We start from the raw sequence: 112,270 nt of genomic DNA on the forward strand, positions 1-112,270 counted from the left end.
CGCCGCCGGTGAAGGCGAGCCCGGCAGCGGTCAGAGCGGTCTTACGCAGGATGTCGGTACGCATGATGGCAGCACCTTTCGATCGGGGGTACGCGGACGCGCGGGGGAGCGGCGTGCCGCGAGGGGGGAAGTCAGAACGGATCGCTCCGGCGGTGGGGGGGCCTGCGCGGGCGTCCGGGATGTCTCAACGACCCGGGTCGGCCAGTCATTCCGCCGGCCGGTCGGGCCACCGTGGCGCGGGGGAGCGCCGTGGGTATGCCATGTTCAACGACCCGCACCGGCCCACGATTCCGCCGCCGAGGTGGCGCCGGCCACGGGACGCACCGGATGGTGGCGGACATCCAGGCACGGACCCGGACGCTGCGGAGCGGACAAAACTCCCGCGACTCCGCAGCCCGTTGCAGTCCGCGCGCGTCGGTCGTCGGGTGCAGCATGGGGCGGCGGGCACGCTGTCGAGCTGATGTCGTAGACGACTCATGCTGCCCCGACGGTACGAACCGCGACTCCCGCTGCGCGCAGTCGGCCCGCTTCCCGGCCGATCGGGGACGGACGGCACCGCTGAATCGTCTACGACATCAGCTCGACAGCGCCCGAGGGGCGCATCCGCCTGTCCGCGTGCCTGGGCCCCGCCAACAGAGGAGCACCATGCCCACCGCCCGACTCCTGCCCGCCAGCAATGGGCACCCCGGCAACCGGCGGTACGTGCCCTGAGCGACGCGTCAGGCGGAACCCGCCCGGACCCCGAGATCGAGAGGCATCCGCAACGGCGATGGCGACGGCACCCGTGACCGTCACGGCACCCGTGACCGTCACGGTGACCGCGACAGCGACGGCAGCGGCGACCGCCACCGCCCCGTCCCTGCGCCGGGCACGGCGGGCCACACCCCCGTCGGTGCCCACTCGCGTCCGTCCGCTGGGCTCCTACCGGAGATCTTGGTGAGAAACCGCCCCTCCAGGGGCAGTCTCGTACCAAGATCTCCACCGATGATCCCGTGATCCCGTGATCCCGTGATCCCGTGGACCCGTGGACCCGTGGACCCGGGTGACCGGGTGAGCCAGGTGACCCGGTGACGACCGCGATGGCGGCGGCGACCGCCACCCGGCGGGGGATGGGGGCGTTGGGTGCGGGCGTCAGGCGGACGGGCCTGGCGCGGGGGCCTCCTCGGGGCCGGTCTGGGTAGGGACCGCCGTGTGTGGCGCGGTGGGAGGTGGCTGCTCGGTCTGGGCGGGGATGGTCGTTTGCGGCGCGGTGGGAGCCGGGCGGTCGGTCTGGGTGGGGATCGTCGCCTGCCGCGCGGTGGGAGTTGGCCGCTCGGCGGGCCAGGGGATCTCCGGCGAGCGGTGGAAGGCCATGCCGGCTGCGGCCCAGCGCGGGCCGTGTCCGGCCAGCCGGTCGCGGAACCCGGCCCAGTCGTGCGTCGCGCGGGGCGACCAGCCCAGCTCGGCGATCGCGGGCAGGCGTGGGAAGAGCATGAACTCGACCTCGGCCCGCGAGGTGACCGACTCGGTCCACAGCGGCGCCTCCACGCCCAGCACCGCGTCGGCCGGCACGCCGGCGACGTGGGTGCCGGGATCCCAGTCGTACGCCCGCCGCACGTCGATCAGGCCGGCCCAGTCGTGCCCGATGGGGGTGTCCGGGGCGTACTTCATGTCGAGGTAGGCGTGGTTGCCGGGGGAGAGGACGAGTCGCGCGCCCCGGTGGACGGCGTCCGCCGTGACCGGGTCCTCGCCCTTGGTGCCCCACCACTGGAGCACCCGTCCCTCGGCGTGCGCGACGGGCGCGATCTGGTGCCAGCCCACCACCGTCTTGCCGGTTGCGGCGACGATGCGCTGGGTCCGCTCGACGAAGGCCGCGTACGCGTCGGGACGTACCTTGAACGCCTCGTCGCCCCCGATGTGCAGCCACGGCCCGGGGGTGAGCGCCGCGATCTCGCCCAGCACGTCGGCGACGAACTCGTACGTCCGCTCGTTGGTGGGGTCGACGTAGCTGAAGCCGACCTCGGTGCCGGTGTACGGCGGCGGCACGGTGCCCTCCGGGGCCAACTCGCCGTACGCGGTCAGCGCGGCGTTGGTGTGCCCCGGCAGGTCGATCTCCGGCACGACGGTGACGTGCCGCTCGGCGGCGTAGGCGACGATCCGCCGGTAGTCGTCGCGCGTGTAGTGCCCGCCCGGGCCGCCGCCGACCTCGACCGCCCCGCCGATCTCCGCGAGCCGGGGCCAGGAGTCGATCGCGATCCGCCAGCCCTGGTCGTCGGTGAGGTGCAGGTGCAGGTGGTTGAGCTTGTAGCGGGCCAGGTGGTCGATCACTCGCAGCACGTCCGGTACGCCGAAGAAGTGCCGGGCCACGTCGAGCATCGCCCCCCGGTAGGGGAACCGGGGCCGGTCGGTGATCGAGCCGCCGGGCAGCGCCCAGTGCTCGGCGACCGGCACCGGGCTCTCGATGGCGGCGGGCAGGAGTTGCCGCAGCGTCTGCACGCCGTGGAAGAGCCCGGCCGGGGCGGCGGCCTCGATCCGTACGCCGTCGGGCGTCACGTCGAGCCGGTAGCCCTCCGGGCCGAGGTCGACGGAGGCGGCCAGCGTCAGGGTGATGCCGCCGGTCGGCTCCGGTCGGGTGGCATCGGTCACCGGCAGCGGGTAGCCGGTGGCCGGCCGGAGCAGGGCGGCCAGCTGACCGGCGACGGCGCGGGCGTCGTCGTCGCCGTTCACCCGGATCGCCGCGTCGGGAGTGAGGACGAAGTCGGCGCCCGGGACCGGCGTGACCCGCTCCGGCGCGGGCACGACGTCGCCCAGCCGGACCCGGCCCGGCGTGACGGGCAGGTCGCCGTCGGCGGCCCCGGGCGGCGTGACGGGCAGGTCGTCGGCGGCCCCGGGCGGCGCGACGAGCAGGTCGTCGGCGGTCCGGGTCGCCGCCCGGGCCAGTTCGGCGGCGGCCGGTTCGTGGACCGGCAGGGCGTGGTGGCCGGGCTCCCGCTCGTCCACCCCGGCGGCGCGGGACGGGTCGAGCGGCTCCGGGGCGGCGGTGGGAACGGCTGGCACGGCGTCGGCTCCGAGGGGTGTATTTGCGGCGGTTATGGCAAAGGTGAGGTTCACCGAAAAGCGTGCGGCCAAGGATACGAGGCGGAGCCGGAAATGCGTGATCCTGCGCGTGGAAGCGTTCCCAAAAACCGGTACGAACGCGGATAGTCGGGATAGCTGTGCCTATTGTCACCGAACGGTCCCGGGCCCCTCGATGTTCGCTTAGCCTTCGCCCACCAGCCGGCTCGGCACCGGGATTGCCGGTGGTCCGTCCCGGGGTATGAGAGCGACTGAACCTTCGTTAAGTGTCGGACCGGCGCACGTGGGAGGGCTCTGGTGGCAAAGCAGGAGACGGTGGAACACAAGTACGTGTACGCCTTCGCCGAGGGCAACAAGGATCTCAAGGAACTGCTCGGTGGCAAGGGGGCCAACCTGGCCGAGATGACCAATCTCGGCCTGCCGGTCCCACCGGGCTTCACGATCACCACGGAGGCCTGCAAGGCGTACCTCGCCACCGGGGAGGAGCCGGACGGCCTGGCCGACCAGATCGCCGCGCACCTCGCGTCGCTGGAGCAGGCGATGGGCAAGCGCCTCGGCGACCCGGAGGACCCGCTGCTGGTGTCCGTCCGCTCCGGCGCCAAGTTCTCCATGCCCGGCATGATGGAGACCGTCCTCAACGTCGGCCTCAACGACCGCAGCGTCCAGGGGCTCGCGCGACAGGCCAGCGGCGCGGACGCGCAGACCGCCGGCGGCGCGGACCGGTTCGCCTGGGACTCCTACCGCCGCCTGATCCAGATGTTCGGCAAGACGGTGTGCGAGGTGCCGGGCGAGGAGTTCGAGCACGCGCTCGACGACGCCAAGCGGGCCAAGGGCACCCACGACGACCTCGACCTCGACGCCGACGACCTGCGGGGGCTGGTCGACGCGTACAAGAAGATCTTCTTCAAGCACACCGGCCGGGAGTTCCCGCAGGAGCCGCGCGAGCAGCTCGACCTGGCCATCCGCGCGGTCTTCGAGTCGTGGAACGCCGAGCGCGCGGTGCTCTACCGCCGCCAGGAGCGGATCCCGGCCGACCTGGGCACGGCGGTCAACGTGGTGGCGATGGTCTTCGGCAACCTCGGCCCGGACTCCGGCACCGGCGTCGCGTTCACCCGCGACCCCGCCAGCGGCGCTCAGGGCATCTACGGCGACTACCTGGCCAACGCCCAGGGCGAGGACGTGGTCGCGGGCATCCGCAACACCGTGCCGTTGCAGGAGCTGGAGCGGCTGGACAAGAAGTCCTACGACGAACTGCTCGGCATCATGGCCCGGCTGGAGGGCCACTACAAGGACCTCTGCGACATCGAGTTCACCATCGAGCGCGGCAAGCTCTGGATGCTCCAGACCCGCGTCGGCAAGCGCACCGCCGCCGCGGCGTTCGTCATCGCCGGGCAGCTCGTCGACGAGGGCCTGATCGACCTCGACGAGGCGCTGCACCGGGTCAACGGCGCGCAGCTCGCCCAGCTGATGTTCCCCCGGTTCCGGCTCGACCACGAGTTCCAGCCGGTGGCCAAGGGCATCGGGGCATCGCCCGGCGCGGCGTCGGGCAAGGTGGTCTTCACCTCCGCCCGCGCGGTCGAACTGGCCGCCGAGGGGGAGTCGGTGATCCTGGTCCGGCGCGAGACCAACCCCGACGACCTCAACGGCATGATCGCCGCCCAGGGCATCCTCACCTCGCGCGGCGGCAAGACCAGCCACGCCGCCGTCGTGGCGCGGGGGATGGGCAAGACCTGCGTCTCCGGCGCCGACGAGATCGACGTCAACGTCCCGCAGCGCCGGTTCGTCGTCGGCGGGCAGACCGTCGTCGAGGGCGACATCGTCTCCATCGACGGCACCACCGGCAAGGTCTACCTCGGCGAGGTGCCGGTCATGCCGTCGGAGGTGGTGCAGTACTTCGAGGGCAGCCTCGACCCCGAGCACGTCGACAACGCGCTGGTCCGGGCCGTACACCGGATCATGTCGCACGCTGACGCCAGGCGGCGGCTGGCCGTGCGCACGAACGCCGACACCGGCGCGGACGCCGCCCGGGCCCGGCGCTTCGGCGCGGAGGGCATCGGCCTCTGCCGCACCGAGCACATGTTCCTCGGCGACCGGCGCGAGCTGGTCGAGCGGCTGATCCTGGCCCGCGACAACACCGAGCGGGAGGCCGCGCTGGCCGCGCTGCTCCCGTTGCAGCGCGCCGACTTCGAGGAGATCTTCCGGGAGATGGACGGGATGCCCGTCACCGTCCGGCTGATCGACCCGCCGCTGCACGAGTTCCTGCCCCCGCTGGAGCAGCTCGCGGTCAACGTGGCGGTCGCCCAGGAACGCGGCGAGGACGTGGCACAGGAGGAGGCGCTGCTCGCCGCCGTCCGGCGGATGCACGAGGAGAACCCGATGCTGGGCCTGCGCGGCGTCCGCCTCGGCCTGGTCATCCCCGGACTGTTCGCCATGCAGGTCCGGGCGATCGCGGAGGCCGCGGTCACCGTCACCCGCAGCGGCGCGGTGGCCCGGCCGGAGATCATGGTCCCCCTGGTCGGCGCGGTGCAGGAGCTGGAGACGGTCCGCGCCGAGGCCGAGAAGATCATCGCCGAGGTGGTCGGGGACAGCGGCGTCGAGGTGCTGATCGGCACGATGATCGAGGTGCCCCGGGCGGCGCTGACCGCCGGCCAGATCGCCGAGGCGGCGCAGTTCTTCTCCTTCGGCACCAACGACCTGACCCAGATGGGCTGGGGGTTCTCCCGCGACGACGTCGAGGGCGCGTTCTTCTGGCGCTACCTGGAGCTGGGCATCTTCGGCATCTCGCCGTTCGAGTCGATCGACCGTGACGGCGTGGGCCGGCTGGTGCGCATCGCCGCGGAGGAGGGCCGGGCGGCCCGCCCGGAGCTGAAGCTCGGCGTCTGCGGCGAGCACGGCGGCGACCCGGAGTCGGTGCACTTCTTCCACGAGGTCGGCCTGGACTACGTGTCCTGCTCGCCCTTCCGGGTGCCCGTCGCCCGGTTGGAGGCCGGCCGCGCGGCGGTGGAGACGGACGGCTCCGACAGCCGCTGACGCACGAGGACGACTGACGCACGAGGACGACAGGCCGGCGGCGGACCCGGGGGAGCGGAATCCGCCGCCGCTGCCGTGCGGGCGGCCCGTGCCGGCGCGACCGCACCGTGGGCCGGGAGCCGGTCGCGGACCGGCTCCCGGTGGTTGCTCAGATTGGCGGGCGGCGCCAGGTGTGGGGGGTGACGCGCCGGGGCAGCCTGCCGCCCGAGGTGCGGGCCGAGAGCCGGGCGTGTGCCTCGGGCACGGTCGCCGCCCCGATCAGGCGGCTGGTGTCCAGCACCGAGCCGGTGCGCCGGGCCACCGCCCGCGCGTCGGCGTGCAGCTCGTCCAGGTCGGCGCTGGCGTCGGCGACCAGCGTCAACAGGGCGTTGCGCCCGGCGGGGTAGGTGACGACGGCGCCGGTCGAGGTGCGGACCACCGATTCCCGGAACTCGCCGTGCCGCACGGTGTCGGCCACCCGGTGGCCGAGGCCGAAGCTCGCCGCCGCGAGCGCCGCCAGGTGGGTGGCGTCCGTCGCCGGCAGGTCGCTGGAGATCAGCAGGCCGTCGGTGCCCGCGAGCACCGTGCCCGCCACCTCCGGGCGGCGCCGGCGCAGCTCCGACAGTTCCGTTCCCATCATCGTGTCCGCGTTCACGGGCGTCTCCCCACCGTCGAGCCCTCAGTCTGGTCACGTTCCGCGCTGGGAACGCTACCGGCGGCCATGCCGGACCGCGATCCCGTAACCGTCGGCGATCGGTCGACAACTCTCGACTGTTCGGAGGTTGCGTAGCCGTCGGGCGCGCGCCGGCGGCGCGCCGTTCGCGGCGCGCGGGCGTAACCTGATCGGCATGAGCAGCGCCTGGGAGAGCCTGACCGTCGACGCCCGGGACCCCGCCCGGCTCGCCCGCTGGTGGGCCGAGGCGCTGGGCTACCAGGTGGTCACCGAACAGCCGGACGAGGTGGAGATCCGCCGGTCCGCCGACCGGCTGCCGGGCATCGTCTTCGTGCCGGTCACCGACGACAAGACGACCAAGAACCGGCTGCACATCGACCTGCGTCCCGACGACCGGGAGGCCGAGGTCGAGCGGCTGGTCGACATGGGGGCCCGGCACGTCGACGTGGGGCAGGGCGACAGCGGGTGGACCGTGCTGGCCGATCCGGAGGGCAACGAGTTCTGCGTGCTGCGGCAGCGTGAGGACTGAGCCCCCCGGGCCGGACGACCCGGACGTCGCCCGCTGGGTCGACGAGCCGCCGAAGGACACCGGTCACGGGCGGTCGGCGTACGAGCGGGACCGCGCCCGGGTGCTGCACTCGGCGGCGTTCCGACGGCTGGCCGCGAAGACCCAGGTGCACACGGCCGGCACCGACGACTTCCTGCGTACCCGGCTGACCCACTCGCTGGAGGTCGCGCAGATCGCCCGCGAGATGGGGGCCCGGCTGGGCTGCGACCCGGACGTGGTCGACACCGCGGGGCTCGCCCACGATCTCGGTCACCCGCCGTTCGGGCACAACGGCGAGGACGCGCTGGACGAGCTCGCGGCCGGCTGCGGCGGCTTCGAGGGCAACGCGCAGACGCTGCGGGTGCTGACCCGCCTGGAGGCCAAGGTGGTGGCCCCGGACGGGAGGTCCGCCGGCCTCAACCTGACCCGGGCCTCGCTCGACGCGGTCAGCAAGTACCCGTGGCCCCGCCGCCGGGAGCAGCGCAAGTTCGGGGTGTACGACGACGACCTCCCGCTCTTCGCCTGGCTGCGTACGGGCGGCCCGGGTGACGACCGGCGCTGCCTGGAGGCGCAGGTGATGGACTGGGCCGACGACGTCGCGTACTCGGTGCACGACGTCGAGGACGGCATCCACGGCGGGTACGTGGCGCTGCGTACGCTGCTGCGCGACCCCGACGAGCGGGCCGCGCTCTGCGCCGACGTCGCCGCCACCTACTCCGGCGAGTCCCCGGCCGACCTCGGCGACGTGCTGCTGGAACTGCTCGACGACCCGGTGCTCGCCCCGCTGGCCGGTTACGACGGCAGCCACCGCGCGCAGGCGGCGCTGAAGGCCACCACCAGCGTGCTGACCGGCCGCTTCGTCTCGACGGTGGTGGCGGCCACGCAGGAGCGGTACGGCCCGGGCCCGCACCGCCGCTACGCCGCCGACCTGGTGGTGCCCCGGCGGATCCGGGCGCGGTGCGCGCTGCTCAAGGGCATCGCCCTGCGGTACGTGATGCGTCGCCCCGGCGCGGGGGACCGCTACCGGCGGCAGCGGGAGGTGCTGGCGGAGCTGGTGCACGCCCTGGTCGACCGGGCGCCGGACGGGCTGGATCCCGTCTTCGCCCCGCTCTGGTCGGCCGCGCCGGACGACGCGGCCCGGCTCCGGGTGGTGGTCGACCAGGTGGCCTCGCTGACCGACCCGGCGGCTGTCGCCTGGCACGCGCGGGTGGTGCGCGGTGGGCGCGGGCATCCGCCGACGGGGGAATCGGGGATGGGCAGGCGCGCTAACTTAGGCTAGCCTAACCGGCATGACGGAGCGCCCCATCAAGGTCACCACCGCCCGGGTACTGCGCACCGAGCGGCCCACCCCCCACGTCGTCCGGCTGGTGCTCGGGGGTGAGGAGCTGGCCGGCCTGCCGGTGGGCGAGTTCACCGACCACTACATCAAGATCGTCTTCCCGGCGCCGGGGACGCGGTACCCGATCCCGGCGGATCTCAACGCGCTCCGCCGTGACCTGCCCCGGGAGCAGTGGCCCCGGCTGCGCGCGTACACGGTGCGGGCCTGGGACGCGTCGGCCGGCGAGCTGACCGTCGACATCGTGCACCACGGTGACGTGGGGCTGGGCGGGCCGTGGGCGGCCGCGCTGCGCCCCGGCGACCCGGTGCCCTTCGTCGGCCCCGGCGGGGAGTACGCCCCCAGCCCCGACGCCGACTGGCACCTGCTGGTGGGCGACGAGAGCGCGCTGCCGGCCATCGCCGCCGCCCTGGAGCGGCTGCCCGCCGGCGCCCCGGCCACCGTCTTCGTCGAGGTCGCCGACCCGACCGAGGAGCAGCCGCTGGCCAGCCCGGGCGCGGTGCGCCTGACCTGGCTGCACCGTGGCGACCGCCCGGTCGGGGAGGCCCTGGTCGCGGCCGTCCGCGCCCTGGAGTTCCCGCCCGGTGACGTGCAGGCCTTCGTGCACGGCGAGGCCACCTTCGTCAAGGAGCTGCGCCGCCTGCTCCGCGTCGAGCGCGCCGTTCCCCGCGAGCGGCTCTCCATCTCCGGCTACTGGCGCCGGGGCATGGACGACGAGGGCTGGCGGGCCAGCAAGCCCGACTGGAAGCGGCAGGTGGAGGCCGAGGAGGCCGCCGCCGTCCCGGCCTGACCGCCCGCTACCGGGCAGGTTCGCCCGATATCGCCGTGTGCCGCCCTCCTGCCCAGCAGGATGGGCAGGGGGTGGCGCATGAGCGGGCAGGTACGCGACCAGGCCGTGGGCCGGATCGACCGCACGGTGCTGGCGCTCAGCGTCGGCGGCGTACTGGCCGTGGTGGCGTGGGGCGTGCTGGCCCGGGGCTCCCTGGCCGGCTTCGGCGAGTCCGGCCTGGCCTGGGTCATCGACACCTTCGGCTGGTTCTTCGTGGTGGCCGCCGACGCCTTCCTGGTGCTCTCGGTGATCATCGCGGCGACGAGGTTCGGCCGGATCCGGCTCGGCGCCGACGATGACGAACCGGAGTTCAGCACGCTGGCCTGGGTCGCCATGATGTTCAGCGCCGGCATGGGGATCGGCCTGGTCTTCTTCGCCGTGGCCGAGCCCATCCAGCACTACGCCGCGCCTCCGCCGGCCACCGGCGTCGCACCGCAGACCGGCGCGGCCGGCGCGACGGCGATGCAGTACACCCTCTTCCACTGGACGCTGCACCCCTGGGGGATCTACGCGGTCGTGGCGCTCGCGCTGGCGTACTCGACCTTCCGCAAGGGCCGGGAGAACCGGATCTCGGCGGCCTTCCATCCCGTGCTCGGGGATCGTGCCGACGGCGCGGCCGGGCGCGCGATCGACCTGCTGGCCGTCTTCGCCACCGTGTTCGGCTCGGCGACCAGCCTCGGCCTCGGCGCGCTCCAGGTCGCCGCCGGCCTCGACCTGGTCACCGGGGTCCCGGACACCACCGCGGTGGAGTTGGTGGTGATCGGCGCGCTCACCCTGGCCTTCGTCATCTCCGCCTTCTCCGGGCTGCATCGGGGCATCAAGTGGCTCTCCACCACCAACGTGCTGTTGGCGGTGCTGCTGATGCTCTTCGTCTTCGCGGTCGGGCCGACCATCTACACGCTGGAGGTCCTGCCGGCCTCGGTGGGCGACTACCTGAGCAACCTGGTCTTCATGTCCACCCGCACCGGGGCCTTCTCCGATCCGTCCTGGCTCGGCTCCTGGACGATCTTCTACTGGGCGTGGTGGATCTCCTGGGCGCCCTTCGTGGGCACCTTCATCGCCCGCATCTCCCGGGGCCGCACGGTCCGGCAGTTCGTCGTCGGGGTGCTGCTGGTGCCGAGCGGCGCCAGCGCGGTCTGGTTCGCCGTGATGGGCGGGAGCGGGCTGCGGGCGCAGGCCACCGGAGCCCGGGACCTGGTCGCCGACGTGGGGGCGGGCACCGAGCAGGCTCTCTTCGGCCTGCTGGACGCGCTGCCGCTGGCGACGCTGACCAGCGTGCTGGCCATGGTGCTGATCGCGCTGTACTTCGTCACCAGCGCCGACTCGGCATCCCTGGTGCTCGGCTCGCTGACCTCCCGGGGCGCGCTGCGCCCGCACCGCGTGCTGGTGGTGGTCTGGGGTGTGCTGATCGGCGCGGTCGCCGCCGTACTGCTGCTGGTGGGCGGGTTGGACGCGCTGCAACAGGCGACCATCCTCGTCGCCCTGCCCTTCGTCGTGGTGATGCTCGGCCTGGCCGTCGCGCTGGTCCGGGACATGGCCCGGGACCCGGCGGTCAACCCACCGCCGCGGGTCCGCCGCTCCGGCCTGGCCGCGGCCGTCCGGGCGGCCCGGTCGTACGACGAGGAGGACCCGCCGCCGGTGCGGCGCTACCTGCGGCGCCCGCGCTGACCCGGGTGGCGCCGCACCGGATGGCCCTGGCCCCGCCGGGCGGGGGCGGCCGTCGCGGGCGCGAGCGCCGAGGTGACGGCGGTGGTCGCCACACGCGGCGTCCCCCGGCGGCGCGGCGTCGGTGCGGCAGGGCAGGATGTACGCCGAGGGGGTGGCGGACATGGCTGGGCGGATCCGGGACGAGGACATCGCGCTGGTCCGGGAACGCAGCTCGATCGCCGACGTCATCTCCGAGACGGTGACCCTGCGGTCGGCCGGCGGCGGCAACCTCAAGGGGCTGTGCCCGTTCCACGACGAGAAGAGCCCGTCGTTCAACGTCTCACCCGCCCGCAACGTCTGGTACTGCTTCGGCTGCGGCGCCGGCGGCGACGCGATCAAGTTCCTGATGGACGCCGAGCACCTCAGCTTCGTCGAGTCGGTCGAGCGGCTCGCCGACCGCGCCGGCCTCCAGCTGCGCTACGTCGAGAACGACTCCGCCGCGCCGCGCCCGCGCCCGCAGCAGGGGCAGCGGCAGCGTCTCGTCGCCGCGCACGCCGCCGCCGTGGAGTTCTACCGCGGCCAGCTCACCACCGCCGGCGCGCGTCCGGCCCGGGAGTTCCTGGCCCGGCGCGGCTTCGACCGGGCCGCCGCCGAGCGCTACGGCTGCGGCTTCGCCCCCGACGCCTGGGACCTGCTCACCAAGCACCTGCGCCAGCAGGGCTTCAGCCACGACGAGCTGGTCACCGCCGGGCTGTCCCGCCCGTCGCGCTCCGGCACGCTGATCGACCGGTTCCGCCGCCGCCTGATGTGGCCGATCCGCGACCTGACCGGCGACGTCATCGGCTTCGGCGCCCGCAAGCTCTTCGACGACGACGACGGCCCGAAGTACCTGAACACCCCCGAGACGCCGATCTACAAGAAGTCGCACGTCCTCTACGGGATCGACCAGGCCAAGCGGGAGATCGCCAAGCAGGGCAAGGTGGTGGTGGTCGAGGGCTACACCGACGTGATGGCCTGCCACCTGGCCGGGGTCCCGACGGCCGTGGCGACCTGCGGCACGTCGTTTGGCGGGGACCACATCGGGGTGCTGCGCCGGCTGCTGATGGACACCGACGACGTGGCCGGCGAGATCATCTTCACCTTCGACGGGGACGCCGCCGGCCAGAAGGCGGCCCTGCGCGCCTTCGAGGACGACCAGCGCTTCGTCGGGCGTACCTTCATCGCGGTCAGCCCCGACAACATGGACCCCTGCGACCTGCGCCTGGCCAAGGGCGACCTGGCCGTCCGCGACCTGGTGGCCCGCCGCGAGCCGCTTGTCGACTTCGCGCTGCGGCACGTGATCAACCGCTTCGACCTCGACACCGTCGACGGCCGGGTCGAGGCGATGCGCCGGGCCGCGCCGCTGGTCGCCAAGCTCAAGGACCGGGAGAAGCGCCCGGAGTACGTGCGCAAGCTCGCCGGCGACCTCGGCATGGAGATCGAGCCGGTGCAGCGGGCCGTGCTCGCCGCCGCCTCGGCCGCACCCGGCCGGGACGCCCCGCCCGCGCCCCGGCCCGCCCCGGCCGAGCCGGTCGTCGACAACCCGCAGTCGATGGTCGAGCGGGAGGCGCTGAAGCTCGCCCTCCAGGAGCCGGTGCTGGCCGGGCCGATGTTCGACGCGGTCGAGGCGTCGGAATACCGGCACCCCGTGCACGTGGCGGTGCGGGCGGCCGTCGCGGCGGTCGGCGGGGTCGCCACGGCCACCGGCGGCGCGGTCTGGATCGAGTCGGTCCGCGACGCCTGCGAGGACCTGGCCGCCCGGGCGCTCGTCGGTGAACTGGCGGTGGAGCCGCTGCGCATCGACGGCGAGCCCGACCCGCGCTACGTCTCGATCACCATGGCCCGGTTGCAGTGGGGCTCGGTGACCAGCCGGATCAGGGACCTCAAGTCCCGGATCCAGCGGATCAACCCGGTCAACAACAAGGACGAGTACTTCGCCGCCTTCGGGGAGCTGCTGTCGCTGGAACAGCACGCCCGGGCGTTGCGCGAGCAGGCCGCGGGAGGACTGTAGATGGGACTGTTCCGCCGCAAGCCGAAGCTGCCCGCGGCCCAGCGGCCGCCGCTCGTCGCCGAGGAGCGGGTGCTCGCCTGGGCGGCCGTCGGCGACGGCCCGGGCGACGGGGTCGTCGTGGCCAGCAACCTCGGCCTCTGGCTGCCCGGCCGGGCGGAGAGGCTGGGCTGGCACGACATCCTCAAGGCGGTCTGGTCCGGCCGGCAGCTCACGGTGACCCCGGCCGAGTTGTCCGCCGAGCGCGACGGTTACCTGGTGGTCGCCGACGGCCCGGCCGAGAGCCACCTGCTGCTCGACCCGGGGGAGCTGCCGCACCAGGTGCGGGAGCGGGTCACCCGGTCGGTGGCGTACACGCAGCACCGCCCGGTGCCCGGCGGCGCCGGCCGGGTCGCGGCGCGCCGGGTGCCGGGGGTGGACGGCCTCACGTGGACGGTCCGTCTCGACCCCGGCACCCCGGCCGACGACCCCGAGGTGCTCGCCGAGACCGACCGCCTCGTGGCGGAGGCCCGCGCCGCCACCGCCCCGGCGGACGTCTGACCGGCGCGGGTCACCCGCGCTGGTAAAACCGCGCGGCCCCGGGGTGCAGCGGGATCGGGTCGGTGCCCGAGGCGCTCTGCTGGGTGAAGTTGCCGGCCTCGGGGTGCACCTTGACCAGGTCGGCCTGGTAGGCGAAGAGCAACCGGGTCAGGTCGTACGCCAGTTGGTCGGGCATGTCGGCGCTGACCAGGATGACGTTCGCCACCGTGACCGTCGGCGTGCCGCTTTTGGTCTTGTAGACCTCCTTCGGCAGCTCCGCCGTGGTGTAGACCGAGCCGTGGCGCGCGGTGAGCGGCTCCATCAGGTCGACGATCGGCAGCAGCGCGTACTTGCCGGGCGCGCTGGCCAGCAGGTCGGCGATGCCCGGCGTGGGCAGGCCGCCGGAGAAGAACATCGCGTCGAGCGTGCCGGCCCGCATCCGCTTCACGGTCTCCGGCAGGGAGAGCGTGGCCCGGACGACGTCCCGGTCCGGGTCGAGGCCGGCGGCGGTCAGCAGACGCCCGGCGATGATGTCCGTGCCGGACTTCGGCGAGCCGGTGGAGACCCGCTTCCCGCGCAGGCCCGACAGCCTGGTGACCTTCGCGTCGGCGCGGACGATGACGTGGGTGTAGTTGCTGTAGACCCGGGCCAACGCCCGCACCGGCTGCGGCTGGCCCTCGAAGGCCCCGCGCCCCGCGACGGCGTCGGCCGCCGTGTCGGCGAGGCTGAAGGCGATCTCCATGTCGCCGCTGGCCAGCCGGTTGACGTTCTCCACCGACGCGCCGGTCGGCTCGGCCCGTGCCTCGTAGCCGGGCAGGTGCCGGCTGATCACGTCCGCGTAGCCGCCGCCGAGCTGGTAGTAGACGCCGGTGGTGTTGCCGGTGGCGAGGAAGATCCGGCCACCGTGCCAGGGTTGCGGCCCGGCCTCGGCCGCGCCGCAACCGGTGGCGAGCACGGTCGCCAACAGGGCCGCCAGCAACCGGGAGGACCGTCCGATCACGCCCGGACCGCCGGCTCCAGGGCCTCCGCCACCCGCTGGACCAGCATGGCGGTCTCGTAGCCGATCTGGCCGAGGTCGCAGCCGGGCGCGGCGAGCACCCCGACGAGGGCGCGCTCGCCGACCGCCATCACCAGCATCACCCCGCCGTCCATGTCGACGATCTGCTGGCGTACGCGGCCGGCCGACATGAGCCGGGCGGCACCGACGGTCAGGCTGGCCAGGCCGCTGATCACGGCGGAGAGCTGGTCCACCTGGTCGGGCGCGAGGTGGGGCGAGGCCGCCAGCCGCAGCCCGTCGCCGGAGACAGCGAGGGCGTGCGACACGTCCGGCACCTGTTCGGCGAAGTTGGCCAGGAGCCAGTCCAGGCCGGCGCTCTCGGGATATGTCATGGGATTCTCCTGGGGGGTGTCGTCTGGGTACGTCGGGTCGCCGCGGCCACTCCCTCGGCGAGCGAGGACAGCCGGGACCGCACGATCTCGGGGTCGAGCAGGTCGCCTGCGGGCCGCGCCGTCGGGGCCTCGTGCAGCGCGGCCGGCAGTTGGCCGCCCCGGGTGCGGCGCGGCAGCCCGGCCCCGGTGAGCGGGGGCGGCGCGGGCGGGGCCGACGCGGGACGGGACGGCGGCACCGCGGCGCCACCGGACCCGGTCGGGCGCGCGCCGAGCACCGGGAGCGTGATCGTCGGCGCGTGGTGGACGCTGGTCAAATCGGGCAGGGTGGCGGGACCACCGGTCCCGGTCCGGGGCCGGAACCAGGCGGTCTGGGCGGGGACCACCGGCGCCTGCGTACGCACGGGCGGCGGCGCCTGCGCCGGCACCGTCCGGACGGGTGGCGCCGGCGCGTGCACCTGCGCGGTGGCCTGCGCGGGGGCGCGCACCTCCGGGGCGGAGCGCGGGGCGACGTCCTCGACGCGGGTCAGCGCCGACTCCGGGATCTCCACCTGCGCGACGGTGCCCGCGCCGCTGTTGTGCAGCTGCACCCGCACCCCGTGCCGGGCCGCCAGGTGGGCCACCACGTGCAGGCCCATGCTGCCGGCGGAGGCGCTGGAGAGCATCGCGGGGGCGAGCAGCCGCTCGTTGATCGCGGCGAGGCGGCTGTCGCTGATGCCGATGCCCTGGTCGTGCACGCGCAGCGTGAGGCCGTCGATCGTGCGCCGGCCGTCGACGTGCACCGGCGAGTTCGGCGGGGAGTAGACGGTGGCGTTCTCCAGCAGCTCGGCGAGGAGGTGGACCAGGTTGCCCACGGCGGCCCCGTGCACCGCGGCGGTCGGCACGTCGACCTCCACCCGCGGGTAGTCCTCGATCTCGGAGGCGGCCGCCCGCACCACGTCGGCGAGCAGGTGGGCGCCGTCGTGCGTACGACCGGGCTCCCCGCCGGCGAGGACGAGGAGGTTCTCGCCGTTGCGCCGCATGCGGGCGGCGAGGTGGTCCAGCGCGAAGAGCCGGGCCAGCGCGTCCGGGTCGGTCTCCTCGCGTTCGAACTCGTCGAGCAGCCGCAGCTGCCGGGTGATCAGGGTACGGATGCGCCGGGCCAGGGCCTCGGCCATCCGGGTCACGTCCATCCGCACCTCGGCCTGTTCGCCGGCCAGGCGCAGGGCGGCCCGGTTCACCGTGTCGAAGGCCTGGGCGACCTGCGCGATCTCGTCCCGGCCCTGCCCGATGCCGGCGGTCAGCCGGGTCGCCGCGCCGTCGGTCGGCGCGCCGTCACCGGAGGCGATGGCGGTGATCCGCTCCGGCAGTTCGCGGTGCGCCATGGCGAGCGCCGCGACCCGCAGCCGGCGCAGGCGACGGCTGGTGCGGACGGCGAGCAGCACGGCGGCGGTCAACGACGCCAGCGCGACGGCGGTGGTCGCGCCACCGGTGACGAGGGCCCGCCGCTGGGCGTCGCGGGCCAGCCCGGCGGCCTTGCGGTCGAGTTCCTCGGAGAGTTCCCGGCCGAGCAGGTTGTACCGCCGGATGGCCCCGCTCTGGGCCACGTACCAGGCGTCGCCGTCGGTCCTCAACCCGGCGGGCTCGGACTCCACGTTGAGCGCGCTGTCGCGCATCCGGCGGGCGGTGGAGACGTCGGTCCCGGCCACCAGCCGGGTGTACGCGTCCGCCGCCGGCCGGCCGGCGATCCGGGAGAACTCGGCCTGACGCTGCTCCTGCGCGCCCCGCAACTGGCCGAGGCGGACCAGTTCCCCGTTCACCAGCGTGCCCCGCACGAAGACGGCGCGGAGCAGGTCGCGTTCCACGGCGGCGAGGTGTTCCTGGGCGGCCACGGCCGCGACCTCCCGGGCCCCGTTGGCCAGCTCCCGGTCGCGCAGCTGGGCCGGCAGCGCGTCGGCGACGGCGAGCAGCGACTCGACCAGCGATAGGTAGGCCGGGTCGGCGGTGGTGCCGCCCAGCGCGGAGCCGCGGGCCGGCTCGAGCTGGCCGAGCTGCGCGTCGGCGCCGTCGAGCACCTGGCGCAGGTCGGGGGCGGCGCGGCGGGCGTCCCGGCTGGCGCCGCGGTAGCGCTCGACGGACGCGTCGACCCGCCGGCGCTGCGCGTCGACGAGGGGCCGTCCGCTGCTGCCGCCCCGCTGGCGCAGGGCCGCCGTCTCGCCGAGTTCCCGTTCCAGCTCGTGCACCAGGCGCACGGTGGCCGTCGCGGTGCCGGCCAGGACCCGGGCGCGGTCCGCGTCGTCGGAGGCGTCGAGGGCGGTGGCGGTCTGGGCCGCCCCCAGCACCACCAGGCCGACCGTGGCCACCAGGATGGGCGCGAGCAGCTGGGTGCGTACCGACCACAGCCGGTCGGTGTGGTCGGCGGGCCGGTGGTGCCGGCGTACGCGGCCGGGGGTGGGGAGCGACACTCGGGCCCTCCGGGTCAGGGTCGGGGGCGCCGGGCCCGGGCGCGAGGCCCGGACCCGGCGCCGGGGATCAGCGTGCGCCGAGGTCCTGCAACGCCTTGTCCGCGCCGCGGTGCAGCGGTACGGGGTCGGTCTTGCGGGCGTTGTCCAGGCTGATGCCCTTGGCGGCCGGGTTGGCCTGGGCCAGGGCGTCCTTCTTGTCGAACACCGTCCGGGTGATCGCGCAGGCCACGTTCGCGTTGAGGTCCTTGCGGACCAGCAGCACGTTCGGCACCACGATGGTCGGGGTGTCCGCGGCGGTCTTGTAGACGTCCGCGCCGATGGTCCCGGCCTGGTACGCCGGGTTGAGCTCGGTCATCTTGGGCAGCAGCGGGGTGATGTCGATGAACTTCACCTTGTCCCCGGCGGTGGTGAACAGGTCGGTCAGCCCGCCCGTGGGCACCCCGCCCGACCAGAACAGCCCGTCGACGCTGCCGTCCTTGACGCCCTCGACGCTCTTGGTCAGGTCGAGTCGCTGCGCCTGGACGTCCTTGGCCGGGTCGAGGCCGGCGGCCTCCAGCAGCCGGTTGGCGATGACCTCGGTGCCGGACTTCGGGGAGCCGGTGGAGATCTTCTTGCCCTTCATGTCGGCGACCGAGTTGATCCCCGAGTCGGCCCGGACGACGACCTGCGTGTAGTTGTCGTAGATCCGGGCGAGCGCCTCGACGGGCTGCGGGGCGGTGAAGCTGCCCTTGCCCTGCACCGCGTTGACCGCCGTGTCGAACAGCGAGAAGGCGACGTCGTACTGCCCGCCGACGAGCTGTTCGATGTTCTGCACCGAGGCGCCGGTCTCGGCGGCGGTGCCGGTCAGCTTGCCCTCGGTCGCCCCGGAGAGCTGACCGGCCAGGGCGTTGCCGACCACGTAGTAGACCCCGGTGGCGTTGCCGGTGGCGATGCCGACGCGGGTGCTGTCGGTGACCTTGCAGGTGATCTCACTGGCGGCGTCGTCCTTGGTCGCGCCGTCCTGACGGCCTCCGCAGCCGGCGGTGCCCGCGGCGACGAGGGCCAGCGCGCCAACCCCCGCGGCGAGCCGCATGTTGATCCGTCTCACTGTTTTTCCTCCCCATGGTTCACCGTTGGTACTGCTGACGGCCCGCCGTTCCGGCCGGCGGATCCGCGTCTGACGAGCACGCCCGCCACCATGACGGCAGCCAGGGCGGCGCCGATCGCGACGGGCACGGGTTCGAGCCAGAGCAGCGTGAGCCCGGCGAGCGCGCCGACGATCCGCTCCGGCGTGCCGGCCGGGCCGACGCCGGGCAGCCAGCCGCCCGCCGCGACCGCGAGCACGGCGACGCTGAGGGCGGCGACCGTCGCGGCGACGGCTATCCGCTGCGGGCCCCCGATGCCGAGCAGCCCGAGGCCGGTCGGGGTGACCACGAAGGCGAGCGGGATGAGGTAGGCCGGCAGGGCGTACCGCAGGGTCTGCCACATGGTCGGCACCAGCCGGCCGCCGGTCACCGCGGCGGCGGCGACCGCGGCGAGCGCGGTCGGCGGGGACGCCTCGGACAGCACCGCGAAGTAGAAGACGAACATCGCCGCGGCAGGCGCGGTGACGCCCAGGTCCAGCAGGGCCGGGCCGATGATCACCCAGCCGATCACGAACGACGCGGTGACCGGCACGGCCAGCCCGAGCAGGGTGAGGGCGACGGCGGCGAGCAGCGCGGTGAGCGCCAGCACCACGGCCGGCTCGGAGCTGACGGCCTGGGCGCCGCTGACCAGCAGCGCCGCCGCCTGCGGGCCGAGGCCGGTCTTGGTGGTGGTGGCCGTGATGATGCCCGCCGCGGCGCAGACCGCGCTCACCGCGAGCACCCCGCGCACCCCGGCGCTGAGCGCGGCGAGCAGGCGGGGCGGGGTGAGCCGGTGCCGACGGTCGAGGAAGGACAGCACGGCGGCCAGGATGGTGGCCAGCACCACGGCCTTCGTCGCGGAGAAGCCGACGGCCAGCAGCCCGACGATCGCGAAGAGCGAGAGGAAGTGGTAGCCGAACCGGGCCAGCAGCCGGCCGGCGGAGGTCGTGTCGATCACCACCGGCCGCACGCCCGAGCGCCGGGCGTCGATCTCGACCGCGAGGAGGATGCCGAGGTAGTAGAGCACCGTCGGGACGGTCGCCCAGCCGAGCACCTGGAGGTACGACACGCCGAGGTACTCGGCGATGATGAAGGCCGCCGCGCCGAGGGTGGGCGGGGAGAGGATCGCCCCGACGCCGGCCGCGGCGAGCATGCCGCCCGCCCGCTCCGGCGGGTAGCCGGCGCGGCGCAGCACGGGCCAGGTGACCGCGCCGATGCTGACGGTCGTCGCCGCGCCGGAGCCGGAGACGGTGCCGAGCAGGAACCCGGAGGCGACGGCGGTGCGCCCGGCGGCCGTGCGCGAGCGCCGGAAGGCGGCGGCGGAGAGCTCCACGAAGAACCGGCCGGCTCCGGAGAGGTCCAGCACCGCGCCGTAGATGGTGAACAGCACGATGTACGTCGCCGCGACGTCGAGCGGCGTGCCGTAGAAGCCGCTGTCGGAGTTGTAGAGGCCGTCGACGATCTGCCCGAAGTCGAGGCCGGCGTGGGCCACCGGCCAGGACTGGGGCAGCAGCCCGCCGTAGTAGCCGTAGCCGAGGAAGACCACGCAGACGGCCGGCAGGATCCAGCCGGTGGTGCGCCGGCACGCCTCCAGCAGCAGGAGCAACAGGACGGTGCCCATCGCCACGTCCATGCCGACGAGCAGGCCCTGCCGGTCGAGGAAGGCGTCGTACCCGCCGCCGCCGTCGCCCAGGTCGACGGGCAGCACCGGGTAGAGGCAGCTGACCAGCGCCGCGCCGGCCAGGATCCAGTCCGCCACGGTGGGGCCCCGGCGCCTGGGGCGCTCCGCCGGGACCGCGTCGTCCGGCCCGGTCGCGCCGGTGCGGCGCAGCCGCCGGGGCAGGCGCAGATCCGCCGGGTACGCCAGGAAGACCATCGGCAGGATGCCGGCCAGGAAGATGACCAGGTAGAACTTGCTCCCCTGCGGCAGCGGGTAGAACACCTGCCAGAGGGCGAGCAGCGCGATCGCCAACGTCGTTCCGGTGACCAGCACGCCGATCGGCCCGGAGAGTTCCCGCCCGGGCTTTTCGTCCTCGAACTGCGCGGCGAGTTCCCGTGGATCGGGCGCGGCACCGTCTGGATCGGACCTATTGTCCGTCTCGGGCGGCAACGGAACCGGACCGCCATCCGGGGTGGACTCGGGGCCCACGGTGGACGGCTGCGGGGCGGGTTCGCCGGAGGAACGCACTGGTGGCACGAGGGGGCACGATACGCGAATTAGATACCGGGCGGAACATTGCTGATCATGATTGCAGCCAGTAATTAATTGGGACTTGTGATTACGCAGAGAGACTGTAAAGGGATCCGGATATGCGGCAGGATGCGCGCCCTGATTGGTAAGAATGCGGCAAGCCGGGAGCGGGCCGCATCCGATGCGTCCACTCTGGTCCGGTAGCAGCGCGTTTCCGGCCCACCCTCGCGCGCCGTCGCTGCGCCGTCGGCACCGCACCAGGTCATGACGCTGGGTAGTTTTCGTCGCTCTCCGTCGCCGGATGGGCCCTGACCTGGGCGCCTGTACCCCTACCGCCCGGCCCCTATCAACCCGGCGACGGACCGGCCCGGATCCGGTGGGGGTGCCGGAACCGTCCGGTGGGGGTGTCGGATCCGGAGGTTAGGGTCGGGCGATGACCACGGCTCCACCACTCATCCAGGCGCGGGCGCTGGTGAAGCGGTTCGGCGACTTCACCGCCGTCGACGGCATCGACGTCGAGGTGCGGGCCGGCGAGGCGTTCGGCTTCCTCGGGCCCAACGGCGCCGGCAAGTCCTCCACCATGCGGATGATCGGCTGCACCTCCCCGCCCAGCGGCGGCGAGCTGCGCATCCTCGGCATGGATCCGGTGCGCGACGGGCCGGCGATCCGGGCCCGCCTCGGCGTCTGCCCGCAGCTCGACAACCTGGATCCCGAGCTGACCGTCCAGGAGAACCTGACCACCTACGCGCGCTACTTCGGCATCTCCCGCCGGGTGGCCCGGGCGCGGGCCGCCGAGCTGCTCGACTTCGTCCAGCTCACCGAGCGGGCCGACAGCAGGGTGGAGCCGCTCTCCGGCGGCATGAAGCGGCGGCTGACCATCGCCCGCGCGCTGGTCAACGAGCCCGAGATCGTCCTGCTCGACGAGCCGACGACCGGCCTCGACCCGCAGGCCCGGCACCTGGTGTGGGAGCGGCTGTTCCGGCTCAAGCAGCAGGGCGTCACGTTGGTCCTCACCACGCACTACATGGACGAGGCGGAGCAGCTCTGCGACCGCCTGGTCGTGATGGACGGCGGGCGGATCGTCGCCGAGGGCTCGCCCCGGGCGCTGATCGACCGGCACTCCACCCGGGAGGTCGTCGAGCTGCGGTTCGCCGCCGAGTCCCAGGAGGCGTTCGCCGGCAAGCTCGACGGGCTGGGGGAGCGGGTCGAGGTGCTGCCCGACCGGATCCTGCTCTACGTGCCCGACGGCGACGCGGCCGTCGCCGAGGTCGGCGAGCGGGGGCTGCACCCGGCCAACGTGCTGGTCCGGCGCAGCAGCCTGGAGGACGTCTTCCTCCACCTCACCGGCCGCACCCTGGTCGACTGACAGGGCGCCCGGTCGTCGGTGGTTCGCGATCCTGGTGTCGGTCGTCCGGCGCGACCGGGTGGGTGCGGCGGGCCGGCCGTTACGTAGCATCGGCGGGCCGGCGGCACGTCGACCGCCCGGCGACGCACACGGGGGTGTCATGTCGGAGTTGGAGTTCCAGTCCCGCCGCCAGGCCGGGCTGGCCGCGCTCTATCTGGGCGTCTTCGCGACGATCTGGTTCAGCGTGCCGGCCGCCGAGCAGCCGCTGCGCGCCCTGCTGGTGGTCGCGAGCGGCGCGGCCCTGGTCACGGCGGTGATCGGCGCCGTCGTCGTGGCGCGTAGCCGGGGCGCCGGGGGCGTCGCCCACGACCGTGCCGCCGACCGCCGCTACCTCCTGATCGTCCTGGCCGAGTTCGCCGCCGCCGGGCTCGGCGCCGTCGTGCTCGCCCTCGTCGGCTGGTCGGAGTTCATCCCGGTGCTGGTCGGTGCCGTCGTGGGGCTGCACTTCTTCCCCCTCGTCCCGGTGCTGCGCGATCCGCTGCTGTGGCCGCTCGGGGTGGCGGTGTGCGCCGTCGCCGTGGCCGGGCTGGTCACCGCGCTCGTCTCGGCGGTGCCGGCGGGGCTCGTCGTCGGCACCGGCACCGGGCTGCTGCTGCTCGCCTACGCGGTGCAGGCGCTGCTGCGCGTGGCCCGTAAGCGCTGACGGGGCGACGGAGTCGCCGACCTGTCGTACCCGCGAGGTAGGAAGGCCGTGGTGGACGCGGATCGAGACGGGGGTGGTCGCGTGAGCGTGGCGCAGTCGGCGCGGGAACGCGCGCGCCCGAGGTTGCCGCGGGTGCCGGCGCTCGCGGTGCTGGCGCACCATCTCGTCGGCTACCGGCGCACCTGGCGGGCGGGGCTCTTCTCGTCGTTCCTGCTGCCGGTGCTGACCGTCCTCGGCGTCGGCGTCGGCGTCGGCTCCTACATCGACCAGGGCGTCGACGGGGTGAGCTACCTCGACTGGATCGTGCCCGGCCTGATCGCGTCGACCGCGTTGCAGACGGCCGTCAGCGAGTCGACGTGGCCCGTCTTCGGCAACTTCCAGTGGGTCAGGACCTACGTCGCGCAGAGCGCGGCGCCGCTGCGGGTGGGCGACATCCTCGGCGGCCACCTGGCCTTCGTGGTGTTCCGGGTGGTCACCACCGTCGCGGCCTTCCTGCTGGTGACGGCCCTGTTCGGGGCGCTGCGCTCCCCGTGGGCGCTCGCCGCGCTGCCGGTGACGGCGCTGCTCGGGCTGGCGGTCGCCGCGCCGACCTTCGCGTACGCGTCGGTGGTCTCCGTCGACAGTTGGCTCGCGATGCTGCTCCGCTTCGCGGTGATCCCGATGACGCTCTTCGCCGGCGTGTTCTTCCCCGTCGAGTCGCTGCCCCTGGCGCTGCGCTGGCTGGCGTACGCGACCCCGCTCTGGCACGGCGTCGACCTGTGCCGGGCGGCGGCGCTCGGCGTCGCTCCGCAGTGGTCGGTCGCCGGCCACCTGCTCTACCTCGCGGCCTGGGCGGTCGGCGGCTGGCTGCTGGCCCGGCGCGCGTTCCGTCGCAGGCTGGTCGTCTAGGAGGAGTCGCAGTGGTCGCTCTCGTCCTGCCCCGGCTGGCCGCCGCGTCCCGCCGGTCGGTCTCCGTGGCCGAGCGCAACGTCGCGGCCCTGAAGGCCGTCTACTGGCTGCTGCTCGTCTCCGGGTTCGTGGAGCCGCTGCTCTACCTGCTCTCCATCGGTGTCGGGGTCGGCACGCTGGTCGGCGACCTCACGCTGCCCGGCGGCGAGGTCGTCGCCTACGCGGCGTTCGTCGCGCCGGCCATGCTCGCGTCGTCGGCCATGTCCGGCGCGCTGTCGGAGACGACCTTCAACTTCTTCGGCAAGATGAAGCAGATGAAGCTGTACGACGGGGTGATCGCCACCCCGGTGCAGCCGTTCGAGATCGCGCTGGGGGAGCTGCTCTGGGCGATGCTGCGCGGTAGTGCGTACTCGGCCGCCTTCCTGGTGGTGATGGTGGCGATGGAGCTGACCACCGCGGCGCGGGCGCTGGTCGCCTTCCCGGCGGCCGTGCTGGTCGGCTTCGCCTTCGGCGCGCTGGGCATGGCGATCACCACCTTCATGCGCAGCTGGCACGACTTCGACCTGATGTCGGCGGCCCAGTTCACCCTCTTCCTCTTCTCCGGCACGTTCGTGCCCGCCGAGGCCTACCCGGCCGCGCTGCGCTGGGCGGTGGAGGTGACGCCGCTCTACCGCGCGGTGCACCTCATCCGCGGCGTCTCGGTGGGCGCGGCCGGCTGGGAGTGGGTGCTCGACGTGCTCTACCTGCTCGCGGCGATGCTCCTGGGGCTGCTGGTCGCCTCGCGCCGGATGGGCAGGTTGCTCTACGGCTAGTGGTTAACGGTGGCCGTTGCCTGGGCATGTCGAGGGGGACTGACACCGACCACGAGGAGGGGCGATGGCCTCCGACGAGTCCTCCACCCGCAGCGGACGCGACCGCGACGATTCCGGGGCGGCCGGCCGGGTGGGCGACCGCCGGACGGGCCGCGCGGACCGGGGATCCGACCCCGTTCGTGCCGAGCGGCACCGTCCGGGTCGCGGCCCGGTCGGGCCCGACGAGGGTCCCGACAGCCCGACCGAGCTGCCGGGCGCCGGTTGGAAGGCCGCACTGCGCCGCACGGTGCGGGAGTTCCAGGACGACAGCCTGACCGACTGGGCGGCGGCGCTGACGTACTACGGGGTGCTCTCGATCTTCCCCGGCCTGCTGGTGCTGGTCTCGATCCTCGGTCTGCTCGGCCCGCGGGCCACGGAGGGCGTCAAGGACACGGTCAACGACGTCGTCCCGCAGGACAGCATCCGGCAGATCGTCGAGGGGGCGATCGACCAGGCGCAGCAGAGCGGCGGCTTTGCCGGCTTCGCCGCGATCCTCGGTCTGCTCGCCGCGTTCTGGTCGGCGTCGGGTTACGTCGCCGCGTTCATGCGGGCCTCCAACACCATCTACGACGTGCCGGAGGGGCGACCGATCTGGAAGACGCTGCCGATCCGCGTCGGGGTGACCGCGGTGATCGGCGTGATGCTGCTGGCCAGCGCGGTGATCGTGGTCTTCACCGGCGGCCTCGCCGAGCAGGTCGGGGAGGCGATCGGGCTGGGCTCCACGGCGGTGACCGTGTGGAACATCGCCAAGTGGCCGGTGCTGCTGCTCCTGGTGAGCCTGATGTTCGCGATCCTCTACTGGGCGTCGCCGAACGCGCGGCACGGCGGCTTCCGCTGGGTCAGCCCCGGAGGCGTGCTGGCGGTGGTCATCTGGTTGGTGATCTCGGGCCTGTTCGCGCTCTACGTCAGCAACTTCGGCTCGTACAACAAGACGTACGGGGCGCTCGCCGGTGTGATCGTCTTCCTGATCTGGCTGTGGCTGAGCAACATCGCGATCCTCCTCGGCGCGGAGTTCGACGCCGAGCTGGAGCGCAGCCGCGCCATCGAGGCGGGCCACTCCCCGGACGAGGAGCCGTACGTCGAGCTGCGCGACGACCGCAAGCTCAAGAAGAAGCGCAACGCCGCCAACCGCAGCTGACCGCGTCGCCCGTCCGCACCCGCCGACGCCCCGCCACCCGTCACCGGTGGCGGGGCGTCGGCGCGCTTCCGCCCGCCACGGCCTCGCTCTTTTCCTGATCCTCCCGATGCTTTTGCTCGATCGGACAAAAGTTCGCGTCAAATCGGCCGAAGCTCTGGACACGTGACACGGAACACTCCTACTGTGTCGGCACGACACCTCGGCATCACGTCGATGTGAACGAGCCCGCGAAGAGGTGAGTCCGGTGCGGACGGTCGACCCCCTGCACGTACGGCTGCTGCGGCTGCTCCGTGACGAGGGCGCGGTCTCCCGGGCCGAGCTGGGCGACCGGTTGCAGATGCCCCGTCCCCGGCTGCTGGCGGAGCTGGAGCGCCTCGTCGCCCTCGGCTACGTCGCCGAGGCGGGGCTGGCCGCCTCCCGGGGCGGTCGCCGTTCCACCCTGGTCGAGCTGAGCCCGCGCCTGCGCTTCGCCGCCGTCGACCTCGGCGCCAGCTCCATCGACGTGGAGGTGGTCAACGGCCGGCTGGAGCCGGTCGCCGCGTACGCCGAGGCGGCCGACATCCGCACCGGCCCGAAGGTGATCCTCCAGCGGGTCAACGAGCTGCTGCACAAGGCCCGGGTGGACGGCGCCTACGAGCGGCTCGACGCCGTCGGCATCGGGGTGCCCGGCCCGGTCAGCTTCCGCGACGGCGTGCCGGTCTCCCCGCCGATCATGCCCGGGTGGGACCGGTTCCCGGTGCGCGAGCTGCTCACCCGCGAGCACGGCTGCCCGGCGGTGGTCGACAACGACGTCAACATCATGGCCATCGGGGAGCGGCACGGTGGGGTCGCCCACTCCGTGGACGACTTCCTCTTCGTGAAGATCGGCACCGGAATAGGGTGCGGGATCTACCTCAGCGGCGAGGTCTACCGGGGCACCGACGGCTGCGCCGGGGACATCGGCCACATCCAGGTCGACGCGCAGGGCCCCATGTGCTCCTGCGGCAACGTCGGCTGCCTGGAGGCGCTGTTCAGCGGGGCCGCGCTGGCCAAGGACGCGACCGCCGCCGCGCGCAGCGGGGTGTCGCCGGCGCTGGCCGAACGCCTCGCCGCACACGGCGCGGTGACCGCGCTCGACGTCGCCGGGGGTGCCGTCGAGGGGGACGTGACGTGCATCCAGCTGATCCGCGACGGGGGTCGGCGGGTGGGTGGGGTCCTGGCCGGGCTGGTCAGCTTCACCAATCCGTCGATGATCGTGATCGGCGGCGGGCTCGCCCAGCTCGGGCACATCCTCCTCGCCGAGATCCGCAGCGTCGTCTACCGCCGGTCGCTGCCGCTGGCCACCGGCAACCTGCCCGTCGTCCTGTCCGAGCTGGGCCCGCGCGCTGGCGTCGCCGGTGCCGCCGTGCTGGCCAGCGACGTGGCCTTCGCGGAGGCATCATGAGTGAGCAACTGGTCGAGGCGCCCGCCGACGCCGTCGCGGGCGAGGTGGTGCTGCGCCTCACCGACGTGGTCAAGACCTTCCCGGGCGTACGGGCCCTGGACGGCGTGCAGCTGGAGGTGCGTGCCGGCGAGGTGCACTGCCTGCTCGGGCAGAACGGTGCCGGCAAGTCCACCCTGATCAAGGTGCTGGCCGGGGTGCACCGGCCCGACTCGGGGCTCGTCGAGTGGCGGGGCGAGCCGACCACCTTCGCCAACCCGCAGGCCGCCATGCGCGCCGGCATCGCCACCATCTACCAGGAACTCGACCTGGTCGAGGACCTCTCGGTCGCGGAGAACGCCTTCCTCGGCCACGAGCCGCGCCGGCTCGGCTTCGTCCGGCGGGGCGCCATGGCCGGGCACACCCGGCAGATCCTCGGCCGGCTCGGCCACGCCGAGATCCCGCCCGGGCGGATGGTGCGCGCGCTGCCCGCCGCCGGCAAGCAGATCGTCAGCATGGCCCGCGCGCTCTCCCACGAGGCACGGCTGATCATCATGGACGAGCCGAGCGCCGTGCTGGCCCACGACGAGGTGGGCAACCTGTTCCGGATCATCCGGGAGCTGACCGCGCAGGGCATCGCCGTCATCTACATCTCGCACCGGCTGGAGGAGATCCGCGAGATCGGCGACCGGGTCACCGTACTCAAGGACGGCCGGACCACCGCCGCGAACCTGTCGGCCCGCGACACCCCGACCCGCGACCTGGTCAGCCGGATGACCGGCCGCACCATCGAGTACGTCTTCCCGGACCGCCCGGCCGGCGCGGCGGGCGGCGCGGAGCTGCTCACGGTCGAGGGGCTGACCCGGGCCGGCGAGTTCGCCGACGTCTCGCTCGGCGTGCGGGCCGGCGAGATCGTCGGCGTCGCCGGTCTGGTCGGCTCGGGCCGCTCCGAGCTGCTGGAGACCATCTACGGCGCGCGCCGTGCCGACGCCGGCTCGGTGCGGATGGCCGGCCGGGCGCTGCGCCCCGGCAGCGTCGGCGCGGCGGTACGGGCCGGGATGGGGATGGCCCCCGAGGAGCGCAAGAGCCAGGCGCTGCTGCTGGGCGAGCCGATCTACCGCAACGTGACCCTGGCGACCTTCGCCCGCTACGCCCGCGCCGGGTTCACCGACGCCGGGCGGGAACGGGACGAGGCGGACCGGATCGCCGAGAGCCTGGAGCTGCGCCCCCGCGACGTACGCCGGCCGGTGCGCACCCTCTCCGGCGGCAACCAGCAGAAGGTGGTGGTCGGCCGCTGGCTGCTCGGCGACACCCGGCTGCTGCTGCTCGACGAGCCGACCCGGGGCGTCGACGTCGGCGCCCGGGCGGAGCTCTACCAGGTGATCCGGGGGCTGGCCGCGCGCGGCGTCGGGGTGCTGCTGGTCTCCAGCGAGGTGCCCGAGGTGCTCGGCCTGGCCGACCGGGTGCTGGTGATGCGGGAGGGGCGGGTCGTCCGCGAGGCCCCGGCCCGCGAACTCGACGAGAACACCGTGCTCGACCTCGTCATGGCGGGGTCCCTGATGGAAGGCGCACCCGCATGACCGACGGTCCCACTCCCACGGCCGCGCCGGAGCAGGTGGCGCACCTGCCGGCACAGTCGCCGCCGGTGGCTCCGGCGGAGACCTCGGCAGCCGCGCACAAGGTGGCGGCACCGGGCCGGGTCTCCTGGTGGCGGGGGGACGGCGGGGAGGGCGCCCGCCGCAACCTCGGCCTGATCGGGGTGCTGGCCGTGCTCGTCGTGATCGGCGCCCTCACCCGCTCCGACCTGTACTCCGATCCCGACTGGGTGTGGGACAACGTCCTGAGCATCCTCAAGCTGGCGGCCGTGGTCGGCGTGGTCACCGTCGGCATGACCTTCGTGATCATCGGCGGCGGCATCGACCTCTCCGTCGGCGCGATCGTCGCGCTGGCGGGCGTCTGGTGCACCACGGTGGCCACCCAGAGCTACGGCGCCGGCGGCATGATCTTCAGCGCGCTCACCGTCGGGCTGGCGGTCGGCCTGGTCAACGGGCTGCTCATCTCGTACGGCCGGCTGGTGCCGTTCATCGCGACCCTCGCCATGCTGGTGGCGGCGCGGGGCCTGGCCGCCGAGATCTCCGACAAGCAGACCCAGGTGTCGGACAACGGCTTCATCAACGGCCTCGCCAGCAACAGCCTGCTGGGCATCCCGCTGCTGGTCTACATCCTCGCCGCCGTGGTGGCCGCCGGCTGGGTGCTGCTCAACCGCACCACCTTCGGCCGGCGTACGGTCGCCGTCGGCGGCAACCCGGAGGCCGCCCGGCTCGCCGGCATCAACGTCCGGCGGCACACCGTGCTGCTCTACGCGCTCTCCGGGCTCTGCTGCGGGATCGCCGCCATCATGCTCACCGCCCAGGCCAACTCGGCGCAGGCGGCGATGGCGAACCTCTACGAGCTGGACGCGATCGCCGCCGCGATCATCGGCGGCACGCTGCTCAGCGGCGGGCGGGGCACCATCATCGGTTCCCTGCTCGGGGTGGTCATCTTCGCCACCATCACCAACCTCTTCGCCATCAACGGTCTCTCCACGGAGGCCCAGAACATGGTCAAGGGCGGCATCATCGTCGCCGCCGTCCTGGTCCAGCAGGTCCAGTTCCGCAGCCTCACCCAGTTCCTGGGCCGCAACCGGCTCACCACCACCTGACCCGCACCGCACCGACCGCGCGGCATCCGGGCCACCTGAGCGACGGTGGCCGGGCACCGCACGCGCTCTTCCGTCCCGCACCGCGAGATTTCCTCCACCACCGTCAACCCAGGAGGTCGTCATGACCCAGCACAGTCGCGACATGTCGCGTCGCCGGCTGCTCTTCGGCGGGGCCGCCGTCGGCGCCGGCGTGCTGCTCGCCGGCTGCACCAGCAACGAGACCAAGCCGACCGAGGCGCAGACCAAGGCGGCGGCCGCGCCGGGCGGCAACAACGAGCCCGGCAAGCGGGTCGTCATCGGCTTCTCCGCGCCGGCCGCCGACCACGGCTGGATCGCCGCCATCACCAACAACGCCAAGGCGCAGGCCGGGGCGTACTCCGACGTGGAGTTCAAGTCGGTCGAGGCCGGCGCGGACGCGGCGGCCCAGCGGGCGGCGCTGTCCACGCTGATCTCGCAGAAGCCGGACGTGATCGTGCTGCTGCCGCACGACGGCAAGGAGCTCAACGCGTTCGGGCTGGAGGCGATGAAGGCCGGCGTCCCGGTGGTCAACCTGGACCGGGCGTTCCCCGACGCGCGGGCCTACCGGCTCCAGATCAAGGGCGACAACTACGGCATGGGCGTGGCCGCCGCCACCTACATGATCGAGCAGTTCAAGGCCAAGGGCGTCAGCAACCCGGTGATCGGCGAGATCGCGGGCATGGACGAGCTGGAGCTGACCCAGGAGCGGTCGAAGGGCTTCGTCGACACCCTGACGGCGAGCGGCTTCAAGGTCGCCAACCGCCGGGCGGCCCGGTTCACGGCCGACTCGGGGCAGCAGGAGGCGGCGCAGCTGCTCCAGGCCCTGCCGAAGATCGACGCGCTCTGGAACCACGACGACGACCAGGGCATCGGCGTGCTGGCCGCGGTCAACCAGAGCGGCCGCAAGGAGTTCTTCATGGTCGGCGGCGCCGGCTCGAAGAAGGCGATGGAGGACATCCAGGCGGACAACACGGTGCTGAAGGCGACGGTGACCTACAGCCCCTCGATGGCCTCCTCGGCCATCTCCCTGGCCCGGCTGATCGGCCAGGGCAGGGGCATGTCCGACCTGGTGGAACTCCAGGTGCCCAAGGAGATCATCCTCGCCTCCGAGACGATCACCAAGGAGAACGCGGGCAGCTACCTCAAGCTCGGGTTCTGATACACGGGGGGAGACCCACCTTGTCCACGACAGACAGAGAACTGCGGGTCGGCATGGTCGGCTACGCGTTCATGGGCGCCGCGCACTCGCAGGCGTGGCGCACCGTGAACCGGGTGTTCGACCTGCCGGCGCGGGCCCGGATGTCGCTGATCTGCGGCCGGGACGCCGGGAAGGTGGCCGACGCCGCCGACCGGCTCGGCTGGGACGCGTACACGACCGACTGGCGTGACCTGATCGCCCGGGACGACATCGACGTGGTCGACGTCTGCACGCCCGGGGACAGCCACGCCGAGATCGCCCTCGCCGCGCTGGCCGCCGGCAAGCACGTGCTGTGCGAGAAGCCGTTGGCCAACACGGTCTCCGAGGCCCGGGCGATGGCCGCCGCGGCGGTCACCGCGCAGGCCGCCGGGGTGCGGTCGATGTGCGGGTTCAACTACCGGCGGGTGCCGGCGGTCGCGATGATGCGCCAGCTCGTCGCCGACGGGCGACTCGGGGTGATCCGGCACGTCCGGGCGACGTACCTGCAGGACTGGATCGTGGACCCGCAGTTCCCCCTGGTGTGGCGGTTGCAGCGGGACAAGGCCGGCTCCGGCGCGCTCGGCGACATCGGCGCGCACATCATCGACCTGACCCAGTACGTCACCGGCCGGCGGATCACCGGGGTCAGCGCGGTCACCGAGACGTTCGTCAAGGAACGGCCGCTGCCGGCCGGGTCGAGCGGGCTGGCGGCGACGGTGGACGGGGCGACGGTCGACGGCAACGGTGCCGACGGCCACCGCCCGGCCACCGGGGCGGTCACCGTCGACGACGCGGCGGTCTTCGTGGCCCGCCTCGACGGCGGCGTGCTGGCGACGTACGAGGCGAGCCGCTTCGCCACGGGACGCAAGAACGCCCTCCGGGTGGAGATCAACGGCTCGCTGGGCACGGTGGCCTTCGACCTGGAGCGCCTCAACGAGCTGGAGTTCTACGACGCGACGCGACCCGCCGCCGAGCAGGGTTTCAGCCGCATCCTGGTGACCGAGGGGGAGCACCCGTACATGTCGGCGTGGTGGCCGCCCGGCCACCTCATCGGCTACGAGCACTCCTTCACCCACCAGATGCGGGACTTCGTCGAGGCGGTCGCCACGGGCGTCGACCCGGCGCCCTCCTTCGTCGACGGGTTGCAGGTCCAGCTGGTGCTGGACGCGGTGACCCGGTCGGCGGAGCTCGGCTCCTCGTGGACCGAGGTGGAGCCGGCCCTGGCCACGGTCGCCGCCTGAGCCGACTCCGGCGCCGACCGGCGAGGGACCGGCCGCGGTTGCGCCCCGCGGCCGGGACGAGGTCGGAGCCGGAGGACGTGCGGCCGGGCCGGCGTGGCCCGGTGACGCACGAGCAGAACGGTCGTCCGGTGCGGCCGGACCGGGATTCCCCGGTCGCACCGGAGGACCGTCACCACCCGGCGACCGTTGCCGGGCCGTGTCACCCCACGACGTCCGGTCGGCGCGCGCCGTCGTCCCGACCGGCGGATGCGGGGGAGGCAGGGACGGGACGCCGACCGGCCCTGCCTGCCAGCCCCGTCCGTCCGTGTCCGCGCCGGGATCCGGGCCGGGGTCGTCGCCGCCGACGTCGACACCGGACCGGTGGGCTCCTCCCGGGGCGGCCGGCGGACGGGGCCCATCCGCATAGATGCGTATCTTTCTGAACAAACTTCTGATATCTATATAACTCAATGCACGGCTGGTTCCTCCTGATCGGGAAGGAGCACCATGCGTACGGGTGTCTGGCTGGTGGGAGCACGCGGTTCGGTCGCGACCACCAGCATCGTGGGGGCGCTCGCCCTGCGGTCCGGGCTCACCGGCCCGACCGGCTGCGTCACCGAGCTGCCCGACCTGCGCGGGCCCGCCCTGCCGGCCTTCACCGACCTGGTCCTCGGCGGGCACGACGTCGTCACCACCCCGCTGGCGAAGCGGGCCGAGACCCTGGCCGCCGCCGGCGTGCTGCCCGGCCGGCTGGTCGCCGCCCTGCCCGACGAGCTGGCCGCCGTCGAACGCGAGCTGCGTCCCGCCCCCGCCGGCGGCACCCAGGCGGACCGGGCCGCCGCGACCGTACGCGACCTCACCGGGTTCCGCCGCCGGCACGGGCTGGACCGGGTGGTGGTGGTCAACGTCTCGGCCACCGAACCCGCCGCCCGCCCGCACCCGGGCCACGCCGACCCGGGCGCGCTGACCGCCGCGCTCGCCGGCCCCGACGAGGTGCTGCCACCCAGCTCCCTCTACGCGTACGCGGCGGTGCGGGCGGGCTGCCCGTACGTCGACTTCACCCCGTCCACCGGGCTGCGGCTGCCGGCCCTGGTGGCGCTGGCCGCCGAGCGCGGGATCCCGTACGCCGGGCACGACGGCAAGACGGGGGAGACCCTGGTCAAGTCGGTGCTCGCGCCGATGTTCGCGATGCGGCACCTGGCGGTGCGCTCCTGGTCGGGGGTCAACCTGCTGGGCGGCGGCGACGGCGCCACCCTCGCCGACCCGGCGGCCAACGCGGCCAAGGTGGAGAGCAAGCAGCGGGTGCTCGGCGAGACCCTCGGCCACCTGCCGCAGGGCGGCACCCGGATCGAGTACGTCGAGGCGCTGGGCGACTTCAAGACCGCCTGGGACCTGATCACGTTCGCCGGGTTCCTCGGCACCGGGATGCGGATGGAGTTCACCTGGCACGGCTGCGACTCCGCCCTGGCCGCGCCCCTCGTGCTCGACCTGGCCCGACTCGCCGCCGCCGCGCACGCCGCCGGCCACGCCGGTCCCCTGACCGACCTCGCCTTCTTCTTCAAGGACCCGCTCGGCGCGCCCACCCACTCGCTGGCCGACCAGTGGACCCGGCTGTGCGGCTTCGCCCACCGGCTGCACGTGGGAGGCACCGATGCCGCGCCTCGCTGACCTAGCCGAACTGGTCCGGGCGCCGGCCGCGCTCTCGGTGCCCGGGGACGTCGTCGCCGGGGCGGCGGCCGCCGGCACGCTCGGGCGGCGTACGCCCGCGCTGGCCGCCGCGTCCGTCCTGCTCTACTGGGCGGGCATGGCCGCCAACGACTGGGCCGACCGCCGGCTGGACGCCGTCGAACGCCCCGAGCGGCCCATCCCCAGCGGCCGGGTGGCCCCCGGGGCCGCGCTCGGCCTCGCCGCCGGCCTCACCGCCGCCGGGGTCGCGCTGGCCACCGCCGCCGGGGGCCGGCGCGCCGCGACGGTCGCGGTCCCGCTCGCCGCCGCCGTCTGGGGGTACGACCTGGCGGCGAAGTCGACGGCCGCCGGCCCAGCCGTGATGGCCGCCTGCCGGGGGCTGGACGTGCTGCTCGGCGCGACGGGTGGACGGGCGCTGCGGGCGGTGCCGGCGGCGGTCACCGTGGCCGCGCACACGTGGACGGTCACCGCGCTCTCCCGCCGCGAGGTCACCGGCGCCGACGCCGCGCTGCCGCTGCGTACCCTCGCCGGCACCGCCCTGGTCGCCGCGGGCGCCGCCGCGCCGCCCTTCGCCCGGCCGGGCCGTCGTCACCGGGCCGGCACCGGCGCGGCACCCGCCGACCCGTCCGGCCGCGCCCCCCGGCGAGGCGCGCCCGGCGCGCTGCCGGCGCTGCTGGCCGGCTGGTACGCGGCCCGCTACGGCGCGGCCCAGGCCCGGGCGGCGGCCGACCCCCGCGCCGGCCGGGTGCGGGCGGCGGTGGGAGCCGGGATCACCGGGCTGCCCGCGTTGCAGGGCGCCCTCACCGCACGCGCCGGGGCCGGGCTGCTGGGGCTGGCGGTGGCGGCGGCCGCGCCGCTCGGCCGCCGGCTCGCCCGAAGGATCTCCCCGACATGACCGCCCCGACCCGTCCCGCGCCGGGCCCCCGGGCCACGGCGGTGGCCGGCCCGGCCGACGGCGACGGCGGGCTCCGGTTCGGCTACGGCACCAACGGGTTCGCCAACCACCGGCTGACCGACGCGCTCGCCGTCGTCGCCGACCTGGGCTACCAGGGCGTCGCGCTCACCCTGGACCACGACCACCTCGACCCGTTCGCGCCCGCGCTGGCCCGCCGGGTGGCCGCCGTCGCCCGCCGGCTCGCGGCGCTCGACCTGGCCGTGGTCGTCGAGACCGGCGCCCGCTACCTGCTCGACCCGTGGCACAAGCACGCCCCGACGCTGCTGCACGACGACCCGGCGCGGCGCGTCGAGTTCCTGCGCCGGGCCGTGCGCATCGGCGCCGACCTGGGCGCGGAGGCCGTCTCCCTCTGGTCCGGCGTACGCCCCGACGCCGTCGCACCGGAGACCGCCTGGGACCGGCTGGTCGCCGGCTGCGCGACGGTGGTCGACGCCGCCGAGGCGGCCGGCGCGACGCTCGGCTTCGAGCCGGAGCCGGGCATGCTGGTCGAGGACATCGCCGGCTGGCGCCGGCTGCGCGGTGCGCTCGGCGATCCGCCCCGCTTCGGCATCACCCTCGACATCGGGCACTGCCGCTGCCTGGAGCCGCGAGGTGTCCCCGAGTGCGTACGCGAGGTCGGCGCGTACCTGGTCAACGTGCAGATCGACGACATGCGCCGGGGCGTGCACGAGCACCTGGAGTTCGGCGCGGGGGAGATCGACTTCCCGCCCGTGCTGCGGGCCCTGGGCGACGCCGGCTACCGGGGCCTGGTCGCCGTGGAGCTGCCCCGGCACTCGCACGCCGCCCCCGCCGTCGCGGCCCGCTCGCTCGACTTCCTGCGCGCCGCCGCGACGGAGGCGGCACGCCCCGAAACGGGTGCCGCCGCGAAGGAGGCGGCACGCCAGCAACGGTGACGGGGCCACGTCGGCAGCACGAGGGAGGAGACGGGATGACACCGGATTCACTGCGGGCCGCGCTGCGGGGCGTACCCGAACCCGACTGGCTGGACGAGGCGCTGCGGCGGGTGGCGGCCGAACCGGCGACGATCGACCGGTTCTTCCCGGCCGCCGGGCGGCGCTGCGGTCGGGCACCGCTGCCCGGGGCGCCCGGCTGGAGCGCCGACGAGGCGGCCCGGGCGCTGCTGCTGGCCGCGCTGCCGACCGACCACGCGACCCACGCCGGGACCCGCTACCGGCAGGGCGACGCCGCCGAGAAGCGGGCCGTGCTCAAGGCGCTGCCGCTGCTGCCGGTCGGCGCGGCCGGGACGCCGCTGCTGCACGACGCGATCCGCACCAACGACACCCGGCTGCTGGCCGCCGCCCTCGGCCCGTACGCCCGGCACCTCGACCCGCCCGCCTGGCGGCAGGCGGTGCTCAAGTGCGTCTTCACCGGCGTGCCGCTGGCCGTGGTGCACGACCTCGACGCCCGCGCCGACGGCGAACTCGCCGACATGCTCGCGTCGCTGGCCGCCGAGCGGCAGGCCGCCGGGCGCGCCATGCCGGCGGACGCGACCGACCTGCTCACCCGGCTGCGCGCAATCCAGGAGGCCTGATGCGCATCTTCGACCCGCACATCCACATGACCTCGCGGACCACCGACGACTACGAGCGGATGGCCGCCGCCGGCGTCCGGGCGGTGGTGGAGCCGGCGTTCTGGCTCGGCCAGCCCCGCACCAGCCCCGCCTCCTTCGCCGACTACTTCGACTCGCTGGTCGGCTGGGAGCCGTTCCGGGCCGGGCAGTTCGGGATCCGCCACCACGCCACGGTCGCGCTGAACCCGAAGGAGGCCAACGACCCGCGCTGCCGCCCGGTGCTCGACCTGCTGCCGCGCTACCTCGACAAGGACGCCGTGGTGGCGGTCGGCGAGATCGGCTACGACTCGATGACGCCGGAGGAGGACGAGGCGTTCGCCGCCCAGCTCGCCCTGGCCGTGGCCCACGACCTGCCGGCCCTGGTGCACACCCCGCACCGGGACAAGGCGCGGGGCGTCGAACGCAGCCTCGCCGTGGTCGCCGAGTCCGGCGTCGCGCCGGGCCGGGTGGTGCTCGACCACCTCAACGAGGTGACGGTGGGGCTGGTCCGGGACACCGGCTGCTGGCTGGGCTTCTCCATCTATCCCGACACCAAGATGTCGCCGCCGCGCATGGTGGAGCTGCTGCGGGCGTACGGGACCGAGCGGGTGCTGGTCAACTCGGCGGCCGACTGGGGGCGTTCGGATCCGCTGCTCACCCGGGCCACCGGGGAGGCGATGCTGCTGGCCGGCTTCACCGACGACGACGTGGACCAGGTGCTGTGGCGCAACCCGGTCGAGTTCTACGGCCAGTCCGGGCGGCTCGACCTGACGGACCTGGAGCACGCGGCCGCCGACCCGCCGATCGGCACCTGGGCGGGCAACTCGATCCTGCGCGGCGGCAGCTGATGCGGCTGCGGCACGCCGGCGGCGACACCGTCCACCTCGGTTACTGCACCAACGTGCACCCCGCCGAGGACCTCGCCGGCATCCTGCGCCAACTGGACACCCACGCCGTGCCCGTACGCGAGGCGGCCGGCGCCGACCTGCTCGGCCTCGGGCTGTGGCTGGCCGCCCCGGTCGCCGCCGAGCTGGCCGCCGACCCGGCCGCCCGCCGCCGGCTGCGCGCCGCGCTGACCGCCCGGGGGCTGGAGGTGGTCACGCTCAACGGATTCCCGTACGCGGCCTTCCAGGCTCCCGTGGTCAAGGGCGACGTCTACCACCCGGACTGGACCACGCCCGCGCGGCTCGCGTACACCCTGGACCTGGCCCGGGTGCTCGCCGACCTGCTGCCCGACGACGCGGCCAGGGGCTCGGTCTCCACCCTGCCGCTGGCCTGGCGGCGGCCCTGGGGCGCCGCCCGCGCGGACGCCGCCCGCCGCCGGCTCGACCAGCTCGCGGCCGGTCTCGCGGCCGTCGAGCGGGCGACCGGCCGCAGCGTGCGGGTCGGGTTCGAGCCGGAGCCGGGCTGCGTGGTGGAGAGCACCGGGCAGGCCGTCGCGGCCCTGTCCGGCGTGGACACCGACCGGCTCGGCGTCTGCCTGGACCTCGCCCACCTCGCCTGCGCCTGGGAGACGCCGGCCGAGGCGCTGGGCCGGCTGCGCACGGCCGGGCTGCCGGTGGTGAAGGTGCAGGTCTCGGCCGCCATCGAGGCGCCCGCCGGGGCGACGCCGGCGCTGCGCCGCTGGGTGGAGCCGCGCTTCCTGCACCAGACCCGCGCGGGCGGCTGCGCGGGGGCGGCCGACCCCGCCGACCCCGCCCACGCCGCCGACGACCTGGACGCCGCCCTGAAGGCGCGGCTGCCCGGCCCGTGGCGGGTGCACTACCACGTGCCGCTGCACGCCCCGCCCGAGCCGCCGCTGGGATCGACCCTGCCGGTGCTGCGCGCCGCGCTGGCCGCGCTCTACGCCGGGCCGGCGGCGGGCTGCGACCACCTCGACGTCGAGACGTACACCTGGGGGGTGCTGCCGGCCGCGCGGCGCCCGCGCACCGACGCGGAGCTGGCCGCCGGCATCGCCGCGGAGCTGGCCTTCGCCCGCGCCGAGCTGCTCGCCCTGGGCCTGGCGCCGGCGGGCCGGGTGACCCCGGCGACGGCGGAGGTACGGCGATGAGCGGGCGGCAGCGAGCGAACCGTCGACACGGCGCGGGGGTGCCGGCATGAGCGAGCGTCAGCGAGTGAATCATCGAAACAGGGCTGATGTGGCTCATGGCGGCGCCGGGCGGAGCGAGGTGACGACATGAGCCGGCGGCTGGTGGTGCTGGACGTGGTGGGGCTGACCCCGCGCCTGCTGGCGCACATGCCCCGGCTGCGCGCGGTCGCCGACGCCGGCTTCCGCGCGGAGCTGGGCACGGTGCTGCCCGCGCTGACCTGCCCGGTGCAGTCGACGTTCCTCACCGGGGAGCTCCCGGCCGGGCACGGGATCGTCGGCAACGGCTGGTACTTCCGGGACCTCGGCGAGGTGCTGCTCTGGCGGCAGCACCACGCCCTGGTCGGCGGCGAGAAGCTGTGGCAGGCGGCCCGCCGGGTCGAGCCGGGCTTCACGGTCGCCAACGTCTGCTGGTGGTACGCCATGGGCGCCGACGTGGACTGGACGGTCACCCCCCGCCCCGTCTACCGGGCGGACGGGCGCAAGGAGCCGGACTGCTACACCGACCCGCCGGAGCTGCACGACGCCCTCACCGACCGGCTCGGCACCTTCCCGCTGTTCAGCTACTGGGGGCCGGGCGCCGGGCTGGCGTCGTCGGCGTGGATCTGCCGGGCGGCCGAGCGGATCCTCGCCGACCACGCGCCGGACCTGACCCTGGTCTACGTCCCGCACCTCGACTACGACCTGCAACGCTTCGGCCCGTCGTCGCCCCGGGCCGCCGCGGCGGCGGCCGAGCTGGACGGGGTGCTCGGGCCGCTGCTGGACGCCGCCCGCGCCCGCGACGCGACCGTGGTGGTGCTCTCCGAGTACGGCATCACCGACGTGTCCCGGCCGGTCGACGTCAACCGGCTGCTGCGCGCCGAGGGACTGCTGCGGGTGCACACCCAGGCCGGCATGGAGTACCTCGACCCGTGGACCTCGCGGGCCTTCGCGGTGGCCGACCACCAGGTGGCGCACGTCCACGTCCGCGACCCGGCCGACGTGCCGGCGGTGGCGGCGCTCTGCGCGGGGCTGCCCGGGGTGGCCGAGGTGCTCGACGCCGACGGCCGGGCCGCGTACGGGCTGGACCACCCGCGCGCCGGCGAACTGGTCCTCGTCGCCGAGCCGGACGCCTGGTTCACCTACTACTACTGGCTCGACGACGCCCGCGCGCCCGACTTCGCCCGGCTGGTGGAGATCCACCGGAAGCCGGGTTACGACCCCGCCGAGCTGTTCTTCGACCCGGCCGCGCCGGGTGCGGCGAAGCGGCGGGCCGCCGTGGCGCTGGCGCGCAAGAAGCTCGGGATGCGCTACCTGATGAGCGTGGTGGGGCTGGACGCCGGCGCCCGGGCGGTGCGCGGGTCGCACGGCCGGCTCCCGGCCGACCCCGCCGATGGGCCGGTGCTGCTCTGCTCCGACCCGTCCGCAGCCCGGGACCGGATCGCCGCGACCGAGGTCAAGGCACTCCTGCTGGAGCTGGCGGGGCTGGCGCCGCCGGCAACCCCCGGCACGGTCCTGCCGCCGCGTCGCGGCGCGCCGGCATCGGCCGGGCCGCCCACCCCGGCATCGGCCGGGCCGCCCACCCCGGCATCGGCCGGGCCGTCCACGTCGCAGTCGGCGGGGCGGTCGGGGGAGGAGGCGTGACCGCCGTCGTCGCCCCGACCGACACGAGCGGGCTGCGGGCCCGGTTCGACGCCGCGCTCGCCGCCTTCCTCGACCGGCAGGGCCGGGACTGGCCGGACGGCGCGCCCCGGGGCGTCTTCACCGCGCTGCACCGGTTCGTGCTGGCCGGCGGCAAGCGGCTGCGCCCGCTCTTCTGCTACTGGGGATGGCGGGGGGCGGGCGGCCCCGACGGCGCCCCGATCGTGACGGCCGCCGCCGCGTTGGAGCTGTTCCACGCGTTCGCGCTGATCCACGACGACATCCTGGACGGCAGCGACCGCCGCCGGGGCGGGCCGTCGGTGCACCGGCTCTTCGCCGACCTGCACGCCCGCTCGTCCTGGCGCGGCGACCCCGAGGCGTACGGGCGCAACACCGCGCTGCTCTGCGGCGACCTCTGCGCCGCCTGGTCCGACCAGATGTTCCACGAGTGCGGCCTGGACGCGGGGCGGGTGCACCGGGGGTACGCGGTCTACGCGCTGATGCGCACCGAGGTGATCGCGGGGGAGTACCTGGACCTGGTCTCCGGGGTGGGCGACGGGTCGGTGGCGAGCGCGCTGACCGTCGTCCGGATGAAGGCGGCCCGCTACACGGTCACCCGGCCGTTGCAGATCGGGGCGACGCTGGCCGGGGCCGGGCCGGAGCTGCTCGCCGCGCTGGCCGAGTTCGGCGACCCGCTGGGCGACGCGTTCCAGCTGCGCGACGACGTGCTGGGGGTCTTCGGCGACCCGACGGTCACCGGCAAGTCGGTCCTGGACGACCTGCGGGAGGGCAAGCCGACGGTGATGATGGCGCTGGCCCGCGGCGCCGCCGACCGGGCGCAGTCCGCGCGGCTGCGGGAGCTGTTCGGCAACCCGGCGCTCGACGGCGACGGCGCGGCCGAGCTGCGGAAGATCATCGAGGACACCGGGGCCCGCGAGCGGATCGAGGAGATGATCCGGGTACGCGCGGAGGCCGCCCTGGCGGCCCTGGGGTCCACCCCGGTGACCGCCGAGGCCCGTGCCGCCCTGACCGCCCTCGCCGCCCAGGCCGTCGACCGCCCCCATTGAGTCGCGGCTCCGGCACGCGGCGACTTTTGACGGGATCGACGAAAGTTGTTGCCGAATCGGCGGAAGGTATGGACACATCGATGTCCGCCATTTAATGTCGGGCCATCACGAATCTGTTTCGTCGAGGTGAACCGGCGGCGCGGGAACCCATCGACTGGTGACCTCCGATCGATGGGGTCCACTCCATCGATCGCAGGTCGCGGCCGGCCGGGCACGGCACCCCGACGGGCCGACCGCATCCCCCGCTACGGCATCCGGCGCGACGGCGCGCGCCCGCCCTGGCAGTCACTCGTCAGGAAGGGACGGCACACCCATGTCCACCCAGGACGCCCCCACCCCACGGCTGCGACGACGGTTCTCCGCCGCCTCGGCGCTGCTGCTGGTCGCCACCGCCGGCACGGTCGCCCTCGGCGCCGGCCCGGCCACGCTGGGCGGCCCCGGCCCGGCCCAGGCCCACCCCATCGTCGGCACCGACTTCCAGCAGGTCACCCTCGCCAAGGGCGTCGCCGAGGTGGGCGAGCCCATGACGATCGCGGTGCTGCCGGACCGGTCGGTCCTGCACACCGCCCGCAACGGCACCGTCCGGCGTACGGACTCCGCCGGCACCACCTCCGTGATCGGCACGCTGCCGGTCTACACCCACGACGAGGAGGGGTTGCAGGGCGTCGGGGCCGACCCGAACTTCGCCAGCAACCGGCACATCTACCTCTACTACGCCCCGCCGCTGGCCACCCCGGCCGGCGACGCGCCGGCGACCGGCACCGACTTCTCGGCCTGGCGGGGCGTCAACCGCCTCTCCCGGTTCACCCTCAACGCCGACTTCACGATCAACACCGGCAGCAAGGTCGACATCCTCGACGTGCCCGCCGACCGGGGCATGTGCTGCCACGTGGGCGGCGACATCGACTTCGACGCCGCCGGCAACCTCTACCTCTCCACCGGCGACGACACCAACCCGTTCGACTCGGCCGGGTACGCGCCCATCGACGAGCGCACCAACCGCAACCCCGCGTACGACGCGCAGCGCAGCGCGGCCAACACCAACGACCTGCGCGGCAAGATCCTGCGGATCAAGGTGAACGCCAACGGCACGTACTCGATCCCGGCCGGCAACATGTTCGTCGACTCGGACGCGCGGACCCGCCCCGAGATCTACGCGATGGGCTTCCGCAACCCGTTCCGGATGAGCGTGGACCGGGCCACCGGCATCGTCTACGTGGGCGACTACGGCCCGGACGCCGGCACCACCAGCGCCCGGGGGCCGAGCGGCCAGGTGGAGTTCAACCGGGTCACCGGGCCCGGCAACTACGGCTGGCCGTACTGCACCGGCACCAACACCGCCACCGAGACGTACGCCGAGTGGGACTTCGCCGCCGGGACCGGTGGGGCGAAGTACAACTGCTCCGGCGGGCCGACCAACAACTCGTTCCGCAACACCGGCCTGCCCACCCTGCCCGGCGCGAAGCCGGCCTGGATCCGGTACGCCGGCGACGCCGGTACCCCGCCCGAGTTCGGCGGCGGCTCCGAGTCGCCGATGGGCGGCCCCGTCTACCGCTACGACGCCGCGCTGAACTCCACCACCAAGTTCCCGCAGTCCTTCGACGGGCAGTTCTTCGCCGGCGAACTCGGCCGGGGCTGGGTCAAGCCGATCCACCTCAACGCCGACGGCAGCCCGGGCGGCATCGACACGTTCCCGTGGAACGGCAAGCAGATCATGGACATGGCGTTCGGGCCCGAGGGCGCGCTCTACATCCTCGACTACGGCACCGGCTACTTCAACGGCGACGCCAACTCGGCGCTCTACCGCTACGACTACATCGCCGGCGGCAACCGGGCGCCGACCGCCGTCGCCGCGGCCGACAAGACCTCCGGCGCCGCCCCGCTGACCGTGAACTTCTCCTCGGCCGGGTCCAGCGACCCGGAGGGCGGGGCGCTCACCTACTCGTGGGCGTTCGGCGACGGCACCAGCTCGACGGCGGCCAACCCCAGCAAGACGTACACCGCCAACGGCACCTACCAGGTCACGCTGACCGTACGCGATTCGCAGGGCGCCACCGGCACGGCGAACGTGCAGATCGGCGTCGGCAACACCGCGCCCACGGTCACCATCAACAGCCCGGCCAACGGCAAGCTGTTCAGCTACGGCGACACCGTGCCGTTCAGCATCACGGTGACCGACCCCGAGGACGCCGCCATCGACTGCACCAAGGTCAAGATGACGTACGTGCTGGGCCACGACAACCACGGCCACCAGATCACCTCGAAGAACGGCTGCTCCGGCTCGATCACCATCCCCGTCGACGGTGAGCACGACGACGCGGCGAACATCTTCGCCGTCTTCGACGCCGAGTACACCGACGCGGGCGGGCTGACCACGCACAAGCAGCACACCCTCCAGCCGCGCAAGCGTCAGGCGGAGCACTTCAAAACCTCCTCCGGCGTCGGCACCTTCGACAAGGGCACCGCCGAGGGCGGCCGGACCGTCGGCGACATCAACAACGGCGACTGGATCGCGTTCGAGCCGTACCGGATCGACAACGCGACCTCGTTCAGCGCCCGGGTCTCCTCGGCCGGGGCCGGCGGCACCCTCCAGGTGCGGGTCGGCTCGCCCACGGGCACCGTGCTCGGTTCCGCGACCGTGCCGGTCACCGGCGCCTGGGACGCGTTCACCACGGTCAGCGGCAGCATCTCCGGGGCGCCGGCCAGCACCGGCACGCTCTACCTCACGTTCGCCGGCACGGGCACCGGCGCGCTCTACGACGTGGACACGTTCGCCTTCACCACCGGCTCGGTGGGGGTCCGCACCGGCCCGGTCGTCGGGCTCGGCGGCAAGTGCCTGGACGTGCGCAACGCGGCCACCGCCGACGGCACCCAGATCCAGATCTACGGCTGCAACGGCACCGCCGCGCAGACGTGGACGGTGACGCCCAACTCGACGGTGAAGGCGCTGGGCAAGTGCCTGGACATCTCCGGCGGCGCGTCCGCCGACGGCACGAAGATCCAGCTGTACGGCTGCAACGGCACCGGCGCGCAGAACTGGTCGGCCCAGGCGGACGGCACCCTGAAGAACCCGCAGACCGGCAAGTGCCTGGACGTCTCGGGCAACACCCCGACCGACGGCCAGCCCGTGCACCTGTGGACCTGCCACACCGGCGCCAACCAGAAGTGGACCCTGCCCTGATCTGAAAGGAAGGGCCCCCTACTAACGCCTGGTGCACTGGAAGGGGCCCTTCCTGACACCTGTTGGGAGAGCGACATGCACAGACTCCTCCGACCCCTCCTCGGCGCGGCCACCGCCGTCCTCGCCGTCCTCGCCTGCACCACCCCGGCCACGCCGGCCAGCGCCGCCGACGCCCCGTACGACGTGCTGGTCTTCTCCAAGACGGCCGGCTTCCGGCACGACTCCATCGCGGTCGGCACCCAGGCGATCCGCGAGCTCGGCGCGGCCAACAACTTCACCGTCACCGCCACCGAGGACGCCGCCCAGTTCACGACCGCCAACCTGTCCCGCTTCGAGGCGGTGGTCTTCCTCAACACCACCGGCGACGTGCTCGACGGCACGCAGCAGAGCGCCTTCGAGTCGTACATCGGCGCCGGCGGCGGGTACGTCGGCGTGCACGCCGCCGCCGACACCGAGTACGGCTGGTCGTTCTACGGCAACCTGGTCGGGGCGTACTTCGCCTCGCATCCGCACATCCAGCCGGCGAACGTGAAGGCGGAGAACCGGGCGCACCCGGCCACCGCGCACCTGCCGCAGACCTGGAACCGCACCGACGAGTGGTACAACTACCAGACCAACGCCCGGTCCACGGCCCGGGTGCTGGCCACCCTCGACGAGTCCTCCTACACGGGCGGCTCGATGGGCGCCGACCACCCGCACTCCTGGTGCAAGACCTACAGCGGCGGCCGGTCCTTCTACACCGGCGGCGGGCACACCCAGGCGTCGTACGCCGAGCCGGCCTTCCGCGCCCACCTGCTCGGCGGCATCCGGTACGCGGCCGGCCGGGCCAAGGCCGACTGCCGGCCCGAGACCGGCTACACGCCGCTCTACAACGGCTCCACCACCGGCTGGTCCCAGGCCGGGCCGGGCAGCTTCAGCAACGCCGACGCCACCCTCACCTCGGTCGGCGGGATGGGCCTGTACTGGTACAGCGCGAAGCAGTTCACCAACTACTCGCTGAAGCTGGACTGGCGGCTCGCCGGCGACGACAACTCCGGCGTCTTCATCGGCTTCCCGCCGTCGAGCGACCCCTGGTCGGCGGTCAACAACGGCTACGAGGTGCAGATCGACGCCACGGACGCGGCCGACCGCACGACCGGCGCCGTCTACACCTTCAAGTCCGCCGACATCGCCGCCCGGGACGCGGCGCTGAACCCGCCGGGGGAGTGGAACACCTACGAGCTGCTCGTCGAGGGCGAGCGCCTCCAGGTCCTCCTGAACGGCGTGAAGATCAACGACTTCACCAACACCGACCCGGTCCGCTCGCTCGCCGGCCACATCGGGCTCCAGAACCACGGCACCGGCGACGACGCCTCGTTCCGCAACATCCGGATCAAGGAGCTCGGCGTCAATCCGCCGGTCGGGAACACCGTCCAGGCCGAGGCGTTCAGCTCGGCCTCCGGGGTCTCGCCGTTCACCAAGGCCGGCGCCAACGGCGGGCAGACCCTCGGCCACATCGACCCGGGGGACTGGGCCGCGTACGCCGGGCTCGACCTGACCGGCACGACGTCGCTGCGGGCGCGGGTGGTCTCCGGCGGGCCGGGCGGCACCATCCAGGTGCGTACGGGCTCCGCGACCGGCACCGTCCTCGGCTCGGTGGCGGTGCCCAACACCGGCGGCTGGAACACCTTCGCCGACGTCACGGCCGCCCTCTCCGGTGTGCCGTCCGGCACCGGCACGCTCTACCTGACCTTCACCGGCTCGGGCACGGGCCTCTTCGACGTGGACGACTTCACGCTGGTCAGGTCCGGCGGCAGCGGTGGCGTCGGGCCGATCCGGGGCCTGGGCGGCAAGTGCCTGGACGTGCGCAACGGCGCCACGGCCGACGGCACCCAGATCCAGATCTACGGCTGCAACGGGTCCACGGCGCAGACATGGACGGTGACGCCCAACTCGACGGTGAAGGCGCTGGGCAAGTGCCTGGACATCTCCGGCGGCGCGTCCGCCGACGGTACGAAGATCCAGTTGTGGACGTGCAACGGCACGGGCGCGCAGAACTGGTCGGCCCAGGCGGACGGCATTCTGAAGAACCCGCAGACCGGCAAGTGCCTGGACGTCTCGGGCAACAACCCGGCCGACGGTCAGGCCGTGCACCTGTGGACCTGCCACACCGGCGCCAACCAGAAGTGGACCCTGCCCTGATCCGCTGACCCTCCCGTTCCTCCCCGCGATCCCGCGGTCCGCGCCCGGCACGTGTACGCACCGGGGACGGGCAGCCGCAGGATCGCGGGGAGGGGCGGGGGCTTTCGTGGGGGGCCCGGCGGTTCTAGAGTGGGGGCGGCGACCGTGGCGGTTGCCGGTGACCGGCGGGAGGCGCAACCCGGCGGGTCCAGGTGCGCATCCGCACCCACCGGTGTCCCGCCGTGGCCCGCCGCCGCACCGGCCCGGCCGGTCGCCCTCGCCCCGGTCACGCACCCACGGAATCCCCCATCAACACAGGGGAGAAGCACCATGGCGCGACCCATCACGCTCTTCACCGGCCAGTGGGCCGATCTTCCGTTCGACGAGGTCTGCCGCCTCGCCTCCGAGTGGGGCTACGACGGGCTGGAGATCGCCTGTTGGGGCGACCACTTCGAGGTCGACAGGGCACTCGCGGACGACTCGTACGTCGAGCGGAAGCGCGAGACCCTGGCGAAGCACAACCTGAAGGTCTTCGCGATCTCCAACCACCTGGTCGGCCAGGCCGTCTGCGACCACCCGATCGACGAGCGGCACCAGGGCATCCTGCCCGCCCGGATCTGGGGCGACGGCGAGCCCGAGGGCGTACGCCGCCGCGCCGCCGAGGAGATCAAGGACACCGCCCGGGCGGCGGGGAAGCTCGGGGTGGACACCGTCGTCGGCTTCACCGGCTCGTCGATCTGGCACACGCTGGCGATGTTCCCGCCGGTGCCGCCGTCGATGATCGAGCGCGGCTACCAGGACTTCGCCGACCGGTGGAACCCGATCCTGGACGTCTTCGACGAGGTGGGCGTGCGCTTCGCCCACGAGGTGCACCCGAGCGAGATCGCGTACGACTACTGGACGACGAAGCGGGCGCTGGAGGCGGTCGGGCACCGGCCCGCGTTCGGGCTGAACTGGGACCCGTCGCACTTCGTCTGGCAGGAGCTGGACCCGGTGAACTTCATCTTCGACTTCGCCGACCGGATCTACCACGTCGACTGCAAGGACGCGAAGGTACGCACCGGGGACGGGCGGCGGGGCCGGCTCGCCTCGCACCTGCCGTGGGCGGACATGCGGCGCGGCTGGGACTTCGTCTCCACCGGCCACGGCAACGTGCCGTGGGAGGACTGCTTCCGGGCCCTGAACGCGATCGGCTACGCCGGCCCGATCTCGATCGAGTGGGAGGACGCCGGGATGGACCGCCTCGTCGGCGCCCCGGAGGCGTTGCAGTTCGTCCGCCGGCTCGCCTTCGACGCCCCGGCCGCGGCCTTCGACGCCGCGTTCACCAGCAAGGACTGACCGCCCCGGCCGCATTCCGCGCGGGCCGGCGTCGGGGGCGCACTCGAGCGGGCCGGCGTCGGGGGCCCGCACACGAACGGGCCGGTCGCCCGGAGGCGACCGGCCCGCGCGAAGGTGCGATCAGAGGGTGCTGCCGTTGGTGCCCGAGCCGGACGGCTTGCTACGGGGCGTGGCCGACGTCGACCCGGAGGCCGAGGTCGTGCTCGACGACCCGGTGGAGCTCTTCGCACCGACCGTGGCCGGCGTGCCGGCGAACGCGTCGTCGGCGGCGGTCAGCTCCTGCTTGTGGCCGTTGCTGCTGAGCTTCTCGCCCAGCTTCGACTGGCCGAGCTTGTCCTTGCCCTCGCTGTAGAGGCGGGTCGCCTGGGCCTGCGCGACACCGGCCGCCTCCTGGACGGTCGGGTGGTCGAGCACCTTGCGGCCCCGGATCACCAGCTCCTCGTACTTCTCCCGACCGGCACGGGCGCCCAGGACGAATCCCGCAGCCAGCCCGCCAAGGAACATCATCTTTCCGCGCATGGCGGCTCCTTCCGTACCTGACGCGCCGTCGACCGACGGTTACCCCGCCGGTGGCGACCAAATCGCGCCTGCCTTCTCTGTCTGCAGCTAACTACCCATCCTGCTCTCCGCTCATACCTCCTTGTGCCGGGATGACGATTTGTCCGGGTTTATTGTCGTGTGCGCGGGCGCCGATCGAAGCGGTAACCCCCTGGACCAACACCCCCCGGAATCCTGTACTCTTGTGCCGTCGCACGGCGCAGCGAGATCGGCACCGGACGACGCAACGGTCCCCCGTAGCTCAATTGGCAGAGCAGCCGGCTGTTAACCGGCAGGTTTTTGGTTCGAGTCCAAACGGGGGAGCTTCCACACCAGACGCCCGTCGGCCACGCCGGCGGGCGTTCGCCGTTTCCCGCGCCGGCCGCCGCCCGTGCCGCTCCCGTCGCGCCCGTCGCCGCTGCCCGCCGCTCCCGCCCGTGCCTGCCAGCCGTCGCCCCCGCGCCGCCGTCGCCCGCGCCCGTCGTGGCGGGGATCGTGCCCGCCGGGTGTGGGGCGGCCTGTTTCGCCCACTTCCGGACCGCGCGCCCGGCAGGATGGTCGCTGTCGACTAGGACTCCCGCTGCGTCGATTGGTGCGTCGATTCGTGGGTAGGTGAGTGGCCGGGCCGGCTGTCCCGGACCGACGGAGAGCGGGAGGTGCGCGATGCTCGCCGAGACCGACGTCGTCGTGGTCGGGGGCGGCCTGGCCGGGCTCGCCGCGGCCCGGCGGCTGCACCGCGCGGGTGTGCCGTGGCGGCTGCTGGAGGCCGGCGGCCGGCTCGGCGGCCGGGTCGCCACCGACGCGGTCGACGGCTACCTGCTGGACCGGGGCTTCCAGGTGCTCAACACCGCGTACCCCCGGATCGGCGCCCTGCTCGACGTCGACCGGCTGCGCCTCGGACACTTCACCTCCGGCGTGCTGGTGCGCAGGGGCGACCGGCTGGCCCGCCTGGTGAACCCGCTGCGCGAACCCACCGGCGCGCCCGGCACCGCGCTGGCCGGCGTGGGCTCCCTGCTCGACCGGCTACGGTTCGCCGCGCTCGCCACGGGCTGCGCCACCCTGCCGAAGGAACGGCTGCTCGCCGCCCCGGAGACCACCACCGAGGCCGCGCTGCGCCGCGCCGGCCTCTCCGACACGATCGTCGAGGAGTTGCTGCGGCCGTTCCTGTCCGGGGTCCTCGTCGACCGCGAGCTGGAGACCTCCAGCCACGTGCTCGCGATGGTGCTGCGCTCCTTCGCCCGGGGCCGGATCGGCCTGCCCGCCGACGGGATGGCCGCGCTGCCCCGCGCCGTCGCCGACCCGCTCCCGGCGGAACTGATCGACCTGGACACCCCGGTCGCCGAGGTCGCGCCCGGCCGGGTCCGCACCCAGGCCGGCGACCTCCGCTGCCGCGCCGTCGTGGTCGCCGTGGACCCGCCGGCGGCGGCCACGCTGCTGCCGGGTCTGCCGGCGGTACGCATGCACAGCTACACGACGTACTACCACAGCGCCCCGGAGGCGCCGCTGGACGAGCCGATCCTGCTCCTCGACGGCGACCGCCGCGAGATCGTCGCCAACACGGTGGTGGTCAGCAGGGCCGCGCCCACGTACGCGCCGGCAGGGCGGCACCTGGTCGCCACCTCGGTGGTCGGCCCGTCGGCCCCGCCCGAGCCGACGGTGCGGGCGGAACTCACCCGGCTCTACGGCCGGTCCACGGCGGACTGGACCCACCTGACCACGGTGTCCATCCCCGACGCGCTGCCCGCCGCGCCCCCGCCGCAGGGGCGGCTGCGCAAGCCGGTGGCGCTGGGGGAGGGCCTGTTCGTGGCCGGGGACCACCGGGACAGCTCCTCCATCCAGGGCGCCCTCGCCAGCGGTTGGCGGGCCGCCGGGGCCGTCCTGTCGGAGCTGCGTACCGGCTGAACGGAGGGTCACGCCCCGTTGAAGATCACTTATGCTCCTCGCCATGCCCGCACCCCTTCCGCCGCCCGACTTTGACGCCGCGGCGGCGTACCCCCAGGTCGGTCAGGTGCGCGCGGCCCTCGCGGCGCGCGACTGGCCGGCCCTGCGCGCGCTCGTCGACGGGCAGGACCCGCACGGCCGGACCTTCCTCGTCGGCGAGGCCGGCGAGGCCGAGGACATCGAGGAGTTCCTGCGTGAGGTGCTGGCGCAGCGGCCCGACGACGCGCTCGCCGGCGCCCTGCTGGGGTCGCACCTGATCCGCGCCGGCTGGCGGATCCGCTCGTCCTACCGCGCCCAGCACGTCAGCCGGGAGCAGTTCGCCCAGTTCCACGCCCACCTGCGGCGCGCCGAGCAGGTGCTGATCGACGTCACCGCCCGGCACCCGGACGACGCGGCGGCCTGGACGCAACGGATCACCAACGCGCGCGGGCTGGAGCTCGGCCAGGCGGAGGCCCGCCGCCGCTACGACCAGCTCGCCAAGCACCACCCGCACCACCTGCCGGCCCAGGCCTCGCTGCTGCAACAGTTCTGTCCCAAGTGGAGTGGCACCTGGGAGCGGGCACACGGCTTCGCCCGGGAGTGCGCCGACGCCGCCCCGCCCGGCGCCCCGAACGCGGTGCTGGTGGTCGAGGCCCACCTGGAGGAGGCGCTCGACCACGACGACCTGCGCGAGGCGGGCGCCCACCTGCGCGGCGCGCACGTGCAGCGCGAGATCCACCAGGCGGCGCAGCAGTCGGTCTGGCACCCCGAGTTCCGCAACGACTGGGGCTGGGTCTGGGTGCGCAGCGTCTTCGCGATGGCCTTCTGCCTGCTGGACGAGTACCAGGCGGCGGCACAGCAGTTCGCGGCCATGGGGACGCTCGGCGACGAGGCGATGTTCGGCTACATCGACGGCGACGCGACCAGGCAGTTCCAGAAGTTCCGCGACAAGGCGTACGCGAAGGGTGGGCGGTCATGATCCAGGAACTGGACGTGGACGGGGTGCCCACGCTGCTCGCCCCCACCGGCGGGCCGATGCGCGCCGGGCTGACCTTCCGGGTCGGCACCGCCGACGAGACGCTCGCCCGCAGCGGCATCACCCACCTGCTGGAACACCTCGCGCTGGCCCCCCTCGGGCTGGCCGACTACCACGTCAACGGCGCCACCGCGCCGGTGTTCACCACGTTCCACATGCAGGGCTCCGCGCAGGACATCGCCACCTTCCTCACCTCGGTCTGCGCCAACCTGACCGAGCTGCCGACCGGCCGGCTCGACGTGGAGAAGGAGATCCTGCGCACCGAGTACAGCAGCCGGGGCACGGCCGCCGTCGACGACATCCCGCTGTGGCGTCACGGCGCCCGCGACTTCGGCATCACCAGCTATCCGGAGTGGGGGCTGGGCGCGCTCACCGCCGACGACCTGCGGCAGTGGGCGGCCCGCTGGTTCACCCGGGAGAACGCGGTGCTCTGGATCGCCGGGAAGGCCGTCCCCGCCGGGCTGCGCCTGACGCTGCCCCAGGGCGTACGGCAGCCGGTGCCGGCCGCGTCGTCGGCGCTGCCGCAGACCCCCGCGTACTTCGTCGGCGGGTCGCGGGCCGTGGTGCTGGACGCCGTCGTGCGGCGCCGGACCGCCGCGAGCGTCTTCGCCGGGGTGCTGGAGCGCGAGCTGTACCGGGCGCTGCGCCAGGACGGCGGGCTCTCCTACCAGACGACGGCGGGCTACGAGCCGCGCGGCGACGGCCACGCGACGCTGCGGGCGCTGGCCGACGCGCTGCCGGAGAAGCAGGACGCCGTGCTCGGCGGCTTCGTCGACACGCTCGCCAAGCTGCGGGTCGGCCGGATCGAACAGGCCGACCTCGACGCCGTCGTGGCGAAGCGGCAGGACTTCCTCGGCACCGCCGAGGTGGACGCGGCGCGGCTGCCGTCGTACGCCTTCAACGTGCTCACCGGGGAGCGCAACCTCACGGTCGACGAGCACCGCGCCGAGCTGAAGGACGTCAGCACGGACGACGTGCACGAGGTGGCCCGCGAGGCGCTGGCCGGCGCGCTGCTGATGGTGCCCGAGGGGCACCGGGCCGACTGGGCGGGTTTCGTCGAGGCGCCCACCCGCTCGGCCGACACGGTCGCCGGCACCCCCTACCGGGAGAAGGAAGGCGACGGCGAGCTGCACGTCGGCGTGGACGGGGTGAGCTGGCTCGGCCGCGGCGGCCCGCTCACCGTCCGGTACGCCGAATGCGCCCTCATGCTCGCCTGGCCCGACGGCGCCCGGCAGCTCATCGGCGACGACGCCATCTCGATGCGGATCGAGCCGACCATGTTCGACCTGCACCCCGGGGCGATCCGGGTGATCGACTCCCAGGTGCCGGCCGACCGGCAGGTGGCCATGCCGGCCCGCGATCCGGACCGCATCCCGCAGCCACGGGCCGCTGCCGGCACCGAACGGCGGGAGCCGGCGAAGCGCTCCTGGTGGGAGATCCCGCTGATGGTCGTCAGCGGCCTCGCCGCGCTGGCGATCGGCGGAGGGACCTTCCTGCTCACCCTCGGCATGTTCATCACCGAGACGGCCGAGAGCGACGAGGGCTGGCTGTGGGGCGCCATCGCGGTGGGATGGCTGCTCACTGTTATCCTCGCGTTGCCCATCGTGCTGCTACGCCGGCGACGCCGATGAGCGACGGCGCCGTTTCGTGCTGGCCGGTGATCCACCGGGCGGGATAAGATCCGGCGCGGTAATGGGGCGGTAGCTCAGCCGGTTAGAGCAGGGGACTCATAATCCCTCGGTCGCGGGTTCGAGTCCCGCCCGCCCCACCCTTTTCTAACAGCAGAAACGGCCCTCCGGATATCGACCGGAGGGCCGTTTGCTGTACGTGTGGGGACATCGAGGGGACAGATCAGCCGATGCGGCGCACGTTGTCCTTCGGGGGCGGCAGTGCCGCCGCCAGCCGATCCACCGTGTCGCCGACGCCCTGGATGTAGCCGGACGTCGACCGTTCGATCCGGTCCATGGCGATGTAATCGCCGAGCAGGCGCAGGGAGGCCATTCCGAGGAAGGCGTCGAGAATGCCGAGGACCATCCAGCGGGGGCTCATGGCCTGGTCGGTGGCGAAGGCGACGGCGCCGAGGGCGACGAGCAGGAGAACGGCGAGCGCGCCGGCGATGCAGCCGGCGATGATCGTGGCGCGGTTGTGCACTGGTCAGCTCCGATCGGGTTGTGCGGGGGTGGAGGTCGGGGAGCCTCCGGCCGGGCGCCCGGGGGCGTGCCGGCAGCGTGCCCGCGGTGAGGGCGGGCGGGGCTGGGTCAGGCGGGCCGGGTGTCGACGGCGCGGGCGTGCCCGTCGGGCAGGTGCGCGCGGGGCCGCAGGTGCGCGAGACGCTCCAGGGGCTCGGCGGCCCAGCCGGCGGGCAGGGTGCCGTCGAGGAGCTGCGTGCCGTCTCCGCCCCCGGGCGGCTTGACCATCAGGGGGGTGAGGTCGGCCTGGTGTACCGGGTATGGGTCATCCTGGTCGCAGCCGTCGATGGTCGCGACGGCGGCCGGAGACGGGTGCGCCGGGCGGGCGGCGGCGGGCGCGCTGGTCAGCACGGCGGCGATGGTCAGGGCGCACGCCAGGGCGGCATGACTGATGATGCGCGTCGGTAGCACGCAGGCCTCCCCCCGGTGGCCGTGTCGCCAATCCCACCAACGGGACCGGCGTCAGGGGGACATGATTGCGCGGGGGAAAGCTTTTCGCATCTGTCCACGCCGGACGGTCGGACCGGTTGAGTAGTTACGTGGGTGGATTTGTGTGCATCTACGCTGCGTCATCTGCAAATTGCGGCGAGCGAGATGCATCCGGCGTCAGCCTTCAACCCGGTCAAGATCGCCGATCATGCCAGCGTCAGCAGGGTCCGGTCCGCCGCGTACACCCCGCGCACCCGGCCGCCCAGCGTCACCACCAGCACCGGCACCCCGTCCGGCACGTCCAGCTCGGCCCGCTCCTCAGCCGTCGGCATGCGCGACGACACCTCCGACCCGCGCGGCACCGCCACCCGCACCTGCTCCGCCGGCATCCGCACCCGGGTCCCCCGACCCGACGCCACGTCGACCAGCCCCTCCGCCCGCAGCAGTCCCACGGCCCGCCGGACCGTACCGCGGCCGACCCCGTGCTCCTGGCTGAGCCGGGTCTCCGAGGGCAGCACGGCACCCGGCGGATAGTCCCCGGCGCGGATGCGCGCACGCAGCTCGTCGGCGAGCTGGCGGTGCCTCGGCACCCCGGAGTGCAGGTCGATCACGTCGCGGACGCTATGGACGTCCGGGCGGATGTTCGCCCGGTGCAACGTTCGAACGTTCGACGGAGTTACGCCGGCGGCTCCGGCGCCACGAACGATCCCTTGCCCTGGTGGACCTCGATCCAGCCGCGCTCGTCGAGTAGCCGCAGCGCCAGGCGGATCGGCGTAGCGCTCGCCTCGTACTGGGCGCACAGCTCAGCGATGGACGGCAGCCGATCACCAGGGGCCAGGATGCCCGAACGGATCGACGCAGTGATGTCGGAGATCACCCGTTCGTAGACAGGTTCGCGGGGCATGGCGGAGCCACCTCTCGTCAGCCCCACGAGCATCCCACCCAGCATGACACTCTGTGCATGCTGTGTTGACTCTGCATACTCTGCACTCTAGGTTCGGCCCTGGGCCTCTCGTCAGCAACGGAGTGCCCAGGCCGGGCGGGGGCTGGCTGGTCCCCCCGTGACCCACCACCTCCCGTCCGGCGCCCATCCCCACCGCGAGGAGACGGCGATGGTCGAGCGCTACACCGGCGAGCAGCTCCCACCCGCGCACCCGGTCGCCGACGGCCGGCCACCCACTCCCGACGGGGACCGCGTACGGCAGCCCTTGCCGCCCCCGCTGCCGCCGCGCGTGCTGCGCCGGTACCGGCTCGTCGCGGTCGTCGCGGCCGTCGTGGTCCTGGCCGCCATCATCCTCGGCGCACTCCGATGACCGCGCCCGCGGCGAGCTGGCGGCAGGACCTCGTCGAGCATCGACAGGTCGACGGGCGCTGCCGGCTCTGCGGCACCCGGCGGCGGTGCTGGCCGTGGGCGCAGGCGTTCGCGGCCCGGCTGGTCGACGAGATGCGGCGGTGACGGTCGGACCGGTCGCGTCCCGCTGCCTCGGGTGCGCGACGCCGATCCTCCCGCTGCCCCACGACTGCGGCGGCGACCGCATCCCGTCCGAGGAGCCCGGCTGGCGGTGTGTCTGCCCGGAGCCGGAGTGCCGGCGGCGGCAGGGCGGGCAGTGGCCGGCGGGACGGCCGTCGCGGCGCCGGGCCCTGGAGACGTAGCAGCGCCCCACCCATCCCGGGTGGGGCGCTGTCGTCTGGTTACTGGCCTTCGGCCCGGCGGCGGAGGAAGTCGTCCACCGCGCTGCGCTTCACCATCCGGTAGCCGCCGCGCTCGGTCCGGTACCACCCGTCGCCCTGGGCGCCGAACTCTCCGGCGTCGATCATCCGCCGCAGCGTGGCGGTGCTGTCGGGGTATCCGGCGGCGCGAAACGCGTCGGCGACCTGCTGGACGGTGAGCCACTCGGATGCCACGTCTGCCCTCTCTGCCAGTCCTCGCAACCCTGGCGAGTCTCTCGATGATCGCAGACGGGGAGGTGGGTGCGCAGTAGCGGTGGGTGGCGACATGCCGTGAAGGCTATCAACCTTTGCAGGATTATCAACCTTGTGTCATGCTGGCCGGCATGAAGCCGACGACCGAGACCGCCGAGGCGCTCGCCGCCCGGCTCGCCGAAGAACGCGCCGTCATCGACGTGCAGCGCACCGACGAGCGTGAGCGCCGCCGCCTCGACGCCGAGCACCACGACGCCCTCGCCACCCTCGACGAGACCTCCACCTCCCGCCGCCGCGCCCGCCGCGAGCGCGACCGCGACGAGACCGAAGGCGCCGAGCTGGCCGCCCTCTACCGCCGCGCCGCCCGCTCCGGCACCCGCGCCCGCATCCGCGCCGACATCCAGCGCTCCGCCGAGGTCCGCGCCCTGCGGGTCGCCGCCGTCCGCCGGTACGCGCTGCTGGCCGGCCTGCCCCTGGTCGTCGGGTTCGCCGCCTACTCCACCCCCGGCGTACAGCGGGGCATGGTGACGCTGCTCGGCCTGGAACGGCAGACGGCCGGCTGGTGGGCCGCGTGGGCGGTGGAGCCGCTGCTGATCGCGGTGGCCGTCGGGATCATCCTCGCCAAGTCGGTGCTGAGGATGTCCGGCGGCGAGACCGACTGGCGGGCCGACGCGGCGAAGTGGGGTGCCCTGTCGTTCTCCGTCGCCCTGAACCTGCTCGGCGGGTGGACCGGCCAGCACGACCGCGTCGCGGCCCTCGGCGAGGCCCTCGCCCACTCCGTGGGGGCGATCGGCGCGGCCGTGGTTGCCTGGCTGATCGGGGTCCTCGTCGACTACGCCAGCAAGGCGCGGCCGTGGGATGACGCACCGCGCATCGCCGAGCTGGACCTCACCGCGCCGCCCGTGACGCACCCGCTGACGCACCCCGCGCCACCGGCCGTCGAGGCACCCGCTGACGCAGTCCCGGCCCTGCCGGTGACGCGGCCCGCCGCCCCCGCTGACGCGGCCGTGACGCAGGCCGATGACGCGCCTGCGTCACCTGCCCTGCCTGCGGTGACGCAGCCGGCGGCGCGGGCCCTGACGCGGGTTGACGCGCCCCAGCGGCGCACCCGCGAGGTGGTGATGCGGCGCCCGGTGAGCGCCCCGCCTGCCGACCGCGACGCCGCGCTGAAGTCGGCGGCCGACGCGGTCCTGACGCGGCGCGTGTCGATCCGGGGCGCGGCCCGTGACGCGGGCTTGTCGGAGGCGACGCTGCGCAGGCACCTGGACAAGCTGCCCGCCGCGCGGCCGACCAACGGCCACACGCTGACCACCACGAAGGAGAGCTGACCGTGTTCCGCATGAGCAAGCGCATCCGCAGCGCCCGGTTCCGGCTCCGGGTGCGCCGCGACACCCTGGCGACCGTCACCGCCCGCGACGGCTACGGGTCCGCCGCCTGGCGGCACGCCCACCAGGAGGCCATCGAGGCGAAGCGGGCGTTGCCCTGGTGGCTGCGCCTCGACATCGACCTGGGCCGCTGACCCCACCACAAGCTGCGGCGCCCGGTCTCACCTTCCGAGCCAGGCCGGGCGCCGCCTCCAACGAACGGAGACCGCCATCATGACAAGCACCCAGATCCTGGTTACCGGCCAGGTGCCCGACGACTCGCCCGCCACCGCCCTGGCCGGCCGCCAGTTCGCAGCCCCCGTCGAGACCATCGAGCAGATGGTCCAGCGGATCACCGAGGCGCGGAAAGCCGGCGCGCAGCCCGCCATGCAGGTCATCTACCGCGAGAGCAGCTGGAACAAGGTGGTCGCCCCGGCGGCCGTCGCCACGATCCTGCCCACGATCGTGGCGGTGCTCGCCGAGCACGCCGGCCACCGCACCACCTCGCACACCGCCCTGATCGTCGCCGTCCTGCTCGCCTCGCTCGCCGGCACCGCGCTGATCCTCGACCACCGGGCGAGCACCCGATGAAGACCGCCCGCCAGCGCACCCGCGCCCTCAACGCCCGCGGCAACGTCGCCCTGGCCGCCGCCGTCGCGTTCGCCGGCTACCTCAGCACCAACTACGCCGGCACGGGCGGCTGGACCGGCCTGCACACCTGGCTGGCCGCCGCGCTCGCGGCCACCGCGCTAACCGCGCTGGCCTGCTACGCCCTCGCCTGGCGGATCGGCTCACCCCGGGGTGAGTCACCCCAGGTGAGTCACCCCACCCTCACCCCCTCCGAGACCCCCCGTGAGGTGCAGGAATGACGACCGAGCCGCAGGTGAGTCACCCCGAGGTGAGTCACCCCGAACCGACCGCCCCGCCGGCGCCCGTGCCGACCCCGGCGGAGGGCGAAACCAAGCCGGCCGCCCGGCCCAGAGCCGAGCGCACGCAGCGGCGCGGCTGGCGGATGCCCCCGCCGAAGGTCATCGTTGCCGCGCTGCTCGTGGCCATCGCGCTGGAGTTGCTGCTGTGGCAGGTCGCCGGGGTGTTCTGGGGCGTCCTCGTGCACGCCATCCTTGCCGGCCTGGTCCTCGCCGTGACGGCCGGGCTGCTGGTGTGGCGGCGGCGCGCCCAGCGGCGCGCGCTGGCGAGCGGCGAGCGGCCTCTTGGCCGGGCGGCGGCCGGCGGGCCGGCCATGGGCCAGCGGGCGCGCGGCGCGCTGGGTCGGCTCCTCGGGCGGGGTAGCTCGACCGGCACCGGGGCGGGCGGGAAGCGGGCGGGCATCCTCGGTGGCCGGTCGTCCGGTGCACGACGTGGCCTGCGGGGCCGGCTGACCGGTGCTGGCCGCTCCGGTGCCGGCCGTACGGGTGGGGCGGCTGGCCGCTCCGGAGGTCTGCTGGGTCGTCTCGGCAAGTCGGCGGCTGGCCGTCGCACTGGGGCGGGCGGGGGCCGGGCGGCGGGCCTGCTCGGTCGGCTCGGACGGGGAGCGGCAGCGCGGCGCGCCGGCTCGCCGGCCGGCACCGCCGGTACCCGGGCGACGGGCGGCGCCCGGGGCCGGGCCGGCGCGGCGTTGGGCCGGGCGCGCTCCGGTGGGCGGGCGCTGCTTGCCGCCGGGCGGGCGCGGGCCGCGAGCAGGCGGGAGGCGGCCAAGCCGCAGGGCAAGAAGAGCAGCTTCCTGCGCGGCTTCTGGCAAGGGCTGCGCGGCGAGACGAAGCCGGCCCGGGAGCAGCGCACGCTGCCGCCCGCCCCGAAGCACGCCAGCGGCGAGACGAAGCAGGACAAGGCGGCCAAGCCGGCGCCGCAGGAGAAGCCCCAGCAGCCCGCCAAGGAGCGGCTGGTGAAGGAAGCAGTCGAGAAGGCGGCCAAAGTGGCGCCGCAACGCACAGGAGGAACGTCAGCAATGGGAGACATCAACAAGGTCCGCGCTGCCGCCGACGAGTTGGCCGCGGCGCTGAAGGACTACGACCCGGAGACGATGCACCAGTTGGTCCGGGAGATGCCGCAGTTCGGCGAGGCGCTCAGCGCCGTCTCGGCGGGTTTCCGGCAGGTCGCCTCCCGAGCCGAGTCGGAGTGGCCCGTTGCCGCCCCGGTGGCGGAGGGTCTGCGCTCGATCGCCGACGACATCAAGGCTGGCGCCGGCACCGCCGAGGAGACCCGCGGCACGATCCGCCGGGAGAACGAGACCGACATCGAGCGCGGCGAGGCCCCCCGGCACGGGTCGGTCGAGTCCGAGCGCAAGTGGAACGTCTGAGCAGGTAGGGAGGTAGCGCGATGGACGGTCAGAGGTCGTGGGAGTCCGTGGCTGGAGGCATCATCGCCACGGTCGGTCCGCTGGTAGCCGCGGGCCTTGGATCGGCGGCGGACGTGCCGGGGTGGGCACCTGCGACCCTGGCCGTTACCGGCGCCGCTGCCCTGCTGACGCGGGGCCGGAAGCTGGGCCGGCGGTGGTCGGAGACGGCGTTCTGGACCGCCGCCGGTCTGGTGGCGGGGGCGTGGACGACCTGGTCGACGGTGACCGGGGTGTGGAACCTGCCGAATCTGGTTGTCGGGGCTGCCGCCGCTCTGGCCGGCACGGCGGTCGCGCCGGCGTTCGTCGGTGACGACGTCCCGGCCGTGCAGCAGCCGGCCGCCGCAGCAGCCACCCTGCCGGTCGGTCGGCGCGCACAGTGGAAGGCGCTGATCGAACGAATCGCCCGGGTCCGGCCCGTCACGATCATCGGCGACGAGGACTGGCCCAACTCGGCGGGCTTCACCCTGGGTGTGGTCTTCGCTCCCGGCTCCGGCGACTCGTGGACCGCGATCCGCGACGCTGCCGCCCGACTCGCCGCAGCAGCCCGGCTGCCAAAGGGCTGCGCGATCAGCGTCGAGGAAGGCGATCTACAGGGCACCGCGCTGGTCCGGGTGCCCACGGTGTACGCGCTGGCGGGCGAGCTGCGCCTGCCGGGGGACACGTCGGAGCTGTCGATCTGGGACGACCTTCCCATCGGTGTCAACGAGGACACCACCCCGGCACTGGTCAACCTGCGGCAGGCGTCTGGTCTGTTCGTTGGCCGGCGTGGAGGCGGGAAGACGAACCTGCTGAAGGTGCTGATCGGGCAGCTCATGCGCACCAGGGATTCCGTGGTGTGGATCGCCGATCTCAACGGTGGCGGCCTTGCGGTGCCGTTCATGCTGCCGTACGCCGAGGGCGCAACGACGTCGCCCCCGATCGACTGGGTGGCATCTACCGCTGAGGAGGTCGTGCTGATGGCGCAGGTCGCTGCCGCGATCGCCAAGGACCGCAAGGCCCGGTACGCCGGGCTCACCGCGAAGTCCGGCGGCGACCTACTGCCGGTCACCCGGGACCTGCCGCAGATCACCATCGTGGTCGACGAGTCCGCCGAGGTGGACGACGATCCGGCGGCGCGGGAGGCGATGGCCGCGCTGCTGCGGGTCCAGCGCATCGGCCGGGCCGAAGGCGTGAACGTCCTGTTCTCCGCCTTGCGGGCCACGATCGACACCATCCCCGTGTCCGTGCGGAAGCAGTCCAGCCTGAAGCTGTGTGGGCCGGTCGAGGACGACACCGAGCTGGAGTACGTCCTGCCGGGCGCTCGCGTCAGGTCTGCCGACCTGGTCCACCCGGGCACGTTCTTCCTGCGCCGCGGCGACCAGGGGGCGGCGGTCCGGCAGATCAAGGTGTGGCGGACCCTGCCGGATCAGATCGCGCAGATCGTGGTGGCCACCGACGGTCGGCACCCGGTCGTTGATCCGGCCGGCTGCCAGATCGGCGGGCGGGTGTACGCAGAGCGGATGGAGCGGCTGCGGCCGTGGCTTGAGGCGCTTGCTGGCGGGCCGGTCGGAGCCGTACAAGCTTCGGCGCCGGCCTCAACCGGCGGGGTTCACCGCGCGGCGTCGGCCGCTGCTCCCGTCGCGGTGGAAGTGGAGACGGAGGCTCCGGCTACGTCGGCGGACCGGAACGAGCAGCGGCGCAAGGCCCGGGAGGATCTGCGCCGGTTCACCGCCCGCATGGAGGTGAGCGGGATGCCGAAGGATCAGCTGGACGACGTGTTCGGCGCACTGGTCGCCGACCTGCGTCCGGCCGCCGTCCAGGACCAGGGCGGTGGTGGTGGCGAGGGGTGGCGGCCCGAGCTGCTCGTCGAGGTGGCCCGCGAGGCGGGTGCCGAGGGCGTCACGCCGACGGAGATGCGGCGGAAGCTGGAGGCGAAGGGCGTGCAGGTGCCCAGCGACAAGACGGTGTACGGCTGGCTGAAGCGGTACGTCGAGGATGAGCCGGCCAAGCTGCGCCGAGAGAACGGCCGATACACGGCGCTGTGAGCAGCAGAAAGCGGCCCCCACCAGCACGGTGGGGGCCGCTTTGCGTGTCGGTCAGTACCGGTCGTCGCCGTCATGCACCCGGGCGCGGGCGGTCGCGGCGAGCGTGGACGACTGCGCCAGGTCGTCGGCGGCGCGCGTGACCACGGCGAGGATCTCCTCGCGGGTGGCGCCGCGGCCGACGGCGACCTCGGCGGCGGTGGCGAGCTTGCGCAGGCCCTCGGTGTGGTCGTCCTTGGAGCGCTGGACGCGGGCGGGGTCGGCGAGCGCCGCGTCGACGTCGCGCTGCTTGGCGGGCGGGGTCGTCAGCGTCATCACGGATCCACTGTCGCACATGCCCGCTGGCCCGTCAGTCCCACGCGGCCGTGTGGCGGGCGAGGTAAGCGTGTTCCTAGTCGGCGGCTGCCGCCCGCGCCTGCCGGCGCTGCCGGAGGTCCAGCTCGCGGCGTAGGGCCCGCTCGACGAACGCGGCGAACTTCTCGCCGTCGGCTTCGGCTGCGGCGTACGCCTCGTCCCAGGTGGCGCCGATGCGGATGCTGCGGCCCTTGGTCTGTCCCGTGGCCGGTCGTCCCGGCTTTCCGTCTGCCATGGGAAAAATGTAGCACAGAAAATTGCCGTGAGCTGTAGACCTGCACCCCGTCCCGTGCCATACTTGTATTACAAGAACGGCCAGCGAGCAGGGGAGACGGAAATGACGGAGCGGGAGATCGGCGAACAGGCCCCCGAGGGCTGCGAGTGCTGCGGCGGACCCGGCGCGATCGTCCGCCCGGCCCCGAGCGGCGGACGGTACGAGGCCTGCGACGGCTGCCACGAGGACGAGGTCGCGCAGGCCGAAATCGACGCTCTCGCCAACGCGGCCTAACCCCGCCGGGGCCCGGGACGCCGGGCCCCACCCCACCCTGGGAAACCGCTTACCTGCCACGTCCGGATACGAAACGGCCCCCGCCCTCCCGAAGGAGAGCGGGGGCCGTCGCACGTTGGTCGGCGCCGGCCGGGACGTCACCGGCAAGCACCGCGCCGACGATGCTACCGGCGCGACGAGAGCATCAGGCGAGCCGCTCCGTCGCGGTGCCATCGATGACCCGGTCCCGGACGGGGCCGGTACTGATCGCAGACTGCTGCACGCGGGTGTTCTTCAGCAGGCCGACGTACGCGCCGACGGCGATGCCGAAGTTCACGGCCACCGCGTAGCCGACCTCGGCCGCGTTGAAGGCCAGGCCGGCGTCGACGGAGGCCAGCCACGCCTCCAGGAACGCTTTCACGGCGGCCAGGCCCAGCAGCACCAAGCCCTTTGGGCCGGCCGACCACGACTGGCGCATGAACAGCGCCGCGACGAGCGGCAGCAGGACGGTGAGCGCGAGCGACAGCACGCCCGGCAGGTTGGGGGCGAACAGGTAGGTGGGTAGCTCGGGCAGGACGATGGAGTCCATGGTCCCCTCCTCGGGGTGGATTGGGGCTGGAGTTTGATGGTCGCTACGGCGCCGTCTCGGAAGCGTCACGGCCGTTGACGGTCAGGCGGTGCCGGCCGGCCCGGCGCGTACGGTCAGCGAGTGGTGCGGATGAAGCGGGTCCCCGGCGGCTGGGCCGAGATCCCGGAGCCGTGCCCGGCCGGGCACGACGGCACGACCCCGGCGTGGGGTGCGTGCCCGGTGTGCTGGGAGATGGGCCGTCAGTGGCGCTGCACCCGGCCCGGGTGCGAGCAGGTCACGCAGGACCCGCACGACTGCCGGCCGTAGCTACCTCGGCGCAGGGCAGCCGAAGTCGGCGCGCAGCCTCGCGATGTCCGCCGCGATCTTCCGGCCCGTCGGCGTCTGCGGCGGCGTGTCCCGGTAGGCGTCGTCCATGGTGCTGACCACCCCGCACCATTTCCGCTCGCTCTCATGGGCCGCGTGGTTCGTGTACAGCATCGACGCCGCAGCGGCCACGATCGCGGCCACGAAGGACACGGCCAGGAACCGCCACCCGTGGCGCACCAGCCGCCTCAGGCGGCGCAGCTCACGCTCGTGCGCCGGCCCGGTCATCCCGGATCACCCGCCCCGGACGGCGCCGGCGATGGTGATGATGAGGTAGGCGGCGGAGAGCCCGACGGCGGAGACTGCGAGGGATCGGACGTCCCGCCGGTAGCGCCACTCCGCAGCGACAGCAGCCCCACGCCGGCCGGTATCCCCAGCACCGACACCGCCGCCACCAGCAGCGCCTCCGACGCCTGCCCGGGCGGCACCACGACGGTCTGATGGATGATCACTCCGAGGCCCGTGCCGATGCATCCGAAGTCCAGGGCGATCCTCTTGACGCGCTCTATCCTCGCCACCCACGTCCCCTAGCCTTCCCACCGCCGACACCGCCGAACCGGACGGGCTCACCCTTGGAGCCGCGCGGCCAACTCGTCGGCAACCTGCCGGGCCAGCGCGGGCGGGATCGCCGCAGCGATCCGCTCCGGGGTGAGCTGGGCGAGCAGGTGCGGCGCCAGCTCGGCGGCCAGGGCCTGCTCGTCGACGGGGTCCCGTCCGGCGGCGGCCACCGCGGCGGCGGCAGCCCGGTTGACCACCCGGTACGCCGGGTCCTCGCCGGCACCGTTGAGCAGGTCCCAGCTCCAGGTCTTGCGGGCGGTCGCGGTGGCGATCCGCTCCACGTCCGCGTCGGTGAGCGGCATGTCGTCCTCCAGGAGTCCGATGGTGGTCAGGTAGCGGCGGAACAGCGGCGTCTGGTCGCGGTTCGCCTTGATCGAGTCGCGGAACCACGATCCGTGGCTGTGCCACAGGTGGGAGTTGTCGCCCGAGGTGCGCTTCCGCAGCCGGTCCCAGCGGCGAACCGTCTTGCCGTCAACCGTGTAGATCCACTCGCGGATGTCGAGGGTGTCCGGGGCGCCGCGCTCCAGCTCGCCGACGATCCACCGGTTGAAGGTGTAGAGGTTGTGGGTCACGCCGTTCACGCGGACCTCGAACCACCCGATGTCCAGCGCGGCGGCGTCGAGGGTCAGACCCGCTTTGTCCCGGGGCGACTCGACCACGGAGTAGTCGCGGGTCAGCACCCGGTCGGAGCCGCAGTGGTAGCCGCCGCGGTGCGCCGGGTCGCCAACGATGCCGACCTCCGCCGGCTCCAGGTCGTGGTCGCGCACCCGGTCGTCGATGTTGAGGTGGTCGAGCAGCAACCGCCGCACAACCAGCAAGTTCTCCGGAGCCCGCGTCACGCGATCATCACCCTCTTCACGGTCGCCTGAGACTGCGCGTACGCGACCCCCACGTACGTGTCGAGGTTCCCGCCGGACGTCTGGAACGCCTGCAACTCCACGTAGTCGCCCGGCGCCAGCGACACCGTGATCGTCCGCGCGTCCGCGAGGGTCTGCCCCGCCGAGTTGGCGTTGATGTTGTTCCCGGATCCGTCGATCTCCGTGCCGTTCCGCGCCCACCGTGTCCACCGTTGACCCGTCGCGCTCGACGCCCACGACACGCCGCCCGACAGCTCGTAGATGCCGCCGTACCCGGCCGGCACCACGAACCGGGACGTGGCCGAGGCGATCGAGTGCATCCCGTGTGTGTCGACGTCCTCCGCGCCCAGGTTCACCGACGTCCACGAGTTGTTGGCGATCGTCTGCGTCACGGTCGCCCGGGCCCGGCACACCGGGTGGTTCAGGCGGGCAGGCGTGAGCTTCATACCCGTGGCGATTCCGGGCACCGGGCCTCCTTCGTCATAGCGCTGTTACTGCCGGGTCCCACACGTCGACCTCTGTGCCTGCCGGCCAGCCGCGCGAGACGCCGTTGACGGCGCGTGCGGTGACGGTCAGGGTCTGCGTCAGGCCCGTGCCGGTGATCGCCGACACGGTGACCTGCTCCCCGCCCATCCGCACGGCGAGCGGGAAGTCGCTCGGGTCGGTGCTCCAGGGGCCGTTTTCGGCGGTCGAGGTGATCTGCATGGACAGGGCGCCGGCCGTGACCGACGCGGTCAGCGTGGTCCCATCGGCGGCCACCCGCTGGTCGCCGCCGACCTCGGCTACGTCCCAGGGGTCGGCGGGCGCCGGGGCCACCTGCACCAACCACGACCGGGGGCCGATCGTCTCCGTCCAGCCGTCCACGAGCCGGTCGATCGGGCCGGGCCGGTGCTGGGCCGGCACGTTGGTCCGCACGATCCGCGACCCCACCCCGCACGCCAGCCACCCGGCGACCAGCCCCGGGTTCGCGGCCAGGTCGATCGGGAACGACGCCTCGCGCAAGTCCACGTCGGAGTCCAGGTGCAGCCGCCAACCGGCCTGGTCGGGCAGCTGCTCGTCGTAGGCGACGTTCAGTTCCACCGAGTCGTCGTACACGCCGCGGCGCTGACTAGTCGGGTCGTCGGCCACCGCGAACGAGCCGTCGCGGCGTTCCGCCGTCCACCGGTTACGGATCTGCTGGTCGTCGTAGGTGGGGGCGAGGACATCCCGGCTGGCACCGGTGACCGCGTACGTTGCCAGGTCGATGGTGAGGGCGACCGGCGGGTTGTAGCGGCTTGACCTCGGCAGGTAGCCCAGGCCGAAGCCCTGCTCGTAGAGGACGCCGCCGTCGACCTGCTCGCACTCCCGGTACAGGTCGAGGCGGGTGCCGGGGTCCTGCCAGCCCATCCGCTGCACGCTGTCGGCGTCGACCGCCGGCATGGTGAGGCTGATGCCGTCCTCGGCGACGAGTCGCGGCAGTCGGATGGTGGCCGGCTCCAGGCGGAATGCCTGGCGGGCGGCCTGCACGAACGTGCCGTCCGCGTCGGTGGAGCCGTTGATGCCGATCGGGATCGGGGCGACCGCCCACACGGCGATGTGCCCGGCGGGCATCTCACTGCTGGACGTGGCCCCGCTGGCGTTGACGGCGACGGAGACGACACCGCCGATCGTCCCGCCGAACGATGTGATTTTGCCGCTGGTCAGGGAGGTGTCCAGCCGCACGGTGACCGTGCCCCCCGACACCGCCGCAGACACCGCGTAGTGGTGGAACAGTGGGGACGCACCGCCGTGGTCGATCAGGGTGGTGGCCGCGCCCGCCGCAGTGAACGCCACAACCTGGCTGCGGGAGCCGGTGGTGACCTTGATCTGCCAGCGGGTGAAGGTGCCGCCGGTGGTAGTCCACTCGGCGATCACCACGTCACCGGACAGCGTCGACAGGGTGTCGACGCGCGCCGCGACGTGCACAGTCCAGGCCCCAGCCGCGGTGGCGGCGACCGCGTCTGCGGGCAGCAGTGCGGCGAGTTGCCCGCCGGCGGCGAGGTCAGCCAGGGCGGTGGTGCCGAACCGCAGCGTGGTGGAGGCGAACGTCACGTAGTCGTCGACCGGCTTGAACTCGACGTCGCCCGTCACCTGCAAGGCGGACGTGCCGGCGACACTCGCGCCGGCCTGGGAGGAGGTCTGGCCGTCCTCGGCGGGCCAGTACGCCACCGGCCGGGACGCCACGATGGTGCGGCGCATCGCCGACAGCTCCGGCTGTGCGCCCTGCTCCAGGCGGCGCAGGATCCTCGACGCGGTCAGCCGCACCGCCGACGACATCTGCCCCACCACGCCGGTCGGAACGAAGGTCGGCTCCCACTGGTCGGCGAAGCCGGCGAACCGCTCGTGCCACACGCCGGCCCACTGCACCCGCACCCGAAGCGGCGTCCCCAGCTCCACGTTCGGCCAGTAGGGCGACATCGGGTGCCGGGGCGTCAGCGCGGCGTCGTCGTTGTCGAGGGTCACCGTGCACGTGCCCGGCGACACCTGCCGCGCCCCGGACGACTTCCCGGCGCGAATGCGGATCGGTTCAGCGCGCAGCCGCGCCGACAAGTCCGTCCACGACCAGGTCCCGGGGTCTGCGGTCAGGTCGGCGCCGAACGCGGCATGCACCTGGACGGGCAGGTCTTGATCGTCAGGCCAGGCCACGTCAGCTCCCGAACGCGGCAGCCGGGCTGCCGCCGTAGTAGATGCGCACGCTCTCCCGGATGGCCCGGACGATCGGGTCGCCGTCGCCGCCCACCCACTCGGCGCGCAGCTGAGCCGGCGCCGGCGCGACGGCCGCCAGCCCATACGGCGCAGACGGCGCAGCCGCCAGCGGCGAGCCACCGAGGGCGAACGTGCCGGCCAGATCCGACGCCGCCGCGCGGGCGGCCCCGAGGTTGCCGGTGATCCCGGACGCGAGCAGCTCGACGATCGACCGGCCGGAGTAGAACGGGTTGCCCCGCCCCGACAACGGACCCTCCTTCGCCGGGGAGAACGGCAGGTAGTTGCGGATGGTGCCCGCCAGACCGCCGGCGGCGTTGCCCAGCGCACCGAACATCGACCGCAGACCGTTGATCAGGCCCTGGACGACGTTGCGGCCAGCCTGGAACAGCAGGTTGCCGAGGTTGCCGACCGCGCCGCGGATCCGCCCCGGCAGCCCACCGAAGAAGCTGGTGACGGTGTTCAGGGCGGCGCGGGTGCCGCCGGTCAGCCGATCCGTCAGGTTCCGCCACAGCCGCAGGGCGCCCGCAACGAAGCCCTCCACGTGACGGCGGGCCGCCGCGACACCAGCGGAAAAGGCCGCGGTGATGACCGCCCAGGCCGCCTGGATGCCGTCCCAGGCGTCCTTCACGTTCTGAAACAGGGTGGAGAACACGGCCCCGAGGACGTAGAGAAGGCCACCCACCGCGTCGATCAGGCTCGTCACCAGGAAGAAGATCACGTTGAAGGCGTCAGCCGCCGCAGGGCCGAGCTCCGCCATCACCGACAGGAACTGGCCGACGGACTCGCCCAGCGGCCCCATGTTCAGGGCGATGACCTCGAGCAGCGGCCCCGCCGCCTTCACGCCGTCGACCAGGCCCGGCATGGCCTCCTTCACGAACGCGGCGATCCCCTCGGCCAGGCCAGGCAGGTAGGGGCCGATGGCCTTGAACATCTCCTCCAGCGACGGACCGATGTCGATGACGAGCTGCTTCAGGGTTTCCATCGCCCGCAGCAGCGGCCCCGGCGCCGCTTCGGTGCCCAACAGCGGCCCCGCCGCCTTGGTGAGCGTGGTCTTGATGGTGGCGCCGAGGTCCGACGCCGCAGCCTGAAACCGGGGGTCATCCTTGACGCCCAGGATTCCCAGCGCGATGACGCCGCCACCGAGCGCGGCGAGGATGCCGCCGGCGATGGCCGCCCCCGCCAGCGGCGCCGCAACCCCCGCTGCCGCGATGACCGGCGCGAACATCAGGGGTGCCGGCACCGCCGACAGGGCCCCGGAGAACGCCGACGAGACCCGGCTGGCCAGGGACCGGCCGACCGTGTCCCCGGCCTCACCGACCGACCCGTTGCGGTTCGCGCTGTCGGCGTCGACGCGCACGTCGGCGTCGATGCGGGCGCGGACGGTGCGAGATACCGCGTCGACCTGCTCGCGCAGCTGCCGCTCGTACTCGCGCCGGTCGCCCGGCTCGGTGGGGATGTCGGCGCTCAGGGACGCCTCGATGGCGATGAGGGCGGCCGACAGTTCGGTGCGCAGCTCGTCCGTGTCGGGGGTGACCTCGACGCTGGCGGTGATTTCCCGGGTGATGGCGGCCAACTGCTTGCGCAGGTCGGCGCGCAGCGCGTCGGTGACCGGGTCTACCTGCACCGGCAGGGTCGGCTCCCGGCCGGAGCGGGTTGGCAGCTCGTCGGGCAGGTCGCCCGGGCGGAACTCGGGCCGCACCGGCAGCGTGACCGGCGCGCCAGCAAGCGCCTCGGCGATCATCTTGTCGAGGTTGCTGCCGGCAAACTCCTTGGCGATGGCCTTCTGGAGCCCCCGGGCGAAGCCCTTCGCCGACGGGATGATCGCCGCGTAGGCGGTACCGACCTCAGTGGCCACGTCATCCCTCTCTGATCAGTCCGAGGCGTTGCAGCCGTCCCACGTACTCGCGGCGCCGCTTCTCCGCCCGGGGGTCGGGCCGCTTGACCGGCTTCGGTTTCTGGCCCTTGCCGCCGCCGCGCTGCCAGTTCGCGCCGGCGAGCAGGTCCACGACGGCGGCGAGTAGGTAGTCGGTGGTCGACCAGCGGGCCGCCTCCCCGTGCAGGGCGACACCGAGCGCGGAGTCGGGGGGGAGCTGCCGGATCCGGTCCAGCAGCTCCCGGACGGTCAGGCCGCCGGCGAGGGCGGCACCGAGTCGGATGCCGTAGTGGTGGTGGAGGGCGGCGTCGATGGCCCCGCCGTGCTCTCGGACGAGGCGGGCGAGGCCGGCGATTCCCCCGGCTTCACCCCCGAGTGGGCCTGCCACCGGCGGAACAGCTCACCCATCGGCTTGGCCGGCTGCGGCAGCTGCTCGAACCGCTCCCACTGGTCGCCGAGGCCCCGCCGGAACAGGGTGCGGATCGCCTCGATGTTGCCCTGGTCGGCAGCCTCGGTGACCCGCCAGTCGGTGTCAGATGCGTGCGGCAGCTCGAAGTCCTGCCCGCCGTAGCGGAACCGGTAGGGGGCCTGGCGGTGCTCGGCGACGTACGCGTCCAGGTCGAAGACGTCGGACATGGTTTCTCCTCGCGGGCTGTGCGGGCTGGTGGTGCAGCGGCGGGCCCCGCGCCCGCTGACGGGCCCGCCGCTGCGATCAGGGGGCGCGCGTGTTGCGCAGGCGCGGCATGATGGCCGGATGTCTCAGCGCCCGGTCGTGTACGTGCAGCAGCGCAGCGGATGCGGACGCATCCTGCTCTGGCTGCTGATGCTGTTCGTCGTCCTGCCGTTGGTTGCGTGCGCCGGCTGGACCGTGCTCGGCCTGATCTTCACCGGCGGCAAGACCGGCCCGTAGCCGCTACGGCGTCGCCATGTCGTCGTCGAGGTAGTAGCGGTACGCCACCACCCCGGTCTCGTCGAGGTAGGCCGACAGCGTCCACTCGTAGACGGTGATGCCTTCGGCCGACCAGACGATGTCCCCGCGCTCGGTGACCTCCGCCTTCGGCAGGTACACCCGCTGGGCCCTGGTTGTGCCGTCGATGCCGTGCAGCACCCAGGCTCGGATGTCCGTGACCGGCGGCTTCTCCGCGACACTCGCGCCCTCGGTCGTCGAGGTGATCGTCGACCCGGGGTACTGGATGCCGAGGTTGAACAGCGACGTCTCGGCGGCGGCGAAGGTGAACGTCTTGGTGAACTGGCCGGGAATCCGGCGGACCAGGGCGTTGCGCTGCCAGATGAACACGTCGGTGCGGTCCTGGCTGGTGGCCTCGGTGAGCCCGTCGCTGGAGATCGCCCCGACCTCGATGAAGTCGGCGCCCAGCGCCGCAGTCGCGTTCGTGGGGGCGACCACGCTGGCATCGCCAGGCGTGGTCGTCGCGACGAGGCCGTCGGTGTACGCCCTGATCAGGTCGATGTCGACCGCCATGGGTCTCTCCTCCTGTGCATGGTGAGGGCCCGGCGGTCGCCGGGTGATGGTCAGATCGCGGGCGCGAGCTGAGGGCTACGCGGGCCGGCCGCGCATGCCGATCTCGACGGTGAGCTGAGTGATCGTGCGGGTCGGGTCGGCCGGGTCGGGCACCGGGATGGGCCCGCTGAACGTGGCCACCCGGTAGCAGGTCACCGGCCGGGGCCAGCCGGGAATCGTCACGTCCTGGCCGCGAATGCCGCGCAGCAGCGCCCACCCCATCTGGGCGAGGGCCTGCCGGTTCATCTCGTCCGACGCGGCGCCCGTCGAGTACCACACCTGCGCCTGCAACCGCGGGGAGTCGGCCACCTCGTGCAGCTCCACCCCACCGAGGCGCCGCAGCCGCACGTACCGGCCCGGCGAGGTGGCCGGGGCGACCTTCGTTCCGACCGTCACGCCGGCCGCGTACGGCTCCGACCGGGCGGCCAGCCGGGCACGCAACCACGTCACCGCCACCAGCTCGGCGTCCGGGTAGAGCGCCACCGGGTGCATCAGGCGTCCCGGGCGGCGTCGATCGAGCTGGTGAGGACGCCGTGCTTCGCTTCCACCGCCAGACCCGCCGGGTGGTCCAGGACCACGCGGGCGCGGGCCCGCTGCTCGCCGGCCCCGACGTCCACGGTCACCGGAAGCGGGACCTGCCCCGGCGTGCCGTCCACCCGGATGCCGGCCGCCTCCACCTGCTCGGCGACAGCCGCCGCCTTCCGGCCGAGCACCGCCTGGACGCCCCCGGAGCGGAGCAGGTCCCGCATGCCACGGCGGTTCAGCTTCACCCGCGTCACCCTGATGGACATCTCACCCCTCCACCCGGTTGCAGTACACGACCGTGCCGAACGCCGTGCTCGTGTACGGGCTGGTCCAGTCGAAAGGCTCCCCGACCACCTCGTAGTCCCGGGCGCGCACGCTCAGCCGGTCCGTGGCCGCCACGTCGGCGCCAGGCGGCATGAACACGACCAGGTCGGAGACGACAGCGTTTCGGTCGTCGAGGACCTCGCTGCCCCGAGTGCCCTGCGCCACCGCGCACCCCTCGTACGGAGTGGACGTGGCCGCTGCCCAGTCGGGCACCGGGTTGCCGTACCCGTCATCGACCAGGCCGGCACGTACGACCGTGACCGTTTCCCCGTACGGGAACCTCACGGCTCCACGACCTCGTACAGCGGTCCCGCCAGCGTAAGGTCCGCGCCGCACGAGCAGTACGCCGCCCCGAACATCAGTGAGCAGATCGGCGAGTGCTGGATCGCGCACCCCGGGGCGGTGTCGATGGCGAACGCCGACGCCGGCCCGGCCGTACTGCACAGCTCCTGGAGCGCCTCAATCTCGGACGGCCACAGGTTGAAGCCGGTCCGCTGCCGGGTGTCGACGGTGACCGAGTACGGGCCAGCGGTCTGCTGCTGAAACGCGCCCGCACCAGCCTCCGCCCAGCGTTTCACCGCGCCGAGCAGGATCAGCTTCGCCTCCGCGAGCTGGTCCGCGGTCGGCGGCGGGTCGGTGGCGCCCAGACAGGGGGCAACCCGCGACGCCCGCGCGTTCGCGCCGGCCACCATCGCCTCGACCAACTCCGCCGACTGCAACGCTGCCGGCAGGTCGGCCACCTGGATGATCTCAGCCACGGGTCACCCCCTTCCCTGGTTACTGCTCGGCGCGGGCGTCGTCGGCCTTCAGGGCCGCGACCAGATCCGGCTTCCGGCCCTCGGCGGACACTCGGCCCGCCTCGTCGCGGCCCTCGTTGCGCCGCTCGATCTCGGCCTTCAGGTCCGCGACCTTCATCGCCTCGTAGCCCTCGGCAGCAGGACCGGCCGGCTCGAAGCGGCCACCGAGGCGCTCGGCGATCCGCTCGCTGGTCTGCACCGTGACGCCCCCGATGGTGCCTCGCACCAGCTTCACGTCAGCCATGGCGATCAGACCTCCTGGGTCGCGTCGGTGACCTTCGCGAAGGCGTTCAGGTCCGCGATGCCCCAGCCGTACACGACCTCCGCCCGGAACGCGACCTGGTTGTTGCGCTTCAGGTCGCCGCCGCCGTCCGGGTCGCCGTAGCGGATGACCTCCAGGCCGATGGACTTCTGCACGCCCCAGCGGATCGCGGAGAAGTCGCCCACGAACGCGATGACGTTGGTCGCCACCGCCGCCACACCGAGAGCGCGGACGGTGTTGGACACCGACGCGCGGTGCCCGTCCAGCTCCGACACCTCGGTCGACAGCCGGAAGTTCGGGTAGAGCTTCTGCTCGCTCTGCGTACCCCGCAGCGCCGAGAACTGCGCCGCGAAACCCGGGTCGAGCGCGATGTCACGCGGGATGAACCCGTCGGCGAGCACGAGCGCGTCGGCCGCGTCGAGAACCGCGTACGGCTTGACCTTGTTGGCGCCGGTGAGCACGGCCTCCAGCGTGTTGGTCGTGTCGGTGAGACCACCGTTCATGGCGGTCACGACGGTGCCGCCGGTCGGGTTGATCTCGTGGAACACGCCGAAGTCGAGCGCGCGGGACAGCGCCGGCTGGATGAGGTCGAGGATCTCGTCGACGACCTCAAGCTGTCGGTCCTCGTCGGCCCACAGGACTTCCTCGTTCATGCGGAGGGTCTTGTGGAACTTGTACGGCTTGACGGGCTTGCTCGTCGGCGTGATCGTCGAGGCGCCCTTCTGGCCGCCCTCGGCGACGTACTCGGCCTCGCCGATGTCGAAGGTCCACGACTCGCCCTCACCGAACGTCATCGGGGTGGCGGCCGAGAGAGTGGCGACGCAGGAGCCGCCCTTGATCTTGCCGAGCCAGGGGCTCAGCTTCTGCTTGGGGATCGAGAGGGATCCCGTCGCCAGTGATGCCACGGTCTACTCCTGAAGAGGTCAGTCGACATCGAACAGGCGACGCGTGAACTCGCGCATGTCGCTGTTCGATCCTGAGTTCGGGTTGTTGCCCTCGCGGGGCACGTGGTTGCCGGCCTTCTTGCGGCCGTCGGCGCGCTGAGCGAGGCGCTCGGCCTGCTTGGTCAGCGTCGCCTCGTCGGCGCCGGTGAGGAACAGGTCGGCGTCCTCGTCGGAGATGCCGTGCTTGGCCGCGACCCTCAGCCGCAGCGCGGTGGCTTTGGCCTGGTCACGTTCCCGCTCGGCGGCAGCGGCCCGCTCAGCGAGCTTCTCCGCCTCCGACTTGTTCGCCTGCTCGATCTCGTCGAGCCGCGCCGCCTTCGTCCTCAGCTCGTCGTAGTCGGCAGGCTTGGCCCGCTTCACACGCTCGCCGATGATCCGGTTCAGCTCGTCCTGCGACGTGATCGGCTTGAAGCCGTCGCCAGCGCCGGGCGTGGTCTCGCTGGTGGTGTTACCGCCCTGAGTCGACGCGCTCGTCTCGCTCACTGTTCCTCCAGAATCCGCGCGTTGACCGCCGCGCGTCGGCGTACCCCACCCTTCGGCGGGAAGTCAGTTGATGCCCAGGTCGGTGCGCATCTGGGCGAGGATCGCCTTCGGGTCACCGCCAGCCTTGCCGCGGGCCGCGTTGTACTCCTCTAGCAGCGCGTCCACGTCGTACGGCTCCGCCTCTCCCGGCCACACCGGCGTCGGCACGCAGTCGCACTTGCTGTGGTAGCTGTTCGCCAGGCCGCCGGCGTCCTCCTCCGAGTGGTACACCGCCCCGCGGGACGCGAGCAGCCGGCAGAACGCGCACGTCGTCGCACCTGTCGGCACCCGCGCCCACCTGGCGTCCGCCGGATCCCGGTCCACGCTGCCCGCGATCGTCTGCCGGCCCGGCTGCAACACCAGCCGCTGCACACCGCCGGAGAGATGCTCCAACGCCTGACGCTGGTCCGGCTGGGCCCCGAACAGCGGACCGGCAGCCCACCGGGCCACCGCCGCCGCCTGCCCGTCCGGCGCCGGGTCCGCCATGACCGCCCGGAACCGGCCCGACGCACCCGCGCCCGCCCGCAGCTCGTCGTACCAGTCCGCCGCCGCCAACGCCGCCGCGTCCCCGTACGTCGCCACCAGACCGGCGGTGAACGTCTCCAGCTCCCGAACCGGCACGTCACCCGTCAGCGACGCCATCAGCTGCTCCCACCAGGCGACCAACTCGGCGAGCGCCAACGCCACCACGTCGCGCTGCACGGTCCGGAACTCGGCGACCTCAGCCCGCGTCGCCACTGCGGCTCTCCAGCGTCGCCACGGCCGGGTTCTGCCGGGCCACCTGCGCCGCCGCCGCGAGCATCGTCGTCCGCTGCTGCGCCTGTGCTCGCCGCCGGTCGGCGAGGGCCCGGTCGATCTGCTGCCGGTCCAGGCCGAGCAGCTCCAGGCCCACCTCGGTGTCCGCCAGCCACGGCACCGCCGACAGCTGCTTCATGCCGGCGTCGGCCTGCGCCGCCCGGCTGAGGAACCGCGGATCACGCCAGCGCGGCTGGATCGTCGCCCACTCCGGCGGCACGTCCTCGGCCTTGATGCCGTTCTGCATGGCCAGGGCTCGCACCACCGCCCGGCGCAGGTACGGCGCCCAGTCGTCCGTCGCCCCCTCGGCCTCCGCGATCAGCTCATGCTGTGCCGCGTCGTACGCCTCCGCGCTGGTCGGGTTCGCCAGGTCCGTGATCGCCACCGCCGTGTCCGGCAAGCTCGTGGCCCGGGCGAACATCTTCGCCGTCGCGTTCAGCACCTCGAGGTGCGGCGCCGGCGACGACGCCGGGAACTGCTTCACGTCCGCCCGGTCGAGCTGGTCGCCGCGCTCGTCCTGGTCCTCGCGGTCGGGGACACCCTTGATGCGGCCCATCACGACCTGCCACGACTGCTTCGTCGACCCATCGGCGTTCTTGAAGATACTCTCGTCGGCGCCGAGCAGCCACAGGTCGGGAATGGCGTAGATTTCGGAGTGCGCCTCCATGCGGATCAGCGCCCGCGTCGCCTGATCCTGGAGGGCCATGACCTCGCGGGAGATCCGCGACGACCCGAACGCGCGATCCAGGCGCGGCCGGTACGGCAGCGGCTCCGCCGGCACCCCCCACGGATGCTCCTGCACGTCCGCCGTCCAGCCCGACGAATCCCGGTCGGCAACGATGGTGCGGCCGTCGAGATACAGCGCCAGCGCGGTCGGCTTGCCGTCGTCGTCGCGGCCTGAGATGGACAGCAGGCTGTCCAGCCTGCGGCGCCGCCCGTTCCATTCGCCGGTCGCGTTCCGCGCATCCCGGAAGTGGATCAGTGCGTCCGGCTCGCCCTCACCGCCGCGGGTGTTCACGATGAAGCTGGTCGAGTGGATCAGCGACGAGATCGTGCCCTGCGACACCTCCGACCCCAGGTTGTTGCCCTCCCACACCCCACGCCAGCCGAGGTCGTCGAGAGACCCATCGGGCCACACGAACCCGTCGAGGTTGCAGCGCCGGGCGAGGACGTCGACGGCCTTGGCCGACCAGCCCAACACGATGCCCAGCCGCCAGTACTGCGGCGGGATCACCGACCCGACCAGCCGGACGACCTTCTTCATGTCGTAGTACGCCGACCGCAGCCGGTTCCGTTCCTCCTTCGCCCGGAGCTGCTCCAGCAGCCCGTTCAGGGTGCGGTTGTCATCGTCGGTGATCCCCGGAAGGGTGATCGTGTCGCTCACAGCACCACCGCCCTCCGGCCACCGCCGCTACGTCCCGCACCCGCCCGGCCGGGCTTGCGGACCTTCGTCTGCTGGGCGCCGATCAGCGCCAACGTGCCTGCCTGAATCGGCGTGATGTCCTGCTCTGCGGTCTTCCGCGACCACACCCACATGCCCGTGTCACCCAGCGCCCGCTTGCCTGCGGCGAGCGCAGCCGACGTGAACTGCGGCTGCCCGATGTGGTGCAGCCACCCGGTCACGATCCCGTCGAGAACCCGCGAGCAGCCCGCACCCAGCTCGGCGACCTTCACCGGCGTCGCCTGGAGCTGGGTGCCCTTGAAGAACCAGCGGTCGCCGCGCTTCTCCAGCAGGGCGGCGATCGGCCCCGCCACGTCCACCACCACCGCACGGATCTGCGGATTCGCCGCCACCGTCGCCACCAGGTACGGCACCAGCCACGCCACCCCACGACCCCGGGTGTGCTGGTCGTCGTCCAGCTCCATGTGCCAGGCGCCGTCGGCGCGCTGGCCCGCCAGGGCCACCGACGCCCAGGTCAGGTCGGGGCCGCACTCCGCGCCCAAGGCGAAGCGGTCCACCGCCACCGACAGCTCGTCGGCCTGGTCCTTCCACGACGGCGCCGGGATGACCCCGCTGGATTTGGCCGCGTCCCAGATGCCGAGGGCCTCGCGTAGCCACGCCTCGTCCGACGGCAGGTTCTCCCGCAGCCGCAGCATCGACTCCAGCGGCGTCCGCGCCGGGAACGACGGGTTCGCCTTCGCCCACTGCTCCCGGTCATCCGGGTCAGCGTCCTCGTCGGCGGAGCACTCGATGTAGACCATGTCGTCGGACTCGCCGGCGATGGCCTTCGCCCGCTTCGCCGAGAACGCCTCACCCGGGTCGATCGGTCGCGGCGGCGTGCCCATGTAGAACAGCAGCGCCCCATGCGGATGCCGGGACTGGTTCGTCGCCGCAACCATGTCTTCGAGCGCCTTCTCCGTCAGGATCTGCGCCTCGTCGAACACCTCGACGTCGACCTCATCGAAGCCACGCCCGAAGCCCTGCTCCCGTGCACCGAACATGATCACAGACCCGTTGCGGAACGCGATCTCCTGCTCGCCGTTCGCCGTCCGGATACTCGCGATGTGCGGCGCGACCTTCTTCCGGCGGGCGAAGCCCTGCAACGCCTTGAAGGTGTTCGTCGCCGTGCGCGTACGGTGCGCCGTCCAGATCACCTTGAAGCCCGGGAACAGCACGCACAGGGCGAAGATGATGCGGCCGACAAGGAAAGTCTTCGCGACCTGCCGAGGGATGCTGAGCACCACCCCGCCGATCGTGGCCGCGTAGATCCCGTCGGCTCGCTTGCCGAGGATCGCCCGGCCGGCGCCCTCCTGCCACTCGTCGAAGACGTCGCCGAACTCGCGGCACTTCTCCCGCACAGCCGGCCACCCGGTGGCCACCACGCCGGAGGGCAGCACGACGTGCCGGGCTACCTCAGATAGCCGCCGCGTCGAACGCTTCGTCGGGGACCGGGCCGCCACGCTCGCCCTCCTGCTTCTCGCGGGCGTCGATCGCCTCGATATCCCGCGTGACCTCCATCAGCCGCTTCGTCAGACTGGCCAGGTCCCGAGCCGGCGTGTTCTTGTCCTCGACCGCCTCGGCGATCCGGGTCTGCATCGCCACCAACAGTTCCCGGGTGGTGCCGCTGCCGGCGGCCTCGGTGACCGTCTTCGGCGGCGGCGGCTTCTTCGGCTGCTCACCGGGGGCGACTACCCGCAGCTGGGCAGCCTTGCGAGCGCGCGGGGGCATGGTCACCTCCTGGGGTCACGTGGAAAAGATGCCGGGGAGAGATCCCGCCTAAGCCGGGAAGTGCGGGTAGGGGTGGGGGCGGGGGGACCTCCCCCTATGTCCGGTTTGGTCGGGCCAGGCTGCCTGACCTTCGCAGGATTGGGCCGCCGTCTTCGCGGTCGCTCTTGGCTCGGTTGCAGCGGCGATGGCTCGGCTGCTTGTTGCTCAGGTCGTCGGTGCCGCCGCGGTTGCGGGGGACGATGTGGTCGACCTCGAAGCGGAGCGGATGGGGCCCGCAGCCTGTGCAGTTGAGGGGGCCGGGGCAGCGTTTGCCGTGTTCGCCTGGGACGACGGTGAGCGTGTAGTCGATCGGCTCCCCGCACAGTGCGCAGGGTGGTCGACCTCGGGCGATGGTGTGGCGGTGCCGGTCGCGGGTGGTGGTGTTGCGCATGGTCAGTCGTCGTAGTCGCTGGCGGCTGACCTGCGCAGGCGAGTCGACGCGTACTCGACGAGGCCGAGCATGCGGTGCAGGGGCACGTCGCTGTCGCGGCTGATGAGCCCGACGGCGGTGACGCCGTAGCCGTCCTCGGCGAAGCGCTGCTGCGAGGTGATCACGACGTACTCGGTGAGGACGTACGCCTGCTCGTCGCCGTACGCCTGGAGCGCCTGCTCGATGGCAGCGGTGAGGGCCTGATCTGCGGCGACCTGTTCGGGCGTACGGCTGCTCACCTTGGCTCCTTCGCTTCCTCCCGCGTGGTGGGTGCGGGCAGGCCAGCCCCGCCGCTCGGCCTGCCCGCGTCCCCCGCCCGCGTCCCGACCCTGGACGCACGACAGCCCGGCGGACCCTGCGTGGGTCAACGTCCGGGCTGCGGGCACAGTCCACCTACGCCTCAGGTGAACAAGTCGATGATCAGGCAGCGGCCGGGGTGGCGTCAAGTCGGCGGGGTGCGTGTCGGGTGCCGCGCTTGCAGCCTCGTCCGCCGAGCCTGACTCGGGCCTCGATGGCTGCGGCTTCGTCGAGGGGTGAGCAGCCCTCGATGGTGGTGAGGCCTTTGCGTTCGCGCCAGCGGCGGATCATGCCCACGGTCACGTCGGGGCCGAGGCGGGCCGCGAGTTGAGCGGCGGTGCCCCACTCGCGGCCGGTGCGCGGGTCGCGGATCACGGCCGCCAGTCCTCACGGTAGCCGGGCCGGTCGGCAAGCGGTGCCGCTACGTCTCGCAGGTCGGGGCAGGGCCATGGCTCGTGGCAGTGGTCGCAGCGGCCGGTCCAGGAGTAGGCGCCAGGTCCATCCTCAAGGTCGGCCGGGAAGTCGTAGCTGGCGTGGCGGTCGAGGATGCGCCGCTTGGCGTCCACCTCGGCCAGCACGCGGGCCGGGTTGTGGCGGGCGATGTACTCGGCATTGGCCCGGTACTCCGGCATGTTGGCCACCTGGCCGGCGATAATGCACGTGCCGACTGTGTCGATGCCGAAACCCTCGGGCTTGACGTAGACCCGGTTGTCGCGTCCGCCGAACGTCGGGCCCACTTCCCATGGTCCTCCGGTCGCCTCTCGCGCCATCCGCTCGTCTTCGTCGAGCTGCGCGCGGAGCCAGGTCACCAGGTCGTCCACGGTCCTCATCGTACCTTCCTAGGCCAGTCGGTCCGGTTGTCTACCGCAGCGGTAGGGAAACACAGGAACGGTCATTATGGAGTAAGATCGACTTCCGTTTTGCCCGGTAGTGGCCCGTGACGCGAGGTGGACTCACACCACGGGCCGGCCGGTCAGGTCGACGCCTTCGCCTTCCGGCCGCTCTTGCCCGAGTACCAAGGCAGAGCGAGCCCGTCGTTCTCGGCGCGGGGAACGATGTGCAGGTGGAGATGCCACACGCTCTGCGTGGCCTCCCGTCCGGCCGACGTGATGACGTTGCACGGCGGAGAGGCCAGCTCGGCGGCGCGCCGCATGGTGGCCGCCGACACGGCTGGGTTGGTCCAGACGTCGCGAACATGCGTCGTCGGGATGACGAGGGTGTGGCCCGCGACGACGGGGTTGAGCGGCACGATCGCGATGGCGTCGTCCCAGCGGCGCACCACCTGTGCGGGCGCGTCGCCGTTGATGATGGCGCAGAAGACGCAGGGCTCCATGGTGCTCTCCTTCGGTCGGTTCGGGTCAGGTGGTGGGTGCGGCCCCCGCGACCGCACCGATGACGGCGGCCCTGGGCCAGATGTGCGCGACGCCCTCGACGGCGCCGGGCATCCCGCAGGGGCAGCCGGGGCCGGTGCACAGGCACGGGCGGTGCGGTCCACCGCCGGGCTCGCGGGTGCCGGGGCACACGACCGTCCAGGCGTCCTCGGGGCCGGCGGTCTGCACCTCCAGGGCGCGGGCCCGGCAGGCGGGGCACTCCGGTGGCGGGTTGCCGGGCAGCGGCCGGCGGGCGGGGCCGATGCCGAGGACGCGGCGGGCCGACTGGTCGAGGTGCGCGAGGGCCTCGGCGGTCCGCTGGGCGGCGTGGTCGCTGAGGGCGGGGATCGCGTGGCGGATGCGGGTGGCGGGGTCTTGGCCGGGCGCGCCGGGCAGGTGGCCTGCGAGGGCGTCCAGTTCGCGGAGGATGCCGCCGAGGGCTGCGGCGTACGGGTCGGGGCGTGCGGGCGCCCATGCGCCGAGGGCGAGGTCGGCGACGGGGTCGCTGTGGCCGCCGAGGGCGTGACGCCGGCCGAACACCTGGCTGGGGATGGAGACGTCGCGGAAGGCGCTGGAGCCGGTGAGGGCGAGGGAGTGTTTGGCGGCGGTTTCGAGGGCGGTCAGCGCCGCCTGGAGGGACCAGGCGGCGGCGACGGCGTGCAGGTGGTGCGGGGTCACGGTGCTCCTCAGACGATCCGGGCGAGGGTGGTCCACCGGCGCAGCCGCAGTTCGGCGGCGATCCGGTCGGCGGTGCGGCGGTCTTGGGCGGCGTGCCAGCGGACGAGGGTGGCCGGGTGCAGGACTCGGCGGCCGGCAGTGGTGGGGCGGATGTGGCGTGCGCGGGCCCAGGCGGCGATGGTGCGGGCCTCGGGGCGGGTGCCGCCGATGAGGTCGCCGACCTGGGTGCTGGTGAGGTAGTCGCCGCCTGGCACCGCTCAGCCCTCCCTCGTGACGTCCACGTCGGCTGGTGCGTCGCGGTGCGGAGTCGACACCCAGACGTGGCCGTCGGCGTCGACCAGGTCGACGATGAGGGCGTACGGGGCGTGGGGGTGGCGCTCGATGCGGCGGGCGGTCCAGGTGCCGCGCCAGGGCGATCCGGGCACGTTGTAGGTGACCTTTTCGCCTCGGCGTACGTCGGCCCAGGTGCGGCGTGGTTCCGGAGCGGCCGGGAGGTCGGTGGCGAAGAGCTCCATCTGTCCCTGCACCGCTCAGCCCTCCTGCTCGACGCAGCGCACGTCGTGCTGGTGGCCCACGACCCCATCGCCGGGGCACGCCGCGGCGCGGTGGCCCTGGTACTCGCGGCCGGAGCCGGTGCGGAGGCGGACCCAGTCGCGGACCTCGTTCTGGGCGTGAGGGGCGCCGGCGGCGCGGGCGTACCGGCTGGGGACGGCGATGACGCTGGAGACGACGGCGGGCGGCGGGTCGCCGAGGCCGGTCTGGTCGTCGCTGTCCAGGGCGGCCAGGACGGCCTCAGCGCACTGCTCCCGCACCGACAGCGCCACGAACGGCCCCCAGTCCGCGAGCGTGCGGGTGATGGCGTTGAAGGCCAGGGCGTGACGGCGGCGGGCGTCAACGGGCGGCTCCTGCGCGCCGAGCACCCGCACCAGCTCGCCCGCCAGCGGCGCGTGCGGATCCGTCAACGCACTGTCCGGCCACGCCGCGTACCACCCGTCGAGCAGCATCCCGATGGCCTCGGCCCGCTCGTCGTCGTTGGTGGCGGTGTTGAGGCTGCGGCGGACGTTGTGGAGGAGGCCGTCGATCGCGGCCTGGTCGACGTCGGCGGCCGGCGCGGTCTCGTCCTGGTCGATGAACAGGACGGCCCGGGTGGGGCCGTACTCCTCCTCCAGGGCGGCGGCGATGAGGGTGCCGTAGATCGGGTGGTGCCATCCGTCGTCGAGGGGTCGCCAGACGACGTCGCGGCTGTCGATGCGGACGCTCTCGGCGCGCTCCATGGCGTCGGCGAGAGCGTCGGCGTCCAGCGCGCCCCCGTCGGCCCGCTGCTCCTGCGCGCGGCACGGGGAACCGAGGCCCGGCGTGGCGGGCTCGTTGAGGATCTCGTCGATGCGGTCGATGAAGGCGGCGAGGTCGAAGTCGCAGCCGCCTTCGGTGCAGTCGGTGCCGCAGCGGTGGGTGCGGGCTTCGCGGATGGCGCGGAGCTGCCGGTGGGCGTGGTCGGCGGCGGGCGCGGCGGCGATGAGGTGGTGGGCTGTGCGCTTCCACTGGTCGCGTTCGGTGGTGAGGCTGTTCCAGGCGTCGAGGTCGAGGCGGCTGAGGGCTTCGTCGCGCTCGCGTCGGGCCTGGTCGCGTTCGTCGGCGAATCCGGCTGCGGTGGCGGTCATGTCGTCGAGCTGACGGCGGAGGCTGTCCAGCTTGCGCAGGGCAACCTGGTGGTCGGTGCGTTCCTGGGCGAGTTCGGTGGCGATTTCCTGCGTCTCGCGTTCGGCGGTGATGACGAGGCCGTGGGCGCGGTTGGATTCGGCGCGGAGCTGCTCGCGTTCGGTGGCGAGCAGGTCGACGAGTTCGGGCGTGCTGGCGGTGGCGGATTGGATGCCGGCGCGACCCAGGGCGTCCCGGGTCTGGGCCAGCTCCTGGTGGAGGTCGTCGCGTTGGCGGCGGGCACGGTCGAGCTTGGTGCGCAGCTCCTGGAGGTTGTCGAGGGCGTCGTCGCGCTCCTGGCGGGCGGTGGCGGCTTCGGTGTCGAGGCGGACGCGGTCGCTGGCGTGGAGGTAGGTGGCGAAGCTGCGGTTGGTGGGGGCGTCGCTGGCGGCGTAGGGCTCGGTGGTCATGGTGGTCCTCCGGGTCAGGCGGGGATGTCGTGGGCGGGCAGGTGGACGTCGACGACGGGCCGGTCGAGGTGGGGCTCGTCGACGTGGCGGCGGTGCTGGGCGGGCTGGGTGCGCGGGCGCCGGCGGCGGGTGGAGCGGCGCGGGGTGACCTGCTCGTCGAGGGTCTGGCCGTACTGCTCGGCGCAGCCGCGGCAGACCTTCATCCGCCACCAGGTGGTGTTGCCCATCTCGCCGTTGGGCGGCAGGGCGGCGAGGAGGTAGCGGTCGCCGGGCTGGATGGTGGTGCGGCAGCGGGTGCCGGTGTCGCTCTCGCAGTGGTGGGTCTTGCGGGCGGTGCGGACGGTGCGGATCTCAGCCATGGCGGGTGTCCTCGATCTCGTGGCGGATCAGGCGGCGGGGTCGGTGGTGGGGCGGAGCCGGCCGGCTTCGGCGAGCAGGGTCTTGGCGTGGCGCTCCCGGGCGGCGGTGTCTTCCCACCACGCCCCGTCGGGCGCCTTGCCGGGGCTGGCGTTCCACTCGCGGACCGGCTGCATGTTCGGGTCGTACGCCGGGTTGGGGACGGCCTCGGCGGCGCGCTGGTGGGCGCGGTGCTCCCGTTCCCATGCGACGGTGCGGGGCCGCAGGGCTTCGCGGTCGCCCTCGGGGATGACGTCGCGGACCTGGCCCACGAGGGCGCGGATGTCGGCGGACCGGTCGCGCAGGGGGCCGGCTTGCTCGGCGTACGCGGCGATGGCCGCCTGCTTCTCCTGCTCGCGCTCCAGCTCGCGACGCTGGCGGCGTAGGTCGGTGGCGAGCCGCCGCACGTGCACGGGCATGATGCGCTGCTCGCTGGCGGCGTAGTGGCGGGTGACGGCGGCGAGGGCGTCGGCGGCGTCGAGGTCGGCGAGGGCTTCGTGCCAGGCGGCGACGTCGGCCTGGCCGACGGTGCGCTGGTCGAACGCGGCGGCCTTGGCGAGGACGCGGGCGGTGTCTCCGGGGGTCATGGCTACGCCACCTCCTGGGCGTCGTACTGGGCGGCGAGGGCGAGAGCGTCGGTGACGCGCTGGTCGGTGGTGGAGGGGCGGCGGGCGGCGCCGGCCTGCCGAGTTCCGGCGGCGGGGGCGTTCATCACCTCGTTGACCACCGACGGCAGGACGGAGGGGTGCAGGCCCTTGGAGTGCCAGGCGACGAGGCCCTTGCGGATGTCGGCGGCGGCGACGCCCTCGGCGAGCATCGTCTTGACCTGCTTGCCGACCTGGCCGATGACGGCGCCCGGGGGGCGTCGGTTGCAGTGGTCGATCCAGTCGCCGATGAGGGCGTCGGTGGTGGTGGGAGAGGCGGCGATCGCGAGCGCGTTCACGCGCTCCGCCGAAGGCGGGATTCCCTGCTCCCTGATCCCCTGCTCCCTGATCCCTGCTCCCTGCTCCAGGCACGGGGATTCCGCGACGGGTTCGCGAGAGTCTCGCGAGGGTTCCGCGACGGGCTCGGGAGGCGGGGCGTTTTCCCTGGTTTCGGGCTTGACGTGTACGGCGCGGGGGTCGTCAGGCTCGGGGTAGCGTGGTTTCCCCGGCTTGTCGATCTTCTGGTGCTCTCGCCAGTTGACGATGGCGAGGTACGCCTTGCTGTCGACGGTGTAGCGACGGATTCGACCGGCCTCGTGAAGCCTCGCGAGATCCTCGCGAACGTTCGCGAGGGCCTCGCGAGGGTCGTCCTCCAGCGCGAAGAGCTCAGCCGCGACGAGCTTCGGGTTGTCGATGCCGACGCCGTTGTCGTCGACGTAGGTCCACAGCCCGATGAAGGTGAGCCGGGCCCGGAAGGTGTGCATCGCGATGGCTTCGCTCTTCCAGAACTCGGGCTTGATGGAGCGGATCCGGGCCACGTCGTGCCTTCCTGATCTATGCGGTGGTGCGGTCTGTTCGGGTTGGCTGGCCGGGCCCGCGTGGTGGGGCCCGGCCAGCCCGGTCAGCGAGGTTCGGCGTCGGGGAAGCAGGCCGGCTCGGTGCACGCCTGCGCGCCCTTCCAGTCGGCCCACGCGGCGCTCAGCTCCGCGCACGGGTCGTCGTCCGGGGCGCAGGCGGCGAACGTCTCGAACCGGAAGTCGGTCTTGCTCTCCGGGTCGATGCGGCGGCTCAGCGGCTTGTGAGCGACCGCGCCGTCCTCCAGAGGGAGACGGAGGGCGACCTGGGCACCGCCGACGGTAAGCGGCTTGGGCAGGCGGGGCAGGGTCGTGGCGTTCATGCGGCTCTGATCTCCTCGGTCGTGGTGGCGGGCTGCCCCTTGGCGGCCCGGTAGGCGGTCCTCTTGCGTTCGCGGTCCCGGGCACGCTCGGCGTCCCGGCACGGGTCGCACAGCGGCTCCCCGTGGTAGCGGTGCCGCTGCGCGGCGGCGTGCGTGCCGTGCGGCTGCAACCCCTGCTCCTCGACCCGGGCCTGCACCGTCCAGGCGGTCAGGGCGGTCCAGGACCGGTCGTCGGGTACGGCGGCGGCGAGCACGAAGAGCAGGTCGAAGCGCTCCTGATAGGTGGGCAGTACGGCGGCGAGCCAGCGGGAGTTGGCCTCGGGGTCGTCGTCGCGGACTCGGACGGCCAGCTCGGCGGCGACTGCGGCGAGGTGGTCGGCGTACTCCTCGCGGGTCACAGCTCGTCTCCGATGCGGCGGAGGTGCTCGGCCTGGGCGGCGTCCACCTCGGGCGTCGGGGTGGCCTGGGTGTGCAGGCCGTTCGCCCGGGCCCGGCCGCACACGCACGGTCGGTGGCCGTTGTGGTCGGCCGGGACGACCGCCGAGGGCGTGTACGGGTGCGGGCGGCCCGACCGGCGCCGGCCGCGGCTCACCGCTGGCCCCCGTAGATCTCCGGAGCCGTGACGCGACCCTCCCGCACGACCTGCGGCAGGTGCCCGATGTGGAAGTGGCCGGCAACCAGGTCGCAGGGGTACTCGCGCATGCCCTGCCGGTTGCGGTGCTTGCGGAGCATCTGCTTGGCCTGCTTGCGGCTCGGGTAGAGCCGCTTGCCGTGCTGGTCGCAGTAGCCGATGTAGCCGGGACGCTGGTCGGCCATCACGCACCGCCCCGCAGCCGGTCCAGCTCGGCGGCCAGCTCCCGGCGCAGCAGCTCCAGGCGGTGGACCTCGTCGCGCCAGGCCGGCACGTCGTCGGCGACCGCCCGGGCGAGCAGGTCCGCCACCGTGGTCGAGCCGCTGTCACGGGCCTCGGCGTACGCGACGTACCGCTCGCCCATGGCGTCGAGGTCGGCGGGCGCCGGGCGGGGCCCGGCCGGGGCCGGCGTCACGCCGGCCCCGAACAGGGCAACCACGTTGGTCGCCTCGAACCGCGTGCAGCCGGTCGCCGGGCACCCGCCGCGCTGTCCGGGCCGCACGATGGTGTGCAGCGGCTCCAGGGCCCCGCACGTGCACCGGCGCGGCTCGCAGGCGACACCGCCGGCGGCGGCACCCGGGTCCCGGCGGCTCACCGGGTGCTCGCGGTCAGCTCGGCGGGCTCCAGGTGGCCGGACCGCTCCCCGGCCAGCAGCGCCGACCCCTCCGGGGTCAGGTCGCCGGCCGGACGGCGGGGGTGGTTACCGGGGCACTCGCACCTCACGACGTGGCAGGAGCGGCAGCGGCGGTCGAGGCATGACGGGCACAGCAGCGGCCGGGTTCGCCGCACCTGGGCGACCTGGGCGCGGATCTCGCTCCGGGCGGCCCGGGTGAGGCGGGCCGGGATGGGGCGGGCGGTGAGGCCGCAGCCCTGGCACACCTCCACCGGGCCGTCAGGGTCGAGGTCGAGGCGGACGTGGCCGCCGCAGCGGGTGCAGTCGGGCAGGATCCCGCTCATCCGGCCATCTCCATCTCGGTCTGGGCGGGCGGCGTGCTCTGCGCGATGAAGGCCTCCGTGCGCTCGATCACCCGGGCCACCTCGTCGTCGGTCAGGGCGTTGGTGCTGGGAACCGTCCGCCCGGCGACCTCGCTGCACCACGCGAGCCGGTCGTCCCGGTCGGTGATCTCGGCCTGGCCGAGGAGGGCGAACATCTTGCGGCGGGCCGGGTCGTTGCCCGGGTTCTTCGGCTGGGGCGGGAACAGCTCGGCCTTGCGTGCCTTCCACGCGGCCTGGAAGCGGCTGGCCTCGTCCTTGCTGACGCGCCCCTCGTTGTCGGCCTCGACGGCGGCCCGCCAGACGCGGCGGAGGCCGGTCTCGTCGGTGGCCTGCCGGAGGTCGTCGAGCAGCCCGGTCGCGGCGGCGGAGAGCGCCGCGGGCGGGCCGGAGACAGGCCGGGCGGCCGGCGGCGCCGAGACGGGCCGCTCGTCGTCCGGCTCAAACGGCTGCAACGCGACCAGGTCCCGGGTGTGCGCCTCAGCCGGCGCGCAGCGCAACGTCTCGAAGACGATGTTCTCGACCGTCCAGTCCCGGGCCAGCTCGATCGGGTCGTCGTAGCCGGGCCGAATCCCGACGTGCACCGACCGGACGCCGATCACCGTGCCCGGCTTCGACCGGTCGAGACGGATCCAGCAGGACACGTCGAAGCCGAGCGTCTTGTGGCCCTCGACCTTGTACTCGCGCTGCCGCTCGATCGGCTTCCCGGCGTCGTCCAGGGCGGCGACTTCCTTGCCCCGGGCGGTCAGCAGGACGATGCCCGGGAAGGTCATCAGCGTGGTCATCAACTTGCGGTGGCGGGCGCCGGCCTCGTTCCACAGGTCCATGCTGATCTTCGGCTCGTCGTCCGGGCCGAGGGGCTTCGCGTTGTACTTGCGGACCTTGTACTCGTGGCGGCGGCGGGCCTTGTCGGACGCCCAGTCCTTCAGCAGGTCCCACTCGGCGGTCATCGAGTCGATGACCAGCACGACGGGCGGCTCACCGGCGGCGGCGGCGCGGGCGGCCTCGGTCTTCACGGCGTCGACGGCGGCCTGGATCTGCGCCCAGGTGCCGTCGTGCTCGACGACGAGGTAGTTGGCGCCGGGGATGGCGCCGTACTCGTCGGCGGCGCCCTCGCCGAGGTCGATCCAGTACATCTGGCCGATGCGGGGGCTGGTGGAGAACTGGGCGCAGGCCCAGGACTTGCCGGACTTCTCGCCGCCCTCGATGAGGATGAGCGGCCAGGGGACGCGGCCGGTCGGGGGGCGGGTGCGCAGGGCGGTCACTGCTTGGCTCCCTGGGTGTCGTCGGTGCGGGTGAGGTCGTCGCGCAGTTCGGCGAGGACGGCGGCGGTGTCGATGCGGCCGGTGCGCTCGTCGACGCCTGCGGGCAGGTGCCGGTCGGCCCAGTGGTGCGGGGCGAGGGCCTGCCGGTCGGCGGGGTGCAGGGGCGACCAGTCGCCGGGCACCGGCTCGGCGACCTGGTGGCGTGCGCCGCGCTGCTCGTGCTTGTCGGCGCGGTGGCGGCCGATGTACGGCCCGGCCGGGGCCGGCCCCACGGTGGGGGCCGGCGCGGCGACGGGCGGCTGCTGTGCGGTGGGGGCGTCGATGGCGGTCACCGGGCCACCTCGGCCTTCGGCTGAGGCATCTCGACGGAGACGTTCTTCTCGTCGCCGCGCAGAGCGACCGGCATGACGGCGGCCACGAACCAGTCGCCGATCTCGACGCGGAACGGCTTGCCCGGCTCGGCCAGGAGCCACCGCATCGGGTCGCACGGAGCCCAGCGGGCGGCCTTGAGGAGCGGCTTGACGACACGCCGGCTCAGACCGATCGGCGTCTGGATGCCGGCCGTGTCGTTGGTGGGCAGCTTGGCGAGGATCGGCTCCAGGTTGGGGGCGTTCTTGGCACCCTCCGGCTCGTCCATGTGCAACGTGACGTAGCCGAACTTGAGGGTCAGGCTGGCGTCGCCTTCGGTGATAGCGACGAGGTCAGCGCTGCTGCCCTGGTCCCGTATGAAGCGACTGAGGGCCTTGCGGAGGGCTCGGGCGTCACGCCAGTGCAGGAGGCGCGGGCGAGTGAACGCGCCGGTGGCGGCCTGGCGGGCGTGGCCGATGACGTACCGGTCGGTGGCGCTGGCGGTGAGGACGCCCACGGCGCAGTGGAGTTGGACGGCGCAGACGGACGGCAGGGTGACGTCGCGGCTGGCGAACGGGACCACGGACCCGAGAGCCTGGGCGAGGCGGCCGGTGGTGATGGTGACGGCGGGTTCGGTGCTCATCGGGCATCTCCCGGGGTGTCGAAGTCGGCCGGCGTGGCGGCCAGGTGGATGTCGCGGAGGGTGCGGTGACCCCAGCGGGGCCACGGCTTCTCCGCGTCGGGGGCGAGGACGGCCGTGGCGACCGCCCGCTGCTCGCCGAGCCGGGCCACCTCCGCCCGCAGGTCCCGCTCCACCCGGTGGGCCGCGCGGAGGTCGTCGCGGGCCTTGTCCCTCTCGGCGGTGGTGTCCGCGAGGGCGTCGGCGTAGGCCAGGGCGAGCAGCGATGCGGTGGCCAGGGCGATCAGCAGCACGAGGATGACGACGGCCTGGGCCACGGGCAGGGCGGCCATCAGGCGGCACCCCGGTCCAGGTCGACGGCCGTGACGCCGGCCTCCCTCAGCGCCCGCAAGTTGAAGGCGGGCCGCACCACCGGCGCGTACGACAGGCCGGCGGCGAACTCCGCGCAGTCGCAGTACTCGCCGACGAACAGGTCCGGGCAGCAGTCCTTCACCGGCACCGCGATGAGGCCGGGGTGGCGGGTGCCGACGGCGATGACTTCCACGCCGGCCGGCACGGGCACGGTCTCGTCGAGGTCGCCGCGGTCGTAGCGCAGGCCGCTCGGGTCGGCGACCTGCGGGCCGCCCGGTAGGCCCGGGGCCGGAAGCTGCGGCGGGTTGCCCCACGGGGTGGTGGGCTGCGGCTGCGGTGTGGGGTCCGGCTGGCTCATCGCGCACCGCCAGCGAAGTGCTTGCAGCCGCAGCGCCCGGTGCGGCGCACCGAGTTGAGCTGTGCAATGCAACCCCCGTCGAGCAGGTGCTCGGCCTCGTGCCAGCACCCGGGGCACTTCCACGGACCCTGGACGGGCTGGGGCACCAGTCGGGCGAGCTGCTCGGCGGACGACTTGCTCGGCTCGGGCTTGGCGCCGCCCTGCGCGGCACGCAGCTCGGCGACCTCGGCGCGCAGCCGCTCCAGCTCCGACTCCGCCCGGTCCGGGACGAAGGTGTAGGGGTGCACGTGCACGGCGCCGAGCTGGAGCCGGGCCGAGTACTGGAACGTGTTCCGCTCGTCGGGGCCAGCGGTGCCGCCGAACGCGGCGGCGATCGCGTCGACCACCGGCACCGTCCGGTCGGCGGCCCTCCCGGACACGCTGACGAGGAAGGTCAGGTCGACCCGGGACGGGGTCGGCTGGGTGCCGGCGAGACCGGCGACCCGGACGGCGGCCCGGTGCAGGTCCTCGGCGAGGGTCAGCCAGTAGTCCGGCTCCGGCTGGCTGATCGTGACCGTGCCGAGCGGAAACTCGTCGCTGTCGAGGACCTCTACGGCCTGGCCGCCGGAGGTGAACCGCAGCGTGAGGACGTCCAGGTCGTAGCCGGCCGAGGCCAGCTCGTCGCTGATCCGCTCCTGGATCTGGTCACCGATGGCCCCTGCGGGCAGGGTCGCGTCGGGGAGGTTGAAGCTGCCGAAGTTGAGGACCATGAGCTGGCCCTGCTGGGCGGCGGTGGGGGTGACCGTGTCGTGCATGGAATACTCCCTGTTGGTCGGCGCTCCGCGATGTCCTTGCCGGGATGCGGGGCGCTGTCTTCGTCTCGGGCCAGACGGCCCGGACGGACGGTCAGGCCGCGCGCCGCTGGCGCGGGGCTCGGCGGGTGACTCGCTCCTGGGTCTTCGCCAGGTCGGCGGCCCGCTGGCTGGTGCTGTCGCTCGGGACCGTGAACGTCTCGATCAGGGCCGCGAGCTGGTCGTCGGTGAGGTACAGCTCCTTGCCGATCCGAACGTGCGAGAACTGCCTGCGGCGGTCCCGCAGCCGACGCGGCGGCATCCCCAGCCGGTCGGCGACGTCCTTGAGCCGGATGAGGTTGGGCAGGGTGTTGGTCATCGCGTCCTCTCTTCCGCGGTGGCCGTGACGGTGTGGGCGTCGATGAAGGCGACGTAGCTGGCGAGGGGGATCCGCACAGCGCCGTTGCGACCGGCGGCCTTCACCGCCTTGAGAGCGCCCGAGGTGATGTAGCGGCCGACGCTCCAGCGGGAGACCCGCAGCCGCTCGGCGACCTCATCGACGGTCAGGAACTGCTCTTCCACGCGACGCCTCCATGCTGCTTCGTCTTGCTGCGTGTTGTGCGATCCCTACGTTAGATGACGCAGCAACACGAAGCAATACGAAGCAGCAGGAGGGCCCAAAGTTGTGCGTTGCGTTAAGTTGCTGAACGCTGCTATGTCCGGAAGCGCCCGCCGTGCTACAACCTGCTACATGACTGATCGGTCCGAACGGGGTCCCGCGTACGACTTCTGGGTACGCGTGAAGGCTGAACAGGCATCACTCGGTTGGTCGGATTCCGAGCTCTTCCGCCGGTCAGGCGTCACCCGGAACACGATCGCCGGACTCGGAACTCGCAAGCGGGTAGAGGCGGCCACCATCAACGCCCTCGCCGACGCCCTCGACATCCCCCGCGATGAGGCGCACAAGCTCGCCGGCCTCGTCCCGGAGGATCGGCCGGCCCGCGCCAGCAGGGTTCGCGAGGCGGTCCTGACCGATCCCATCTACACCGAGGACCAGCGGCAGGCCATGCTCCAACTGCTCGACATCTTCGAGCAGGCCAACGCCGCCAACGAGGGCCGCCGAGCCGGCTAGCCCTCGCGGCCCGCCCGCCGCGCGTCCGCCACCGCGTCCACCGCCGCGTCGATCGCCTGCGGCATCAGGTCCCCGTAGATCTCCGATGTCGTGGCGAGCTGCTGGTGCCCGAGCAGCCGCGAGATGGCCAGCGGCGTCATCCGGGGGTCGGAGAACAGCCACGCCGCGTACGTGTGCCGCAGGTCGTGCCATGACGGCGCAACGTGCAGCACCCCGGGGCAGTCGCAGTCCGACACCGCACCCGGCGGCGGACCGTAGTGCGCGGCGCAGCGGTTGGTGCCGGTGGCGACCCGGGCGCCGCACGGCTGGCCCGACCAGGTGGTGCCGCCGTAGTCCCGGCATCGGCCCCGGGCTCCCGCGAGGTGCTCGCCCTCGCCGGCCGGCGGATGCTGCCGGCAGAGGCGGGCCCGGTGCAGAGCCGGCTTCCAGACCCGGTCGTAGCAGGGGTCGTACTCCAGGGCCCGGCCGTCGTCGTCGCGGAAGATGAACGTCTCCGGCGGCTTACCGGCGACCAGCTCGGCGAGCGTGGCGAACAGGTCGGCGCCGATCGGCAGGACCCGCTTGGCCCGGCCCTTCGTCGTGCCGAGGTACCGCTTTCCGTTCGCCTCCTTCCACGCCCGCCACACCCTGATCCGTGGCCCGGCGCCGGCGGTGGCTGGCACCAGGTGCTGGGCGGCCAGCGCGGTCACCTCCGACCAGCGGGTGCCGGTCTCCACGATGGTGTCGAGCAGCGGATGCCAGCGGTCGGCGAACTGCGCGCGCAGGAGCTCGAACTGGCGGGGGGTGAGGTAGACGGCGCGGTGGCCGCCGGACTCGTCGTCGTCGGCGACCTGGTCTCGAACGAAGTCCGTCCCGTGGCACGGGTTGATCGGGATGTGCCCGTGGCGGACGGCAGCGCCCAGCGCGGTGTGCAGCAGCGAGTAGTAGCGGGTGACCGTCTTCGGGCCCATCACGGCCCGCAGGTCGTTGAGCCAGCGCCCCACCATCACCGGCGTGATCTCCGTCAGCGGGATGTCGCCGAAAGCGGGGTGTATTCTGTCGCGCAGTTGTTGCTCATACCGTTCACGCGTTCCGGGTGTGATTCGCGTTTTCGACGGCAGCCATTCTGCGCACCATTCCCGCAAGGTGATTCCGCCGGGGGAATCTGTATCCCCCATGTCTATGCCCATGTCGGTGTAGACGCGCTCGGCGGTGATGCGCCCTCGGTGGCCCTCGACGATGGCCTTGGCCTCCTGGGCGTAGCTCTCCGCCGGCCAGCTGGTGTACTGCTTGCGGCCCTCGTGCCGCCACACCACCCGCCAGGAGGGGCCCTTCTGTTCGATGCTCGCCACGGGGACAGATCATCGTCCCCCGGGGGACAGACGGCAAGGTTCGGGGCGTGTTTCGCCGTCACGGACCGTGCCGAACGCACATGGCGTTACGAGGTCAGAGGCCCTACGGGCAGGTCGGAGCGCCCTACGCCGATCAACTCATAATCCCTCGGTCGCGGGTTCGAGTCCCGCCCGCCCCACCCTGAACGAGGGGCCAGGGTCGCAGAAGCGCAGGTAGCGGCGGATGTCCTGGCCTCGCTGCCATGCTCCGGCCCGACTCACGTTCTTGGCAGCAGGTGAGCGAGTTCCGCGCAGCGCCGCACGGGTTCGTCGCGTTCAGCTCGACACCTGGCGGAGATGCGGGCGGAGGCCGGGCTTCGGGGCGGCGGATGCGCCTTCCGGTGCCCGTCCTCGGGAGCGGCGAGTCAGTTTTGGCCGGGGCTTGCTACCGGTAGTCCTGCGGCCTTGGCCGATTCAAGCAGCCGCCGGTCGTAGGTGACGAAGGCGATGAGTGTCGTTCCGGACTCGTTGGTCAGTACCTGGGCGGTGGCGAGGTGGATGGCGTCGAGGCTGCGTAGCGTCGGCTCGGCGAACGCGGCTGCGGTCGCGCGGATCGTGCTGTCGATCTCTAGTCGGAAGAGCCGTCCGACGGCCGCCGGCACTCCGATCAAGGCTTGCGGAGCTGACCGGCGCAGTGCTCTGGGCACTTCCACCTCGACGAGGGCAGAGGAAACCAGCGGCACGTCGTCGTGGTTGTTGAGCCAGGAGACGAGGTCAGCGGTGCATGCCTCCTGCCGAACCAGTTTGACGACGGCGGCGGAGTCGAGGTAGATCACCAGCGCTCCTCGTCACGCAGCGCGGTAAGGGTGGCGGCCACGTCCACATCCTCGTCGCCGAGCTTCGGTGGAAGCGGCACAGGACCACCGCCGGTGGGGGCGACGGCGCGCCCCGCAGCTACCAGCTTGGCCAGCATCGATCTGTCGTCGCGTACTGGAACAAGTCGCGCGATCGGGCGACCTCGGTCGGTGATCTCGACGGTCTCACCGCCGCTCACCCGAGCCAACACCTGGCTCGTGTTCTGGTTCAGCTCCCGCACACCGATGCGCTCCATGGACAGAAGTGTAGAACCAAATGTTCTACGGTTCCAGTAGCCCGTGTGACCAGCGGCTTCCTTCTCGCCACGACCAGAAGCGACGGCACCAGGCAGCCAATCAGGAGCCCTCCGGAGATCCCGCAACGCGGTGCCCCGTCCGACCACCGCCTGCCCTCGGGACGCCACGGACGTCGGCCGCACGTCGGGCGTGGCGTCGACGCCATTCCATACCAGGCGGCAGCGGCACCACCGCCACGGCCGACTCATGGCCCCTGGAAAAGGTAGATCACACCCCCGACCGCCAGCGCGATGCCGGCAAGCATGAAGCCGACACCGGCGACGTACCGGCCCACCTCGCTCGTCTGCTCCGACGCCTCCCGCTCGGTGGCGTACCAGCCTCTCTTCCACAGGCTCCTGGCGATCTGGCGGTGGTGTTCGTCGGCCACGCCGAAGAGGTTCGCCACCCACACCAGTCCGGTGAAGCCGACGAGCAGCCCATAGCCGAACAGGGCGATCGACCGCAGAATGGGCCCCGCCATATCGCAGCTCCTCCGGGACGGCAACCGTGAGCTCTGGCTCGAACGGTAGGCGGCACCAGCAAGCGTGGCGACACTGTCAGGTGCTGCGCGCCCGCGCCACCGCGATCCGGCAGCCGCGCGTGGGGTGTGGCGGGAGGCGTTGGACATCGTCGTGGAGTTGGGGCAGGACGCCGCCCACATCCTGGACAGGATCCGGCCGGCGTCTTCCTGACGGACATCGTGGGGCCGGGAGGAACTGGCGGATAGCCGACTGTCCGATCCTGCTTCTGCCACGAAAAGGCGGATTACGGTGATCTCTGCTTCACCCCCGGCAGGGGCCACCGACCTCGGCGCGTACGCGGCGGAAGGGATTCCGATGAGCAGTTCGTCAATGTCCTTCGACACCGCGCGTCGGATCCTCGGCCAGCGTGACTCCGAGTGGAGCAACAAGCTGAGTACCCTGCTCGGGCTGGCGGCGCTGGGTAGCGGGGCCGTCGGTTTCGCTGTGCCGGCGATCAAGGCCGGGTGGGGTTGGATCGACCAGAAGAACGAACTGGTCAGCCAGCTCACCTCGGCCGTCGACCGCGTACGCGACAGGTGCCTGGGCGCCAGGGGCCGCGAGCGACACGAACTCATCGCGGCGGCCCACACCGCCGTGGTCACCGGCGCGTTCTTCGCCGCCCTCAGCGAGGTGGTGGGTAAGAAGTACGCGCGGCTCAGCCTGACCGACGTCGAGAAGCAGCAACTGGTCTCCGGCAGCGTCGACGGCGACCACGAGAGCATGGTGTCCTACCTGCTGAACGTGCAGGTGCCGATGCCGTGGGCCGCCTGCGGATTCGAGGAGAACCTCGCGGCTTCGGTGACTCCCTTCTACGAGAACCTGACGGGGCGCTGCCTGCACTTCTTCCAAGGGCTTGTCGCCTGGCAGCGGATCGAGCCCGAGATCCGGGTCTCCGGCGACGGCAGGACGCTGGCGTCGGTCGTCGTGAGCAGGGCCGTCAACCGCTACCGGAACGACTACCGGCGGCTGGCGGCCGAGGTGCCGGAGTTCGGCATGTGGGCACTGCTGGACCAGTTCGAACACGCGACGGCGGCCCGGAAGTCGGCTCGTCAGCGGTCCGAGGAGTTCCAGCGACGTTCCCTCTCGCTGATGGAGCAACTCCTCGCCGGCCTCTCCCGGATGCGGGAGAGGAACGTGCCGACCGAACGTAGCCGGACGATCATGGCGCAGCGCAATCGTCAGCTCCTGTCCGAGCCGCTCGCGCACGTCACGAAGGTCGACCTGGAGTCCGGCCTCAGCATGCCGGACACCGAGACCGGCTACGTCAACCCACGCTTCCAGTGGGCGGTGATGAGCGGCAGTTCCCGCGCCTGGGACGAGGAGTGGTGGGAGCAGCAGCGGCGCGGGCACCGCCTGGACCACTTCCTGGCCGCGTACTTCACCTCCGCGCGTAGCGCCGAACTTCCGCTGGTCATCCTGGGCCACCCGGGCGCGGGGAAGTCCCTCCTGACCAAGATCATGGCGGCCCGGCTGCCGCCCGAGCACTTCGCCACGGTCCGCGTGCCGTTGCGCCAGGTGCGGAACCCCGCAGCCAAGATCTACGAACAGATCCAGGACTTCCTCGACGACGACACGCACCTCGGCGTGCGATGGCGGGACCTGTCCGACGCCAGCCGGGAGGCCACGAGGGTGGTGATCCTCGACGGCCTGGACGAGCTGATGCAGGCCACCCGGACGACCGAGTCGGGATTCCTGCACGAGGTCCGGGAATTCCAGGAGAAGGAGGCCAAGCTCGGTTCGCCGGTCTCGGTGGTGGTGACCTCCCGCACCGTCGTGGCCGACATCGCGAACATTCCGGCGGGTTCCCTGGTCGTCAAGCTCGAAGACTTCGATCGGAGCCAGGTCGATCACTGGGTCGACATGTGGAACAAGGTCAACCAGGAGCCGATCGCGAACGGCACCGTGAAGCCGCTCGCGGTGGACAGCGTCTGGGCGATGGGCGAGCTCGCGCGCCAGCCGCTCCTGCTCCTCATGTTGGCCGTCTTCGGCGCCACGGAGGATCCGCCGACCGGCGGCGACGGTCAGGTCACGCAGGCCCAGGTGTATCAGTGGTTGCTCAACGGCTACATCGCGCGCGAGGTCGCGAAGACGCCCGGGACGGCCACGGACCTCCTCTCCGAGGACGAGGAGATCGCCGCGCGCGCGGACCACGAACTCTGGCAGCTCGCGATCGCGGCCTTCGCGATGTTCAATCGCGGCCAGCAATCCGTCACCGGCCAGGACCTCAACAGCGATCTGGCTCCGATGTTGCGTGCGGGCGCGGCGCAGGGGAGCCACCGGAAGCGTCTGGCTCAACCGCTGGATCCCGCCATCCGTACCATCGCCCGGTTCTTCTTCATCCACGCGGCCGACGTCACTGGTGTGGTCTCCGGTAGCAGTTACGAGTTCCTGCACGCGACGTTCGGCGAATACCTGATCGCCTATCACGTGCTGGAGCAGCTGAAAGGGCTCGCCGACGCACGCCGTCGGCTGCCGGTGGGCCAGGAGTGGACCGACGATCAGTTCTTCGCGCTGCTGTCGCACCAGCAACTGTCGGTCGGCGGCGCCATCATGCCGTTCCTGCGGGAACTCTTCGAGGCCGCGCCGACGGCTCAACGGCGGGCGATCGTCGCGGAGCTGAAGGCCCTCGTCCGGGTCAGCCAGGAACGGGAGGGAGTGGGTCGCTTCGAGGGCTACAACCCGTCGAGCCGTTTCCTGCTCGGCCGGGTCGCCGCGTACCTCGGCAACCTGCTCACGCTGTTGACCGAGCTCTGCGACGGGCCTGTCCCGCTCGACGAACTCGCGCCCGAGGGGGACGACCAGCTGACCTGGTGGCGGTCCACCGTGCGCTTTCTGCACGCCGGACTCGACGACAACGGGTGGTCGATGCTGCTCTCCAGCATCGACCTGTCCGTCGCTGACGAGGTGCCGGCCATCTTCAAACGGCGGGCGCCGATGGACAGGTTGCTCATCCACCCGTACGAGGCGCGACTTGCCGGAGATACCGAGCGTGAGTTGCAGCTCCTGCTCGGCGCCACGGCCCTGCACGGGCGTCGCCTCGCACGCTGGGGTGACGAGACCGGCGACGTGTGCATGAAGATCGTGTCGTCCCTGGTGCACCGTGACGAACGCTCCGGCGACCACGAGGCCATCATGGACGCGGCGGCCTCGGCAGCCTCGCCGGAGACCGGGAACCTCTTCATCGAGTACCTGGTCCGCCATGCCGGTCGGCTCAACTACAAGGACGTACGGAGGCTGGCCCAGACCGCGCTCTGGATGAACAGCACCCAGGCTGCCGTGCGCATCGCCCCTGTGGTGGCGCAGCACCCGAAGCTGTTCATCGAGTACCCGCGGCTCCTCAACATCTACGAACGGGGTCTCACGGACGCCCGCGAGATCGCCGAGGTCTTCGCCGCGATGCGCGTCGGACTCGCCGTGTGGCAGGGCGATGACGCCGAGGCGTTCAAGGAGATCGTCGGTCACCTCGTCGCCCGGCAACGGGGCCGCTGGAGGGAGGTCGCCATCCAGCCGATCAAGGGCCTGTCGAACCTGGCCATCGAGGTCATGCGGCCCGCCATCGCGCCTCTCGTCGCGATCCTGGCGGACGAATACCAGCGACGTCCCTCCGTCCCGGTCTACTACTCGTCACTGTCCAGCGGGCGGCACCGGGAGGACGGCCCCGTTCAGGATCGCCGGCCGGACCGCGGCAACTGACGAGTGGCTCCCGCCGCTCGATGAAACCGTCAGCCAGCACCGCGCGGCGGCCGCTGACGTGGAGCGCCGTCGTCCCGGCGACGACGGTGACGATCGCCGCAGGATGCGCGCGGGAGGCGGTGCGTCGGCCCAGGGCGGCGCGATCGACGCCCTGGGCCGACGGGTACGGGCCCCGCTCGTGCTGCCGTCAGCGGGGCGCGGGCTGCCCCAGCAGTTCCAGCGCCAGACGCATCAGTTCCGGGCCGGCCTTCTCGGGGCTGCCCGTGTCGAACGGCGGGTGGGGGTCGTACTCGACGACCAGTTGGAGCGCCTGCGCGATCCGTTCACCGGCGATCTTCGCGGCGAGGTGCAGGGACATGTCGATGCCGGCGGACATGCCGGCGGCGGTCATGATCCGGCCCGCCTCGACGTAGCGGCCCGGGACGAAGGTCGCGCCGAACTGGGCGAGGTGGTCCCGCAGGCTCCAGTACGTCGTCGCCGGCAGCCCGCGCAGCAGGCCGGCCGTGCCCAGGATCAGGGCGCCAGTGCAGACCGAGACGGTCCAGGTCGTGTGCCGGTGGATGCGCTGGATCCAGCGGATCGTGTCGGGATCGGTCTGCACGCCACGGATGTTGCCTCCGGGCACCAGCAGCACGTCGGCCCGGCGCACCTGGCTGAGCGTGCGGTCCACCCCGAGGGTGAGCACGCCGTTGTCGGTCCGGACCGGGCCGGTCCGCTTGCCGACGGTCACCACGGAGGCGCCCGGGATCCGGGACAGCACCTCGTACGGGCCGATCGCGTCGATGGGGGCGATCCCGTCGAAGAGCAGGATCGCGATGCGTGGTCCCCGGGCGGACCCGTCCGGGTCGGTGGGCCGCTCCGCCCGGGCCGGATCACCCAGGCCGACCCCGGTTAGGCCGACACCGGCCCCGCCGGCCACCGCCGCCCGCAACACCGTCCGTCGGTTCACGTCCAGGTTGAACATCGATTGCCCCCTTCGGTCGAGCTGAGCTTGCGCATGTCCCGGTGGTCGGTCACGCCGCCGACCTGGTTCCGCGGGCCGCGCGGCAGGTCCGGATGCGAGGGACTCCGGTCCGTATCGGCGGGTCCGTCGCCGCATCCCGCTCCGTACGTGCCGAAGGGGCCGCCCACGGGAACCAGCCGGCCGGTACGGCGGACCTACAGTGTGTGACGGCAGAGAACGGGCACGAGATCGTCCTCGCGGTGTGGGACGGCGCGGTCCTGCTGGACGTGGCGGGACCGGTCCAGGTCCTGAACGGCTCCGGCGGCTACCGGACGCGGCTCGCGTCGCCCGACGGGAGACCGGTGCACACCGACGTCGGCGTGCCGTTGGGGGTCGACCTGGCGCTGCCGGAGGTCCGTACCCCCGTCGACACGCTGATGGTCGCGGGCTACGGCCCGGCGGCCGGCCACCGCCCACCCACCACCGTCGTCGAGCAGGTGCGGCGGATCGGCCTGGCGGCCCGGCGGGTCGCCTCGGTCTGCACGGGGGCGCTGGTGCTGGCCGAGGCGGGCCTGCTGGAGGGGCGGCGGGCCACCACCCACTGGGCGGCCTGCGCCGAGCTGGCGGAACGGTTTCCGCGCGTGGCGGTGCAACCCGACGCCATCTGTGTCCGGGACGGCCCGGTCGCCACCTCGGCCGGGGTGACCGCGGGCATCGACCTCGCGCTCGCCCTCGTGGCCGAGGACCTCGGCGTGGCCCGGGCGCGGACCGTCGCAAAGCAGCTGGTCGTGTTCCTCCAGCGGCCCGGTGGCCAGGCGCAGTTCGACGCCCCGGGCGCCGGGCCCGCGCCGCGTGAACCGGTCCTGCGCCGGGTGCTCGACGCGGTCGTGGCGGAACCGTCGGGCGATCACAGCCTCGCGGCGATGGCGGCCCGCGCCGCGGTCAGCGAGCGCCACCTGACCCGGCTGTTCCGTCGCGGCATCGGCACCACTCCGGCCCGGTACGTCGAACGGATGCGGGTGCACGCGGCACGCGCGCTGCTCGAGACGGGAAACGCCGGCGTCGCGTCCATCGCCCGCGCCTGCGGCTTCGGCTCCGCCGAGACGATGCGCCGCGCCTTCCTGCGGGTCGGCGGCGTCACCCCAACCGAGCATCGCCGTCGGTTCCGCAACCAGGAGACACCCGACGCCCTACGGCCGGCACCGCCGTGAACGACGCGGTGTCAGCCGATCCGGCCGCCGGTGAGCGCCGCCGCGCGCCCGCTCAACGCGTCGACGCGTTCGACGAGTCGGCGTACGGCGTCCTCGTCGTCCGTGTCCACGGCCGTCACGTGTTCGAGCAGCGCGGCGTAGTCCGACGTCAGCGCCAGGTACTTCCTGCCGAACGTCTCCTTGGCGCCGTCGACGTAGGCCTGGCGCTGCGCCATGGCGTACCACCGGTCGAGGTCGATGATCTGCTGGGCGAGCACGGCGGCGGCGGCGCCGAGCGCGCTGCGGGCGTCGGCGTTGTCGTCGCGGCGGCGGCGACGGGCGTCCGCGAGCCGGCCCGCGCGGCGGCCACCGACGTAGAGCACCGTCGCCCCGGCGACGACGGCCACGATCGCCGCGGCGGCGAGCAGGAAGCGGGGCAGCGACGGGCTGATCGTCCGCGCGCCGTCGGGAACGGTGCCGGCCTTCACCAGCAGGTCGTAGTTGACGGTGACGACCTTCAGCGCCTCCAGGGGGCGGTCGGCGAAGGTGTCGACGCCCCGGCTGACGGCCATCTCCGCCACGAAGGCCCGGCCGAAGTTCCCGTCGTCGCGCCCGGGCAGCAGCGCGCACCCGTAGGTGTCGTACTCGTCGCCGTCGCGGCTCATCACCAGCACGACGGTCCCGTCGGCGGCGCGCTCGACCTGGCGGCAGCCCTGCCTGAGGTCGGCGCCCGGTGCCAGCATCAGCACGACCAGCCGGCGGTTGCCGATGATCCGTTCGGCCGCCGCGCGGTCCAGCTCGACGCCCGGCGCGACGTACACGGAGGAGGCGCGCACGTGGCGGGCGACCGGGCCGTCCAGCGCCCCGCCGGTCCACAACGCCCAGCCGGCCAGCGCCAGGCAGGCCAGGACGGCGACGCCGAAGGGCGTGCCGAACAGGTCGGCGAGCCGACGTCGTACGGACTGGCTCACGACAACCTGCCCCGGAGGTAGAGGTGCGGGCGGTAGCTGGCGATGCCCAACGTCCGGGCGCCGTCGTCCAGCTCGTCGGCCGCCTCGTCCAGCAACGTCCGCACGTGGCGGTCCGACAGCCCCTCGTCCAGCGCGGCGCGGGCGGCCTGGAGCTTGACGATGCCCCGGGTCAGCGCCGGATCGCTGCGGGCGTCGGTGAGCAGGGACATCTCGACGGCGAGCGAGGTGAGACCGGCCAACCGGGCGGGTGTTCCGCCCCGCCCGGGGTCGCCCCGCCGGACCACCAGGGCGTCCGACCGGCGCAGCGACCGGACCGAGAGGATCAGGAACGTCGCCACGCAGCCCGCGAAGAGCCACGGCAGGGCGGGCAGCGCCACCCGCAGCGGGTCGATCGGCCGGTACGGCAGCGGACGGTCGAACAGCCCCGAGTAGCGCAGGTCGGTGACCCGGTTCAGGTACGCCGTCAGGATGTTGCCCTGGGGGTAGTCGTACCGGCTCAGCCGGCCGCCGAACTGACCGTAGAAACTGGCCCCGGCCAGCTCCGCGAAGTCGTCGGCCGCCGGGCCGTGGTACTCGATCCAGAGGCCGTACATCACGACGATCGGCGTGCCCGGGAACAACTCGGCCAGCGCCGGACCGTACCGGGGCACCGGCTGGCCGAACGGCTGCGCGGGCAGCGCCACGTACCGGGCGCCGTCCGGGAAGGCGTTGCGCGCGGCCTTGTCGGGGACGTCGGTCAGCGTGGCCCCGGCCGCGAGGTGCAGGCCGGTGGCCCGCAGGTCGGCGGCGACGGCGGCCAGCTCCCGGTCGGTCGGGTCACGCCACCGCAGCTCGTCGTGCTCGGGCGGGTCGGGCGCGTCCCGCAGCGCGGCGATCAACGCCACCAGCATGCCTGTCACATCGGCGGTGGCGAACTGGGCGCGCCAGCCGGGCAGGGTGTCGGGTACGGCCTGGTAGATGCTGCCGCTGACCTCGGTGCCGATCACCCGGACGGTTGCGTTCTTCACCTCCCGTACCCGTTTGCGTTCGTCCTCGTCGAGCCCGGGCGGCGCGACCAGGATGCGGACGGGTTCGGCACCGGCGGCCTCGCGGACCCGCTGCTCGTTCCAGCGTGCGGTCGCGCCGGGGAGCCGCACCACGGGTTCGGCGGCCACCAGCGCGGTCATCTCGTCCACCGAGGGCACGCTCGCGTCGCTCAGCTCACCCGCCGAGCCCTCGTCGATCTTCGCCGGGGCGGCCGGCGACCGGCCGTAGCTGACGTCGACGCTCTGCCGCTGGGCGAGCAGGAAGACGACCAGGACGATCACGGCGACGCCGAGCAGCGACCAGCGCAGCAGCTCGTACCGGTAGTGCCTGCGGGGTTTCACTGGTGCGTGCGCCACAGCCGGTCGGCCTCCCTCGCGTGTTGCGCCGCGTCCCGGGCTGCGGACGCCCCGCCGCGCCCGGCGGCGATCGACTCGGCGCGGGCCAGCAACTGCTCGGCCCGCGGCACCCGGCTCGCCGCCGCGTCCCGGCTGACGGCCGCGCTGTCGATGGCCGCGCGGGCGGCGGACCAGGCGGTCCGGCGCTCCCGCCCCCGCGCCCGCCACCGGGGCAGCAGGGTCGTCGCGAAGCCCGCGCCCACGAGCAGGACGCCGCCGACCAACCAGGCGAGGAGGGTGTGGGACATGCGCTCCAACCATCGGGCGAGGGGTACGGGGGTGCGTCGGGAGCCGTCGGGGCAGGCAGGGGTACGACCGAGTCTGGCTCATCGAGGCAAATCGGTGCGAACCAGCCCCACCGGCCCTGGCCTGCGGTCGGTCCGGCATGCCGGGGGCGTCGTATCGTCTCCGCATGGCGCACCCGGTCTGGGCGGACGGCAAGGCATACGAGGCGTACGTGGGCCGGTGGAGCCGGCCCGTCGCGGGGGAGTTCCTGCGTTGGCTGGCCGTGCCACCGGGCCGCCGCTGGCTGGACGTGGGCTGCGGCACGGGGGCGCTCACGTCGACCGTGCTGGCACTGGGAGACCCGGCGTACGTCTCGGGCGTCGACAGCTCGCCGGGCTTCGTCGCGTACGCCCGCGCGGCCGTCCGCGACGAACGGGCGGCCTTCCAGGTCGGCGATGCCCGGGCGCTGCCCCTGCCGGACCGCTGCGTCGACGTCGTCGTCAGCGGCCTCGCGGTCAACTTCGTGCCCGAGCCGGCGCGCGCCGTCGCCGAGTTCGCCCGGGTCGTCCGCCCCGGCGGGGTGGCCGCCGCCTACGTCTGGGACTACGCCGGCGGCATGGCGCTGCTGCGGCACTTCTGGGACGCCGCCGCCCTGCTCGACCCGGCCGTGGCCGAACGGGACGAGGGCCGCCGGTTCGCGGGGTGCGACCCGGAGTCCCTGCGCGGGATGTGGACCGACGCGGGCCTGACGGCGGTGGCGCTCCGGCCCGTCGACGTGCCCACGGTGTTCGCGGACGTCGACGACTACTGGACGCCGTTCCTGGGCGGGCAGGGCCCCGCCCCCTCGTACGTCGCCTCCCTGACGGCGCCGCAACGCGCCCGCCTGCGCGACCTGATCGCGGCCCGCCTGCCCGTGGCGCCGGACGGCTCGATCCGGCTCACCGCCCGGGCCTGGGCCGTCCGGGGCGCGGCGCCGGCCTGACCGCCCGCCGGGCCTGCGCGGTCGGCGGCGCGCAGCCGGGTGAGGCCGTCCGGCTGTCCGCTTCGAGACCCAGCGGTACCCGCCGCCGACGTCCTCGGTCAACCTGATCCGTGACGCCGGGTGTCCCGCCCGTCGTGGAGATCGGAGGACCGATGAAGGCCCGTTTCCGATGGCGGTCGACGCTGTTCGCGGCCCTGGCCGCCGCGCTGGTCGCCGCACTGCTGCCCGCCTCGCCGGCGCTCGCGCTGCCCTCCGGCAGCGGCTGGTCGGCCTCGTGGAGCTACTACCATCCCACCGCCTACCAGTACGCCGGCACGCTGCCCGGCGTCCGGCTGACCGGCTACGCCACCGACAACTCAGGCACCAGCACCACGGTCGGCACGATCGAGGACACCGCCGACGACGGCCGCTGCGCCAGGGTGATGCTCTACGCCAACGGCGTCGGCTACATCGCCGACCGGACCACCTGCGGCAGCGGCAGCTACCTGACCTACTCCACCGGCAGCTACAGCCAGGGGCTGCTGGTGATCGTCTACCGGATGGTCGCGGGCACGAGCACCCACGACAAGGGCTTCGCCATGTTCGTTCCCGGTTCGTCCGCCGATCCGGAGCTGCGCACCGTGGGCACCGGCGCCAGCTGGTCGTACTACACGTCGACGGCGTTCCAGTACACGGTCACCCGTCCCGGCGTGCGGCTGACGGGCTACGGCGCCCACCAGTACGCGGACCAGCGTTCCTCGCTGAACACGGTGGAGAAGACCGCCGCCACGGTCGGCTGCGCCACGGCCAAGGTCACCGGCGGTGTGTCGACCAGCGGCGGCACCTGCGTCAACGGCGGCAGCACGTCCTTCTCCCGCTCCGACCTGACCAACAACCTGGAGGCGTCCGCCTGCTACCAGCCGGTCCCCGGCACCCAGCGCTGCCTCGCGGTGGGCATCCCCGAGCCCTGGTGACCCGACCGGCACCCGGCGGACGCACCCGGCCCACCGACCCGGCGGTCCCGCCGTCCCCGGACCGACCCGGGGACGGCGGGTCCGTCAGCGGCGGCGCTTCGGCAGGTCGAACTGGTCGGCGGCCCGGCAGTCGCGTGGACCGCCGACCGCGCCCGGCCCGGCCCGGTCGAGCGCCGCGCGCGCCCGGATCCGGCCCAGGTTCCAGGCGTGCCAGGGGTCCGACTCGTCGAGGTCCTTGGCGACCCAGCTCAGCGTGCAGCGGCGCACCGGATCGGGCAGGCCCGCCAGGGCCGGCGTCGCGTCGGCCGAGAGCGCCCGCAGGTACCAGGCGTCGATCTTCCCCGTCTGCTCGTACCGGGCGATGTTGCGGCGGGCGGCGTAGTCCTCCGGGTTGAGCACGGCCAGGCCCAGCAGCATCACCACGGCGAGCGCCACCGTCGTGCCGGGGATCCAGGCGCCGCGCCAGCGGAGCCCGGCCACCAGGATCATCAGGAACACGGTGCCGAGCAGCAGCTCGAACGCCATCACGAAGAGCCGCTCGCCGGTGAAGCTGTACGCCTTCTGGTACGTGTACATGCGGGACAGCGCCGACCCCACGATGACGAAGCTGAGCACGCTGAGCAGGCCCAGCAGGACCCGCAGCAGGTGGCGCTCGACGGCCCGGTCCCGTCGCGCCCAGCGGGCCACCCCGCCGAGCACGGCCAGCGTCAGCATGGTGACGACGACGAGCTGCCAGAACCCGCTGCGCGCGTACTCGGCGTAGCTGAGGCCGGCGGTGCGCAGCACGTGTCGCTGCCCACCGAACAAAACGGTGAACTGCACCGCCACGAAGCCGCCGAAGAGCAGCGTCAGGGCGCTGATGACCGGCGCCCACTCCACGAGGCCGAAGCGGCGCGTGCCGGGCCGGTCCACCGTCGACAGGTCGGGCGGCGCGGCCAGCGTGTAGACGGCGGCGACGGCGCAGAGCGCGCCCACGGCGGCGAGGAGGATCCAGCGGAACGCCGCGCCGCCGTTGACCTCGGGAATCAGCCCGCCGAGCATCACGGAGAAGGCGCCGTCGGCCGAGGACAGGAGCGCGCCGAAGACGATCAGAACGGCCACGGTGGCCGCGGCCGACCCGACGACCCGACGGGCCAGGTGGGGGTTCGCCGGGGCGTGCAGGTGCCCACGTACCCACGGCTGCCCCCGGAACGCCGCGAACGGCGCCGCCACCAGGCTGAACAGGATCGAGCGGATGAGTCGGCCGCCCACGATCGCGAGGGCCGCGCAGGCGAGCGCGCCGAGCACGCAGAACGTCACCAGCCACCAGGCGTTGCGGAAGGCCAGGACCGACAGCAGCGTCAGGGACGCCGTCGCCCAGCCGGCACGGATCAGCCGGTCGGCGCGCGGCAGCTCCGCGCCCGTCCGCCGGACCGCGAGGACCACCGCGACGGTCAGGGCGAGCCAGCCGAGGAACCAGCCGATGCCGGTGCGGGTGAGCGGTACGAAGAACGCCAGGCCCAGCGCTCCGGCGAGGACCGCGAGTGGTACGGCCCGGTCCTGGGCGGGCGCGGGCCCCGGCCAGCGTGTGTCGAGGAACGACGGCGGGCGCGGGACCGGCTGGTAGCCGCGGTACGGCGCCGGCGCGCCGGCCGGCACCCCGATCCGGTACGGCGCCGGCAGCGGCGCGGCGGCGGGCTGCTGGAGGGTGGTCCCCGGCGGGCGCGTAGCGGATGCGCCGGTGCCCGCCGCAGTGGCGGCCGGTGCTCCAGCGGTGGCCGCCGCCGTGACGGCCGGTGCTCCTACGGGGGCCGGCGTGGCAGTCGCGGGCGTCGCGGTGTCGGGAGTCGCCTCGCTGGTAGGGCCGTTCGTGGTGGGCGCAGCGGGGGCGGGGGTGGTCGGTGCGGCGTCGGTGCCCTCCGGCGGCGGGCTGACGGCGTCAGGTGGCGGCGCGGCAGTCGGTGCCGCGGCGTCCGCCGCCGCCATCCTGACGGTCTGCGTCGGGATGTTTCTCGCCGGCTCGACGACGACCGTCGGGATGCTCGTGGCGGTCGCCTCGGCCGGTCCGGCGGCGGGGACGGCCGGTGCCGGGGCCGGCGGGTCGGAGGCGACCGAAGCCGCCGTGGGGGCGGCCGGCACCAGCGGGATGAACACCGCGTAGCCGCGCGTACCGGGCGGGATGCTGACGGGGATCGCCCAGGCAGGGGCGCCCTCCGCCCCGGGCCACACCATCGGCGGTGGCGCGCCCTCGGTGGACGGCATGACGAGCAGGTAGGGCGTCGCGCTCCCGGGATCGTCACCGTCGGTGCTCCCGGGCGCCTCGCCGGAACCCGGGGGGCCCGGCACCGGTGGTGGCTGGGTCACGGAACCCCTCCTCGTTAGAACGGTCGGCACACTGTACGGCCGACTCCGCGCCCGCCGCCGCCCCCGACACGGCCAGAGCGGCTCTCCATCGGGGTGGGACCACCGCCGCAGCCGGTTGGCCGTACCCGGCCACAGCGGTGCAGGCGTGGGCAAGCGGATCGGGCGGGCGGCACGCCCGATCGATCCTCGGTAACGTGCTCGGCCGTGGCCAGTGGCGTACCTCCCGGCGCCTGGTGGGCGGCCCTTCCTCTGCGGCAGGTCAGCCACCTGCCCCGCATCGACGCCGAGTTGCTCCACGTGGGACTCGATCCGGCACCGGCCGCCGCTCCGGTCGTCGTCCGGTACCACGTACCAGCCCGCCGGGGCTTCGCCGACCTGCTCGCCGCCATCCTCGACGAGTTGGACCGGGCAGCGCTCACGCTGTTCCCCCGCTGGTTGCCCGGTGCCGAACAGCTCGACGGTTCCGGCACGCTGGGCGCCGCTGCGGTGCGGTCCCTCGCCTTGCGGGCCGCCGCACGCTCCGAGCACTTCGGCCCGTTCCTGGCCGACCTCGCCGAGCGCGCGCTGCGCGGGAATCATCGGCAGCGCCGGCCACGCTTCCCGGCAGAGGTACGGGCTGCCGGCCTGGCCCGGGTCATGGCCTCCGCGTACGACCGTGAGGGATGCGTCCTGCTGGTCGGCCTGACCGACGAGCTGACCACGGAGACCGAACGCGCGTTGGTCGCCGCCGCCGAATGGCTGGTGCGGCACGGCCGCCTGACCGTCTGGCTGGCCGGGCGAGAGTTGCGGACGGTCGACCGGATCCGGTCGGTTCAGGTGTCGCTGCCGTCGAGCCTGACCGAGTTGACGGTCCAGGCGGGTCGGGTTTCCGACACCGTCCGCGAGCCTCCGCCGGCACTGACGTTTCCGCCGCTGTCCGGGGTGCCGCGCGGCGACAGCGCCGCCGAGCAGGCACTGGAGCTGGCGCTGACGCCGCACGAGTGGGCCCGGGGGAGGCGCTGGAACCACACGTACGACTGGCACCTGCTCGGCGAGACCTACCGCCTGGACCTCTTCTGGCCGGCCGAGGGACTTGCGGTCGAGGTGGACGGCCCGGAACATCGGGGACGAATCAGATTCGCCAATGACCGGCGGCGTGACGTGCGGCTGCAACTCCTCGGGCTGGACGTGCTCCGGTTCACCAACGAGCAGGTGCTGTCCGACGTCCAGGCCGTGGTCGGCATGATCCGGCAACTGCTGACCCGTCGTCGCCTGACCGGCACGCACCCCCACGATGAAGAGGCACCATGACGAGCACGGCGGACCTTCCCCACCTGACGCCCAACCAGATCAACGCGCTTGTGGTGCTCATGGTCGAGGCTCGCGAACTGACCAACAACGAGCTGAAGGAGTTGGCCGGGTTCAGTCTCACCGGCGCCGACAACGCCAAACTCGTCAAGCTCGGCCTGGTCGAGACCGACCGGTCCCACCGGCCCTTCTCGCACGAGCTGACCGACGAGGGGTGGCGGGTGATGCGGCAGCTGCACGCCGGTGGCCTGCCCGCACGCAGTGGTTCAGCCACCCGTTCACTTTTCACCCTGCTGGCCAACCTGCACCGCTCGCTGAGCCGGTTGGGGCTCAGCCACGCCGACTTCTTCACGCAGCCGCCGGCCACCTCAGGCCCGGCGGCCGGTCTGACGCCTCCTGGCGCCGCGCCGGCGCCGGCCGCCACCGAGCCGGACGCTGTGGAGGCCCTGATCCGCGCCGCCTACCACGAGCTGGCCCGGGAGCCGGGAGCCTGGGTGGGGCTCGCCGACCTGCGCGAGCGCCTCGGCAGGCAGGACCGCGCGACCGTCGACGCGACGTTGCGCGCGATGGTCCACCGGGACGGCGTCCGGATCATCCCGGTCGCCAACACCAAGTCGTTGACCGCGCGGGACCGGGCGGCTGCCGTGCGCATCGGGGACGAGGAGAACCACACCCTGGCGATCGGCTCGGCATGATCCCGGAGGACGTACGGGCCGCGCTCGAGGCGGTCAGCCTCAATCCGGCGGTCACCCCCGACGACGTGTGGCGGCCCAGCCCGCACGACGTGCCGGAGCTGCACGAGAAGGTGGTTGCGGAGATCCTGCGCGGCGTCGGCAAAGCCCGCACCGACGACACCACCGTTCCCCTCGGGGTCGCCATGCAGGGGCGGGCCGGCGCCGGCAAGACCCACCTGCTCGGGGCGGTGCGGGACCGGATCCAGCGCGAGGGCGGCTACTTCTTCCTGGTCGACATGGTCAGCGGGAAGACGTTCTGGGAGAGCGTTGCGCTGGCTCTGGTCGAAGGCATGGGCCGGGACGCGATCGGCTGGGGCACCCAGCTGCGCACGTTCCTGCGGAGGCTCACCGCCCAGCTCGGCATCCCGGCGGAAGTACGCGACGCGGTCGCCGGCACGAAGCCGGTCACCCGGGAGCACCTGGACACCTTCGTGCGGGCCCTGCGGACGCGCCATCGCGAGATCGGCCGGGACTGCCAGGACACCGCGCGGGCACTCGTCCTGCACGGCGCGCTGGACTTCGAGGCACAGGATGTCGGCTACGCCCATCTGATCTCCGAGCCGGGTGACCCGGTCGGCCGTGCGGCGTGGGGGCTGACCCCGGCGATCCGTACCCCGCAGCAGATCGTCCAGGACGTCTCCCGGCTGATGGCGTTGACGCTCGATCCCACCGTGCTAGCCGTCGACCAGCTCGACACGCTCTTCGCCCAGACCAGCACGGCCATGTTCGACCAGTACGCCGGGCTGGAGGACGCCCAGGCGAAATTCATCGGGCCCATCGCCGACGGTCTGCTGAAGCTGCGTGACGTCACCCGTCGGACGCTGATCGTGGTGTCGTGCCTGCCGGACACCTGGGAGCTCCTGATCAGGAGCGCACCCACCCCGGTCGGCGACCGGTTCCGGCAGGCGACCCTCCCCGACCGGATTCCCACCCCCGAGATCGGTCGGGCCATCGTCGCGAAGCGGTTCACCGCAGCCTTCGCCGGGCCGCGTTTCGCACCGCCGTATCCGACCTGGCCGATCAGCCCCCAGGCGTTCGTCGACGCCCCGGCGTTGACGCCCCGGGCGCTGCTGCGCCGGGTGGATCGGCACGTCGCCTGGTGCCGGGATCTGGGCGAGGTGACCGAGCTCGACCGTCTCATCGAGGCCGGCGACCACGTCGTCGGCGGGTCCGAGCCGCCGGACGGGAGCGCCGCCATCGGCCCGAAGTCACGCCGCGACACGGACACCGGTGCCGCCACACGCCTGCGGCAGCTCGACGCCCGCTTCGCCGATCTGGTGGCGGGGGCGGACGTGGCGGCCGCGCTCGATCCGCGCACCGAGGACGAACACATGCCGGCGCTCCTCGCCGCCGGTCTGGCGGCCTGGATCGCCGAGCAGTCCCCGACCGGCGCCAGCTACAGGCACGACCCTCTGCCGGGCCGCAAACCGGCGCTGCACGGGCGGCTCATCGAGGTGCTGGACGAGGCCACCGAGAACGAGGCGCACTGGTGCTTCCGCGGGATCTCCCATCCGAACGCGATCGCGGCGACCGCCAGGGTGAAGGCGGCCTGCACCATGGCGGGCCTCGACCGTGCGCTGCCGCAGCGGCGGCTGGTGCTGCTGCGCAACGGCCCGTGGCCGACCGGGAAGCGTACGGCCGAGGTATTGGCGGCCTTCGACGCGGCCGGCGGCGTCCGCTGCGGCGTCCCGGAGGCGGACCTGCGGGTGTTCGCCGCACTTCGTGAGCTGAGCGGCGAACCGGCCTCCGTTCTTCAGGAGTGGCTGGTCGCGCGCCGACCGGCCGGCTCCACGCAGCTGTTCGCCACGATCCTCGGCGACTCCGCCGGGGCGGCCCGTGCGGAGGCCGGGCCGGTCGCCCGGTCGGAGGGGCCGACTGCGGAGGTGGGCGGCGAGGACGACGCGCGGGCCGACGGCGGGAGGATCACCGCCGACGGAACCTCGATCCCGTTGGGGCGGACCACCGACGGGGCGCGGCCGTTCGCGGTGGACCTGGAGTCGCTACGCCGTCACACGGTGATCTTCGCCGGCTCCGGCTCCGGTAAGACCGTGCTGATCCGGCGACTGGTCGAGGAGTGCGCGCGGGAGGGCGTCTCCGCGATCGTGCTCGACCCCAACAACGACCTCGCCCGCCTGGGCGATCCCTGGCCGCAACCGCCCGCCGGTTGGGGTCCCGGCGACGCCGAGCGGGCACGCGACCACCTCGACCACACCGAGGTGGTGGTCTGGACGCCCCGGGTCAACGCCGGTCGACCGCTGAGCTTCCAGCCGTTGCCGGACTTCGCCCCCGTCCGCGACTCGCCGGACGAGTTCGACCAGGCGATCCGTTCGGCGGTGGAGGCACTCGCCCCGCGTGCCGGGGTGGACCGGCCGACGAAGGTGGCCCAGCAGGGCAAGGCCGTACTGACCGAAGCCCTCCAGGCGTACGCGAGGAGCGGAATGGTGGGCCTGCCCGGCTTCACCGAGTTCCTCGCCGAACTGCCCGACGGGGTGAGCCGGTTGAGCCGGGCGGACAAGCTGGCCCAGGACCTGGCCGAGACCCTGAAGGCCGCCATGGTCACCGATCCGCTGTTCGGGGGCACCGGCGCCCCGGCCGATCCTGGCCTGCTGCTCACCCCCTCGCCGGGCCGTCGCGCA

117 protein-coding genes, 2 tRNA genes and 1 pseudogene (1 of these 120 cut by a window edge) are annotated in these 112,270 nt (G+C 73.3%); 51 read left to right on the plus strand and 69 right to left on the minus strand.

Annotated elements, in window-relative coordinates:
* Positions 1-1,257: 1,257 nt before the first annotated feature.
* A pseudogene (locus EV374_RS18215) lies at positions 1,258-2,979 on the minus strand (beta-N-acetylhexosaminidase); the annotation flags it as partial.
* A gap of 372 nt (positions 2,980-3,351) precedes the next feature.
* Here EV374_RS18215 and ppdK point away from each other — a divergent pair.
* Positions 3,352-6,084 carry a pyruvate, phosphate dikinase gene (gene ppdK / locus EV374_RS18220; protein WP_132236930.1) on the plus strand — a complete coding sequence of 911 codons (2,733 nt, stop codon included), beginning with the start codon at positions 3,352-3,354 and terminating at the stop codon, positions 6,082-6,084.
* Positions 6,085-6,232: 148 nt separating this feature from the next.
* Here ppdK and EV374_RS18225 read toward each other — a convergent pair whose 3' ends face one another.
* Positions 6,233-6,718: a roadblock/LC7 domain-containing protein gene (locus EV374_RS18225; protein WP_132236932.1), complete on the minus strand. Its 486-nt coding sequence runs from the start codon at positions 6,716-6,718 to the stop codon at positions 6,233-6,235.
* A 193-nt stretch (positions 6,719-6,911) separates the two neighbouring features.
* Between EV374_RS18225 and EV374_RS18230 the strand changes: the two genes are divergently transcribed.
* The 6 genes from EV374_RS18230 to EV374_RS18255 all read left to right on the plus strand — a co-directional run bounded on the left by EV374_RS18230 (position 6,912) and on the right by EV374_RS18255 (position 13,682).
* Entirely contained in the window at positions 6,912-7,265 is a 354-nt protein-coding gene (locus EV374_RS18230) for a VOC family protein (RefSeq protein WP_132236934.1), read from the plus strand.
* Entirely contained in the window at positions 7,255-8,562 is a 1,308-nt protein-coding gene (locus EV374_RS18235) for a deoxyguanosinetriphosphate triphosphohydrolase (protein WP_132236936.1), read from the plus strand. The genes EV374_RS18230 and EV374_RS18235 overlap by 11 nt, the downstream gene beginning before the upstream one ends.
* 10 nt (positions 8,563-8,572) lie before the next feature.
* Complete coding sequence (locus EV374_RS18240) at positions 8,573-9,409, plus strand: siderophore-interacting protein (RefSeq protein WP_132236938.1); 837 nt, start codon at positions 8,573-8,575, stop codon at positions 9,407-9,409.
* 78 nt (positions 9,410-9,487) lie between these two features.
* On the plus strand, positions 9,488-11,116 hold the full coding sequence (locus tag EV374_RS18245; protein WP_132236940.1) for a BCCT family transporter: 1,629 nt from the start codon (positions 9,488-9,490) through the stop codon (positions 11,114-11,116).
* Positions 11,117-11,252: 136 nt separating this feature from the next.
* Entirely contained in the window at positions 11,253-13,145 is a 1,893-nt protein-coding gene (dnaG, locus tag EV374_RS18250) for a DNA primase (RefSeq protein ID WP_132237350.1), read from the plus strand.
* Positions 13,146-13,682 carry a hypothetical protein gene (locus EV374_RS18255; RefSeq protein WP_132236942.1) on the plus strand — a complete coding sequence of 179 codons (537 nt, stop codon included), beginning with the start codon at positions 13,146-13,148 and terminating at the stop codon, positions 13,680-13,682.
* A gap of 10 nt (positions 13,683-13,692) precedes the next feature.
* On the opposite strand, the gene EV374_RS18260 is transcribed toward EV374_RS18255, so the two are convergent.
* The 5 genes from EV374_RS18260 to EV374_RS18280 all read right to left on the minus strand — a co-directional run bounded on the left by EV374_RS18260 (position 13,693) and on the right by EV374_RS18280 (position 20,791).
* Positions 13,693-14,661: a TAXI family TRAP transporter solute-binding subunit gene (locus EV374_RS18260; RefSeq protein ID WP_132236944.1), complete on the minus strand. Its 969-nt coding sequence runs from the start codon at positions 14,659-14,661 to the stop codon at positions 13,693-13,695.
* Positions 14,658-15,050: a roadblock/LC7 domain-containing protein gene (locus tag EV374_RS18265; RefSeq protein WP_132236946.1), complete on the minus strand. Its 393-nt coding sequence runs from the start codon at positions 15,048-15,050 to the stop codon at positions 14,658-14,660. The genes EV374_RS18260 and EV374_RS18265 overlap by 4 nt, the downstream gene beginning before the upstream one ends.
* Positions 15,047-17,491, minus strand: coding sequence for a nitrate- and nitrite sensing domain-containing protein (locus EV374_RS18270; RefSeq protein ID WP_132236948.1), 2,445 nt, complete (start codon positions 17,489-17,491; stop codon positions 15,047-15,049). The genes EV374_RS18265 and EV374_RS18270 overlap by 4 nt, the downstream gene beginning before the upstream one ends.
* A gap of 67 nt (positions 17,492-17,558) precedes the next feature.
* Positions 17,559-18,578: a TAXI family TRAP transporter solute-binding subunit gene (locus tag EV374_RS18275; RefSeq protein WP_132236950.1), complete on the minus strand. Its 1,020-nt coding sequence runs from the start codon at positions 18,576-18,578 to the stop codon at positions 17,559-17,561.
* Complete coding sequence (locus EV374_RS18280; protein WP_486485831.1) at positions 18,575-20,791, minus strand: TRAP transporter permease; 2,217 nt, start codon at positions 20,789-20,791, stop codon at positions 18,575-18,577. The genes EV374_RS18275 and EV374_RS18280 overlap by 4 nt, the downstream gene beginning before the upstream one ends.
* Before the next feature lie 427 nt (positions 20,792-21,218).
* On the opposite strand from EV374_RS18280, the gene EV374_RS18285 reads away from it, so the two are divergent.
* The 21 genes from EV374_RS18285 (at position 21,219) to EV374_RS18385 (ending at position 47,867) form a co-directional block, all read left to right on the plus strand.
* Positions 21,219-22,151 carry an ABC transporter ATP-binding protein gene (locus EV374_RS18285; protein WP_132236952.1) on the plus strand — a complete coding sequence of 311 codons (933 nt, stop codon included), beginning with the start codon at positions 21,219-21,221 and terminating at the stop codon, positions 22,149-22,151.
* A 139-nt stretch (positions 22,152-22,290) separates the two neighbouring features.
* Positions 22,291-22,833, plus strand: a complete 543-nt coding sequence (locus tag EV374_RS18290; protein ID WP_132236954.1) for a hypothetical protein — start codon at positions 22,291-22,293, stop codon at positions 22,831-22,833.
* 87 nt (positions 22,834-22,920) lie between these two features.
* Entirely contained in the window at positions 22,921-23,721 is an 801-nt protein-coding gene (locus EV374_RS18295; RefSeq protein ID WP_132237354.1) for an ABC transporter permease, read from the plus strand.
* 11 nt (positions 23,722-23,732) lie between these two features.
* A complete protein-coding gene (locus EV374_RS18300; protein ID WP_132236956.1) occupies positions 23,733-24,533 on the plus strand; it encodes an ABC transporter permease in 801 nt (266 codons plus the stop codon).
* Positions 24,534-24,597: 64 nt separating this feature from the next.
* The gene (locus EV374_RS18305) at positions 24,598-25,710 is read left to right on the plus strand and encodes a YihY/virulence factor BrkB family protein (RefSeq protein ID WP_132236958.1); all 1,113 of its coding nucleotides are present in this window, start codon (positions 24,598-24,600) and stop codon (positions 25,708-25,710) included.
* A 244-nt stretch (positions 25,711-25,954) separates the two neighbouring features.
* Positions 25,955-27,133 (plus strand): ROK family protein, encoded by a 1,179-nt coding sequence (locus EV374_RS18310; protein ID WP_132236960.1) that lies wholly within the window; start codon positions 25,955-25,957, stop codon positions 27,131-27,133.
* A complete protein-coding gene (locus EV374_RS18315; RefSeq protein WP_132236962.1) occupies positions 27,130-28,689 on the plus strand; it encodes a sugar ABC transporter ATP-binding protein in 1,560 nt (519 codons plus the stop codon). The genes EV374_RS18310 and EV374_RS18315 overlap by 4 nt, the downstream gene beginning before the upstream one ends.
* Positions 28,686-29,810, plus strand: a complete 1,125-nt coding sequence (locus EV374_RS18320) for an ABC transporter permease (RefSeq protein ID WP_132236964.1) — start codon at positions 28,686-28,688, stop codon at positions 29,808-29,810. Before EV374_RS18315 ends, EV374_RS18320 begins: the two co-directional genes overlap by 4 nt.
* A 121-nt stretch (positions 29,811-29,931) precedes the next feature.
* Entirely contained in the window at positions 29,932-30,987 is a 1,056-nt protein-coding gene (locus tag EV374_RS18325; protein ID WP_132236966.1) for a substrate-binding domain-containing protein, read from the plus strand.
* A 53-nt stretch (positions 30,988-31,040) separates the two neighbouring features.
* Positions 31,041-32,246, plus strand: a complete 1,206-nt coding sequence (locus EV374_RS18330) for a Gfo/Idh/MocA family protein (protein ID WP_486485847.1) — start codon at positions 31,041-31,043, stop codon at positions 32,244-32,246.
* A gap of 486 nt (positions 32,247-32,732) precedes the next feature.
* Positions 32,733-33,893, plus strand: a complete 1,161-nt coding sequence (locus EV374_RS18335; protein ID WP_132236970.1) for an inositol-3-phosphate synthase — start codon at positions 32,733-32,735, stop codon at positions 33,891-33,893.
* The gene (locus EV374_RS18340) at positions 33,877-34,806 is read left to right on the plus strand and encodes an SCO3242 family prenyltransferase (protein ID WP_132236972.1); all 930 of its coding nucleotides are present in this window, start codon (positions 33,877-33,879) and stop codon (positions 34,804-34,806) included. Before EV374_RS18335 ends, EV374_RS18340 begins: the two co-directional genes overlap by 17 nt.
* Positions 34,803-35,759 (plus strand): sugar phosphate isomerase/epimerase family protein, encoded by a 957-nt coding sequence (locus EV374_RS18345; protein ID WP_132236974.1) that lies wholly within the window; start codon positions 34,803-34,805, stop codon positions 35,757-35,759. The genes EV374_RS18340 and EV374_RS18345 overlap by 4 nt, the downstream gene beginning before the upstream one ends.
* A gap of 35 nt (positions 35,760-35,794) precedes the next feature.
* A complete protein-coding gene (locus tag EV374_RS18350; protein WP_132236976.1) occupies positions 35,795-36,397 on the plus strand; it encodes an EboA domain-containing protein in 603 nt (200 codons plus the stop codon).
* Positions 36,397-37,263, plus strand: a complete 867-nt coding sequence (locus EV374_RS18355) for a TatD family hydrolase (protein ID WP_132236978.1) — start codon at positions 36,397-36,399, stop codon at positions 37,261-37,263. Before EV374_RS18350 ends, EV374_RS18355 begins: the two co-directional genes overlap by 1 nt.
* Positions 37,263-38,465 carry a metabolite traffic protein EboE gene (gene eboE, locus EV374_RS18360; protein ID WP_132236980.1) on the plus strand — a complete coding sequence of 401 codons (1,203 nt, stop codon included), beginning with the start codon at positions 37,263-37,265 and terminating at the stop codon, positions 38,463-38,465. Before EV374_RS18355 ends, eboE begins: the two co-directional genes overlap by 1 nt.
* A gap of 126 nt (positions 38,466-38,591) precedes the next feature.
* A complete protein-coding gene (locus EV374_RS18365) occupies positions 38,592-40,124 on the plus strand; it encodes an alkaline phosphatase family protein (protein WP_486485832.1) in 1,533 nt (510 codons plus the stop codon).
* Positions 40,121-41,188: a polyprenyl synthetase family protein gene (locus EV374_RS18370; protein WP_132236982.1), complete on the plus strand. Its 1,068-nt coding sequence runs from the start codon at positions 40,121-40,123 to the stop codon at positions 41,186-41,188. Before EV374_RS18365 ends, EV374_RS18370 begins: the two co-directional genes overlap by 4 nt.
* A gap of 313 nt (positions 41,189-41,501) precedes the next feature.
* Positions 41,502-44,369, plus strand: coding sequence for a PQQ-dependent sugar dehydrogenase (locus EV374_RS18375; protein ID WP_132236984.1), 2,868 nt, complete (start codon positions 41,502-41,504; stop codon positions 44,367-44,369).
* 75 nt (positions 44,370-44,444) lie between these two features.
* Positions 44,445-46,550 carry a ThuA domain-containing protein gene (locus EV374_RS18380; protein ID WP_132236986.1) on the plus strand — a complete coding sequence of 702 codons (2,106 nt, stop codon included), beginning with the start codon at positions 44,445-44,447 and terminating at the stop codon, positions 46,548-46,550.
* Between the two features lie 309 nt (positions 46,551-46,859).
* Positions 46,860-47,867, plus strand: a complete 1,008-nt coding sequence (locus tag EV374_RS18385; protein WP_132236988.1) for a sugar phosphate isomerase/epimerase family protein — start codon at positions 46,860-46,862, stop codon at positions 47,865-47,867.
* 120 nt (positions 47,868-47,987) lie between these two features.
* Here EV374_RS18385 and EV374_RS18390 read toward each other — a convergent pair whose 3' ends face one another.
* Complete coding sequence (locus EV374_RS18390; RefSeq protein ID WP_132236990.1) at positions 47,988-48,386, minus strand: hypothetical protein; 399 nt, start codon at positions 48,384-48,386, stop codon at positions 47,988-47,990.
* Between the two features lie 269 nt (positions 48,387-48,655).
* On the opposite strand from EV374_RS18390, the gene EV374_RS18395 reads away from it, so the two are divergent.
* The 5 genes from EV374_RS18395 to EV374_RS18415 all read left to right on the plus strand — a co-directional run bounded on the left by EV374_RS18395 (position 48,656) and on the right by EV374_RS18415 (position 53,128).
* Positions 48,656-48,728, plus strand: a tRNA-Asn gene (locus EV374_RS18395).
* Between the two features lie 339 nt (positions 48,729-49,067).
* Entirely contained in the window at positions 49,068-50,306 is a 1,239-nt protein-coding gene (locus EV374_RS18400; RefSeq protein ID WP_132236992.1) for an NAD(P)/FAD-dependent oxidoreductase, read from the plus strand.
* A gap of 43 nt (positions 50,307-50,349) precedes the next feature.
* Positions 50,350-51,303, plus strand: coding sequence for a hypothetical protein (locus tag EV374_RS18405; RefSeq protein WP_132236994.1), 954 nt, complete (start codon positions 50,350-50,352; stop codon positions 51,301-51,303).
* Entirely contained in the window at positions 51,300-52,991 is a 1,692-nt protein-coding gene (locus EV374_RS18410) for a peptidase M16 family protein (protein ID WP_132236996.1), read from the plus strand. The genes EV374_RS18405 and EV374_RS18410 overlap by 4 nt, the downstream gene beginning before the upstream one ends.
* A gap of 63 nt (positions 52,992-53,054) precedes the next feature.
* Positions 53,055-53,128, plus strand: a tRNA-Ile gene (locus EV374_RS18415).
* A gap of 83 nt (positions 53,129-53,211) precedes the next feature.
* On the opposite strand, the gene EV374_RS18420 is transcribed toward EV374_RS18415, so the two are convergent.
* From EV374_RS18420 to EV374_RS18435, 4 genes are all read right to left on the minus strand, one after another.
* Positions 53,212-53,511, minus strand: coding sequence for a hypothetical protein (locus tag EV374_RS18420; protein WP_132236998.1), 300 nt, complete (start codon positions 53,509-53,511; stop codon positions 53,212-53,214).
* 107 nt (positions 53,512-53,618) lie between these two features.
* Complete coding sequence (locus EV374_RS18425) at positions 53,619-53,960, minus strand: hypothetical protein (protein ID WP_132237000.1); 342 nt, start codon at positions 53,958-53,960, stop codon at positions 53,619-53,621.
* 224 nt (positions 53,961-54,184) lie between these two features.
* Positions 54,185-54,589 carry a GntR family transcriptional regulator gene (locus EV374_RS18430; RefSeq protein WP_132237002.1) on the minus strand — a complete coding sequence of 135 codons (405 nt, stop codon included), beginning with the start codon at positions 54,587-54,589 and terminating at the stop codon, positions 54,185-54,187.
* Positions 54,590-54,654: 65 nt separating this feature from the next.
* Positions 54,655-54,882, minus strand: coding sequence for a winged helix-turn-helix domain-containing protein (locus EV374_RS18435; RefSeq protein WP_132237004.1), 228 nt, complete (start codon positions 54,880-54,882; stop codon positions 54,655-54,657).
* Positions 54,883-55,090: 208 nt separating this feature from the next.
* Here EV374_RS18435 and EV374_RS18440 point away from each other — a divergent pair, with 208 nt between their 5' ends.
* Complete coding sequence (locus tag EV374_RS18440; protein ID WP_132237356.1) at positions 55,091-55,291, plus strand: hypothetical protein; 201 nt, start codon at positions 55,091-55,093, stop codon at positions 55,289-55,291.
* Positions 55,288-55,434, plus strand: coding sequence for a hypothetical protein (locus EV374_RS32635; RefSeq protein ID WP_165947832.1), 147 nt, complete (start codon positions 55,288-55,290; stop codon positions 55,432-55,434). Before EV374_RS18440 ends, EV374_RS32635 begins: the two co-directional genes overlap by 4 nt.
* 236 nt (positions 55,435-55,670) lie before the next feature.
* Here EV374_RS32635 and EV374_RS18445 read toward each other — a convergent pair whose 3' ends face one another.
* The gene (locus EV374_RS18445; RefSeq protein WP_165947833.1) at positions 55,671-55,883 is read right to left on the minus strand and encodes a helix-turn-helix domain-containing protein; all 213 of its coding nucleotides are present in this window, start codon (positions 55,881-55,883) and stop codon (positions 55,671-55,673) included.
* A 149-nt stretch (positions 55,884-56,032) separates the two neighbouring features.
* Here EV374_RS18445 and EV374_RS18450 point away from each other — a divergent pair, with 149 nt between their 5' ends.
* The 6 genes from EV374_RS18450 (at position 56,033) to EV374_RS18475 (ending at position 61,624) form a co-directional block, all read left to right on the plus strand.
* Positions 56,033-57,229 (plus strand): hypothetical protein, encoded by a 1,197-nt coding sequence (locus tag EV374_RS18450; protein ID WP_132237008.1) that lies wholly within the window; start codon positions 56,033-56,035, stop codon positions 57,227-57,229.
* 11 nt (positions 57,230-57,240) lie between these two features.
* Positions 57,241-57,420 carry a hypothetical protein gene (locus EV374_RS18455; protein WP_132237010.1) on the plus strand — a complete coding sequence of 60 codons (180 nt, stop codon included), beginning with the start codon at positions 57,241-57,243 and terminating at the stop codon, positions 57,418-57,420.
* Positions 57,421-57,499: 79 nt separating this feature from the next.
* Positions 57,500-57,856 (plus strand): hypothetical protein, encoded by a 357-nt coding sequence (locus tag EV374_RS18460; RefSeq protein ID WP_132237012.1) that lies wholly within the window; start codon positions 57,500-57,502, stop codon positions 57,854-57,856.
* On the plus strand, positions 57,853-58,134 hold the full coding sequence (locus tag EV374_RS18465; RefSeq protein WP_132237014.1) for a hypothetical protein: 282 nt from the start codon (positions 57,853-57,855) through the stop codon (positions 58,132-58,134). Before EV374_RS18460 ends, EV374_RS18465 begins: the two co-directional genes overlap by 4 nt.
* Entirely contained in the window at positions 58,131-59,561 is a 1,431-nt protein-coding gene (locus tag EV374_RS18470; RefSeq protein ID WP_132237016.1) for a hypothetical protein, read from the plus strand. Before EV374_RS18465 ends, EV374_RS18470 begins: the two co-directional genes overlap by 4 nt.
* 20 nt (positions 59,562-59,581) lie before the next feature.
* A complete protein-coding gene (locus EV374_RS18475; RefSeq protein ID WP_132237018.1) occupies positions 59,582-61,624 on the plus strand; it encodes a hypothetical protein in 2,043 nt (680 codons plus the stop codon).
* A gap of 51 nt (positions 61,625-61,675) precedes the next feature.
* Here the strand turns inward: EV374_RS18475 and EV374_RS18480 are convergent, their stop codons facing one another.
* Positions 61,676-61,936, minus strand: coding sequence for a hypothetical protein (locus tag EV374_RS18480; protein WP_132237020.1), 261 nt, complete (start codon positions 61,934-61,936; stop codon positions 61,676-61,678).
* A 76-nt stretch (positions 61,937-62,012) separates the two neighbouring features.
* The gene (locus tag EV374_RS18485; RefSeq protein WP_132237022.1) at positions 62,013-62,210 is read right to left on the minus strand and encodes a hypothetical protein; all 198 of its coding nucleotides are present in this window, start codon (positions 62,208-62,210) and stop codon (positions 62,013-62,015) included.
* A gap of 102 nt (positions 62,211-62,312) precedes the next feature.
* On the opposite strand from EV374_RS18485, the gene EV374_RS32640 reads away from it, so the two are divergent.
* Complete coding sequence (locus tag EV374_RS32640; protein WP_165947834.1) at positions 62,313-62,483, plus strand: hypothetical protein; 171 nt, start codon at positions 62,313-62,315, stop codon at positions 62,481-62,483.
* Between the two features lie 184 nt (positions 62,484-62,667).
* On the opposite strand, the gene EV374_RS18490 is transcribed toward EV374_RS32640, so the two are convergent.
* From EV374_RS18490 to EV374_RS18520, 7 genes are all read right to left on the minus strand, one after another.
* The gene (locus EV374_RS18490) at positions 62,668-63,051 is read right to left on the minus strand and encodes a hypothetical protein (protein WP_132237024.1); all 384 of its coding nucleotides are present in this window, start codon (positions 63,049-63,051) and stop codon (positions 62,668-62,670) included.
* 306 nt (positions 63,052-63,357) lie between these two features.
* Complete coding sequence (locus tag EV374_RS18495; RefSeq protein WP_132237026.1) at positions 63,358-63,642, minus strand: hypothetical protein; 285 nt, start codon at positions 63,640-63,642, stop codon at positions 63,358-63,360.
* Between the two features lie 338 nt (positions 63,643-63,980).
* A complete protein-coding gene (locus EV374_RS18500; RefSeq protein ID WP_132237028.1) occupies positions 63,981-64,811 on the minus strand; it encodes a hypothetical protein in 831 nt (276 codons plus the stop codon).
* Positions 64,808-65,296 (minus strand): hypothetical protein, encoded by a 489-nt coding sequence (locus EV374_RS18505; protein WP_132237030.1) that lies wholly within the window; start codon positions 65,294-65,296, stop codon positions 64,808-64,810. Before EV374_RS18505 ends, EV374_RS18500 begins: the two co-directional genes overlap by 4 nt.
* Positions 65,297-65,309: 13 nt before the next feature.
* Complete coding sequence (locus EV374_RS18510) at positions 65,310-67,493, minus strand: hypothetical protein (RefSeq protein WP_132237032.1); 2,184 nt, start codon at positions 67,491-67,493, stop codon at positions 65,310-65,312.
* Between the two features lies 1 nt (position 67,494).
* Positions 67,495-69,408, minus strand: coding sequence for a hypothetical protein (locus tag EV374_RS18515; protein ID WP_132237034.1), 1,914 nt, complete (start codon positions 69,406-69,408; stop codon positions 67,495-67,497).
* 1 nt (position 69,409) lies between these two features.
* The gene (locus EV374_RS18520; protein ID WP_132237036.1) at positions 69,410-69,814 is read right to left on the minus strand and encodes a hypothetical protein; all 405 of its coding nucleotides are present in this window, start codon (positions 69,812-69,814) and stop codon (positions 69,410-69,412) included.
* Positions 69,815-70,180: 366 nt separating this feature from the next.
* Between EV374_RS18520 and EV374_RS32645 the strand changes: the two genes are divergently transcribed.
* Positions 70,181-70,336, plus strand: a complete 156-nt coding sequence (locus EV374_RS32645) for a hypothetical protein (protein ID WP_165947835.1) — start codon at positions 70,181-70,183, stop codon at positions 70,334-70,336.
* A gap of 3 nt (positions 70,337-70,339) precedes the next feature.
* Here EV374_RS32645 and EV374_RS18525 read toward each other — a convergent pair whose 3' ends face one another.
* The 38 genes from EV374_RS18525 to EV374_RS18715 form a co-directional block, all read right to left on the minus strand.
* Positions 70,340-70,906, minus strand: coding sequence for a phage tail tube protein (locus tag EV374_RS18525; RefSeq protein WP_132237038.1), 567 nt, complete (start codon positions 70,904-70,906; stop codon positions 70,340-70,342).
* A gap of 75 nt (positions 70,907-70,981) precedes the next feature.
* Entirely contained in the window at positions 70,982-71,437 is a 456-nt protein-coding gene (locus EV374_RS18530; protein WP_132237040.1) for a hypothetical protein, read from the minus strand.
* A complete protein-coding gene (locus EV374_RS18535; RefSeq protein WP_207914341.1) occupies positions 71,437-71,736 on the minus strand; it encodes a hypothetical protein in 300 nt (99 codons plus the stop codon). Before EV374_RS18535 ends, EV374_RS18530 begins: the two co-directional genes overlap by 1 nt.
* Position 71,737: 1 nt before the next feature.
* Positions 71,738-72,079 carry a hypothetical protein gene (locus tag EV374_RS18540; protein ID WP_132237044.1) on the minus strand — a complete coding sequence of 114 codons (342 nt, stop codon included), beginning with the start codon at positions 72,077-72,079 and terminating at the stop codon, positions 71,738-71,740.
* A complete protein-coding gene (locus EV374_RS18545) occupies positions 72,076-72,552 on the minus strand; it encodes a hypothetical protein (RefSeq protein WP_132237046.1) in 477 nt (158 codons plus the stop codon). Before EV374_RS18545 ends, EV374_RS18540 begins: the two co-directional genes overlap by 4 nt.
* A 19-nt stretch (positions 72,553-72,571) precedes the next feature.
* Complete coding sequence (locus EV374_RS18550; protein ID WP_132237048.1) at positions 72,572-72,835, minus strand: hypothetical protein; 264 nt, start codon at positions 72,833-72,835, stop codon at positions 72,572-72,574.
* A 5-nt stretch (positions 72,836-72,840) separates the two neighbouring features.
* Positions 72,841-73,758 carry a phage major capsid family protein gene (locus EV374_RS18555; RefSeq protein WP_165947836.1) on the minus strand — a complete coding sequence of 306 codons (918 nt, stop codon included), beginning with the start codon at positions 73,756-73,758 and terminating at the stop codon, positions 72,841-72,843.
* Between the two features lie 18 nt (positions 73,759-73,776).
* Positions 73,777-74,280 (minus strand): hypothetical protein, encoded by a 504-nt coding sequence (locus tag EV374_RS18560; RefSeq protein ID WP_132237050.1) that lies wholly within the window; start codon positions 74,278-74,280, stop codon positions 73,777-73,779.
* Between the two features lie 63 nt (positions 74,281-74,343).
* Complete coding sequence (locus tag EV374_RS18565; protein WP_132237052.1) at positions 74,344-75,057, minus strand: VG15 protein; 714 nt, start codon at positions 75,055-75,057, stop codon at positions 74,344-74,346.
* Positions 75,041-76,498 carry a phage portal protein gene (locus tag EV374_RS18570; RefSeq protein ID WP_132237054.1) on the minus strand — a complete coding sequence of 486 codons (1,458 nt, stop codon included), beginning with the start codon at positions 76,496-76,498 and terminating at the stop codon, positions 75,041-75,043. Before EV374_RS18570 ends, EV374_RS18565 begins: the two co-directional genes overlap by 17 nt.
* On the minus strand, positions 76,495-77,952 hold the full coding sequence (locus EV374_RS18575; protein ID WP_207914345.1) for a hypothetical protein: 1,458 nt from the start codon (positions 77,950-77,952) through the stop codon (positions 76,495-76,497). Before EV374_RS18575 ends, EV374_RS18570 begins: the two co-directional genes overlap by 4 nt.
* Before the next feature lie 16 nt (positions 77,953-77,968).
* A complete protein-coding gene (locus EV374_RS32980; protein WP_207914347.1) occupies positions 77,969-78,283 on the minus strand; it encodes a hypothetical protein in 315 nt (104 codons plus the stop codon).
* Between the two features lie 94 nt (positions 78,284-78,377).
* Entirely contained in the window at positions 78,378-78,713 is a 336-nt protein-coding gene (locus EV374_RS18590; RefSeq protein ID WP_132237056.1) for an HNH endonuclease, read from the minus strand.
* A gap of 2 nt (positions 78,714-78,715) precedes the next feature.
* On the minus strand, positions 78,716-78,991 hold the full coding sequence (locus EV374_RS18595; RefSeq protein ID WP_132237058.1) for a hypothetical protein: 276 nt from the start codon (positions 78,989-78,991) through the stop codon (positions 78,716-78,718).
* Positions 78,992-79,172: 181 nt separating this feature from the next.
* Positions 79,173-79,424, minus strand: a complete 252-nt coding sequence (locus tag EV374_RS18600) for a hypothetical protein (protein WP_132237060.1) — start codon at positions 79,422-79,424, stop codon at positions 79,173-79,175.
* Positions 79,421-79,870: a DUF6221 family protein gene (locus tag EV374_RS18605; protein WP_132237062.1), complete on the minus strand. Its 450-nt coding sequence runs from the start codon at positions 79,868-79,870 to the stop codon at positions 79,421-79,423. The genes EV374_RS18600 and EV374_RS18605 overlap by 4 nt, the downstream gene beginning before the upstream one ends.
* Before the next feature lie 152 nt (positions 79,871-80,022).
* The gene (locus EV374_RS18610; RefSeq protein ID WP_132237064.1) at positions 80,023-80,382 is read right to left on the minus strand and encodes an HIT domain-containing protein; all 360 of its coding nucleotides are present in this window, start codon (positions 80,380-80,382) and stop codon (positions 80,023-80,025) included.
* A 25-nt stretch (positions 80,383-80,407) separates the two neighbouring features.
* Positions 80,408-81,097 carry a hypothetical protein gene (locus tag EV374_RS18615; RefSeq protein ID WP_132237066.1) on the minus strand — a complete coding sequence of 230 codons (690 nt, stop codon included), beginning with the start codon at positions 81,095-81,097 and terminating at the stop codon, positions 80,408-80,410.
* Between the two features lie 8 nt (positions 81,098-81,105).
* A complete protein-coding gene (locus tag EV374_RS18620; RefSeq protein WP_132237067.1) occupies positions 81,106-81,351 on the minus strand; it encodes a hypothetical protein in 246 nt (81 codons plus the stop codon).
* Positions 81,352-81,354: 3 nt separating this feature from the next.
* A complete protein-coding gene (locus EV374_RS18625; RefSeq protein ID WP_132237069.1) occupies positions 81,355-81,624 on the minus strand; it encodes a hypothetical protein in 270 nt (89 codons plus the stop codon).
* A 3-nt stretch (positions 81,625-81,627) separates the two neighbouring features.
* Positions 81,628-83,205: a coiled-coil domain-containing protein gene (locus EV374_RS18630; RefSeq protein ID WP_132237071.1), complete on the minus strand. Its 1,578-nt coding sequence runs from the start codon at positions 83,203-83,205 to the stop codon at positions 81,628-81,630.
* A gap of 14 nt (positions 83,206-83,219) precedes the next feature.
* A complete protein-coding gene (locus tag EV374_RS18635) occupies positions 83,220-83,564 on the minus strand; it encodes a hypothetical protein (protein WP_486485833.1) in 345 nt (114 codons plus the stop codon).
* A 27-nt stretch (positions 83,565-83,591) separates the two neighbouring features.
* Positions 83,592-84,188, minus strand: a complete 597-nt coding sequence (locus EV374_RS18640; protein ID WP_132237073.1) for a hypothetical protein — start codon at positions 84,186-84,188, stop codon at positions 83,592-83,594.
* Between the two features lie 2 nt (positions 84,189-84,190).
* Complete coding sequence (locus EV374_RS18645; RefSeq protein ID WP_132237075.1) at positions 84,191-85,063, minus strand: hypothetical protein; 873 nt, start codon at positions 85,061-85,063, stop codon at positions 84,191-84,193.
* 83 nt (positions 85,064-85,146) lie between these two features.
* Positions 85,147-85,422 carry a hypothetical protein gene (locus EV374_RS18650; RefSeq protein WP_132237077.1) on the minus strand — a complete coding sequence of 92 codons (276 nt, stop codon included), beginning with the start codon at positions 85,420-85,422 and terminating at the stop codon, positions 85,147-85,149.
* Positions 85,419-85,820 carry a hypothetical protein gene (locus EV374_RS18655; RefSeq protein ID WP_132237079.1) on the minus strand — a complete coding sequence of 134 codons (402 nt, stop codon included), beginning with the start codon at positions 85,818-85,820 and terminating at the stop codon, positions 85,419-85,421. Before EV374_RS18655 ends, EV374_RS18650 begins: the two co-directional genes overlap by 4 nt.
* On the minus strand, positions 85,817-86,014 hold the full coding sequence (locus EV374_RS18660) for a hypothetical protein (RefSeq protein WP_132237081.1): 198 nt from the start codon (positions 86,012-86,014) through the stop codon (positions 85,817-85,819). Before EV374_RS18660 ends, EV374_RS18655 begins: the two co-directional genes overlap by 4 nt.
* Positions 86,011-86,238, minus strand: a complete 228-nt coding sequence (locus EV374_RS18665) for a hypothetical protein (protein ID WP_132237083.1) — start codon at positions 86,236-86,238, stop codon at positions 86,011-86,013. The genes EV374_RS18660 and EV374_RS18665 overlap by 4 nt, the downstream gene beginning before the upstream one ends.
* Entirely contained in the window at positions 86,238-86,648 is a 411-nt protein-coding gene (locus EV374_RS33515) for a hypothetical protein (protein ID WP_486485834.1), read from the minus strand. The genes EV374_RS18665 and EV374_RS33515 overlap by 1 nt, the downstream gene beginning before the upstream one ends.
* Positions 86,645-87,010 carry a hypothetical protein gene (locus EV374_RS18675; protein WP_132237086.1) on the minus strand — a complete coding sequence of 122 codons (366 nt, stop codon included), beginning with the start codon at positions 87,008-87,010 and terminating at the stop codon, positions 86,645-86,647. Before EV374_RS18675 ends, EV374_RS33515 begins: the two co-directional genes overlap by 4 nt.
* Positions 87,007-88,311, minus strand: coding sequence for an AAA family ATPase (locus tag EV374_RS18680; RefSeq protein WP_132237088.1), 1,305 nt, complete (start codon positions 88,309-88,311; stop codon positions 87,007-87,009). The genes EV374_RS18675 and EV374_RS18680 overlap by 4 nt, the downstream gene beginning before the upstream one ends.
* Positions 88,308-88,643 carry a hypothetical protein gene (locus EV374_RS18685; protein WP_132237090.1) on the minus strand — a complete coding sequence of 112 codons (336 nt, stop codon included), beginning with the start codon at positions 88,641-88,643 and terminating at the stop codon, positions 88,308-88,310. The genes EV374_RS18680 and EV374_RS18685 overlap by 4 nt, the downstream gene beginning before the upstream one ends.
* Positions 88,640-89,302, minus strand: a complete 663-nt coding sequence (locus EV374_RS18690) for a hypothetical protein (protein ID WP_132237092.1) — start codon at positions 89,300-89,302, stop codon at positions 88,640-88,642. The genes EV374_RS18685 and EV374_RS18690 overlap by 4 nt, the downstream gene beginning before the upstream one ends.
* Entirely contained in the window at positions 89,299-89,631 is a 333-nt protein-coding gene (locus EV374_RS18695) for a hypothetical protein (protein ID WP_132237094.1), read from the minus strand. The genes EV374_RS18690 and EV374_RS18695 overlap by 4 nt, the downstream gene beginning before the upstream one ends.
* Positions 89,631-90,008 (minus strand): hypothetical protein, encoded by a 378-nt coding sequence (locus tag EV374_RS18700; RefSeq protein WP_132237096.1) that lies wholly within the window; start codon positions 90,006-90,008, stop codon positions 89,631-89,633. Before EV374_RS18700 ends, EV374_RS18695 begins: the two co-directional genes overlap by 1 nt.
* Positions 90,005-90,802: a hypothetical protein gene (locus tag EV374_RS18705; protein WP_132237098.1), complete on the minus strand. Its 798-nt coding sequence runs from the start codon at positions 90,800-90,802 to the stop codon at positions 90,005-90,007. The genes EV374_RS18700 and EV374_RS18705 overlap by 4 nt, the downstream gene beginning before the upstream one ends.
* 91 nt (positions 90,803-90,893) lie before the next feature.
* On the minus strand, positions 90,894-91,157 hold the full coding sequence (locus tag EV374_RS18710) for a hypothetical protein (protein WP_132237100.1): 264 nt from the start codon (positions 91,155-91,157) through the stop codon (positions 90,894-90,896).
* The gene (locus tag EV374_RS18715; protein ID WP_132237102.1) at positions 91,154-91,360 is read right to left on the minus strand and encodes a helix-turn-helix domain-containing protein; all 207 of its coding nucleotides are present in this window, start codon (positions 91,358-91,360) and stop codon (positions 91,154-91,156) included. Before EV374_RS18715 ends, EV374_RS18710 begins: the two co-directional genes overlap by 4 nt.
* A 169-nt stretch (positions 91,361-91,529) precedes the next feature.
* On the opposite strand from EV374_RS18715, the gene EV374_RS18720 reads away from it, so the two are divergent.
* The gene (locus EV374_RS18720; protein WP_165947837.1) at positions 91,530-91,910 is read left to right on the plus strand and encodes a helix-turn-helix domain-containing protein; all 381 of its coding nucleotides are present in this window, start codon (positions 91,530-91,532) and stop codon (positions 91,908-91,910) included.
* On the opposite strand, the gene EV374_RS18725 is transcribed toward EV374_RS18720, so the two are convergent.
* The 4 genes from EV374_RS18725 to EV374_RS18740 form a co-directional block, all read right to left on the minus strand.
* A complete protein-coding gene (locus EV374_RS18725) occupies positions 91,907-93,241 on the minus strand; it encodes a site-specific integrase (RefSeq protein ID WP_132237106.1) in 1,335 nt (444 codons plus the stop codon). The two genes, EV374_RS18720 and EV374_RS18725, sit on opposite strands and share 4 nt — an antisense overlap.
* A 404-nt stretch (positions 93,242-93,645) precedes the next feature.
* Positions 93,646-94,056, minus strand: a complete 411-nt coding sequence (locus EV374_RS18730; RefSeq protein WP_132237108.1) for a type II toxin-antitoxin system VapC family toxin — start codon at positions 94,054-94,056, stop codon at positions 93,646-93,648.
* The gene (locus EV374_RS18735) at positions 94,053-94,331 is read right to left on the minus strand and encodes a type II toxin-antitoxin system prevent-host-death family antitoxin (protein ID WP_132237110.1); all 279 of its coding nucleotides are present in this window, start codon (positions 94,329-94,331) and stop codon (positions 94,053-94,055) included. Before EV374_RS18735 ends, EV374_RS18730 begins: the two co-directional genes overlap by 4 nt.
* A gap of 245 nt (positions 94,332-94,576) precedes the next feature.
* Positions 94,577-94,852, minus strand: coding sequence for a hypothetical protein (locus EV374_RS18740; RefSeq protein ID WP_132237112.1), 276 nt, complete (start codon positions 94,850-94,852; stop codon positions 94,577-94,579).
* Between the two features lie 355 nt (positions 94,853-95,207).
* Between EV374_RS18740 and EV374_RS18745 the strand changes: the two genes are divergently transcribed.
* On the plus strand, positions 95,208-98,585 hold the full coding sequence (locus EV374_RS18745) for an NACHT N-terminal helical domain 7-containing protein (protein WP_132237114.1): 3,378 nt from the start codon (positions 95,208-95,210) through the stop codon (positions 98,583-98,585).
* 187 nt (positions 98,586-98,772) lie between these two features.
* Here EV374_RS18745 and EV374_RS18750 read toward each other — a convergent pair whose 3' ends face one another.
* A complete protein-coding gene (locus EV374_RS18750; RefSeq protein WP_132237116.1) occupies positions 98,773-99,549 on the minus strand; it encodes a DJ-1/PfpI family protein in 777 nt (258 codons plus the stop codon).
* Positions 99,550-99,752: 203 nt separating this feature from the next.
* Between EV374_RS18750 and EV374_RS18755 the strand changes: the two genes are divergently transcribed.
* Positions 99,753-100,739: a GlxA family transcriptional regulator gene (locus EV374_RS18755; RefSeq protein WP_486485835.1), complete on the plus strand. Its 987-nt coding sequence runs from the start codon at positions 99,753-99,755 to the stop codon at positions 100,737-100,739.
* Positions 100,740-100,750: 11 nt separating this feature from the next.
* Here EV374_RS18755 and EV374_RS18760 read toward each other — a convergent pair whose 3' ends face one another.
* The 3 genes from EV374_RS18760 to EV374_RS18770 are packed head-to-tail and all read right to left on the minus strand — an operon-like array spanning position 100,751 to position 103,358.
* The gene (locus EV374_RS18760; RefSeq protein WP_132237120.1) at positions 100,751-101,689 is read right to left on the minus strand and encodes a hypothetical protein; all 939 of its coding nucleotides are present in this window, start codon (positions 101,687-101,689) and stop codon (positions 100,751-100,753) included.
* Positions 101,686-103,071 carry a hypothetical protein gene (locus EV374_RS18765; protein WP_486485836.1) on the minus strand — a complete coding sequence of 462 codons (1,386 nt, stop codon included), beginning with the start codon at positions 103,069-103,071 and terminating at the stop codon, positions 101,686-101,688. The genes EV374_RS18760 and EV374_RS18765 overlap by 4 nt, the downstream gene beginning before the upstream one ends.
* Positions 103,053-103,358, minus strand: a complete 306-nt coding sequence (locus EV374_RS18770) for a DUF6403 family protein (protein WP_132237122.1) — start codon at positions 103,356-103,358, stop codon at positions 103,053-103,055. The genes EV374_RS18765 and EV374_RS18770 overlap by 19 nt, the downstream gene beginning before the upstream one ends.
* Positions 103,359-103,522: 164 nt before the next feature.
* On the opposite strand from EV374_RS18770, the gene EV374_RS18775 reads away from it, so the two are divergent.
* Together EV374_RS18775 and EV374_RS18780 are read left to right on the plus strand one after the other, a co-directional pair.
* The gene (locus EV374_RS18775) at positions 103,523-104,317 is read left to right on the plus strand and encodes a class I SAM-dependent methyltransferase (RefSeq protein ID WP_132237124.1); all 795 of its coding nucleotides are present in this window, start codon (positions 103,523-103,525) and stop codon (positions 104,315-104,317) included.
* 152 nt (positions 104,318-104,469) lie between these two features.
* Positions 104,470-105,270, plus strand: a complete 801-nt coding sequence (locus EV374_RS18780) for a hypothetical protein (protein WP_132237126.1) — start codon at positions 104,470-104,472, stop codon at positions 105,268-105,270.
* An 84-nt stretch (positions 105,271-105,354) separates the two neighbouring features.
* Here EV374_RS18780 and EV374_RS18785 read toward each other — a convergent pair whose 3' ends face one another.
* Positions 105,355-107,613 (minus strand): DUF4153 domain-containing protein, encoded by a 2,259-nt coding sequence (locus tag EV374_RS18785; protein ID WP_486485837.1) that lies wholly within the window; start codon positions 107,611-107,613, stop codon positions 105,355-105,357.
* A 204-nt stretch (positions 107,614-107,817) separates the two neighbouring features.
* On the opposite strand from EV374_RS18785, the gene EV374_RS18790 reads away from it, so the two are divergent.
* The 3 genes in view from EV374_RS18790 to EV374_RS18800 are tightly spaced (each overlapping or abutting the next) and all read left to right on the plus strand, a layout consistent with a single transcriptional unit that may run on beyond the window.
* Entirely contained in the window at positions 107,818-108,903 is a 1,086-nt protein-coding gene (locus EV374_RS18790) for a DUF559 domain-containing protein (protein WP_132237128.1), read from the plus strand.
* Positions 108,900-109,595 (plus strand): hypothetical protein, encoded by a 696-nt coding sequence (locus tag EV374_RS18795; RefSeq protein ID WP_132237130.1) that lies wholly within the window; start codon positions 108,900-108,902, stop codon positions 109,593-109,595. The genes EV374_RS18790 and EV374_RS18795 overlap by 4 nt, the downstream gene beginning before the upstream one ends.
* A protein-coding gene (locus EV374_RS18800) for a helicase HerA domain-containing protein (RefSeq protein WP_132237132.1) crosses the window boundary here: on the plus strand, positions 109,592-112,270 show its 5' portion. 576 nt of this gene lie beyond the right edge of the window; only the first 2,679 of its 3,255 coding nucleotides appear in the window; the start codon lies at positions 109,592-109,594; its stop codon lies beyond the right edge, outside the window. Before EV374_RS18795 ends, EV374_RS18800 begins: the two co-directional genes overlap by 4 nt.

The organism is Micromonospora sp. CNZ303 (genome assembly GCF_004345505.1).

Excerpts from the sequence above, each read along its gene's own strand:
- EV374_RS18455 (WP_132237010.1), top strand. The coding sequence starts at position 57,241 with ATGAGCAAGCGCATCCGCAGCGCCCGGTTCCGGCTCCGGGTGCGCCGC.
- EV374_RS18495 (WP_132237026.1), bottom strand. The coding sequence starts at position 63,642 with ATGACCGGGCCGGCGCACGAGCGTGAGCTGCGCCGCCTGAGGCGGCTG.
- EV374_RS18365 (WP_486485832.1), top strand. The coding sequence starts at position 38,592 with ATGAGCCGGCGGCTGGTGGTGCTGGACGTGGTGGGGCTGACCCCGCGC.
- EV374_RS18735 (WP_132237110.1), bottom strand. The coding sequence starts at position 94,331 with ATGGAGCGCATCGGTGTGCGGGAGCTGAACCAGAACACGAGCCAGGTG.
- EV374_RS18460 (WP_132237012.1), top strand. The coding sequence starts at position 57,500 with ATGACAAGCACCCAGATCCTGGTTACCGGCCAGGTGCCCGACGACTCG.
- EV374_RS18400 (WP_132236992.1), top strand. The coding sequence starts at position 49,068 with ATGCTCGCCGAGACCGACGTCGTCGTGGTCGGGGGCGGCCTGGCCGGG.
- EV374_RS18345 (WP_132236974.1), top strand. The coding sequence starts at position 34,803 with ATGACCGCCCCGACCCGTCCCGCGCCGGGCCCCCGGGCCACGGCGGTG.
- EV374_RS18335 (WP_132236970.1), top strand. The coding sequence starts at position 32,733 with ATGCGTACGGGTGTCTGGCTGGTGGGAGCACGCGGTTCGGTCGCGACC.
- EV374_RS18490 (WP_132237024.1), bottom strand. The coding sequence starts at position 63,051 with ATGGACTCCATCGTCCTGCCCGAGCTACCCACCTACCTGTTCGCCCCC.
- EV374_RS18350 (WP_132236976.1), top strand. The coding sequence starts at position 35,795 with ATGACACCGGATTCACTGCGGGCCGCGCTGCGGGGCGTACCCGAACCC.
- EV374_RS18405 (WP_132236994.1), top strand. The coding sequence starts at position 50,350 with ATGCCCGCACCCCTTCCGCCGCCCGACTTTGACGCCGCGGCGGCGTAC.
- EV374_RS18690 (WP_132237092.1), bottom strand. The coding sequence starts at position 89,302 with ATGAGCACCGAACCCGCCGTCACCATCACCACCGGCCGCCTCGCCCAG.
- EV374_RS18780 (WP_132237126.1), top strand. The coding sequence starts at position 104,470 with ATGAAGGCCCGTTTCCGATGGCGGTCGACGCTGTTCGCGGCCCTGGCC.
- EV374_RS18285 (WP_132236952.1), top strand. The coding sequence starts at position 21,219 with ATGACCACGGCTCCACCACTCATCCAGGCGCGGGCGCTGGTGAAGCGG.
- EV374_RS18255 (WP_132236942.1), top strand. The coding sequence starts at position 13,146 with ATGGGACTGTTCCGCCGCAAGCCGAAGCTGCCCGCGGCCCAGCGGCCG.
- EV374_RS18745 (WP_132237114.1), top strand. The coding sequence starts at position 95,208 with ATGAGCAGTTCGTCAATGTCCTTCGACACCGCGCGTCGGATCCTCGGC.
- EV374_RS18375 (WP_132236984.1), top strand. The coding sequence starts at position 41,502 with ATGTCCACCCAGGACGCCCCCACCCCACGGCTGCGACGACGGTTCTCC.
- EV374_RS18450 (WP_132237008.1), top strand. The coding sequence starts at position 56,033 with ATGAAGCCGACGACCGAGACCGCCGAGGCGCTCGCCGCCCGGCTCGCC.
- EV374_RS18340 (WP_132236972.1), top strand. The coding sequence starts at position 33,877 with ATGCCGCGCCTCGCTGACCTAGCCGAACTGGTCCGGGCGCCGGCCGCG.
- EV374_RS18550 (WP_132237048.1), bottom strand. The coding sequence starts at position 72,835 with ATGGCTGACGTGAAGCTGGTGCGAGGCACCATCGGGGGCGTCACGGTG.
- EV374_RS18480 (WP_132237020.1), bottom strand. The coding sequence starts at position 61,936 with ATGACGCTGACGACCCCGCCCGCCAAGCAGCGCGACGTCGACGCGGCG.
- EV374_RS18740 (WP_132237112.1), bottom strand. The coding sequence starts at position 94,852 with ATGGCGGGGCCCATTCTGCGGTCGATCGCCCTGTTCGGCTATGGGCTG.
- EV374_RS18355 (WP_132236978.1), top strand. The coding sequence starts at position 36,397 with ATGCGCATCTTCGACCCGCACATCCACATGACCTCGCGGACCACCGAC.
- EV374_RS18465 (WP_132237014.1), top strand. The coding sequence starts at position 57,853 with ATGAAGACCGCCCGCCAGCGCACCCGCGCCCTCAACGCCCGCGGCAAC.
- EV374_RS18750 (WP_132237116.1), bottom strand. The coding sequence starts at position 99,549 with ATGTTCAACCTGGACGTGAACCGACGGACGGTGTTGCGGGCGGCGGTG.
- eboE (WP_132236980.1), top strand. The coding sequence starts at position 37,263 with ATGCGGCTGCGGCACGCCGGCGGCGACACCGTCCACCTCGGTTACTGC.
- EV374_RS18230 (WP_132236934.1), top strand. The coding sequence starts at position 6,912 with ATGAGCAGCGCCTGGGAGAGCCTGACCGTCGACGCCCGGGACCCCGCC.
- EV374_RS32640 (WP_165947834.1), top strand. The coding sequence starts at position 62,313 with ATGACGGAGCGGGAGATCGGCGAACAGGCCCCCGAGGGCTGCGAGTGC.
- EV374_RS18675 (WP_132237086.1), bottom strand. The coding sequence starts at position 87,010 with ATGAGCGGGATCCTGCCCGACTGCACCCGCTGCGGCGGCCACGTCCGC.
- EV374_RS18240 (WP_132236938.1), top strand. The coding sequence starts at position 8,573 with ATGACGGAGCGCCCCATCAAGGTCACCACCGCCCGGGTACTGCGCACC.
- EV374_RS18535 (WP_207914341.1), bottom strand. The coding sequence starts at position 71,736 with ATGTCCATCAGGGTGACGCGGGTGAAGCTGAACCGCCGTGGCATGCGG.
- EV374_RS18665 (WP_132237083.1), bottom strand. The coding sequence starts at position 86,238 with ATGGCCGACCAGCGTCCCGGCTACATCGGCTACTGCGACCAGCACGGC.
- EV374_RS18710 (WP_132237100.1), bottom strand. The coding sequence starts at position 91,157 with ATGACCAACACCCTGCCCAACCTCATCCGGCTCAAGGACGTCGCCGAC.
- EV374_RS18290 (WP_132236954.1), top strand. The coding sequence starts at position 22,291 with ATGTCGGAGTTGGAGTTCCAGTCCCGCCGCCAGGCCGGGCTGGCCGCG.
- EV374_RS32645 (WP_165947835.1), top strand. The coding sequence starts at position 70,181 with ATGTCTCAGCGCCCGGTCGTGTACGTGCAGCAGCGCAGCGGATGCGGA.
- EV374_RS18390 (WP_132236990.1), bottom strand. The coding sequence starts at position 48,386 with ATGCGCGGAAAGATGATGTTCCTTGGCGGGCTGGCTGCGGGATTCGTC.
- EV374_RS18775 (WP_132237124.1), top strand. The coding sequence starts at position 103,523 with ATGGCGCACCCGGTCTGGGCGGACGGCAAGGCATACGAGGCGTACGTG.
- EV374_RS18330 (WP_486485847.1), top strand. The coding sequence starts at position 31,041 with ATGGTCGGCTACGCGTTCATGGGCGCCGCGCACTCGCAGGCGTGGCGC.
- EV374_RS18380 (WP_132236986.1), top strand. The coding sequence starts at position 44,445 with ATGCACAGACTCCTCCGACCCCTCCTCGGCGCGGCCACCGCCGTCCTC.
- EV374_RS18245 (WP_132236940.1), top strand. The coding sequence starts at position 9,488 with ATGAGCGGGCAGGTACGCGACCAGGCCGTGGGCCGGATCGACCGCACG.
- EV374_RS18635 (WP_486485833.1), bottom strand. The coding sequence starts at position 83,564 with ATGGCTGAGATCCGCACCGTCCGCACCGCCCGCAAGACCCACCACTGC.
- EV374_RS32980 (WP_207914347.1), bottom strand. The coding sequence starts at position 78,283 with ATGCCCCCGCGCGCTCGCAAGGCTGCCCAGCTGCGGGTAGTCGCCCCC.
- EV374_RS18305 (WP_132236958.1), top strand. The coding sequence starts at position 24,598 with ATGGCCTCCGACGAGTCCTCCACCCGCAGCGGACGCGACCGCGACGAT.
- EV374_RS18705 (WP_132237098.1), bottom strand. The coding sequence starts at position 90,802 with ATGCACGACACGGTCACCCCCACCGCCGCCCAGCAGGGCCAGCTCATG.
- EV374_RS18795 (WP_132237130.1), top strand. The coding sequence starts at position 108,900 with ATGACGAGCACGGCGGACCTTCCCCACCTGACGCCCAACCAGATCAAC.
- EV374_RS18525 (WP_132237038.1), bottom strand. The coding sequence starts at position 70,906 with ATGGCGGTCGACATCGACCTGATCAGGGCGTACACCGACGGCCTCGTC.
- EV374_RS18650 (WP_132237077.1), bottom strand. The coding sequence starts at position 85,422 with ATGAACGCCACGACCCTGCCCCGCCTGCCCAAGCCGCTTACCGTCGGC.
- EV374_RS18640 (WP_132237073.1), bottom strand. The coding sequence starts at position 84,188 with ATGACCCCCGGAGACACCGCCCGCGTCCTCGCCAAGGCCGCCGCGTTC.
- EV374_RS18435 (WP_132237004.1), bottom strand. The coding sequence starts at position 54,882 with ATGCCCCGCGAACCTGTCTACGAACGGGTGATCTCCGACATCACTGCG.
- EV374_RS18470 (WP_132237016.1), top strand. The coding sequence starts at position 58,131 with ATGACGACCGAGCCGCAGGTGAGTCACCCCGAGGTGAGTCACCCCGAA.
- EV374_RS18695 (WP_132237094.1), bottom strand. The coding sequence starts at position 89,631 with ATGGCCGCCCTGCCCGTGGCCCAGGCCGTCGTCATCCTCGTGCTGCTG.
- EV374_RS18485 (WP_132237022.1), bottom strand. The coding sequence starts at position 62,210 with ATGGCAGACGGAAAGCCGGGACGACCGGCCACGGGACAGACCAAGGGC.
- EV374_RS18475 (WP_132237018.1), top strand. The coding sequence starts at position 59,582 with ATGGACGGTCAGAGGTCGTGGGAGTCCGTGGCTGGAGGCATCATCGCC.
- EV374_RS18700 (WP_132237096.1), bottom strand. The coding sequence starts at position 90,008 with ATGAGCCAGCCGGACCCCACACCGCAGCCGCAGCCCACCACCCCGTGG.
- EV374_RS18385 (WP_132236988.1), top strand. The coding sequence starts at position 46,860 with ATGGCGCGACCCATCACGCTCTTCACCGGCCAGTGGGCCGATCTTCCG.
- EV374_RS18720 (WP_165947837.1), top strand. The coding sequence starts at position 91,530 with ATGACTGATCGGTCCGAACGGGGTCCCGCGTACGACTTCTGGGTACGC.
- EV374_RS18265 (WP_132236946.1), bottom strand. The coding sequence starts at position 15,050 with ATGACATATCCCGAGAGCGCCGGCCTGGACTGGCTCCTGGCCAACTTC.
- EV374_RS18610 (WP_132237064.1), bottom strand. The coding sequence starts at position 80,382 with ATGGAGCCCTGCGTCTTCTGCGCCATCATCAACGGCGACGCGCCCGCA.
- dnaG (WP_132237350.1), top strand. The coding sequence starts at position 11,253 with ATGTACGCCGAGGGGGTGGCGGACATGGCTGGGCGGATCCGGGACGAG.
- EV374_RS18630 (WP_132237071.1), bottom strand. The coding sequence starts at position 83,205 with ATGACCACCGAGCCCTACGCCGCCAGCGACGCCCCCACCAACCGCAGC.
- EV374_RS18590 (WP_132237056.1), bottom strand. The coding sequence starts at position 78,713 with ATGCGCAACACCACCACCCGCGACCGGCACCGCCACACCATCGCCCGA.
- EV374_RS18320 (WP_132236964.1), top strand. The coding sequence starts at position 28,686 with ATGACCGACGGTCCCACTCCCACGGCCGCGCCGGAGCAGGTGGCGCAC.
- EV374_RS18770 (WP_132237122.1), bottom strand. The coding sequence starts at position 103,358 with ATGTCCCACACCCTCCTCGCCTGGTTGGTCGGCGGCGTCCTGCTCGTG.
- EV374_RS18315 (WP_132236962.1), top strand. The coding sequence starts at position 27,130 with ATGAGTGAGCAACTGGTCGAGGCGCCCGCCGACGCCGTCGCGGGCGAG.
- EV374_RS18325 (WP_132236966.1), top strand. The coding sequence starts at position 29,932 with ATGACCCAGCACAGTCGCGACATGTCGCGTCGCCGGCTGCTCTTCGGC.
- EV374_RS32635 (WP_165947832.1), top strand. The coding sequence starts at position 55,288 with ATGACCGCGCCCGCGGCGAGCTGGCGGCAGGACCTCGTCGAGCATCGA.
- EV374_RS18410 (WP_132236996.1), top strand. The coding sequence starts at position 51,300 with ATGATCCAGGAACTGGACGTGGACGGGGTGCCCACGCTGCTCGCCCCC.
- EV374_RS18440 (WP_132237356.1), top strand. The coding sequence starts at position 55,091 with ATGGTCGAGCGCTACACCGGCGAGCAGCTCCCACCCGCGCACCCGGTC.
- EV374_RS18530 (WP_132237040.1), bottom strand. The coding sequence starts at position 71,437 with ATGCACCCGGTGGCGCTCTACCCGGACGCCGAGCTGGTGGCGGTGACG.